This is a genomic window from Campylobacter sp. RM16704, from assembly GCF_000816245.1.
Classification (GTDB): Bacteria; Campylobacterota; Campylobacteria; order Campylobacterales; family Campylobacteraceae; genus Campylobacter_D.
Window position 1 is genome coordinate 1,148,568 of sequence record NZ_CP007769.1, and the last position, 115,343, is coordinate 1,263,910.

Below are 115,343 nucleotides of genomic sequence, written 5' to 3' on the forward strand. Positions count from 1 at the left end.
TAAGCTGTTGCTGCAGGATAACCATTTACTTGAAAATAATAAGCAATGATATTAGATATATCTTGTAAATCTTGTAAGCTAAATCTTCTTGTTTTAAACTCACTCACTAAGCTTTGTAAATCTTCTTCTTTAATACCTAGTTTTTCAAAGCTAGTGTTTTCATTAGTAAGAACAAATTTATATTGAGTGAGTATTTTTTTATTAGTAGTAGTATTGGTTAAATTAGTATTATTAGTAGTAGTATTAACTTTATTGTTTGAAGTATTATTATTTATATTAGTATTATTTTCTTTATTGGTAGTATTATTAGAATTATTATTGTTAGTTTTATCTTTTGTATTAGAATTAGTATTAGTTTTATTATTGTTTGTATTAGTGGTTGGGTTGGTATTAGTTTGATTGTTTAAGTTATTAGTAGATGATTTAGCTTTTTCATCTTCTTGTTTAAATTTTTCTTCTAATTCTTGTTTTTTTTCTTCAAAGTCTTTTTTAGCTTCTTGGCTTTTTTTATAATCATCTTGGGTTTTTAGATTTTCTTTGATAGCTTTGTTTTGAGGGATGTTTTTATCAGGGGATAATTCTATAATTTTTCCTATATCATTTTTAGTTATAGTGATACTTCCATTATTAGCATAAACTAAAGAACTAATTGCTATGGTGCTAAGTAAAAGTTTTTTCATATTGGTTTTTTCCTTTATTTTAATTAATCTTTTATTTTAAAGTTAAGAGTTTTTGTTTTTTTTATTTATTTGTTTTTAATTATATAAACTACTAAAAATTAGTAGTTTATATAGATTGTTTTTAAAAACTTCCAGTAACACAAGGATTCATAGTTTTAAAATTATCACTTACTATACAAATCTTTCCTTTTTGCATTAGGGCTGTTTCTTCTACTTCTTCTTTTTCGTTTTCTTCATATTCAAAAGTAGGTGTTTGTTTTTGAGCATTAGCTACTTGGCGTGATACTTTTTTATAGTCTTCATTTTCATTACCATTAACTATTACTTCATCTAAATTAGGTGTAAGTAAGGCTAAGTTTTTAAACTCACCTTTTATTTTAAAGTGATTATTTGAATCAGTGCTTGTTTTGCTTTGCCAAGTTTGTAATAATTCTTGATTATCATTTATACTAGCAAAAAGTTCTTTACTAAGATTGTTTAATCTATCTACTTCAGCTTTTAAAGAATTTAAAGTTGCATCATTTTTTAAGCTAGGATTTTCATTGACTTTTTTAACATAGTCATTATATTTAGCTATAGCTGTTTTTAATTGTTCTTGAGCTGTTTTTAAATCTATAAAGGCTTTGTTAGATTGTTTGACTAAAGGTTTTAATTTATCATTGATAAAGGCTAAAAGATTTGCCTTATTTGTAGCAAATCTTTGATAATTTCTATAATTTGTTTTATAGTCATTACCAAAACCTTCTAGTATTTCTTTCATACCTTCTTGACCATATAAGGCTTCTAGGAAAGATATACTTTGTTTTAGTTCTTCACTTATTCCTTTGATTGAACTAAGATCATTTATATCTATCCAGTAATTACCTGCAAGAATTTCTCCTAACCAAGTATTTAAATCATTTGCACTAATTACATCATCACTACCTAAGATTACATCAGGATTAGTTGGGGTAGATGGATTAGATGGTGGGGTTATACTAGGAAGTTGCACTATAGGTCTTGCTATGGTGTTATCTTGTTGTTTGAATTGATTGTAGGCTTGGTTTTTATCTGTATAAGTGTGAATTTGGATTTTATCATTGGTATTACCCCAGTAGTTTTGATCGTATGTTGCATTAGTTAAATCATTTGTATGATGATAGATATGGATATTGTCAGGATTAGTACCAGTAAAATAACCTTTACCAAAGAATTTACCTGCATAATTATAATTACCACCACTTGCACTTATACTCATATTGGGATTAAAAAATACATAAATGTTTTTGAAGATAGAATCACTATCAGCTTCACCAGCAAAACCACCAGCATAGATATAATTACCATTACCCCTACTACTAGTACTAATATTCCCTATATTATTTAAAGAGATATTGGTAAAGGTTCCACTAGCCTCACCAGCGAAACCGCCAGCTTGGCTACGGCCAAATTCACCATTACCACCATTACCACCACTACTGCTAATATCCCCTATATTGTTTAAAGAAATATTGCTAAAGGTTCCACCAGCATCACCAGCAAAACCACCAGCAAAGCTAATATCATTACCTCTACTACTAATATTCCCTATATTATTTAAAGAAATATTACTAAAGGTTCCACTAGCCTGACCAGCAAAACCACCAACATAGTTATTCCAATTAGCACCACTAGTACTAATATTCCCTATATTGCTTAAAGAAATATTGCTAAAGGTTCCATCAGTAGCCTGACCAGCAAAACCGCCGGCAAAGTCACCATCAAGACCACTACTATTACTACTAATATTCCCTATATTATTTAAAGAAATATTAGTATAAGTTCCACTATCAGTCCGACCAGCAAAACCGCCGGCAATGATAAAATCGTGATCATAAACACCCCTACTACTAATACTACCTATATTATTTAAAGAAATATTGCTAAAGGTTCCACTATCAGCCCTACCAGCAAAACCGCCGGCTAAACCACCATTATCATTACCAATAGTACTAATACTACCTATATTATTTAAAGAAATATTGCTAATAGCTAGATTACTACCATAAATCTGACCGGCAAAACCACCAACATAGTTACCACCATTAGCCCTTATACCACCACCCATATAATCTACATTAATATTTTTAATAGTAGCATTATTAGTAGAACCAAATATACCAACATTGTCGGGCTTATTACTTAAAGAAGTTGTGTCTATATTGATATTTTTTAAAGTATAGCCTTGTCCATCAAAGGTTTTAGCAAAAGAAGTAACTATCATAGAAGTACAACCTAAACCATTTAAACAATAATTAGCATAGTTTTGCCAGTCTCTACCTTCTACTCCTTGTCCTTTGTTACCACTAAAATCCACATTCCCTACTAATCTAAACTCATCAACACTTTGTGTATCACCTATATATTCATTCCACCCTTTAGCAAAGTAAAACCATTCTGTAGCATTAGCTTTTTCATTTTCCATATTACCTATAGTTAGGACTTTTTTGAAGTTATTACTTCCATTATGAGTTTGTCCGTTAGTTTCTGTATAGTTTGTATTTTGTATATTGGTGTAATTTCCAAAATTATAATTATCATTAGCAAATTTATTCATTTGTCTTTGTATGTAACCATTTTGTATAGCTGTTACATTTATAGTTGAATTTAAATTAGCACTATCTGCATCTATATATACATTATTTCCTACTAAATGTGTAGTAGAATTAACATTACCTAGCTTACCACCTTGTATATCTACTTTATTACCTATAAGCAATACTTTATCTGCATTAATATTACCCATATTAACTACATTACCTAATTTATTAGGTTTAAATACAGGTGAGAAAGTATGAGCATTTTCATAAGTTAAATTTTTAAATGTTGTATAATCTGCATTATTTAAAGATGAAGTAGAAACCACAAAGCGATTAGCATTGATAGTTCCTGTTTTAGTAATGATTACTCCATTAGGATTGATTAAAAATACATTATTACCATTAGCATTTAATAAACCAGCTATAGTAGATTTACTTGTTCCATGAGCAATGTTTAGATAGTTTTTATTGCTTCCTCCAAAATTTACACTCTCACCTTGATTAATACTAAATCCACCACCCCATTGAATGACAGAACTAACTTTATGACCATTAATATTCATAGTATTACCATTAATGTTTATACTACCTGTTGTTCCATGAGTAAATTTACCTCCACTAGGTAAAGCCATTAGTGGAGAAAAAAGTAAAGATACTGTTATACCTGAAAGTATAATATGATGAGTTAGTTTTGTTGTTTTCATATTTGCTCCTTTGTAGTTTTAATTTAAATTTACTATGATGCTTTTAGCATCATCACTAATACTTAAAGTATAAGTAGCTCTTTGAACCTTTTCTTTAATGTTTTTATCTAAGGCTTTTTGATTTTTATGTATTTGATTTAATAGTTTTTGTAAATCTTTTTTATCTAAGTGTTTATTGTTTTCATCTACAAAGCCTTTTTCACTTTGCATTAAAATAAAACTTTTATTTTTTAAAGTATTATTGGTATAAACATTAATAGAAGTTTTTTCACTTAGATAAATAGCTTCTTTAGTATTTAAATAATTTTTAGTATTATCTTTTAGTATAAAGCTATAATGATCAAAGTAATTTACTAATTTAGCATTAATATTAGTATTTAAATAAAGATGATTATTAGTTCCACTTTTATGAGTAAGTGCTTTTGAGATATAAGTATTATCATTGGTTTTTTCTCTTAAAAAGCTACCTGCTAATACATCTATATTAGTATTTTTATAAATATTAGTAGTTCCACTTAAGTATAAGCTATTATTATAACTTTTATCATCTTGATTATATATACCAGAAGCAGTTATAAAAATAGTAGAATTGTTTTTATACTCATCTATATTTAAATTAGTTATATGAGTATAATTATCATGAGTATTTTTAGCAATACCAGCACTAATTAATATATCTCCTTCTCTTGTATCAGAAGCTGTTCCTAGTGCAATATTTGTAAAAATGATTTTATTATTAGCACTTTCGTTATAAGCTCTAATAATATATACATTATCATGAGCTGCACTAGAATAATCTTTTATATTAAAAATATTTTCATTAGCATTTTCATTAGCTCTTAAAATGATTTTAGAGCCTTTATCTATACTTGAAGCATTAGATAAAGATTGGACTAAATTATAATGTATAGTATTTTTTTCTAAATTATCAGCTTCTATAATAGTAGTTAGATTTCTACCTGATTTTACATTATCTAAAGTTATACTATTAGCATTAGCACTATTTGCATAATAGTCTTTATTGTCTAAAGTAGTTTTAGCTACTCCATATAAATATAAAGGCATAGATATATTAGAAGAGCTTAGAGTAATTTTATTATTATTTGCTTTACCACTAGCTGTAGTAGCTGCTGTGATTTGAATTTTATCTTGGTAGTTTTCTACTACACTTTCTTGAGTTAAATCTCCTTTTATATTAATACTATTTCTATTAGCACCTTTAGTAGCTACTCCACCATAAAAATTAAATTCATTCTTACCTGTAAAATTAGCATTAATTTCAAAAGGTTTTTTAAGATGAACATTAATGCTATTATCATTAGCATAACCATTTTTAGTAATACCTGCATAAAAGTCTAAGAGTGCTTTTACTTCTACATTGGTATTAAGAGCAAGTAAGGTTTGTAAGTCTTTAATCTCTATAGTATTTTTATTAGAGCTACCTTGAACTATCTTACCACCATAAACTTCTCCATTTAATACAGCATTATAAGCTAATGGAGTATTTTTAGTATCTACTCTTAAATCTAGTTTTAAATCATTAATGAATACATTATTATTACTTACTTCATAGTTTTGGTTATTATTTACATCTACAAAGGCTCCTGCTAAATGAGTAGCAGCTGATGTTGAATAAGATCCACTTGGTCCATGGATAATTAAAGTAGCTCCATCTAATACAACTTTATTATTTTTAGCATTCCCATTATAAGTCATAGCACCTACTATATGAGTCATTCTCTCATCAAATACATTATCACCTAAGATGTTTTGCTTATAGGGGGTAGCATGAAAGTCTAGTTTTGCTCCTTTATTGAGTATAACACTATTATAATTTACATTAGCATCAATACCAAAAGCACCTACTACATAAGGAGCACCATTTAAAGGAAGAGTATAGGTGTTTTCAACACCCATATTAACATAGGTATCTTTGGAGTAAATTAAAGTATTATTATTAGCTTCACCCTTTCTAGCTATAGCTGGAGTGATTAAGAAATTATATTTATTATCATATCCACTAGCTTTAGGATTCATTATGTCTTTATTGCTAGGTTTTAAATAATATACTGAAGAAAGCTCTCCTGTTTTTAACATTAAAGTATTATTATTAGCTTTAGCATTAAATACATAAGCAGAAACTAAAAAAGGTATATAGCTTACTTGACTAATAATATCATTAATAGAATATGCTCCATGAAAGCCATTAACTACAAATATATCTTCTTTAATACTTGGAGTAAGGATTTCTTGTTTTAATATCATATCACTTATATTATTGTTTTTTGCAGATTTAGGATTATCATAAATTAAAGTAATATTAGAAAGGTTTTTATTAGTAGCCATTTGACCATAATAATTTATACCATTTAAAAATTTATAAGTATTATTAGTATAATCATATACACTTTCATTATTAAAACTATGTTTTTTAATTACATAAGCATTTAAAGTTTTATCATAATTTGCTTGGGTAGCTGCATATAAAGAATTGATTGAAAGAATGGTTAATAAAGAAAGTTTTAAAAGATTGGATTTTTTATAATGTAAAGAAGTTAGGCTAAAACGAAAACTATCGTTCCCCCCCCCCATAGAGTATTTTTTAGATAAATTTGTATTCATTGAAAAAGTCCTTTCAAAAAATATTTATTGTTGTGTGTTTATGTTTGTAATTATATAAAATTATTAATAGTATTAATAATAATAACTAATTAATAGTTTATATTAGGAAATGTTAATATTATGTTTATAAATTTAAGCTTAGGAATGATTGATAGTGAATTAATATTGCTTTTATGGAGTAAATATAATGACTAATATTATAAATTATATACATTAAAAAATTTGAGAAAATTTTATGATAAATATTTAAAGCAAATTACTATTAATGCATTTAATAAGCCAATGTGCTATTGTAAGATTTTAATTTTATCTACCAATATACCCTTTGGAGTAAGTCCTATAAATTTTTCACTCACTTTGCCATTTTCATCAAAAAAAACTATCACAGGTACACCATAAATTCCATCCACAGCTTTTGATAAAAAAGAACTTGCTTTACTCTCATATAAAAGTGGCAAATCTAGCTTTTTTTCTAAAGAAATTTTTTGTGCTTCTTCTTTAAATTGAACTCCATTTAATACAGCTATAATAGGAAATTTTTTTTCTTTATAAATTTCATTTAATATCGGAATTTGTGCATTACATGCACCACAATCTTGAGTGAAAAAAAATATTGCATAAGCACTATTAAAATCTTGAATTTTTAATATTTTTTTAAAACCATCATACTCAAAAGCATAATTTTGATTTGAATTTAAAGCTTTAAAATTCCTTTCCGTGCATGCACTTAAAAAAAACATAAGTCCTAAAGCCAAGAAGCAATAGAGGCTTTTAAATACGACCATGGTTTTTCTCCTATGATTTTATCTTGTACTATGCCATCTTTTATGATAAAAGTTGTTGGCACAGCAAAAACACTAAATCTTTGCCATGAAATATCTAAATCATCTTGTAAAAATGTAATATTTTTATAATTATTCTTAGTTGCAAATTCTTCAAAATCTTTACCTTTATCAATAGAATCTACAGCTAAAATAGTGATTTTTTTAGGATATTCGTTGGCTAATTTTTCCAAAAGTGGTAAATCTTTTAAGCAAGATGCACAACCTTGCTCTACAAAAGTTAAAACAATAAGATTATCATAATCAGCTATTTTAATCTTTTTACCTGCTAAATTTTTTGCTGCAATTTCTGGTGCTTTTAGACCTACTTTTCCTCCATTTTTATTGTTGTTTTCAAAACAAGCACTTAAGAAAAATATGCATAAACAAACCAAAACTATATTTTTAATCTTCACTTTTCATTACCCCATGACTTAAAATGATGGTTCTATCAGCAAAAGTAGCTAAATCTGGATTGTGAGTAATTAAAACTATAGTTTTTCCATCTTGTTTTAATTTACAAAAAAGCTCTAGAATGTTTTTTTCATTAGCTTCATCTAAATTTCCAGTTGGCTCATCTGCTAATAAAATTTCAGGATCATTCACTAAAGCTCTTGCTATACATAGTCTTTGCTGCTCCCCACCACTTAACTGACTTGGTAAATGCGAAAGTCTATGTGAAAGTCCCACTTTTTCTAAAGCCATTATAGCATCTTTTTGTTCTATACTAGAATGATAAAATTGAGCTAGCATAACATTTTCTAAAGCATTTAAATAAGGTATCAAATGAAACTGCTGAAAAATTAAACCAATCTTTTCTCTTCTAATTATACTTTTTTCTTCCTCACTTAAATTTCCAATTTCCTTGCCATCTAAAAAATACTCCCCGCTACTTTGAGTATCCATCAATGAAAGTATATTTAAAAGTGTTGATTTACCAGAACCTGATGGACCCATAATAGCTAGCCATTCGCCTTGCTTTACTTCTAAGTTGATATTTTGCAAAGCTTTTACTTCATTAAAATTACGATTTAAATTTGAAATTTTTATAATATTTTTCATTATTCACCCTTTAAATTTTCACAAACATTGATTTTTAAAGCTTTTTTTAGTGGCAAAAAGCTAGCAAAAAATGCAAATACCAAAGAAACAAAAACTGCAAATACCACCGAAAGAAATCTAAAATCTATACTTGCATTAAAAATCAAATATCCAAAAATATTTGCTAGAAAATATCCACAAAAAGCACCAAGCAAACTCGCACTTAAGCTTAAAATAAACACTTCAGCTCCAAAAAGTTTGATGATTTCTTTATATTTAGCACCTAATGCAAGATGCAAGGCTATTTCTTTTTTTCTTGAAAAAATTACCGCACTAAGCGTAGTATTTACACTCAAAGAACTAATAAATAAAATCGTTAAACTAATCAAAGCCATTAAAGCTTTAATTTTTTCTAAAATAATTCCTTCGCTAATAGATACTGAAGCTATTACTTTGGCTTCTATATTGCCTTTGCTAAGTTCTTTTGCTTTTTGAGCTAAGCTTTCATAATCACCTAGTAAAATAGCTTGAGCATAATTTATCACTTCTTTAGCTGCCAATTCTTGTGCCTTTTTTAAAGAAATAATCAAAATTCCATCTTGTTCGTCATTGCTTCTTAAAATTGCTTTAATTTTTACTTTGACTATTTTAGAAATGCTTGGATTGTAAATTTGTAGTTCTTGTCCTATTTTAAGCTCTAATTGTTTTGCTAAATCAGCTCCCACAAAGGCACTATCTTCACTAAAATCACTTAAAGAAAAACTACCTTTTAAAACCTCCATAAAAGGCTTAGTAAGCTTTAAATTTGCAAAATCAACTCCAACTACTACCGCACTTGAACTTTCAAGATTATAAAAACCATATAAAAATGGGGTTAAAGCTTTGGCTTTAAGATTGTCTTTTACTTGGTTAAATTCTTGCATATTCAAAAATTCATCATCTTTTGGAGTGATGATAAAATTAGCTCCATAAGCTTTTAATTCTTTAGATAATTTTGTATCAATATCAAAATATATATTAAAAAATGAGGCACTTACCATAGCACCCATAAACACTGCTATAAAAATAATACAAACTCTTTTATAAGAAAAAATAAGTGATTTAAAAACTTCTTGAATAAAAAAATTATTTCCCATATAAAACCTCTGAAGTAGAAAGTTTAGAAATGCCTTTAATAGAAAATAAGCACCCTAAGAATACTATAAGCACTGCAAAAAATAAACAAATTGGTAAAATAATCCATGAAATTGCAATAATATGGTCAAATATACTCAAAGCTATAAGCTCTGAAATCCCTACACCAAAAATAAATCCTAAAACAGCTCCAAATAAAGCTACTACAACACCTTCTAGAGCAAAAATCATATAAATTTGTAAAATACTTGCACCTAAAGCTTTTAAAAGTCCTATTTCACTTCTTCTTCTAAAAATATCTGCACTCATTAAAGATGAAATAGCTATAGAAGCTACTATTAAACATATGATGCTAACTACTGCCATTAAAGATTGAATTTTAGATACTATCAAACTTTCTGCATCTGAAATTGCACTCACTACTTTTGTACTAGCACCTTTAAAATCTTCTGCTATTTGATAAGCAATAGAACTTACATAAGCAGTGCAATACCACTGATCATACTCAAGCTGATTAAGACTATCCACATCGCGTCTTGCTTTTTGAGCTAAATCATTTTCAGGTATAGTTAAAGCTGAAACTTCTGCTTTAGCAAATAAACCTTCTTTTTTTGAAAGTTTTTGTGCTAAAAGTAAAGAAGTAATGATTTTGTTTGAAAAAGCTTGAGTTAAATCTATAATACCAACGATTTTTGTTTTAAAAATTTGATCATTTTGCACAAGGGTGATTTCATCACCTAATTTTAAATCATATTTTTGTGCTAAGTCTTTTCCTAGCATTACCTCATCTAAGCTATCATCTTTTGGGTAATTTCCTTTGATTTGACTATATTTGTATAATTCTTTAATGCCTGCATAAAAATCATCATCATCTTGAACTTTTATAGCTTTTTCAAAATAAGTCCCTACTAAAGACACATTTTCATAATTTGCACCTGAAGTTTGAATTTTTACTTGAGTATCTAAAAACGGTGCAAAAGCATTGATATTATTTCTCCAAAAAATTTCTTTAATGGTATGGAGTTTATCTTCTTCTAAAAAATTTTGATTTTTTAAAGGCTCATAAATTTTATTACCCACTTCTACACTTAAACTTGCACCCTTTGGCAAAACTAAAATATTTGATCCATAACTTCTTAGTTCTTTTGTGATTTCATTGCCTATACCCAAAGTAAGATTTAACATCGTAGCCATAAGCAAAGTAGCTAAAAAAATTGTCGCCAAAGCTAAAGATTTTTGAATTTTATTTTGAAAAATAGAATTTTTTATAATTTTAATTTGCATAGTTATTTCCTATTAAATTATGAATTCTATATTTTGAAGTCTTGTTTGTATCAATATATTTTAAAGGATCATTTTTAAACTCTTCATAATTTTTTTCATTAGCAAAAAAATATGTCCTTCCTTTATAAACATAAGATCTTGGTGCTTTTAAATTAATAAGTTCTGTATTATCAATAGGATCATAAACTTTCTTTTCAACTACTTGAGTGAAAAAATTCACTCCATCTAAAATTTCTGAAAAAGGTATAGTAACTTTACCATTTTCAAATTTATATTTCATTGGAACAGGATTGCATCCACCTGCTTTACCTACGCTTGGTAAGAAAATTCTAACATTGCATGAAATACAAATTAATTCTCCACCTCTTTTTACATAACCCATATCTCCACATATACTGCAAGCATCAAACACAGCCACTGGAGAATCTTTATCTTCTCTTTTATTAATTAAAAAAAATCTTACTACTTTTCCTTCATCACTAATATATGCAAAACGATGAAGTTTATTGTCTCTTAATATCTCTACATTAAATACAAATTCATCATTTTCATTTGGCTCTACATAGGTTGGCTCATCTATAGTTACCGGTCTTGATGCATGTAAATCATAAAAAAGAAAAATACAAAGACTTAAAACTATAGCACTAAAAATACTTACACTAAAGCTTGTGATTTTTGAATTTTTGGCATGATTTTTTCTAAATTCTATATCAAAATCTTTTTTCTTAGTATTTTCACTCACTCTTTGTTTTAAAACTAAAAATACGCAAGCTCCTAACAATAAAAACCACAAATAAGTATAAAATTTAGCATAATACACACTTTTTGCTACATAACTTAAATATAAACTTTCTGTTTCTATAACACCTTCTCTCATAAGGTGTAATAAAATTTGAGCCAAAACTTCATTTAAATAAGAAACGATTATTATCAATAAAAATATATTTAAAAATTTAAAATCAAATTCTCTTAGCCATCTTGTGAAAAGATATACACCAAAACATAATATAAAAGCAAGTAAAATAAATCCGAAAGAACTAATAGCCAAAGAATCTAAGAAATTAGTGCTTAGTATAGGAAAATCTATGGAAATATGTAAATATCTTATACCAAAAGCAAAAGACAATAAAAAAACTAAAATGCTTTGGATTCTTTCTTTTATGAGATTGTTTTGTATATAAATTAAAGTAATAATCATTAAACATATTAAAACAAACAAAACATTGTTAAAAAAATACAACAAATCATAACTTAGTGTTTTAGAACTAATAAAAAATGCAAAGTAAGCAAAAACAAAACCCGTAAAAGCGAGTTTAAATACTAATAAATTTTTTAAATTATAAAAAAATAAAGCACTTAAAAGTGCATAAGAAAAAAAAACTCCAAAAAAATGTACAAAATAAATCGACATAGGCTCTTCTTTGATAGAATTTATTTATAAAATCAATAATTTCACAAATAAACCCTAGCAAAAAGCTAGGGATAAAATTACTTAGGTTTTCCTGTATATTTGAAGTTATATTTAACTGAGAACGGCTCAAACCATTTACCAACACCTGTTTCTTTATCAACATGGCGTCCAAAACCTTGTTTTTCTGGGCTTTCAATTAAATATACTAACTCATAATTTCCTATACCTGTATCCATTTTTATATTTGCACCATAGTGAGGGCCATCATCTGCCACCATAGGCATAAGAGTTCCTGTTTTTACTTTACCATTATCAAGATTGGTAAGTTTATATGCAATAGTTAAATAAGGAATCCAAAAACCTTCTGGAAAACCATTTTTATTACCTTTTAATGCATGAATATCTGCTTCAAGGTGAATATCTGCTAAACTAGCTGCAAGATCAATTCCTCTTGGTTCCATTTCGATTGGTTGTAAATAAACTGCTGCTATTTCCATGCCATTTAATTCATATGGATCGCCAATTGGCACCTCTGCTGCAAAAACTGAACTAGCTAGAATACTAGCTGCCGCACTTAAACTTAATAAAGTTTTTTTCATATTTTTTCCCTTTTATTTGAAATTTGCTTTGTTATAAAAATACCCATAATGAGTAAGATTAAAACCATAAACTGAGGTATGATGCTCTCATAGTAAGGATAAATTCCAAGCCATAAAATTCCTTCAAAATTAAAAGGAAGTAAACTTGGAGTAATAACTTTAGCCTCTATGAGCTCACCAATGCCTTTGCCTGTAAAAACAAAGACCATATAAAAAATAATGTATGAAGTTATATAAAAAAATTGTTTTACTGGTATCTTTAAAGCACCAGCCTTTAATAAATAATAAAGTATGATAAGTATAATTAAACCACTAGCTAAACCTATAAATATAAAACTATAATCTGCACTTGTTTTTGCATCAAACAATAAGGCTTGATAAAAAAGAATAGTTTCAGCACCTTCTCTATATACAGCTAAAAATACACTAAACCATAAAGTTTTTACTGAATTATTTGAAATAGCCTCTACTGCTTGAGTTTTTACATAATTTGCCCATTTTTTATTTTGTGCATTTGATAAAAGCCAAAAACCCACATAAAAAAGCAACGCTACGGCTACAAGCATAGTAATACCTTCTAAAAGTTCTCTACTTTGTCCAGCGTGTTCTTTGAAAATCCATGAAATAAAAAAAGCAGTAACAAAGCTTAAAAATACTCCACTCCAAAGTGCTGAATATACTATATTTAAACGATTTTTATTACCACTTTGAACTAAATACGAAACTATAGCTACAATAATAATTAAAGCTTCCAAACCCTCTCTTAAAATGATACCCAAGGCCCATATAAATAAAGACATAGGTGAAGATTCTTGAATTTTATCTAAAGAACTTTCTATTAAAACACTAAGTTCATCAAAATTTTGTTTTAATTCTTCTTTGGAAGCACTTGCTTTAATTAAAGCAACGCCTTTTGAAAAATAACTTTCTATTTTTAATTTTAAAGCACTATCAATAGCACCGATTTTACTTTCCATACCACTTGCTTCAAAAATATCTAAATAAATATTTTGTAAAGCATCTATACTATTTAAATTAAAACCTTCATAATTTTGTAAAATATCATTAAGTGCAATCTTAATATCATCATATACTTTAGTATAATTTTTAGTGCTTATAGTATTTTCATCAAATCCTTTTACTTGAAGCAAAGCTAACTCTTCTTTAGGTAAGGCTAAAAATGCTTCATATAATAAATCTGATATACTTGAAATTTCATCTCTTATGGTTTTTTCATCTAAGGCATTATCATTAATTTTTCTTATAATAGTTCTAAGTTTTGTTTGAATTTTTTTATCAACACCTGCTTTAGTGTATCTTGCCACTAAAACTTCTACTTTTGAATTCCTATAATCTTCAAACAATGCTGATTGGATTAGATCTTTAGATTTTTGATAGTCTTTATTTACAAAAGCTAATGCGGCTTGATCAAGCTTTGAAATCATTGAATCCATTAAAAACTGCAACCTTGCATCCATAGCTGAAGCTTCTTGTAAAGCTAATAACGCTTTATCATCTTTTATATTTTCATCTTGTGTGTTATCTTTTTGAGTTTGAGGACTTGATGAAGCTTGCTCTTTGACTTCTTCGCCAAGCAATGCTGCAAACATAGCTGCTGCTTGTGCTTGACGCTGTTTTTCTGCCTCTATAGATGAATTTTCAGCTGCTTTTTTATCATAATTAGTATCACTAACTTCGGCTTTAAGCTGAAAGCCTTTTTCCAAAACAGGTACAACCTCATCTAAATCAAAATATAAACTACTAATTAATGCTTCTATTTTAGAAAAATCTGCTTTATCCTTATATAATTTTCTTAAATTTACAAATTTACGCTCCATAACAATGGCTTTTCTACCTATGTTACGCCCTATAGATCCTTCCATATTTTCAAAATGTTGAAAGTAAGCATCTTCGGCTTTTTTCTTAGCTTCTAAATTTTTATTTTCTTTGTATAAAATCATACTTTCATTTAAAATTTGTTTTATGTTTTGACTTTCCTTTTGATAATCAATTTCTCTAGCATGTATGATAAAACAAAACAAAAATACCAATAAGCTAATCTTTTTTAACACTATTTTACTCCAAAATGATATTCATTTTTAAAATCATAGTCGGAAGTATATTATTTAAATTCTTAATTTTAGATAAACATTATCATTATTTTTTTCATAATAAATATCAAAAAACTATAAAATGCTACTTTTATATACAAAAATAAATTAAAATATTATTATTTTTATAATTTTTGTTTAATTTTTATTTATTTTACTTTAAAAAGTAAGTTTTTTTGATAATATATACTAAAAAAAGGAGTTCTTGTGCTTGTAATTACCCATAAAAAACCAAGTAAAATAAAAAAAATCATAAAGAATTTAGGACTTTGGGTAGTTATAGGTATTATAGCTGGCATTAGTTTAGGATTATTAGATAAAGAATTAGCTATTGCTAGTAAAATCGGGGTGGATTATTTTATACATGCATTAAAAATTTTAATAGGGCCTATTATATTTTTAACTATAGTTTTAGGTGTAATTAGTCTTGAAAGTTTAAAGCAGGTTGGAAGTATAGGTGTTAAAGCCTTGCTTTATTTTGAAATAGTAAGCACTTTTGCTTTAGCTATAGGTATTTTTATGGCAAATATCATGGGACCTGGAAAAGGAATGAATCTTGACCCAAATGCTTTGGATAAAGATAGTGTAGCTCAATTTGTTAATAATACTATAGAAATAAGTGCACAAAATGAAATTTTACATATTTTAAAAGATGCTATGCCTACTGACATCATCGCTGCTTTTAGTGAAGGAAAAACCTTACAAATTTTAGTTATAGCTCTAGCTTGTGCTTTTATTATTTCACTTATGCGAATTGATGAGAGAAAAGCTATACAAAAAACCTTAGAAATAATGCAAAGTTTTGTTTTTAAAATTTTAGAAATTATTATGTATTTTTCTCCTATTGCAGCATTTTCAGCTATGGCATTTTTAGTTGCAAAATATGGACTTGAATCTTTATTCAATTTAGGGTATTTGCTTGTTGTTATGTTATTTGCTTCTTTGCTTTTTATCTTTGGAGTTTTAGGGATTATTTGTTTTATTGCCAAAGTTAATATTTTTAAATTTATGCGTTTCATTTCAAGAGAAGTTTTGATAGTTTTTGCTACAAGCTCTAGCGAATCAGCTCTTGCACCACTTATGAGAAAACTTGAAAAAGCAGGAATTTCAAAAGCTACAGTAGGATTGGTGCTACCAACTGGGTATAGTTTTAATCTTGATTGCACTAATATTTATTTAGCTATGAGTTTAATTTTCCTTGCTCAAGCTTTTAATGTAGAGCTTTCTTTAATGCATGAAATTAGTATTTTGATTGTTCTTATGATAGCTTCAAAAGGTGCTGTTGGTGTAACTGGCTCGGGTTTTATTATACTAGGAAGCACACTTGCAGCTTTATCTAATATGTATATAGCAGAAGCTAATAATGGTTTAGGGGCTAACTTAGGTGAAGTTTTACCTGTAGCAGCTATTTCTATACTTTTGGGTGTAGATAAGTTTATGTCTGAAATTCGTGCGGTAGGAAATTTATGTGGTAATAGCGTAGCAGCTTTGATCGTAGCCATTTGGGATAAACAAATAGACTGGGAAAAATTCCGCTACGCCCTAGATAATCCTAAAGAATTTACAAATGCAGGCTTTGATTAAAAAACCTCTTTTTGTATTTTTTCTATATATTTTTCTCTTAGTTTTTGAGTATAAAAACCTACCTTGCCATCACTAATCACCTTGCTATCTGCTTTTATAACACCTAAAATCAAAAAAGTAGCAGCAGAAATAAATACCTCATCAGCCTCATATACTTCTTTCATACTAAAAGCTCTTTGATCTACTTTAAGATTAAGTTCTTTTGCAAATTTCAAGATATTTTTACGACGAATTCCTGGTAAAATTTCATTAGAAAATGGCTTGGTAATTAAAGTTTTGTCTTTTATAATAAAAGCTGAACTACTAGAAGCCTCAGTTACTAAAGCATTTTCTACCATAAAAGCCTCAAAAACTTTTGCTTTTATAGCTTCTTCTTTTGCAAGACATTGAGCTAGTAAAGAAATAGATTTTATATCTCTTCTTTTCCATCTTAAATCAGCAGTAGAAATAACACTCACCCCGATTTTTGCTAACTCATAATCAATCACATTACACTCAAAAGCAAAGGCCATTATGGTAGGTTTTAAGCCCTTTAAAAGAGCAAAATTTCTACTAGCAACCCCTCTAGTAACTTGCATATAAAGCCCACCTTCTTTAAGTGAGTTTTTAATAATTAATTGCTCTAAAATATTTTCAAAATCTTCTTTTGTATAAGGAATTTGTAGTTCAATTTGTGCCAAACTACGCTCAAAACGCTCCCAAAATTCTTCTTTGTCAGCTATTTTTGCATTTACTACAGGTACTACTTCATAAATTCCATCTCCAAAGATAAAGCCTCTATCAAAAACACTTACCTTAGCTTCACTAGCTTTTATAAACTCATCATTTAAAAATACAATTTCTTTTTCATCCATCTTTTTTTCCTTTATCCAAATAAATCAATAATATCTTTTGACAAATCAAGTTGTTTTGAATAATAAAAATACTTAGCTAAAACCAAAATTCCTATATAAAATTCTATCTTTTCATCTAAAAATTGCTCTATATAAGCATGGGCATTTTGAATGATTTCTTTTGCTCTATGTGGATTTGCTAGATAATAATCAATTAAAGCTTCTACATTTTCATAATCATCATCAATTAAAGCAAAGTGTTCATTGGGGATTAATCTTCCTTCCATAAACCAAGTTTCATAACGCATTTTTGGTGCCAAAACTAAAGAATTGGAGCTCAATGACCAAATCAAATTACTAGCAAAAGTATTGCCTTCAAGTGATATTAAAAATTTATATTGCAATTGATCTTGTTTGCTTAGAAAATGTTTTTTCCATTCTTCTAATTTTTTTCCAGTATGTCCTATATCGCATTTTTTTCTAAAAAAATTTTTTCTAAAAAATTCCTTTCTATTATTTTGATAAACAGCTCCTCTATAAACAGCAATATTTTTTTTGTCTTCAAATTCAGTTTCATCTTTTAAAAATACAAAATGTCTATTTTTATCTAATTTCATGATAATATTATTATAATTACCATCACAAATAGGTCTATCTTTACAAATTGAAGCTTCACTTAAAATATAAGAGATATCACCAAATGCTTTAATCCATAAAAATTCATCATTAAAATATTTACTAATCGCATAAGCATCATAAGATAATGAGGTTTTTTTAAAAGGAAATTTTCCTATTTTTTCAGCATTTTGTGATGAGATAATATGTTTTGCTCTATCAAAATTTAACTTATTATAATAATTTACTCTAGTTTTTATGTATTCTATATTTTTTACATTTAATGTTAAAATATCAAAAAAAATATTTTTCAATTTATTTTGAAATAAAAATCTTGGAATAAAAGCTCCACCTATGCCTTTAACATTCATCATAAATCTTGAATCTGCCATTTTTCTTTCTTTAAAGTTAAAATAATATAGATTTTAACACAAGATTTCATTTACAAGACTTAAATTTTAGTTTATTTAAAAGCAAAAATGATAAAATCATAAAAAAATAAATGGACAAAACAATGAAAATTCAAGAATTTATTTTAAATTTTATTTTTAAGGTTTCAAACCAACCTGTTAACTTAAAAGATCTCCTTGAGGCAAATGCTTTATTAAATGAAGGTATGATGGTAGATCCTGCAAAATTAAATTTCAAATTTAAAGTTTTTAATTCTTATCTTATTTATACATTTTTTTGTGCTTTAATTATTATTCCTTTAATTTTAATCACACATTATTTTTTAACTATTATTGATTTTCACATTAGTATTTTGAGTGCTATTTTTGTAACAGTTTGTGTTTTTATAGGTTATGATGTCTTTAAAATTTATACTAGGAAAGTTATTAGTAAAAGATTATTACAGAAAGCTTGGTCTTTACACTTTCCTTACTTTGCTTATGAAAAATACTCTAAAATTGCTGAAGAAATTTATAACCAAGCTATTAAGGAAGAAATTTCAAAAAATCAACTTGAACAATACGTATTAGAAAAAATCATACAAACACAAAATTAATCTAAATAATCTAAAATTTGATTTTGAAAATAAATGGCTTCCAATTTTCTTTGAAGTTCTTTATTTTCCTCGCTTAAAACCCATTCTTGAGATCTTAAATCAGCTATATCTCTGCTAATATAATAAATTTGATTTCTAATATAAATTTGTGGAAAAAATATGATTAAAGCAATTATTATCATCAAGTTTGCGTATAATAAATTTTTTGGGCTTAAATTTCTATTTTCTTCACTTACTATACTATCTAAAAGCTCATATTTATCTTCTTGATTATATTCTTGGTTTTCCTCTAGTCTAACTTTTTCCTCTAAAATTTTTTGCTTTTGTAATGTTAGTTTTTCTTTTTCTATTAACTGCTCTTGATTTTTTTTTGCTCTTTCTTTTTCTATTTTTTTTTGCTCTTTTAATTCTTGCTTGATTTTATTTTGTTCTTTTCTCTTTTCTTTTAAATCTTGAATTTTTGTTGTGATAAAAATATTACTTTTGGTAATAATTTTAGAAAACTTTTTAATTTCTTTTTTTTCTTGTTTTAGGTTAGTTTTTTCTACTCTTTTTGATTCTTGATAAATTTTAGAATTTTTCTCATTTTTTTTATTAGTCTTATCTTTTTTTCTTTTAAAAAAATTAAATTGTATTTTAAAAGGTTTTCGTTCTTCAAGCTTAACATTAATCAAATCTTCTTTTAAATAAATAGCAGATTGTTTTTTAGGTTTTTCTTCGTATTCTTCATCAAAATCTGTAAATTTAGGTCTTTTTTTGCGCTGAATTCTATTTTTTAATATTCGATCACTATCATTAAAATTTTGCTCGTATTCTTCATAAGGTTTACCTTCTTTAATGGCTCTAGAATATTTAAGCATCTTTTCGCGTATATTTTGTTTTTCTTTTAAAAAATCATCGTCAATCATTGCTTACCTAAAATAAAAAACTCTCATCTTTGCACAACTTGATCTACTATTATAACTTATTTCTTCTTTGGAAGCACTTATAACTTTTTTAGTTAAAATTTTACCAATGCTATGATTTTTACCACATTCACATTTTATTGCTCTTTCATCACAAATACAATCTTTTTCCCATCTTTTAAAAGTATTTTTTACTATTTTATCTTCTAAAGAATGAAAGCTAATGACAGCAAGTTTACAATTTTTTAAATTCGCTTTTTCTATACTTTCAAGTAATTGTTTTAGTTCTCCTAATTCATCATTTACTTCTATACGCAAAGCTTGAAAAACAAGTAATGCTAAAGGTACATTACGTCCTTTTAATTTAGTATTTCCAACTATTTGATACAAATCTTTAGCACTAGTGATTTCTTTTTGACTTCTTGCAATAATAATTTTTTGAGCAAGCATTGATGCTACAGGTGTCAAATCTCCATAATCTTTAAAAATTTGCTCTAAAGCTTCTTTGCTATAAGAATTTACCACTTCTTTTGCACTTAAAGTGTTATTTTGATCCATTCTCATATCTAAAAAATCAGAATTAAGAGAAAATCCTCTATCATTTTTATCAAGTTGCAAAGAAGAAACACCGATATCAGCTAAAATTCCTCTTAGATTTTGCGTAGAAATATTACTTAGTATTTCTCTAAAACTCATATGTTTAAAGTTTATTCTATTTTGAAATTCTTTCAAGAATTCTTTGGAGAAATTCAAGGCTTCCAAATCTTTATCACAAGCAATCAAATTTAATTTTTCATGTGCTTGCAATAAAGCTTTGGAGTGTCCTCCATAGCCCAAAGTACAATCCAAAAAATCTCCATTATCAACATCTTCAAAAATTTTTAAAACCTCTTGTAGTAAAACTGGAATATGAGGACTTTGCAAAATATACCTTTTAATATTTTTTTAGTATAATATCTTAGCTAAGTTTAAAATAAGGTTTTTAATGAATAAAGAAAATATTATTTCTCAAATTCAAACCCTCTCATCTTCAATGTTTAAAAAAAACTTTTTTGGAATATGTCATGGTTCGGTATCAGCAAAACTTTCACAAAGTTCATTTATTATCAATAAAAACAATACATTTTTAAATCAACTCAACGAAAAAAATTTAAGTATTTTAAATTTTAAAAAAGATTACAGCTGGAATGAAGCTAGTAGTGACTCTGAAATTCATAAAAGCATATATGAGAATATTCCTGAAGCTAAATTTGTGTGTTTTGCTTATCCAGCTTATACCTTATCTATAAGTTTAAATCATGATTTTATAACACCACAAGATTATTTTGGTGAAATTTTTCTTGAAGAAATTCGAGTTTATAATCCTAAAAATTATGAGGATTGGGAAGATAGATCACAAACTGAAATCTATCGCTATATGATAGAACAAAAACAAAATTTTGTTGTAGTTAAAGGCTATGGAATTTTTGCATACGGTAGAACTAGTTATGAGCTAGGAAAAATTGTAGATTTAATAGAGAATTCTTGTAAAATTATCCATTTAGCAGAAACAAATTTATCATAATTTTTAAAAATTAATTTTTTATTAATCACAAATTATTTATAATTTATAGTTTAATTTTATCAATATTACGATTGGGGAAAAAATGCTCACATGGATGCAGCATCATAAAAAGTATTTAGTTGTTACAATTTGGATTAGTGTTATTGCTTTTGTTGGAGCAGGTTTTGTTGGCTGGGGAAGTTATGATTTTAATACAGATCGTTCAAATTCTGTTGCAAAAGTTGGTAACGAAAAAATAAGCCATGAAGAATTTAATCTCAAATACTCTCAATTATTTAGCTACTACTCACAACTAAATAATAACAATTACACTCAAGAACAAGCACAAAAAGATGGTTTAGACATACAAGCTATTAATGAACTTATACAAGAAAAATTACTTCTTTCTTATGCAAAAACTTTAGGTTTAGAAGTAAGCGAAGAAGAAATTGCTTATGATTTAGCACATCAAAAAATTTTTCATAACGCATCTGGTGTTTTTGATAAAAATTTATACTACAATATTTTATCCCGAAATAACTACACTCCAAAAACTTATGAAAAACTAATTCATGATGAATTATTACTTAAAAAAATAAATATGATTTTAAATCTACAAATCAAAAATGAAGAACTTGATATGTTTGCAGCTAGTTTTTTAATGCAAGATAAATTAAAAATTCAAGTAATTCATGCAAATAACATCCCAATCAACGAAGCTGAACTAAAACAAACTTGGGAAAAAAATAAAGAATTATACAAAACACAAAAAACCTATAACTTGGCGACTTATTTTTTAAAACCCGATAATGAAAAAATCAACGATAAAGAACTTCAAGATTACTATGATGAAAATAAAAATAACTACAAGGACTTTTCTGGTAAAATTCTAAATTTAGAACAAAGTAAAAATCAAGTTTTAAAAGATATAAAACTATCTAAATTGAAACTTAAAGCAAATGAAAGCTATGTGGCTTTAAGAAAAAATGAACTTAGTTTTGATAAAAATATTACAATAAATGATGCTGATATTTATTACCCTTTAGAACTTATACAAAAAGGTAAAGAAGGCGATTTTATTAAACCTTTTAAATTCAAAGATGGTTATATGATAGCTAAAATTATCAAAATCAATCCTGCTCAAACAATGACTTTCGAACAAGCCAAGGATGAAGTTAGCAAACTTTACATAAAAGAAAAAACAAAATCTATTTTAGAAGAAAAAGCAAAAATTGCTTTGGAAAATTTTCAAGGTATAGACATAGGAACATACAGTAGAGACTCAGCAAAAGGTTCTAAAGTAGGCAATATGATGAATGATGCAGAGTTTAGCGAATTTTTAATGCAAGTATTTGATTCTAACAAAGCAAAATCTTATGTATTATTCGATGATAAAGCAGTTATTTATGAGATAATAGCACAGACTTTAGAAAACAAAAATAAAGAAGAAGTTTATCGTTTCATTATAGAACAAAGTGCAAGACAAACAAAGCAATCTTTAATCAAAGAAGAATTACTAAAAAAACTTATAGAGTTATATCCAATACAACGCTATTACAAAGGAAGCACAAATTGAATATTTTAGGAATTGACTTAGGATCGGTACAAACTTGTGCAATATTAGCACAAAAAAATGAAGAAGGTTTGAAAATTATTGGTTTTGGTAAATCTAAATCCAATGGTATAAAAAAAGGAGCAATCACTAATATAGAGCTTGCTTCTAAATCTATAGAAGAGGCAGTATCTAATGCTCAAATGATGTCAGGAGTACATTATGATAAAGTTATAGTTTCTATTTCAGGTGCCTATGCTAAAAGTGTTGATAGTATAGGAGTAGTAAATATACCAAATCATGAAATAGGAATCAAAGAAATCCACAGAGCAGTTAGTACAGCAAAACACACAGCTAATATTCCAAGTGGATATGAGATTATCCATGTATTACCTTATAATTTTAAAGTCAATGATCTTGAACATGTTGAAGATCCTTTAGGGATGAGTGGAAATCGTCTTGAAGTTTCAACCCACATTATAATCTCTCAAGAAGTTCATATAAAAAATTTAAAAAAAGCTGTGGAACTTGCGGATCTTAGGGTTGATAATATAGTTCTTTCAGGTTATGCTTCTTCTATTGCTTGTTTTGATGAAAGCGAAAAAGAATTAGGTGCTATTTTAATTGATATGGGTGGAGCCGTTTGTGATATGGTAATCCATGCTGGAAATTCTATACGCTATAATGAATGCTTACAAATTGGCTCGGTTAATATTACAAATGATCTATCTATAGCTCTACATACTCCACCAAAAGAAGCTGAAAAACTAAAATTAAATTATGCATCATTGGTACAAAATGAAAATTCAATTATTCAAATTCCATATATGGGTGATGAAAAAAGAAAAAACGAAGTCTCAGTAGAAGTTATATCTAATGTAATTTATGCAAGAATTGAAGAAACTATCATTATTTTAGCTAAAATGCTTAGTGATAATACTTGTGCTAATCAAGCTGGTGCTGGTATAGTTTTAACTGGTGGTATGACAAAATTTACAGGACTTGATAAACTTGCTTCAGCTTACTTTGATAATAAAGCTGTTAGAATAGCAACCGCAAAAAAAGATACTATGGACGGATTTAAAGAAATCTTTGATGATGCTGAAAATAGTTGTGCTATAGGTCTTTGTTTGTATGGTGGTGGATATTTTACTCCCTATGAGTTAGATTCTAATGAGAAACTAAGGTATAAAGGAGAGCCTGAATTTATTAATAAACAAATTAAACAAAACCTCACCATAGAAGATAATGAAGAGGAAGATAAAAATCTTGAAGATTTTTATCAAAGTCAAAATGATTTTGATAATGAAAAGGAAGAATTGATAAAAGTTGAAGTAAAAAAAGAAAAAAAATCAGGTTTTTTACATAATTTTTGGAATAAACTAATAAACCAGTTCTAATTTAGGAGATACACAATGAGCGAATATCTAGTAGAAGAAATGCAACATGCAAAGGGTGCAAAAATAAAAGTTATAGGCTGCGGTGGTGGTGGTGGTAACATGATAGACCATATGGTAAATATGGGCTTGCATGAACTTGACCTTATTTCAGCAAACACCGATGCACAAGCTATAGCAAAATCTTTAGCAAAAACTAGAATTCAACTTGGAGAGAAAAAAACCAAAGGTTTGGGTGCTGGAATGCAACCTGAAATTGGTGCAGAAAGTGCAAGAGAAAGTTTCGAAGAAATAAAAGCTGCCTTAAGCCAAAGTGATATAGTGTTTATTTCTGCTGGACTTGGTGGTGGAACTGGTACCGGAGCTGCTCCAGTTGTAGCACAAGCTGCTAAAGAAGTAGGTGCTTTAACTGTTTCAGTTGTAACTATGCCTTTTACATTTGAAGGAAAACAAAGAAAAAAATTGGCTGAAGCTGGTTTAGCTGAATTAAAAAAAGAAAGTGATTCTATTATTGTAATACAGAATGAAAAACTTCTTAGTATACTTCCTAAAAAAGCAGGTATAAAAGAAGCATTTAAGCTAGTAGATGACATCTTAGCTAGAGCTGTTAGAGGTATGGTGTCTATCCTTTTAGAAGATGGTGATATTAATGTGGATTTTGCTGATGTTAGAACTGTTATGAGTCATAGAGGTTTAGCTTTAATGGGTGTTGGACATGGTGAAGGTGAAAATGCTATTATGGATGCATTGTCAAATGCTATTGAATCCCCATTATTAGATGGTATGACTATGAAAGGCGTTAAAGGTGTAATCATACATTATAAAATCGGTCCTGAATGCTCACTAATTGAAATTTCACAAGCTACTCAAAGTATTAGTGATATAGCAGATGAAAATGCTAAAGTGATTTTTGGTGCCACTACAGATGAAAGCATGGGAGATCGTGTTGAAGTAACCATTATCGCAACAGGTTTTGAGGATAAAGCAGGATTAGAAAGTGCTAAAGAGCAAGAAGAAAGTAAGAAAAATAGTTATATGAATTTACGCAAAGCCAGTGGTGGTTTTGATGAAGAAGTAATTTCACAATTAGATGTTCCTGCTTTTTTGCGTCGCCAAATGGATTGATATTTAGTAAAAATCCTTTAATATGAATTCTTCATTATTATGTGATTTTTACGAATTAAGTATGGCTTATGCTTATTTTAAACAAAATATGCATAAGCAAATTGTATATTTTGAAGTTTTCTTTAGAAAAGCTCCAGATGAAGCTTCTTTTGCTATATTTTGTGGTTTAGAGCAAATTATAGAACATATCAAAAATTTTTCTTTTACCAAAAGTGATATAGAATATTTAAAAAATACTAAAAAATTCGATAGTAATTTTTTAAATTATCTTTCAACTCTTCGTTTTAGTGGAGATATATTTAGTGTAAAAGAAGGTGAATGTGTATTTGCAAATGAACCTTTAATGTATATTAAAACACCGATTATAGAAGCCTTATTATTAGAAACTTTCATACTTTTAACACTAAATCATCAGTGTTTGGTTGCTACTAAAGCTAGCAGAATAAGTCAAGTGGCACAAAATAAAACACTTTTAGAATTTGGCTCCCGTAGAGCTCATGGAGAAAGTGCAGCTTTAAACGGAGCTAGAGCTGCTTTTATCGGTGGTTTTCATGCAAGTGCTTGTACTTTAGCTGGAAAAAAATTTAACATTCCTATTAGTGGAACTATGTCACACGCTTGGGTACAAATGTTTGATAATGAATTAAGTGCCTTTAAAACATATTGTCAAATTTATAAAGACAATGTAAGTCTTTTGGTTGATACTTATGACTATAAAAAAGGCGTTGAAGATGCTATTTTAGTTTTTAACGAGCTAAATGCTGAAAACACTATGCAAAATTATTCTATACGCATAGATTCAGGAGATTTGCTTAAAATTTCTAAATTTGTTAGAAAAAAACTGGATCTTGTGGGTCTAAAAAAGTGTAAAATCATAGCTAGTAATGCTTTAGATGAGTTTACTATTGAAAAATTATTAAAAAATAAAGCTCCAATTGATGCTTTCGGAATTGGAGAAAAACTTATTACCTCAGCAAGTTCGCCTATTTTTGGAGCTGTATATAAACTTGTAGCAATAGAAAAGAATGAAAAAATTATTCCAAAAATTAAAATTAGTGCGAGCTTAAGTAAAACAACCTTACCACACTTTAAAAAGCTTATAAGATATTACAAAAATGGCAAAGCTTGTTTTGATGCTTTATATGCATATGATGAAAATGTAAAAAACCATAAAGATTTTGTGGAAAAAAACTTACATGAACTTATTTTTAAAAATGGGGAGTTAGTCTATCATAACCCTGATTTAATTAATATACAAAATTATTACAAAAAAAGTATTTTAAGCTTAGATTATAAATTTAAAAAATTACAAAATCCAAGTATTTATAAAGTAAAAATTTCTAAAAAATTACAAAATTTGCAAAAAAATTACTTAGAAAAAAATTAATCTTTTTCTCTAAGCTTTACCTCATCTTCTACTTCAAGTAAAAATCTATCCACAAGCTCATCTTCTTTTAATTTTGCTACCACTTCACCATGTCTTATAATTAAACCTTGATTTTTACCAAAAGCAATAGCCACATCAGCACCTTTAGCCTCACCCAAGGCATTTACCACACAACCCATAACACTTATATTTAAAGGTTCTTTTATATGCTTAGTTTTTTCTTCTACTATTTTAATTGCTTTAATCAAATCACTTTGAATTCTTCCGCAAGTTGGGCATGAGATGATATTAACTCCACTTTTTTGCACTCCACTATCTTGCAAAATCGCTCTTGCCACCTTAATCTCTTCTTCAAGCTCCCCCGTCATAGAAACTCTCATCGTATCGCCTATACCATTTAAAAGCAAATTACCTAAAGCAATCGAACTTTTAACCGTACTATGAAATTTAGTTCCTGCTTCAGTAACCCCTAAATGGAACGGATAATCACAAAGCGGTCTTAGAGCTTCATAAGCTTTTATGGTATTTTGTACATCTGAAGTTTTCATAGAAATTTTAATATCAAAAAAGTCTAAATCTTCTAGTAATTTTATATTATACAAAGCACTTTCGAGCATAGCCTCTATATTATAACCATATTTATCACTAAATTGCTTTTCTATAGAGCCATGATTTACCCCTATCCTAATAGGAATTTTTCTTTGTTTACAAGCGTGTACTACTTCTTTGATATTTTCTTTTGAGCCTATATTTCCTGGGTTAATTCTCACTCCATCAATAAATTCAGCACAAAAAACTGCTAACTTATAGTTAAAATGTATATCTACTATTAAAGGCAAGGGGCTTTTTACTTTGATTTCTTTTAAAGCTCTTGCATCTGCCATATCCAAACACGCCAAACGCACTATATTTGCACCGGCAAAATAAAGCCTATTAAGTTGCTCTAAACAACCTTCAATATCTCTTGTTTTAGTAAAAAGCATTGATTGTACCGATATAGGAGCATTTCCACCAATTAAAACATTACCTACTTTTATTTGTCTTGTTTTATACCTTTTATATTCCATTTTGCTCTCACTTTTTGTTATTTTATACTTTTTTGACTTTCGTAAAATTTAAAAAGCTAACTAAAATCAACTGGATCTATATCACAAGTAATATTTTTAAAATTTAAAGCAAAATGTTCAAATTTTACAAGTTCTTGATGAGTATTAGCACGTAATAATACATAAAAACGCCATTTTTTATTTAGCATTTCAATACCACAAACACCATGTCCTACTAATTGCACTTGCTTTAACTCTTGTGCTTTATTAGCTATAAATTCACATAAATTTAAAGCTTTATTTTTATCCTCATCTTCAATAATTAATCTTAAAAGTCTTTTAAATGGAGGATAAAGATCTTTTCTAATTTCCAGCTCGTCTTTTATAAAGCCATCATAATCTTGTATATATTTTTCAAAAAAAGATCTATTCTTGGTTTGTAAAAGCACCCTACCCTCACCCTTACGACCTGCACGACCAGCTACTTGCATAGCAAGGGCTAAAGTCTCTTCTAAGGCTTTAAAATTAGGTCTAAATAAATATTCATCAAGACCTAAAATCACACTTAAATCAACATTGTGATAATCATGTCCCTTAGCAAGCATAGAAGTACCTACTAAAATATCAATTTTTTTTTGATTAAAATCTTTTAAGATCACATCAAGTTTTTTAACACTACTGATTTCATCACTGTCAAATCTTTTTATAATAGGATTAAACCCGACTAATTCTTTTTCTAAAAGTTCACAAAGTTCTGCTGTACCCATTTTTTTAGCTTCAAGCATAACTCCATTGCAAGCTGGGCAAGTTTGGTCAATTTCTTTAGTAAAATTGCAATAATGGCATTTTAATGCATTTTTATTTTTATGTAAACTCAAAGCAATAGAACAAAAAGGACATTTAATGGTATTTGCACATTCTTTGCATAAAATTTGTCTAAAATTTGCCCTTGTGGGTAAAAATACAACAGCTTGCTTTTTATTTCTTAAGCTAATTTTTAATTCTAAAAGCAATTTTGATGAAACGCTAAGCTCACTCTCATCGTATAAAAACTGCTTTTTGCTTTCAAAAAAAGTTCCTTTAAGTCTAAAATAATGGTGTTTATAAAAACTTGTAACGCTTGGAGTAGCTGAGCCTAAAAGAACTTTTATATCCATTTTTTTTGATATAAATAAAGCTAAATCTCTAGCATTGATTTTTGGATTATTTGAAGCTTTATAAGAATTATCATGTTCTTCATCTATAATAATTAAACCTAAATTTTTAAAAGGTAAAAACAAAGCTGATCTAGCTCCCACCACTAAAAGAGCTTTTGAATTTGCTAAATCTTGTAAATATTCTTGCTTTTTTTTCTTAGTAATTTTAGAATGCCACAAAAAAAAATGCTCACCAAAATACACTTTTAATCTTTTTTGCATTTGCGGAGTTAGAGAAATTTCTGGCATTAAAAACAAAACTTGCTTTCCTTGCTCCAAATATTCTTTCATCAAGCTAATATAAATTTCGGTTTTACCACTTCCTGTATCGCCAAATAACAAGCTAGTTTGTTTAGTTTTTATAAATTCCAAAGCTTCTTGTTGATTTTTACTTAAACTAGGCGTTTTTTCTATATAAATTTTTTCACTTTTATATTCTTTAATACTTTCAAACATACCTAAAACAAAGGCTATTTTACTAGCATAATAATAAGTGATAAACTGGGCAAGCTCATATTGGTATAATGTAAGCTTAAAGCCTGTTTTCTCTTTTATAGTTTGAGTTTTAAATTCAGGTTTTTGGCATTTTTGCAATATTATAGCTTTAAGATTTTTCTTGTTTACAAGATCTACTATAACTTCATCTAAAATTTCAAATTCTTTTTTACTCTCATAAGTTAATACATCTAAATAATATCCCTTAATAGCAAGCTGATAAAAATTCAAAATCCATAATCCTTACAATTTAAACTTACACATTCTAAAAAAACTTTTTCACTATTATAAGCAAAATCTATATAATTTTTGGTGCTTATAAAAAATCTATATTTGGTATTTTCTACTTTCATCCATGATTTCTTGCTTGAGATAATTGGTTTTTCTAATATACTATATAAACAACAATTCTCACCTTTGCAATTTTGAGTTTGGATATTAGAACAAAAAAATAATTTCTGATTTTCAACATTTATTAAAGCATCATCTAAAATTTTAGGGAAATCAGTATTTTCTTTAAATACAAATTGATTTCTAATTAAAGCCAAAGAAGAATTTATAACTTCTAATTCACTTTTTAATTTAATCATTTTTGCATCATTTATGCTAAAGGAAAAATGTGGATAAGCAATTGCAGAAAGAATTGCAATAATTAAAATACAAAACACAAGCTCTATTAAAGTAAAAGCTCTTTTTGTTTGCATTTATTTTATTTCTTCATCGATAGTATTGATAAGTTTATTTAGTTCTTTTTTTAAAATATAATTCTCATAGCTAAGCTTTACAAAAGTATTAATGAAATTTGCAAGTTCTATTTTTCCAGTGCCACTGGAAATTAAAGCAATTTCATCTTCAAGATGGTTTGCAAATTCATTACTACAAGTTACTACAAAATCTTTTGCATAAACATTGATTGTAACTTTTCTTTGGTTATTGTTTGCCAAGAACGGCCTCTATTTTTTTAATTACATCTTCACTTTCAATATTTTTATTTTTTAATTCTTCCTCTAAACGAGTAATTTGATTGCTTTTAGCTTCATTTTGTGCTTTTACGCTAACTAATTCATTTCTTAAATTTTCATTTATTTCGCAAACTTCATTATATTTAGCCAAGAGCTCATTTACCTTATCTGTCATAGTATTAATTATTCTTTCATCATACATATTTTTTTGCCTTTTTGAATTTAATAAATTTAGAGTATTAAATGTATAATTGTAACAAAAAAAAATTTAATTTTATATAGCATTTTGTTTTAAAATTTAAATTTTTACAAAAAATTTTGTGTAAAATTAGCAAAAATACAAGTTAGGAAAATTTATGTTTAAACTTACTAGTGATTTTAAGCCAAGTCCTGATCAAAAACAAGCCATTGATGGTATAGTAAAAAGCATTAAAGCAGGTAATAAATACCAAACTTTACTAGGCGTTACAGGCAGTGGAAAAACCTTCACTATGGCAAATATCATTAAAAACTTAAATATGCCTACTCTTATCATGAGCCACAACAAAAGCTTATGTGCACAACTTTATAGCGAATTTAAAGGTTTTTTTGTAAACAACCATGTGGAATATTTTATAAGTTATTATGATTATTATCAACCAGAAGCTTACATACCAAGAACCGATGTTTTTATAGAAAAAGATAGCTCTACGAATGAAGATTTAGAAAGATTAAGACTTAGTGCAAGTGCTTCACTTTTAAGTTATGATGATGTTATTTGTATAGCAAGTGTTTCGGCAAATTACGGCTTAGGCAATCCTAATGAGTATGTTGGTATGGTCATGATTTTAGAGCAAAATATGCAAATAAATCAAAAAGAACTTTTAAAAAAACTTGTAAATATGGGCTATAAGCGTAATGATAATTTCTTTGATAGGGCTGATTTTAGGGTCAATGGAGATATTATTGATATATATCCGGCTTATTATGAAGATGAAGCTATTAGACTTGAATTTTTTGGTGATGAACTTGAAGCAATGTATCATTATAACATTTTAGAAAATAAAAAAGGTAAAGATTTAAAAAAATTTATACTTTATCCTACAAGTCAATTTAGCGTAGGTGAAGCAAGGCTTAAAGAAGCAATCAAAGGTATAAAAGCTGAACTAAATGAACGCCTAGCATATTTTGAAAACGAAAATAAATTAGTAGAAGCACAAAGATTAAAGCAAAGGGTAGAATTTGACCTTGAAATGCTTCAAAGCACAGGTATGTGCAAGGGGGTAGAAAATTATGCTTTACATTTAACAGGATTAAAAAGCGGGGATACTCCTTATACACTATTTGATTATTTTGCAATAAAAAATCAAGATTTTTTAGTAATTGTTGATGAATCTCATGTTTCATTACCTCAATTTCGTGGTATGTTTGCAGGAGACAGAAGTAGAAAGCAAACCTTGGTTGATTATGGATTTCGTTTGCCTAGTGCCTTAGATAATAGGCCTTTGATGTTTGATGAATTTATTAATAAAAATTGTAAATTTTTATTTGTTTCAGCTACTCCTGCACCATTAGAACTTGAACTAAGCAAAAAAAATATCTTTCATCAAATCATGCGTCCAACAGGACTTTTAGATCCTAAAATAGAAATCAAAGATAGTGACAATCAAGTTGAAATTTTATATGATGAAGCAAAAAAAGTCATAGAGCGTGGTGAAAGAGTTTTAATCACCGTTTTAACTAAGAAAATGGCTGAAGAACTTAGCAAATATTACTTAGAGCTTGGCTTAAAAGTAAAATATATGCATTCAGAAATTGATGCAATTGAGCGTAATGAGATTATTCGTGGTTTAAGAAGTGGTGCATTTGACATTTTAATAGGTATTAATCTTTTAAGAGAAGGACTTGACTTACCTGAAGTTTCGCTTATAGCTATAATGGATGCAGATAAAGAAGGCTTTTTAAGGAGTACTACTGCACTCATTCAGACTATGGGACGAGCTGCTAGAAATGTAAATGGCAAAGTATTACTTTTTGCTAAAAAAATTACAAAATCTATGCAAGAAGCTATTGATACTACTAGCGAAAGAAGAGTTTTGCAAGAAGCTTATAATAAAAAATACAATATCACACCAACTTCAGTAACAAGGAATATAGAAGAGAGTTTAAAACAAAACCTTGAGCAAGGAGAAATTTATCGCAAAGGCAAAGAACTTGAAAAAATGCCTGCTAAAGAACGGGCTAAAATAGTAAAAGAGTTAAGAAAGCAAATGTTAGAAGCAGCTAAAAATCTTGAATTTGAAAAAGCTGCAATGTTTAGAGATGAAATTAATAAACTAAAAATTTTATAGGAGAAAAAATGAAAAAAATACTCACTCAAATTATTGTCTTTTATTTTTTGTTTGTAAGTATATTCACTATCAATAGGATTACTATGCAAATTAATTTTATTCCACACAAAATTATGGAAAACAATTTTAATGATATATTTAAAATGTATTTTTATGGAATTTATCATGATATTAGATTTTTAAGTGTTGCTTTTTTACCACTTTTATTTTGCGGATTTATTGCTTTAATATTTTCTCATCTTAACTACAAAAAACCAGTGATACTTATGGGGGGGGGGGTATATAAGCTATATGGCATTATCTCAAGTATTTATATAGTATTCATAGCCTATATAAGCATAACTTTTTCTTTTGCAAAATATTACTACTACGAACTTTATAATGATAAATTTAATGTTTTTTTATTTAGTGTAAAAAATGATAATACTAGTACCATTTTAGATATTATTTATAATGATTATCCTATTTTAAAAATCTTAATTTTAATTATATCTATTTCTTTATTTTGTGTGTTTTTAAATTTAAAAATTATCCGTTATAAAAATACGACAAATAGTTATAAAATTTATATCTTACTAATCTTAAACACTATTTTGATTTTTATGTACATATTGGCTCTTAGAGGACCATTTAAACATGTAGCTCTTAATGTGCAAAACTATTCTTTTAGCGAATTTAAAGTTATAAATGATATTATGGTAAATCCCATCATGGCATTTTCTTGGGCTTATAAACAACACAAAGAAGAAGAGAAATTAAAATATATAAACAAAGAACAAGCTCTTCTAATACAAAATCAACTCTTTCCTTGTATATATACAAGTAAAGAAAATATATTTGCATCAAAATATAATCCGAGCGTATTTCTTAATATAATGGAAAGTTTTGGTTTAGAAATTTATCATTTCAATAACGAAACTAACAATTTTTTAGGCTCATTAAAACACCATTTCGAAGAAGACTTCATATTTGAAAGATTTTTGCCTGCAAGTAATGGAACAATACCTACTATTGCTAATTTACTATTTATCAGTCCTTTTTCAAATATTTCAACAAGCAAATTTCAAACAATAAAGTTACCCCTTACTCCTATTGAAATTTACAAAAAAGCAGGCTATAAAGTTATTTTTATAAGTGCAGGTAACGGATCTTGGCAAAATATTAAAGCATATTTAAAAACTCAAGGTGTTGATGAAATCATAGATGAAAATACTCTAATAAAAGAATATCCAGAAGCTAAGACAACACAAAACGGCTATGGCATAGCAGATGAATATCTTTATAAAAAAGTTTTAGAAATTTTACAAAATCATCCTCAAAAAACACTTATAATTAGTTTGACAATATCTAATCATCCTCCTTTTAATTTAGATTACAATATAAATATTAATTTTAACAAAATTCCAAAAGAATTATTGAAACTTTTACCTTTTAACCAAGATAAACAAATTAGAATTTTAAAAGCTTATACCTATGCAAATGATGAATTTGGAAAATTTCTCGATAAATTCAAAAATAGTAACATTAAAAATCAAGTTATTATTGCAGCAACAGGAGATCATAGAACTAGAGATTTAAAAATAACAAGAACTGATATTAAAGCTTTTTCCTTAGGAGTTCCTTTTTATATTTATATACCAAAAAAAATGCAATTTGATGTTTATTACGATAAATATCGTGTTGGCTCACACAAAGATATTTTTCCAACTCTATATAATTTAAGTCTTAATAAGGTAAAATATTTAAGCTTAGGTGGAAGAGATATGTTAAGCAAACCTTTAAATCAAAAACTAGAATTTGCTATTAATGACAATTTATGGATAGATAACAACGGAGTATATATAGAAAGTAAAGGATTTTCATTCAAAGATCAAAAAACTTTAATAAATACTGATAAAGAAATTAACTTAAATAATTTTCAAAAAACTTTCATCAACTATATCAAGATTACAACTGGTGGCAATTGAATATGAGAATCCAAAATAAAATAGATCTAGAATAATCTAGATCTATTTTATTTGTTTGCTCTTTCTATATATTCACCGCGTATAGTATCAACACGAATAACCTCACCTTCTAATACATGAAAAGGAATTTGTACTACCGCACCTGTTTCCAAAGTAGCTGGTTTTTTGTTTGAACCTTGAGTATCACCTTTGAAATTTGGAGCTGTTTCAATGATTTTAAGCTCCATTACTTGAGGCACTTCCACACCAATTGCTTTTCCATTGTGAAATAAAACATCTACCATAGTTCCATCAAGCATCCATTTTTTAGCTTCACCTACATCCTCATCGCTAATTGCAACTTGTTCATAAGTTTGAGTATCCATAAATTGGCAATTTTCACCATCATCATATAAATACTGCATTTGTTTTTCTTCTAAATTTGGAGATTCGCATTTATCCCCTGCGTGGAAAGTTTTTTCTAAAACCTTACCATCAATAAAAGATTTAATTTTAATACGCACAAAAGCAGGACCTTTGCCTGGTTTTACATGTTGGTATTCTACAATTTTAAAAGGAATACCATCAATTTCTATTTTTAAACCCTTTTTTAAATCTCCCATTCCATAAGAAGCCATATAATTTCCTTAATTTTAAAATTAAAAAATAATTGTAACAATTAAGGCTTATAAAAAGCCTTAAATTTCTGCATATTCTGCAAAAATACAAGCATCAACAGCTCTTAACTCTTCAAGTAAAGCTTTTGAAATTTTTGTATCAAGTAAAATTACAGCCAAAGCTTTTCCAAAACCATTTCTACCAAGTCTAAAATCAGCAATATTGACATTATTTTTAGCTAAAATTCCACTAACATTAGCAATAACTCCTGGTATGTCATTGTTGTTTAAAATAATCATTTTTCCTTTTGGTTTAAAATCCACATCAAAACCGTTTAATTCTACTATTCTTTGTTCATTTTCTCCGAAAATAGTTCCTGAGATAGAAAGGCTGGAATTATCTGTAATCACCTTGATAGTAACTTTATTGCTATATCCACTAATTGGTAAAACATAAGAAGAAAGTTCTACACCCTTATCTTTAGCTACAAAATGTGCATTAATATAGTTGATATTTTCGCCTAAAATTCCTCTTAAAACACTTACTGCTGCAAAAGTTAACAAAGACTCATTATATTCACTAATTTGTCCTTCACTTTCAAGCTTGATAGCTTTAATAGGAGTTTTATCAAGCTGAGCAGCCAAAAATCCCATTTTTGAAATAAGCTCTATATAAGGTGCTACAAAACTTGGTAAGTCTTCAGTTTTGATTGGTAAATTTAAAGCATTAGGGTAAGAAATTCCTCTTGCAGCATTTAAAGCTTGTTCGCATGCTTGAATAGCAATATTTTCTTGACTTTCTAAAGTATTTGCTCCAAGATGAGAAGTAACTGAAACATTTTCAAAGTCTAAAAATGGATGATTAGTTGCTGGTTCTTTATTAAACACATCTATACCAAGCCAAGCTATTTTGCCACTTCTTAAACCCTCGCATAGTGCATCTTCATTATAAAGACCACCTCTAGCACAGTTAATCAATCTAATACCATTTTTCATTTTATTTATTTCATCAAAAGAAATCATATCTGTGGTTTCTTTTGTTTTTGGTGTATGTATAGTAATAAAATCACTTTGAGTTAAAATAACATCTAAAGAATTTACACATTCAATGCCCAAATCTGTCATTTTAGAAGCTACCACATAAGGATCATAAGCAATAACTTTCATTCCAAAAGCTTTTGCACGTATAGCCACTCTTGAACCAATATTTCCAAAACCTATAACTCCTAAGGTTTTATTCATAAGTTCAACACCATACCATTTTTCTCTTTCCCATCTCCTTTGCACTTTTAAAAAATTATGAGCATTTACAAAGGATCTTGCAGAGCATAATAAATGATTCATAGTAAGTTCAACCGCTGCTATAGTGTTTGCTGTTGGTACATTCATAACAATAATACCTTTTTTAGAGCATTCTTCTATATCTACATTATCAACTCCTACACCTGCTCTAACTAAAGCTTTTAAATTTTTGCAAGCATTAATAAACTTTAAATCCACATCAGTAGAACTTCTAGTAATAGCTACATCAACATCGCTAAGTTTTGTTAAAAGTTCATCTTTAGATAAATGTGCTGCTTTAATAAGCTCTATATCTTCAGCTTTTCTTAAAAGTTCAACACCTTTATCTAATATTGCATCACACACAATAATTTTTTTCATAGCCAAACCTCCTTTAATTTTGCATTTATATCATAAATTTTTAATTTATCAATTAAAGCATTTAAGGTTTTTTCATTATTTGTGTCTAAATAAATCACTACCTCATTTTTACTTTGCGTTAGAGTATATTTAATAAAAAAAGAATGCAAAGTTTGTCTTAAACAAAACATAGAATACACATCATTTTTATTAATATCTAACATGTAAAATTTTTGTTTTGGTTTTACTACAGAATCATCCATATTAAAACTCATATAAAATTCATTTGCTGCTGGTGAAAAATCATTAATTTTAAAATTAGAAAATTTATCTTGCCAAGTTTGTGGTAGTTCTTTTTTAATTTCATCAAAAGAATATTTAACATTTTGTGAGATAGATAGATTACCAATATCTAGATATCTCACCATAAAAATAAAAATGACTATTAAAGCTAATCCCAAAAAGCTTAAAATACCATAAAGAATATATTTTTTCATTGTTTGTTTAAGATAATTGATCTTTTATGATATCACCTAAAGTAACTTTATCATTATCATTGATCTCATTTAGCGCTTCTCTTTCTTTCATTTTAGTAAGACTTTTAACGCTCAAACGAATTCTATTTTTTTTCTCATCAACAAAAACAATCAATGCTTCTATACTATCTCCTATTTTTAGACTAGAAAAATCAATATTTCCTAAATCTTCTTTATGAATCAAAGCATCAACACCCTCTTCTAGCTCTACAAAAATTCCAAAGTCTTTAATATCTCTAATTTTACCTATAACAATATCATTTACCTGATGTTTTTGTGCATATATTTGTACTGGACTTTTTTGTAACTCTTTAGTACTCAAAGAAATTTTGTGATTTTCTTTGTCAAGTTTGATAATCTTAACTTCTAAAATATCACCAATATTATAGAAATCTTTACATTTATCATTTCTATTCCATGATGCATCTTCATTATGCAACAAACCTTCTAAATTAGAAATTTTAACAAAAGCACCAAAATTTGTTACAGATGTAACCTGTCCTTTTACTATATCACCTACTTTATGCATTTTTAAAAATTCATCAAAAGGTTTAGTTAATAAATTCTTCAAAGATACTCTAAGTCTTCTTTCTTTGGTGTTGATTTCAATTACTTCCACATCAAGTTCTTGGCCTTCGCTAACATAATCTTTTGGATTTTTTACATTTTTATCCCAAGAAATTTCACTAATATGTAAAAAACCTTCAATATCATTACCTAAATCCACAAATGCACCATATGGTTCAATATTTGAAACAGTAACTTTAATGGTATCTCCAACCTCTAAGCCATCTTTTATTTCATCCCAAGGATCAGGCATAGCTAGTTTAATTGACAAAGAAAGATGTTTTTTATCTTTATCATATTTAATTATCTTAACAGGTACCTTATCTCCTTCGTTATATAATGAACTAGGATTAACAGGTCCTTTATATGAAATTTCACTATAATGCACTAAACCATCAATACCACCTACATCTACGAACATTCCATAGGTTGTGATTTTTTTAATAGTTCCCTCTATAACTTCTTCTTGATTTAACACATTTGAAATAATCTCTTTACGTTTTTTTCTTTCTTCATCTACTATTTTTTTTCTAGAAACTACTATACTTTGTGCTTCTTTATCTATTTTTATAATTTTAACTTTTAAAGTCTTGTTATTAATATTATTAAAATCTTTAAAACTACTTTGTGATTTTGGCAAGAAAAATTCAACTCCATTTTCATCTACAGCTACAAAACCACCTCTATTTTTACCAATGATTTTTACATCAAAAATACTCTCATCGTCTTTATAATTTTCAATAAATTCTTTAACTTTTTGCTTTCTTAAAGCTTTTTTATGAGAAAGTAAAGATCTACCACTACGAGAACCTACTACAGCAACCTCTAATGTATCGCCTTCTTTAAAAGCCAATTCACCTTTTTCATTTTGAATTTCTTCAATTGCTAAAATACCTTCTGATTTTTGTCCTACATTAACAAATACTTCATCGCCTTTTATGGCAACGATTATACCCTGTATGGTTGCCTCCTCATCAGACTTAAAAGATTCTTCAAGCATTTGCTCAAAATCTTCCTCAATAATAATATCCTCTAGTCTGTTTTGAACTTTTTTGTTCACCTCACTCATCGTGGTCCTTTATTTTAAATTTCAATTTTTGATTATAATATTGTTTTCTTTAAACTTAGTTAATTTTAGTGCATTCTTTAATTTTTTCTATAACTAAATTAATCACCCAATCAGGAGTAGAAGCACCAGCACTAATGCCACATTTTTGTTTTCCTATAAACCATTTTTTTTGAATTTCTTTCTCATTTTCAATCAAATAACTATCTTTACAATAATTTTTTGCTATTAAAAATAGTTGCTTTGTATTAGCTGAATTTTTTCCACCAACAATAATTACTACATCACTTTTTTTTGCAAGCTCATTAATAGCTTCTTGGTTTTTAAAAGTTGCATCACAAATTGTGTTAAATACTCGCACTTCTTTAACTCTTAGCATTAAAAAATTTACAATTTCCATAAATTTTTCTATTTTTTTAGTAGTTTGTGACACTACTGCTATTTTAGAAGGTAACTTTATATCAAGCAACTCTTTTTCATCAAGTACCACATAAGCTCTAGTACTTACATAACTTCTAACACCTTTTACTTCAGGATGATTCTCGTCTCCAAAAATAACAACTTCATAGCCTTCATTGCTCATTTGCTCACAAATTTTTTGTGGTTTTGTCACAAAAGGACATGTGGCATCAAAAATTTCTATATCTTTTTGTTTTAGTTTTTCTAAATCTTGTTTTGTTATACCATGTGTTCTAATAATAGCTTTCTTTTCTGTACTTAATTCACTAATATCATTCAATGTTTTAACATTATAGTTTTTCCAAATTCTTGTAATTTCTTCATTATTGTGGATTAATGGTCCTATAGTAGCTGCATCTTTAATTTGCTCTGCTTTTTTAATTGCTCTTTTTACCCCAAAACAAAAACCGCAACTTTTCGCTAATTCAATCTCCAATTCTTGCCCCTATTTGCTTTAAAATTTCAAAAAAATTTGGAAAAGAAGTTTTTACACATTCACAATCATCCACTTCCATTCCACATTTTAAACCTAAAATCAAAAAGCTCATTGCAATTCTATGATCACCAAAACTTTCTATTTTAGCACTTTTAACCTCACCGCCTTCTACTTCAAAGCCATCTTCACATTCCTTTACTTTTATACCGCATTTTTGCAAATTTAAAACAATAGCTTTAATCCTATCACTTTCTTTCACACGTAATTCTTTAGCATTTTTTACAATACTTTTTCCTTTTGCACAAGCAAAAGCTATAGCTAATGCTGGAATTTCATCTATAAGCCAAGCTATATTTTCATTTATCTCGATAGCTTTTAAATTAGCACTTTCTACACAAATTTTACCAATACTTTCAAAATCTTCATTATCAATACAATAAGAAATTTTTGCACCCATCTTTTCTAAAATTTTAAAAGCTTCAATACGAGTTTTATTTAATAATACATTTTTTAAAATTATCTTTGAATTCGGCAAAATGCAAGTTGCTAAAGCAAAATAAAATGCTGATGATGGATCATTTGGGACTTGAACACTAAAAGCTTTTAATCTTTCTTTTAGTGGTTTTATTCTTATATGTGTTTTTTCAGTATTTAAATAATCAATCTCTGCACCCAATTTTTTAAGCATAATTTCACTATGGTTTCTTGAAAGCTCAATTTCTTTAAAATAGCTTTCTTTTTTTGCATTTAAAGCTGCCAAAATTAAAGCTGTTTTAACTTGAGCTGAAGCAATATGACTATAAAAATCAAAACCATCTAACTTGGCTCCTTGTATACTAATAGGCGCTAAATTTGCGTTAACTCTTCCATGAATTCTAGCACCTATACTTGTTAAAGGCTCACTCACTCTTTTCATTGGTCTGGCATTTAAATATTTGTCACCACTTAAAACAAAAAATTCATCTTCTATAGCACTTAAAAAACCTATTAAAAGTCTCATAGCTGTGCCTGAATTACCACAATCTAAAACACAGTTTGGAGATTTTATTTTGACTGGAGCTTCGATATAAAGAAAGTTATCATCTTCATATACTTTAGCCCCCAAGGCTTTGATGATTTCTAAAGTATGCAAAGTATCTTGAGCTTTTAAATAATTTTTAATCTTACAAATTCCTTGAGTTAATAAAGAAAAAATAGCAAGACGATGGGATATAGATTTATCAGAAGCTATATTTCCAAGTGTTATTTCAAAGTTATTTATAGGATCTATTTTCATCGAAGTTTTAAACCATACTCATCATCTAAAGCTTTGATGATTTTTTCTATACACTTAAGGACAATATTATCTTCTAAAGTTTTTTCAAAATCTCTAAATACTAGATTAATTGTTATACTATAAAAATCACCTAAATTTTCATCTGTATATAAATCTACAACCCTAAAACTTTCCAATATTTCGATATTTAATTTTGTGATAGTATTTTTAATATTTTCATATTCAAATCCTTTAGGAATAACTATACTCAAATCTCTACTTATAGATGGAAATTTAGAATAGGCTTTAGCGATTTTAAAATCTTGTTTTAATCCATTTAAATCAAGCTCACAAACATAAGTTTTAGCTAAATCTCTTTTATTTTCTATATTTAAATGTATCCTACCGATAAAACCTATACATATGTTATTTTTATAAACATTTGCTTGTTCATATGGGCTTAAAAATTTGTATTCTGATTTTTGCAAACTAAACTCACCTATAATGCTTTTTAGTTCAGCTAAAAAAGTATAAAAATCTACCAAAACAGGCTTGGCTTTATTGGCTATTTTAGCTTCCTCTTTATATCCACAAAAAATCATTGCAAATTTAGTATGCTCATTTGAAAACTCATCGAAAACACTACCACATTCGAAAAGTTTGATTTTCTTTTTCGAATTTCTTAGATTAAAACTTACTGCATTTAAAAGATGATTTATCAAAGTACTTCTTAAAGTATTTAATTCTTTTGTAATTGGATTTATAAGTTTATTTTTAATACACTTAAAACCTAAACGAGTTAATTCTTCTTCATTATCTAAAACATAATGAATACTTTCAAAATAACCATTATGACTTGCCTTAAGTCTTAATTTTTTTTGTTCTTGATAATCATAATATACCTGATTCAAACGGTTTTTCTCTTTAAATTCTAAAGCATTTGATGGAATATTATCAATACCTATCATTCTCACTATTTCTTCTGCAATATCTGCAATATTGGTTATATCACTACGATGAAGTGGAATTTTCACATTAAACTGTTCATCATTAACTACATTTATTTCAAAACCTAATTTTCTAAGAATTTTTACTAGAGTGTTTTTATCTATAAATATACCGATAATTTTATCAATATCTGCTCCAAAAAATCTAATTATTTTAGCTTCATTTTCTTTGAGAACTTGTTGATTTCCTGAAAAAACACTAATAGTACTAATCTTTAAACATTCATTAAACAAATATTCCATTCCCAAAGAAAGCTTAGGCTCACTACCTCTTAAGGTACGATAAGTCATATCATTTTTCTTTTTGTAAAAAGCTACTGCATTAGCTATAATTTGAGGGTGAGTATAACTTGCTTCTATAATGATAATTTTGCTCTCATCATTAATTTTAAATTTATCTTCTTGCTCAATACCTGCTAAAGCTATTAGCTCATCTTTATAATAAACCCCATATTCACCATGTTCTTGAGTTTTAATTTCTAAAATAATTTTCTCATCAATTTGACATTCTTTGCAAAGTTTATGAAAATCGTAAGCACAAAAAACAACTCCACTTGCATGTGTTGCATATGCTAAAAGATTTTCTACATTATTGCTTTTATAAGCTTCAATCAAAGCAAGGCGAATTTGTATTGTAATATTTAATTTAAATTCTTTCTTAATTTCTAAGGCTTTATAAGTAAAAAAACCTTCTACATCACTTTGATTTTTTATACTTAGTATTCTTCCTATACCTACGCTATTTTCATTTTCTTTTAAAGGATTTAATTCTTTTAAATTTAGATCAAGTGCAACGCTTAAATCTCTAGCAATCCCATATAAACTTAAACAATCTCCACGATTTGGAGTAAGTTCTATTTCTATAATCTCATCATTAAAAAGTTCATAAGTATTTAAAGCTTTCCCTAAAACTAGCTCTCCCATGCTTTCATCTAAAACCATAATGCCTTCATTACTTTTTCCAAAACCAAGTTCATTAGAAGAGCAAATCATACCCATAGACTCAACCCCTCTAAGCTTAGCAGGTTTGATCTCTAGTCCACTTGGAAGCACTGCACCTACTAAAGAAACTGCTACAAATTGATCTTTATCGACATTTTTAGCACCACAAACAATTTGTAAAATTTCATTACCAACATCTACTTTACAAATATTTAATTTATCTGAATTTTCGTGCTTAGTCTTTTCTAAAACTTTACCTATTACAACTTTCTCAGGAGTTTTAACGCTTTTAAAGCTATCAACCTCTAACCCTATAGAATTTAAAGTATTTACTATAGTTTGTGTTGATATTTCACTTAATTCAATCCATTCATTTAACCAATTTCTACTAATAATCATCTAAATTGCTCCAATAATCTTAAATCACCTTCAAACATAGAACGCAAATCAGGAATTTTGTGCAAAAGCATAGCTAATCTTTCTACACCCATACCAAAAGCATAACCACTTACATTTTTATATCCTACAAAATTATAAACATTAGGATCTACCACTCCACATCCTAAAACTTCAAGCCATCCTGTTTGTTTGCAAACCCTACATCCACATCCTTTACAAAACACACAAGAAATATCAACCTCAGCAGATGGTTCAGTAAAAGGAAAGAAACTTGGTCGAAAACGCACCTTTATATCTCCAAACATATATTTTAAAAATTGTTCTAGTATGTCTTTTAAATTTGCAAAATTTACCTTATTTCCTTCTTCCACCACAAGTCCTTCTACTTGATGAAACATAGGTGTGTGAGTAATGTCAAAATCTCTTCTAAAAACTGCACCTGGTGCTATCATTCTAATAGGAGGTTTTTGCGTGAGCATAGTTCTAATTTGCACTGGAGAAGTTTGAGATCTAAGCAAAGTTTTATCTTCAAAATAAAAAGTATCTTGCATATCTCTTGCGGGATGGTTTTGTGGTAAATTTAACGCTTCAAAATTATGAAAATCGTCTTCTATTAAAGGACCTTTTTCTATGCTGAAATTTAAAGCAGTGAAATACTCTATGATTTTATCCATAGTTTGCATGATTGGGTGCAAAGCACCTGAGTTGGAAGTTTCATCAAAAAAACTAAAATCTTGCACATCTTGTTTCATTTTTTCATTTAAAACTTTTTCTTCTATTTCTTTTAGTTTAGTTTGATATGCTTTGTTAAATTCATCTCTTGTTTTATTTAAGCCATTGGCAAATTCTTTTTTTTCTTCACCTTTTAAATCTTTTAACTTTGCAAATTCCAAAGTTAAAATACCTTTTTTTCCTAAAACATTTACTTTCACATTCTCAAGCTCTGCTAAAGTATTTGCAGAAGCAATTTTTTCTATCATGTTTTGCAATTTTAGCTCCAACTAAATTTTTTTTAAACATTCTAATGTAAAATTATTTAAAATTAGCAAAAATAATTAAAAAGGATTATTAAATGAGAGAAAAAACTATATTTGAATTAATAGTAGAAGGAAAAATTCCATCTAATAAGGTTTTAGAAAGTGAAAAATTTTTAGCTTTTCATGACATTAATCCTAAAGCACCTATTCATATTTTAATCATTCCCAAAGAACATTTTGAAAATTTTCAAGAATTAAGACCTGAATTAATGAGTGAAATGACTCAATTTATCCAAGAACTAGCTACTCTTTTAGGACTTGATAAAAGTGGTTATAGACTAATTACAAATTGTGGTAAAAACAGTGGTCAAGAAGTATTTCACTTGCATTTTCATATGCTAGGCGGATTTGAGCTTCCAAAAAATAAAGAAACTCAAATCAATCCTGAATCACTATTCTAAAAAGAGCCTAACTCTTTTTAGATAGTAGGACCAGCTAGTTTAAATTCTACACCTTCTTTTACATCTTCATAGCGTTTGAAATTTTCTATAAACATTTTTGCAAGTTTTAATTTAGTTTCTTCATAAGCTTTTTTATCTTCCCAAGTATTGATAGGATTTAATAATCTACTCTCTACACCAGCTAATTCTTTCGGTACTGCAAGATTAAATAAATCATAATTTTCAAATTCGCAATTTTTTATACTACCATCTAAAATAGCATTAATACAAGCTCTAGTTGCTTTTATACTCATTCTCTTACCGATACCATAAGCTCCACCGCTCCAACCGGTATTTACTAGATAAACATTAACATTATATTTGCTAATTTTTTCGCCTAAAAGTTTTGCATAAACAGTTGGGTGTAATGGTAAAAATACCTCGCCAAAACAAGCTGAAAAAGTCGCAACAGGCTCAGTAATACCTCTTTCAGTACCTGCTACTTTTGCTGTATAACCACTTAGAAAATAATACATTGCTTGTTCTTTACTAAGCTTACTTACAGGAGGTAAAACACCAAAAGCATCAGCTGAAAGGAAAATAATATTACTAGGATGAGCTGCACTAAGACTTGGTTCATGATTTAAAATATGTTCTATTGGGTAAGATACTCTAGTATTTTCAGTTTTTGAAGCATCATTAAAATCTACACTCAAATCATCCCTTAAAACTACATTTTCCAAAAGTGCATTTTGTTTTATAGCCCCATAAATTTCTGGCTCACTTTGAGGATCAAGATTGATACATTTTGCATAACAACCACCTTCAAAATTAAACACACCCTCATCATCCCAACCATGCTCATCATCACCAATTAATTTTCTTTTTGGATCGGTTGAAAGAGTAGTTTTACCTGTACCACTAAGCCCAAAGAAAAGTGCTACATCACCTTTTTTCCCAACGTTAGCACTACAATGCATAGAAAGTTTATTTTCTAATGGAAGCCAATAATTCATCATTGAAAAAATTCCTTTTTTCATCTCTCCACCATACCAAGTTCCACCAATTACTGCTATATTTTCTTCTATATTAAAAATAACAAAAACTTCAGAATTTAACCCATCTTCTTTATAATTATCATTCACACATTTACAAGCATTATATACCACAAAATCAGGCTTAAATTCCTCAAGCTCTTCTTCTTTTGGACGAATAAACATATTTTTTACAAAATGTGCTTGCCATGCAACTTGTGTTACAAAACGCACAGCTTTACGACTTTTTAATGAAGCACCACAATATGCATCTTGAATATAAATATCACTATTGCTAAGTTGCTTTTTAGCTTTTACTAAGAGCTTTTCAAACAATTCTTCGCTAATTGGCTGATTAATCTTACCCCAAGCAATGTATTTTTGCGAAGGATCTTGTTTTACAAAATACTTATCTTTAGGACTTCTTCCGGTAAAAATTCCCGTATCCACACTAAAGGTGCCATTTTTAGTACACACACCTTCATTATTGTTTTTTTCATGCTTTAAAAGTTCATCATAGCTAAGATTATGAAAAACTTGCCCAATGTTTTCTAAACCTAAATTTTCTAAACCTTTCATCTTTGCCTCCTTATTTATAAGTCATTAAAACTTGACCTTCACTTACACTTTCACCAGTATCAACTAAAAGTTCTGCAATTTCCCCATCTTTGCTTGCAGTAATTTCAATTTCCATTTTCATTGCTTCAAGCACAGCTACTACTTGACCTTCTTTTACACTATCGTTTTCTTTGACTAAAATTTTAAATACATTTGCATTCATACTCGCTACAATAGCATTAGTACTATCATTTACTTGAGGTTTTTTTACCTCTATAGAATCATTTTTGACATTTACAGCACTTTTAACATTAACATCTCTATCAAAACCTGCACTTACTTCCACATGGTATTTGTTGCCATTAACTGAAATGGTAAATTGATTTTCATTGATAAGACTTGGTTTTAATTTGCTATTTTTTCTAACATTAACCTTAGCTTCACCTTTTAAGAAAGCTATACCTTTTTCTTTACAAGCTGCAACGATAAAAATATTTTCTTCACTTGTTTCTAAATTTTCTTTTTCCAATAAATTTTTAATATAAACTATGCTTTTGCTCTCATCTGCATCAGCGATATCTGTGGCTAATTTTGTAGTTGGTTCTAATTTTAATTGTTCACTTGCAAGTTTAATTATTTCAGGATCTGGAGCAACGGGAGTTTTTCCAAAATACCCTAAAACCATTTTTCCATATCCATCTGCGATTTTTTTCCAAGGCCCAAACATTACATTATTAAAAGCTTGTTGAAAATAAAATTGTGATACAGGGGTAACCGAAGTACCATAACCACCTTTTTCTACCACTTCTTGCATAGCTTTTATAACTTGAGGAAATTTATCTAAAATATTATTATCTCTCATCATTTGTGTATTAGCAGTTAATGCTCCACCTGGCATAGGTGAAAAAGGTATTAAAGGATTTACAGCTGTAGCTTCAGGTGGTAAAAAATAATCTTTTAAACAATCTTTTAGCACTTCTTCGTATTTTAAAATTTTTTCTTCATCCAAACCAAGATCAAAATTACTTCCCTTTAGAGCATGAAGCATAGTTAAAATATCAGGCTGAGAAGTACCGCCACTAACAGGAGCTGCAGCTAAATCTATACCATCAACACCTGCTTCTAAAGCTGCTAAATAACACGCTATACTAACACCAGCTGTTTCATGCGTATGTAATCTTATATGCATATTTTTTGGCAAGTTTTTTCTAGCCATTTTAATTACTTCATAAATTTTATTTGGATTTGAAGTTCCACTTGCATCTTTAAAACAAATACTATCAAAAGGAATTTGTGCTTGTAGGATTTCTTTTAAAATTCTTTCATAAAATGGCACATCATGTGCACCTTTACATTTTGGAGGTAAATCCATTAAAGTAATAGTAATTTCATGTTTTAAACCATGCTTAACTATGCATTCTCCACTAAATTTTAAATTATTTACATCATTTAATGCATCAAAATTTCTTATGGTTGTTGTGCCATGCTTTGCAAACATTTTTGCATGTAAATCGATAATTTCTTTACTACCTGTATCAAGCGCTACAGTATTAACCCCTCTTGCAAGAGTTTGTAAATTTGTATCTTTTCCAACAATGGCTCTAAATTTATCCATCATCTCAAAGGCATTTTCATTTAAATAAAAAAATAAGCTTTGAAATCTAGCTCCACCGCCAAATTCAAAATGCTTAATATCTGCTTCTTTGGCTGCTTCTAAAGCAGGAAAAAAGTCATTCATTAAAACTCTAGCACCATAAACAGATTGAAAACCATCTCTAAATGTAGTATCCATCACATCAATTAATTTTTTAGCCATAATTTTTCCTTATTTTTGCATCTTTGCAATTATAACTTTACTTTCTTAAAAAATAAATTTATAAAATTTGATTTAACATAATGATAATAATTGCAATAGGTGCAACAAATCTGAGTAAAAAATACCATATTTCAAAAATACTTTTACTCATAAACTTAGAAAATAAATTATAAATTTTTTCTTTATCTATAAAAAATCCTACAAAAATGGCACTTGCTATAGCTCCAAGTGGTAACATAAAATTAGAGGTTAATTTATCTAAGATATCAAAAAAACTAAAACCAAAAAAACTAAAGCTAACACCATAGCTAATACTAAAAGATAAAATACAACTCATTCCTAAAATAAAAACTATAAAGCCTATAAATATCAAGGCTTTTATTCTTGAAATTTTATACTCATTAACAAGATAAAAAGTAAAAGGTTCTATCATAGAAACTGCTGAAGTAATCCCTGCAAAAAACAAAGCTAGAAAAAAATAAAAGGCTAGAAAATGACCAAAAATAGTGCCTAAATTAGAAAATAAGGTTGTTAAAGATATAAATACAAGTCCGGCACCTTCTGCTGGATTGGCATTAAATTTAAAAATAAAAGTAAACACAATAAGACCCATCATGAGTCCTATGCATATATTTAAAATTATTATAACTATAGAACTTGTTATTAAATTTGTATCATCCTTTAAAGAGGCTGCATAAGTGGTAATACAACCTATGCCTAAACATAAAGTAAAAAATGCAAGTCCTAAAGCTGTCAATACTGAATTTAAATTAAGCTTACTAAAATCAGGATAAAACAAATAAACAAAAGCTTCTTTAAAACCATCTTGAAAAAAACAATATATTAGCATTAACACAAGCATAATGAACAAACTTGGCATAATCCAAACATTAAGTTTTTCTATACCACTTTTAACACCTCTTGAAACGACAAATAAGGTAAGAAAAAATGCAATTAAAAAATACAAACTACTTTCTAAAATACTATTTTGTATTAAATTTCCAAATAAAACTCCTGCTTCTTGAGTATTAGTAGGTAAATAATAAATCGAAGTTATCATGTATTTTAAAACCCAACCCATAATAACAAGATAAAAAGATAATACAAAAATTCCACCAAGCATAAAAAATCCCGCAAATTTCCATTTTTGAGCATACTTAGTTGCTAAGCTTTTATAAGCATTTACAGGATCGCTTTGGCTTATTCTTCCCATAGCAATTTCAGCTAAAAAAACACAAAATCCTATACTAATAGTTAAAAGCAAATACAAAAGGACAAAGGCAAAACCGCCATTTTGTCCCACTAAAGTTGGAAATTTCCAAGCATTGCCAAGCCCTATTGCCCCACCTGCCACTGCTAAAACAAAGCCTATTTTAGAAAATTTATCATTCATTTTAATACCTTAGAAAAAAAGCTGTCTAGCCATAATTAAAATAACTGCTAGCGGTGAAACATATCTTAAAAAGATATACCAAATTTCAAAATACACCCCACGCATAAAGGGGTGAAATAAAATTTGTAAAGCTTCTTTTTTAAGCACAAAACCTACAAAAAAAGCTGTAATTAAAGCTGAAATTGGCATTAATAAATTTTGTATGAAAAAATCTAAAATATCAAAAAAGCTTTTTCCAAAGAAATTTAAACTCGATGCACTTACATGATAAAAAGAAAGTATAGATAAACTTCCCAAAAAATACACAATCACTCCCACAAAAACCAAGGCTTTTTTTCTTGAAATTTGATAACGATTTATAAGATAAAAAGTAAAAGGTTCTATCATAGAAATAGCTGAAGTAATCCCTGCAAAAAATAAAGCAATAAAAAAAGCTATGGCTAAAATATTTCCTAAAAATCCTAATTTTGCAAAAAGCGTTGTTAGTGATATAAAAATAAGCCCTGGTCCTTGTTGAGTTGGATCAGCTCCAAATTCAAATATAAAAGTAAATACAATAAGTCCCATCATTAAACCGATAATAGTATTAATAATGATAATATTTAAAGCACTACTTATAAAATTTGTTCTATCAGGCAAACTTGCTGCATAGGTTAAAATCACACATACACCTAAAGACATACTAAAAAATGCAAGACCAAGTGCATCTAGTATAGAATTAACACTTAATTTTGAAAAATCAGGTACAAACAAAAACTCACTAGCCTTAGAAAAACCATCCATACTAAAAGAATACCCAAGCATTAAAATAAGTAAAATAAATAAACTTGGCATCATCCAAACATTAAGTTTTTCTATACCACTTTTAACACCTTTTGAAACTACATAAAAAATTACTATAAATACAAAAGTAAAACATATAAATTGAGATAAAACATCATTAGAAAGTAAATTTCCAAAAATAGTGCCTGCTTCATTTGTATCTTTGGGCAATTCAAAAAATCCAAAATAAGCATATTTTGCTATCCAACCTATAACAACACTATAAAAAGACACTAAAATAATAGCACCTAGCATAAAAAATCCTGCCAATGACCATGCTTTTTTATGTTTTGGTGCTAAAGTATAATAAGCATTTACAGGATCTTTTTCACTAAGCTTTCCTATGCTAAGCTCAGCTAGAAAAATAACAAAAGCCACACCTAGTGTTAAAAGCAAATACACCACCACAAAGGCAGAACCTCCATTATTACCCACTAAAGTTGGAAATTTCCAAGCGTTTCCAAGTCCAACAGCTGAACCTGCTACTGCTAAAACAAAGCCTATTTTAGAAAATTTTTCATTCATCTTTTAACCTTAAAAAAATAATTGTTTTACCATGATTAAAATCACCGCCAAAGGTGAAATGTATCTTACAAAAAAATACCAACACTCAAAATAAATACCTTTCATATAAGGATAAAATAAAGTTTGTAAAGCTTCTTTTTTAAGCACAAAACCTACAAAAATAGCACCAAATAATCCTCCCAAAGGCATCATTAAATTTGAAGCAATAAAATCTAATACATCAAAAAAGCTTTTTCCAAAAAATTCCAAAGAGTCTTTACTCCACTCAATTCCTGATAAAATACACAAACTACCCAAAATATAAACTATAAATGCTATAAAAACCAGTGCTTTTTTTCTTGTAAAATCATAAGAATTAATTAAGTAAAAAGTTAAAGGTTCTATCATAGAAACTGCTGAAGTAATCCCTGCAAAAAATAATGCAATAAAAAAAGCCACAGCTAAGATATTTCCCAAAGGCAAAAAACCCAAGGGATCTATATTTGAAAATAAACTCATTAGTGAAACAAAAATCAAACCAGGACCTTGTTGAGCTGGGTTTCCATCAAATTCAAAAATAAAAGTAAAAACGATAAGCCCCATCATAATGCCGATGATAATGTTGATAATTATAATATTAATAGTACTTGCAATAAAATTGGTTCTATCGGACAAACTTGCTGAATAAGTTATAATTGAACCTACCCCGATAGACAAAGAAAAACAAGCAAGTCCTAAGGCACTTAAAAATGCCCCTACTCCGAGCTTAGAAAAATCTGGAGAGAACAAAAACTCACTAGCCTTAGAAAAACCATCCATACTAAAAGAATACCCAAGCATTAAAATAAGTAAAATAAATAAACTTGGCATCATCCAAACATTAAGTTTTTCTATACCACTTTTAACACCTTTTGAAACTACATAAAAAATTACTATAAATACAAAAGTAAAACATATAAATTGAGATAAAACATCATTAGAAAGTAAATTTCCAAAAATAGCACCACTTTCTTCTATATTTTTTGGTAAAGGAAAAAAACCAAAATATGCATACTTAACAATCCATCCTATAATCACACTATAAAAAGAAACAATCAAAATAGCACCTATTAAAGAAAAACCAACTATAGACCATGCTTTTTTATGTTTTGGTGCTAAAGTATAATAAGCATTTACAGGATCTTTTTCACTAAGCTTTCCTATGCTAAGCTCAGCTAAAAATATAACAAAACCCACACCTAAAGTCAAAAGCAAATATAAAAGCACAAAAGCAGAACCGCCATTTTGTCCTACTAAAGTTGGAAATTTCCAAGCGTTTCCAAGCCCAACAGCTGAACCTGCTACTGCTAAAATAAAACCTATTTTAGAAAATTTTTCATTCATAAAAATAACCTTAAAAAATGTAAAATTATAAAAACGTTTAATGTAGCTAAAAAAAACTTTAATTTGTTTTAAAATACGCTTATTAATTTAAATTTCAATAATTTTAAAGCTATATTAATATATAATTTTTCTTTTATAAATCATGAGTAGGGATACGCAAGCCGAAAAGATTTAATTTATTTTAAGGAAAAATAATGAAAAAAATCGTATTTTTTATGCTAGCTTTAAGTGGTTTTGCATTTGCAGCTGAAGGCTCTATGAATCAATGGCTAGCTTCATTTTCAATTTTAGCAGCAGGTTTAGGACTTGGTGTTGCGGCTTTAGGTGGAGCTATTGGTATGGGTAATACTGCGGCAGCAACTATAGCAGGTACTGCTAGAAATCCTGGCCTTGGCGGTAAATTAATGACTACTATGTTTATTGCTTTAGCGATGATTGAGGCACAAGTTATTTATGCACTTGTTATTGCTCTTATCGCTCTTTATGCTAATCCATTCCAAGCATTAGTAGCAGCTTAATAAAAAAGCCCTTCTAAGGGCTTATATGCGGTTATGGTGGAATTGGTAGACACGCCATCTTGAGGGGGTGGTGCGCTTTGCGTGTGCGAGTTCAAATCTCGCTAACCGCACCATTATACTGTTTAGGATATTATAATAAATGACTTTTTATCTTTTAATTAGTGCCATAGCTTTTTTAATTCTTTTTTTTGCTATTAAAAATTACACTTTAAAATTAGATGAGAAAAAACTAATTGAACCCATAAAGACAAACATATATCCTGAATTTTGTGATTTAATTAATGAAGAAATGAGAAAAATAAAAAATAAGGTTTTGCAAAAAGAAATTCAACTAAAAGATGAAAATAAAAATGATGAATTTTTAGAAATACTTAGCGACATGAGTAGAAAGTTAAATCACATACAAACAATGAATTTAAGCAAAAAAAATAATATTTTATGGGAAGAAACTTTATTTGATTTTTTAAAAGAACTTGAGTCTGTCAATGAAAAATATATCAATTGCTATGAAGAAATTAATGAAGAAGTGCGGAATTCTTTGCAAGATAAATTCTATAATTTAACAAAAAACTAATACAATTAGATTTTCGAAAAAATATGCTATAATTGTGAGATTACAATCTTAAATAAAGGAACTTATCTATGTTTGGTAACAAGAAAAAAGTAAATGAGCAAATAATTCAACTAGAACAATCTAATCAGTCTTTTCAAGATATTTTTAATGCCATTAGCAATACAATGGCTATGATAGAATTTCAAATTGATGGGACTATTATTACTGCGAATGAAAATTTTTTGAAAACCATGAATTATTCTTTGGAAGAAATTCAAGGAAAACACCATAGTATGTTCTGTCTACCAGAAGTAGTTAAGTCTCAAAGATATGCTGACTTTTGGAAGGATTTAAGAAGTGGAAAGTCTAGAAATGGACTTTTTAGACGTATAGCAAAGGGTGGTAAGGACATATACTTAGAAGCTAACTACCTACCAATTATTAGCCAAAAAAATGAAGTGTATAAAGTTATTAAGTTTGCAAATGATATTACACAAAGGCACTATGAAATGCTTAATCTAAAAAATACCATAGAAGCTGCAAATCGCTCCATGGCTATTATAGAATTTGATCCTTATGGAGAAATTTTAGATGCAAATGAAAATTTCACAAAAACTATGGGATATTCTCTAAATGAAATAAAAGGGAAACATCATAGTATGTTTTGTGAAGAGAAATTTAGAAATTCCAAAGAATATACAATATTTTGGGAAGAATTACGAAGCGGAAAATTTCAATCTGGAAAATTCACACGCTATGGAAAAAATAATAAAATAGTATATCTAGAAGCAAGTTATAATCCAGTTAAAAATGATGACGGAAAAATTTATAGAGTAATTAAATTTGCTACAGATATTACAGATCAAATAGTAAGAGATGAAGAAAAATTAAAACTTATCAGTGAGTTAGCCGAACAAAACGACAATTTAACCCAACAAGGAGATGGCGTTATAGAAAATACTGTACAAAATATACAAAACATTGCTGATATGATGAATAACAGTAGTAATTTAGTTTCTTCTTTAAACGAACAATCAGAAGAAATTAAAAATATTATTCAAACTATAAGTGATATAGCCGATCAAACCAATCTTTTAGCACTAAATGCAGCTATTGAAGCAGCACGTGCAGGTGAACATGGACGTGGCTTTGCTGTTGTTGCTGATGAAGTAAGAAACCTAGCAGAAAGAACGGGTCATTCTGTAAATGAAATTACTACCACAATTAATTCTATTAGAAATGTAACTTCTGAAGTTGTACAAAGTATTAGAGATGGCCTAGGTGAAGTAAATCATAGTGTTGAATTAGCAAAAGAAGCTAAAGATTGTATGGAGAAAATAAGAAATAGCTCTGCTCAAGTAGCACAAGCTATGCAAAAATAAATAAAAGTTTTTAGCTTAAATGCTAAAAACTTTTCCTGCAATAAAGCTTTTTTCTACCCTACCTTGTAAGATGTTATTTACATATAAACCCTCTCCATTAAAAGAATGATTTTCATCAAATACAGCAAAGTCAGCATCAAATCCAATTTCTATTTTACCTTTGTTTAATCCCAAAAATTGTGCTTGATTATAACTTGCTAAATCGCATAATTCTTTCCAAGTTAAAACACTTTCTTTTACTAAATATGTAAAACATAAACTCATATGCATAGCTATAGCATTAATTCCAAAATCTGCCTCATCAAAAGCTAAATCTTTTTTTGTACTAGGAGTATGCATTGATGTTAAAAAAGTAATTTTTTTGTCTTGAAGCATTTTTTTAAGATTCGTAAGTTCATTTTTAGATCTTAAAGGAGGTAAAATTTTTGCTTGGGTATTAAAATTCTCACAAGCACTTTCATCTTTAATTAAATGATGAATCGAAATTTCACTGAAATGATTTTGCAAAAGTTCGAATGATTTTGCAATAGCTAAAGAATTAAAGCAAGATTTATTTTTATAAAATTCAACTAATTCCTTCATTTTTGCCACTTCGCTAGTTTCAGCTATATCACTAATTCCTATAAGACCAAGCTCAAAACTAGTTTTACTATCATTCATTACGCCATGATCATCAAAACTTTCATCAAAACACTTTAAAAACACAGGAATTGATTTCATATTAGCATATTGCATACTTTGTCTTAAAAAATTAGCACCTATAGTACTTGAAAGTTCCAAGCCCTCAGCACCCATATCTATTAAAGTTGCAATATTTTTTAATTTTCCATCTTTATTTAATACATTAATAGTAGGTAGAATATTAATATCTAAAGATTTTAACTTATCAAAATAAAGTGCATAACCTTGAGTATTAACCTCCAAACTATCTTTTAAAACAATAGTTCCAACTCCACCTTTTAAACATACCTTTTCTAGATCATATAATTTATCTATACTAAATTCATTATCAAGCAAACTAACATTTAAATCAATGAATAAAGGAAGTAATGTCTTACCTTCTATATCAACAATCTGCTCATCATCACTCAAATCGTTAGCAATTTGAGTGATTTTTCCATCTTCTATTTTAAGATCAAGCTTTTGCTCACCATAAATTTTTGCATTTTTGATAATCATGATATTTCCTCCTTTGATGACATCAAATCTTTCAAAGATTCCCAAGCATTTTTGCCTTCTAGCATTAAGACCACTTCATTAATAATCGGAGTATAAATTTGAAATTGTTTTGATAAAAAATGTATAGCATAAGCGGTTTGAACTCCTTCAGCTACCTCACCAAGTTCTATTAAAATATCTTTTATATTTTTGCCACTAGCCAAACTCAAACCTACTCTATAGTTTCTTGATAAGTTACTTGAAGCTGTTAAAAACAAATCTCCAGCCCCACTAAGTCCTAGAAATGTTTCTTCTTTAGCATTAAAAAACTGTCCAAAGCGGTGCATTTCTACTAGACCTCTTGAAACCAAAGAAGCTCTTGCATTATTGCCTAATTTTAGCCCATCACAAACTCCGCTAGCAATAGCTAAAACATTTTTGTATGCACCACAAATTTCAGCACCTTTTACATCAGAACTTGTATAGGTTTTAATATAATTTGGGAAAAAACTTGCAAATTGATTACAAAGTTCTTGATCTTTACCACTAATAACCAAAGCACAAGGTTTTTTTTCTAACACTTCGCTTGCAAAAGAAGGGCCACTTAAAAAACAAAGTCTATTGATACTTACAAACTCGCTGAAAACCTCATCCATAAATTTTAAGCTTTTACAATCAATACCCTTAGAGGCAACAAGAATTTTTTGATTTAAGTCTTTAAAATTATTTTTTAACCACTCATGTATTCCTTGAGCGTATAAAGCAAAAACTAAATATTCATACTCTAAAGCCTTTTTAGTGCTAACAAAATAAGAAAGATCTTTTTTGTGAAAAGAAGTTATCACACATTCATTTTTAATACTCAATGCATCATATAAAGCGCTTCCCCATTTTCCTGCACCGATAACTGCTATTTTCATATTTTAACCAAGTTTTACTTTTAAAATTTCATTCACTTTAGCAGGATTAAACGCACCTTTACCTGCCTTCATTGCTTGACCAACAAAGAAACCAAAAAGCTTATCTTTACCACTTTTATATTCAATTACCTTATCTTCATTATTTGCTAAAATTTCGTCAATAATCTTTTCAATAGCACTATCATCACTTACTTGTTTTAAACCAAGCTTATCAATAGCTTCATCAATTTCAACTTCTGTATTTTCAAACACATAAGCCAATATATCTTTAGCTGCTTTAGCACTAATGACACCTTCTTCTATGCGTTTGATTAATATAGCTAGTTTTTCTTGCTTAATAGGTGAATTTTCTATAGTCAATTCACCTTTTAAAAGCCCCATCAACTCAGTCGTAAGCCAAGTAACACAAAGCTTTGGATTTAATTTTTGAACAATTAAATATTCAAAATACCTACAAAGTTCTAATGAAGAAACAATCACCTCGCTATCACTTTCTTTAATACCTAGTTCACTAACAAATCTAGCTTTTTTTTCATCAGGAAGCTCAGGTATATCTTGACTCAACATTTCATCATCTAAAATCACAGGTAAAAGATCTGGATCTGGAAAATATCTATATTCAGCAGAATCTTCTTTACCCCTCATACTTCTAGTTACTAAATTAACTGTGTCAAACAATCTTGTTTCTTGTATGATTTCTTGATCGTATTTTCCATCTTCCCATGCTTCACTTTGACGTTTTACTTCATACTCAATTGCCCTCTGAATAAAACGAAATGAATTCAAGTTTTTAATCTCCACTCTAGTATAAAGTTTATCATCACCCTTTGGACGAATACTCACATTAGCATCACATCTAAAACTGCCTTCTTGCATATTTGCATCTGAAATATCTAAAAATCTTATAATAGAATGTAATTTTTTCAAATAAGCTACTGCTTCATCAGAACTTCTAAGTTCAGGTTCACTAACGATTTCAAGCAAAGGTATGCCTGCTCTATTTAAATCTACCTTTGAAAAATTACTCTCGTGTATATTTTTTCCTGCATCTTCTTCTAAATGAGCTCTAGTAATACCTATGCGTTTATTTTCTCCATTTACATCAATAAACAATTCGCCGTTTTCCACGATAGGAATGTCAAATTGTGAAATTTGATAAGCTTTTGGTAAATCAGGATAAAAATAATTTTTTCTATTAAAAATACTTTTTTTATTTATAGTTGCATTAACTGCTTTCCCAAATGCTATAGCTTTTTTCACTGCTTCTTGATTTAATACAGGCAAAGCACCTGGTAAAGCTAAACATGTTGGGCATACATTAGTATTTGATTTTTCTCCAAAAGAAGTTGCACATGAGCAAAAGATTTTTGTTTTTGTATTTAATTGTGCATGAACTTCAAGTCCTATAACAACTTCAAACATTAAAATTTTCCTTGATTTTTTTTGTTTATTCTAGCGTTTTTTATTTCAAAAAGAGTTTAAAAAAGAATAAAAGAAGTTTCTTAAAAAAGAAAAAGCAAAAAATATTTCTTGCTTTTTAAAATTCAATGATGCTCATCAACTACAGTTGCACCTGCTAAATAAACATAAGTTAAAATCATAAAAATAAAAGATTGTAAAAATGCCATAAAAGTTAAAAGCATATAAGCAGGCAATGGTGCAACCCAAGGCACAAGAGCTAAAATAACTGCTAAGAATAAATCATCTCCCTTGATATTACCAAATAAACGGAAAGATAAAGAAATAACTCTTGAAAAATGTGAAACAATTTCTATAGGAAACATTAAAGGTGCTAGAATTTTCACAGGCCCCATAAAATGTGCAAAATACTTAAAAAACCCTTGAGTTCTAATACCCTCAAAATGATAATAAACAAATACAATAATTGCTAAACTTGCACTAAAATTTAAGCTAGCACTTGGGGCTTCAAAACCAGGTATAATTCCTATAATATTACTAAAAAATACAATAAAACCTATAGTTGCGACCAATGGTAAGTATTTTCTAGCAGCTTCATCACTACCCATAGTATCTCTACCCATACTTAAAATGCCTTCCATATAAGCTTCAGCTAAATTTTGACTACCTCTTGGGACAATTTGCATTGAACTTGTAGCAAGTTTTGCTAAAATCAAAGAGATTAAGACTACTATACCTAAATGAAAAAAATATGCGAAAGTATGACTAGAATCTATAAAAGAACTAAATAAAAACAAATCTTTCATTAAAAATCCTTAGCAGAATGTTCAAAGTCAGTATTATAAAAAAAATTTGCTTATATTTTAATGAAAAAATGCTTATTTTTACATCCACTCCAAAACTTCTTTTAAATCTTTTGCTATAAAGCACTTTAAGCTGAGTTCTTCCATAGGTTTAACTGGAACTATAGCATTTTTAAATTTTTGCATTTTTGCTTCTTTTAAACGCGTATCAAGTGAAAATATTTCCTTAATCTCACCATTTAAACTAAGCTCACCTATAAAAACACTATCTTTACTTAAAGGTCTATTTTTAAAACTAGAAATTATAGCTGCAACCACAGCTAGGTCAGCTCCCGTTTCATTTATCTTCACCCCACCACTTACATTTATAAAAACATCATATCTTCCGAGTGGAATTTCAAGCTTGCGTTCAAGTAAAGCTATTAACATATCTAAACGATTTTTTTCATATCCTGTGGCACTTCTTTTAGGATAAGCACTTTCACAAACTAAAGCTTGAATTTCAAGCACCAAAGCTCTACTTCCTTCCATTACTACACTTAAAGCACTTCCACTAACTACTTTTCCTCTTGTAAAAAATCTATTAGCTATATCTTTAGCACTAATTAAACCCTTTGAAGTCATTTCAAAAATTCCAATTTCACTTATATTTCCAAAGCGATTTTTAAAACCTCTTAAAATTCTCACTTCTTTATTAGTATCACCTTCAAAATAAAGCACCACATCTACCATATGTTCTAAAATTCTAGGACCTGCTATAGCTCCATCTTTTGTTATATGACCTATTATAAAAGTGCTTATATTATTTGCTTTGCAAAAACGCATAAGTTCAAAAGTAATTTCTCTAACTTGAGTTATACTGCCTGCTGCTGAAGTGATTTTATTAGAATATAAAGTTTGTATAGAATCAATGATTAAAATTTCATAATCTTTTTTAGAAAGTTCGCTTAAAATATCTTCTAAACAAAGCTCAGTTAATAAAAACAAATTCTCACAATTTGCATTTAGACGATCTGCACGCATTTTGATTTGCGATTTACTCTCTTCTCCGCTTACATAAAGTACCTTTTTGCCACTTTTAGCCAAATTTGAAGCAATTTTTAACAAAAGCGTAGATTTACCAATCCCAGGAGAACCTCCGATTAAAACCAAAGATCCAACTACAAGCCCACCACCCAAAACCAAATCAAGTTCATTATCTTGAGTGCTTATACGAGTAAAATTTTCTACTATAACATCATTGATACATACTGCAGAACTTGGAGTGCTTGAAAAAGAATTTAATTCTTTTAAAACTTTAATCTGTTCTTGTTTTAATTCTATAAAACTATCCCAGGAGCCACAATCAGGACATTTTCCAAGCCATTTACTCTGCTGATTTCCACAAGCTTGACATTCAAATAAAATTTGTTTTTTAGCCATAAATTATGCAAAAATCTCTTCAATTAAAGTCTTAACATATTCATTAGGATTAAATTCATAAATTTGACCTAATTGTTCACCCACTCCTACATATAAAATAGGAAGTTCCAATTCTCTTGCTATGCTAAATAAAGCTCCACCTTTTGCAGTTCCATCAAGCTTTGTAATAACCACTCCATCTAGCTTTATAAGCTCATTAAAGGCTTTTGCTTGCAAAATTCCTGCTACTCCCTGAGTACCATCAAGAACAAGAATTTTTCTATGAGGAGCTCCTTGCATAGCTTTATCACTTATACGAACTATTTTTTCAAGCTCATTAGCAAGATTTTTTTGATTTTGCAAACGTCCTGCTGTATCCAAAATAACCCTATCGTAATTTTTAGATAAACCTTTAGAAATAGTATCATAAGCAACTGCGGAAGGATCATGACCTTGTGAAGTAGCAATAATATCTATTTCAAGTTTTTGTGCCCATAATTTTAGTTGCTCTATAGCACCTGCTCTAAAAGTATCACAAGCACCAAGTATTATTTTTTCGCCACTTTCTTTATACAAATGTGCCATTTTAGCAATGCTCGTAGTTTTACCAACCCCATTTACCCCTAAAATCAAATCAACAAAAGGCTTTGCATTAGCAATTTGTGGTTTATCATATATAAAATAAGTTCCCATTACATGCTCTAAATCAGTCTTTTTAATCTCATCATTTGGAGGAAGATAATAAATAATTTCTTCAACTATTTCATAAGCTACATCAGCTTCTAAAAGCATTTCTTCAAGCAATTCTTTTGTAACAATTTTATTTGAAGCTTTGACTAAATGAATACCTTCTAATGTTTTCTTTAAACTATTTTTTAAAAATCCAAACATCACATTATCACTTTTTGTATATCAATATCCAGCATTTCTTCAGGTATTAATCCCAAATACTCTTTTATTTTTTCCCCTCTAGTATTAAATAATACCATAGTAGGAATAGCACTGATACTTAAAATTTTAGAAAAAACAAAATTATTTTCTCCTAAAGCTACTGGAAAGTTCATTTTGTTTTCTTGTATAAAATTAATGATTTCTTGATCTTTATTTTCCTCTAAAAAAAGTGCTATCACTTCAAACCTATCTTGATATTTCATTTGTAAATTATTTAAATGTGGAATTTCTACTTTACATGGAATACACCATGTAGTAAAAAATACAAACAATTTAGCCTTAGAATTATCATCAAAATTAAAGCCTTGTTCACTACTTTTAATAAATATTTTTCTACCATCAATAAATTTTAAAGTCAAATTAACATTACTACTTTGAGATAAGCTCGAGCTATTTAAATTTTCAGTAGTTGAATTTTCCTTATCATTTGAACACGAAAATAAAAAAAATATTGGCATAATTATTAATATAATTTTAAGTTTCAAAAATTGTCCTTATATTTTTTTAAGTTTAAAATTATAACATAAAAAGTTAAAAACTAAAGGAAAGCAAGGGAAGTTTTGACAAAAAACAATTTCAGAATAGAACAAAAAAACAAACTTAATCAAAAAATAAAATATCAATACAAGAAAGATTTTTTGGTTTTTAATGAAATAAAAAAAATATTGGCTATTTATAAAAATTGCAAAAATATTCTCATATATATTCCTCTAAAATATGAAATTAATCTTTACAAATTTAGACATTTTTTAGCGAAAAAATATCAAATTTTTGTTCCATTTATGCAAGATAAAAGTTTAAAGGTAGTAAAATTAAGACTAACTCTTGATAAGAAGAGTTTTGGGGTATATGAACCAAAAGATTCTTTTTTACAAACCCAAATAGATATTGCAATCATCCCTGTTATAGGTGTTGATGCAAATTTTAGAAGAATCGGTCATGGATATGGCTTTTATGATAGGTTTTTTGAAACAATATCTTATAAAAAACCTTTAGTTATTTTTACACAAATAATAGATGCAAAAAGTTATCAAACTTTTAGTAAAAGTCATGACATAAAAGGAAATTTTTATATAAACCCTTATAAAAAATATTTTAGGAAAGTAAAAAACAATGATAGAAATATTAGTCGCTTTAATAGCCGTTTTTACAGGTGCAGGGATTGGATATGTAGTCGCCAAAAAGATTAATGATGCAAATTTTAATATCTTTTTAGAACAAGCAAAAGCAAAAGCAAAAGCTATAGAATATGAAGCTGAATTGATACTTAAAGATGCAAAAAATTCTGTAGCTGAAGCTGAATTTGCAGCAAAGAAAAAATTTGAAGAAAAGGTTCAAAAGTTACAAAAAGAACACTCTATTAAATTGGAGGAATTGAATAAAAAAGAACAAAATTTAAATTATCAAGAAAAGCTTTATGAAGAAAACAGAAATAAATTTGTAAAAGAACAGCAATCTTTAAAAGCTTTATATGAAGAAAATGAGATTTTAAAACAAAACTACGAAGAAAAACTTAATAATGTTTTAAAAATTCTTGAACATTCAACAGGACTTACACAAGATGAAGCAAGAGAAATTATTTTGCAAAAAGTTAAAGAAAATTCAAGAGCTGAGATTGCTCATATTGTTAGAAAATACGAAGAAGAAGCAAGAAATGAAGCCAAAAGAAAAGCTAATTTTATCCTAGCACAAGCTACTTCAAGATTTGCAGGGGAATTTGCCGCTGAAAGATTAATCAATGTAGTAAATATAAAAAACGATGAATTAAAAGGACGTATTATAGGTAAAGAAGGTAGGAATGTTAAAACCTTGGAAATGGTTTTAGGTGTAGATATTATCATTGATGATACACCCGGAGCAATTATAGTAAGTTGTTTTAATCTTTATAGACGTGCCATTGCTACAAAGGTGATTGAGCTTTTAGTAGAAGATGGCAGAATTCAACCTGCAAGAATAGAAGAAATTCACGAAAAGGTTTGTAAAGATTTTGAAGATAATATTTTAGAAGAAGGACAAACTATAGTAATGGATTTAGGATTGAACCAAATTCATCCTGAAATTGTCAAACTTATAGGAAAGTTAAGATATAGAGCAAGTTATGGACAAAACGCTCTAGCACACTCTTTAGAAGTAGCACATCTTGCAGGTATCATAGCAGCTGAGTGCGGTGGAGATGAAAAATTAGCAAGAAGAGCTGGAATTTTACATGATATAGGCAAAGCATTAACGCATGAATTTGAAGGCTCTCATGTTGATTTAGGTGCTGAACTTTGCAAAAGATATAAGGAACACTCTACGGTAATTAATGCTATTTATGCTCATCACGGTCATGAAGAAGCTACTAGTGTAGAATCAGCTGCAGTTTGCACTGCAGATACACTAAGTGCTGCACGCCCTGGTGCAAGACGCGAAGTGCTTGAAGCCTTCCTAAAAAGAGTAAGTGAACTTGAAGATATAGCTAAAAACAAAGATGGAGTTAAAAAAGCCTATGCAATCAATGCCGGTAGAGAAATTAGAGTAATTGTTAATGCAAAATTAGTCAACGATGATGAATCTGTGCTTTTAGCTAAAGAAATTGCTGAAGAAATTCAAGAAAAAGTGCAGTACCCTGGTGAAATAAAAGTAAATGTCATCAGAGAACTTAGAGCTATTGATTTTGCAAGATAAGGTTTTTTATGCAAGAAATGATAGATAATCTTAGTACTTATGGTTATTTGATTTTGTTTTTTTATTCTTTTGGTGGAGGTATGGTTGCTATACTAGCTGCTGGAGTACTTTGTGCAAGCTCTACTAAACTTGATTTGCATTTGTGTATACTTTTAGCTTTCTTAGCTAATACTATAGGTTCAACCTTATTATTTGTCTTAGGAAAATATTACAAAAAAGATATAATGCCTTATTTTAAAAATCATAGAAGAAAAATTGCTCTTGCTATGATGAAAATCAAAAAATACGGTGATTTGCTTTTAGTAGTACAAAAATTTATTTATGGAGTAAAAACCATCATTCCTATAGCAGCAGGTCTTTGCAAATTTAGTTTTGTAAGATTTTTCATCATTAATACCTTAGCTAGCTTGACTTGGGCTGTTATTTTGGGTTATGCTGGTTTTGTTTTTGGAAACACGCTAAAAGAAGCTTTTGAAGTGTTTTCTAGCTATCCTTATATAGCACCTATTTTTATAATTACTTTGATTTTTATAATATGGCTTTATTTAGCACGTTTTTCTAAGAAAAAATGATTTTGAAATTCTCTATAAAAGATTCTTATAGAGAATTTTTTATTTTATTATTTTGTTTTTTATGTATTTTTGGCATTAATTTAACTTACGAATTTAAAAAATATCAAAATTTTAAAATATCAAAACACTTGCTATTAAAAAATAATATAGTTTTATCAAATTATTATAAAATAAATAAAAATGGCAAGAAATATCAGGTTTTAAAACTAAAAAACTCTGATTTTATCTTTTATACCACTAGCTTTAAAGAACTCAATATAAGTCAAAATGATGTAATAAATCTTAGAATTATCACTAAAAATATCAACTTTAAAGATTATCTTAGTAAAAGCTTTTTTGTACCAAGCTATGACTTTAATATAACCAAAGTAAAGAAAGAAAAAGCTATTATCGAATACTTTTTAAATCAACATCACAATGAAAAAATAAAAGAATTTTATGGAGCTTTGTTTTTCGCAAAAAATATTTCTTACGAACTTAGAAATGATGTAAATTACTATGGAATTGCACATTTAATAGCTATAAGCGGCTATCACTTAGGCTTACTATTTACATTTTGTTTTTTTATACTTGCACCTTTATATGCTTTTTTTCAAAAACGATACTTTCCTTATAGAAGTTTAAAATTAGACCTTAGTATTATTGCCTTTATCTTTCTAATCTTATATATATTTTTAATAGATTTCACACCTTCATACACTAGAGCATTATGTATGGCTATATTCGGATTTTATCTTTTCAGTAGAGATATTAAAATTCTAAGCTTTAAATTTTTATTTTTAAGTATTATTTTTTGCATAAGTATTGTTCCAAAATTTCTTTTTAGTGTTGGATTTTTATTTTCTTGTTTAGGTGTTTTTTATATTTATCTATATCTTCATCATTTTAAAAATAAATTTTCTAATTTAACTCATATTGTATTATTAAACTTTTGGACATTTCTGGCAATGATTATACCTGTATTATATTTTTTTCCATTACTTAGTTTTCAACAATTTTTAGCAATACCTTTAAGTGTTATATTTGTTATATTTTATCCATTGGTATTATTTTTACATCTTATTTTTTGTGGAGATTTGCTAGATGTATATTTATTAAATTTTTTTGAAATAAAATTTTATAGTATAAATTTTTCTATTTCTTTTGGATACTACATACTTTATTTAATTTTATCTTTTATATCAATTTTACATAAAAACCTGGCTCTTTTTGTAGTTTCTCTTGGGTTTATTCCCTTTATTTTCTTGATTTAAAAGTAAATACGTTTTTAATCCTAAAAGATAAATAATCCAAGAAATATAAATCCATAAAAAGAAAAATAAAATTACAGAAAAAGAACCATATACATTTAAATAAGTTTTATTATATACAGCATAATAAACAAAGATCATCTTGGAAATATACCAAATCACAGAAGCACCAAAAGAACTAAACAAAAGTGCCTTTAAATCACCTTTTTTGCTAACCGAACTAGAATAAGATACAAAAAATAAAGCCCAAATAATTACATAAGGCAAAACTTCAAAGAAATTCAACGCAATATTAAATTCATCTAAAGTTTTTTGTATAAAACCTGAAATATAAAAACTCACTCCAAGTCCCAATGGAGTTAAGGTTGCTAAAGTCCAATAAGAACTGATACTATGCCAAAGACTTTTAGAATCTTCTTGTAAAAGTTTATTAATAACATAATCATAACCTGAAAAGAATGCTAATGAAGTTAAAGCCATAGCTAAAAGTCCAATTAATCCTAAATTTACACTATTTTTTAAAAAAGTATTGATATATTGTATGATTACATCTTGCTGAGTTGGAATTAAGAAAGTAAAAATTAAATTTTTAATTTTTTCCTGATATATATCAAAACTTGGAATTTGAGTAAAAACCCAAAAACATAAAAATAAAAGTGGTATCAAAGATAAAATTGTATAAAAACTTAAGGCCGCAGCATAATTTAAAATTTCTTTATCTCTTAAAGCTAAAAGAATTTTAAACAAACTTTTAAAATTCATCAAAGTCCCATTTTAAAAGGATTAAGTATATTATTCGGATCAAAAGCTTTTTTAATATTTCTCATTAAATTCATCTCAGCATCACTAAAAGCAAGTTTCATAAAAGGTGCCTTTGAAATTCCTATACCATGCTCTCCACTTAAAGTTCCACCCAAAGAAACAGTAAGTTTAAACACCTCTTCTACCGCTTCATAGCCTTTTTTTACTAATTCAGGATTATTCTTATCACTTACCATTACATTAGTATGTACATTACCATCACCAGTATGGCCAAAACAAGGAATTTTAAAACCATATTTTTTAGAAATTTTAGCTATACCTTTTAAAAGCTCAGGTAATTTTGAACGTGGCACGGTAATATCTTCATTAAGCTTTAAATTTCCATATATTGTTATACTTTGAGAACAATTTCTTCTAGCAAACCAAATATCAGCCGCTTCTTGCACATCTTTGGCTATTTTAAATTCTCTTACATTTGATTCTAAAAAACTTTCTCGTAAAACTTTTAAATCTGCTTCCAAAGCTTCTTCAACATTACCATCTACATCAGCAATTAAAATCGCTCCCGCATCTATAGGTAAACCTTTTTGAAATTTTTCTTCTGTAGCTTGTATGCTTAATTGATCTAAAAATTCCATAGAAACAGGGGTTACACCTTTAGCCAAAGTTTTATAAACAGCATTCATAGCATCATCAATACTATCAAAAATTCCCATAGCAGTTTTTTTAAATTTAGGCAAAGCAACCAATTTTAATGTAATTTCACTAAGCACAGCTAAAGATCCTTCGCTTGCTATTAAAATTCCAGCTAAATTATAACCTGCTACATCTTTTATAGTTTTTTTACCTGCTCTAATAATCTCACCACTTGGTAAAACAGCCCTAAGAGCCATAACATAATCTTTAGTTATTCCATACTTAGCAGCTCTCATCCCTCCTGCATTTTCGCTAACATTTCCTCCTAAAGAAGAATATTCCATACTAGCAGGATCAGGCGGATAAAATAAACCATACTCTTTTATCTTTTTTTGTAAAGTCATATTAATCACACCAGGTTGTACTACTGCAACTAAATTTTCAAGATCAATTTCTAAAATTTTATTCATATGTTTTTCAAAACTTAATACAATACCACCATTAACTGCTAAACTTCCACCAGTAAAACCACTACCCGAACCTCTAGGAGTAACTATGATTTTATTTTCATTGCAATATTTTAAAATTTGACTAATATCATCTTCATCTCGTGGAAAAAGCACTCCATCGGGTAGATAATGTTTTCTAGTAGCATCATAACTATATGCTCTTTTATGGACAGAATCAAAGTGGGCATTTTCAATCCCTAAAAGTTCTTGAAAGAATTTTTGATGAATTTCTTGCATTATTTTTCTCTAGTTAGGCTAATTAATTTTTCATAATATACATAATAATTTCCAATTGCTTCATCATTTAGACTAAAAATATCACTTTTATAACCTGTAATTCTTGAATAAAATGGAACTTGTAAATTCTGAGCTTGTGGGATAGCAAATTCTTCGATCTTACCAAAATCTTGACAATCAACCATCTCAGCTTTCTTTTCCAAAGCTACCACTAAAAGTCCAACGGCATTTTTTGAGCAAAAAGATCTAAAGTCTGATCTTCTTGGAGTTTGGCGATATTCTTGTATCATATGTGCACCAAACAAATCAGGATGTAAAAAATAAAGTCCATTTAATTTTTGTGCTATAAAATCATACGTACTTTTATCAGGAGCTATAATTAATGCTCTATCGTATAAATAATTTAAAACTATTTTATCGCCTATTTGTGGTAAAACATTTGGCAAAGGCATTGCATCTTGAGTTAGCATATCAAAAACTTTAAATTGCAATTTAATATAACCATTTTCTCTCCCAATAACACTTGCCCTTGCAATAATAGATTTTTGTGTATCAATCTCATGTACTACTATACCACTTGAATGTAATAAAATCCTAGAATCATCTTTTATATAACCATAAATATCATCTACTCTTTCAAGTTTTGCCTGTATTAAATCAAAACTTTTAGCTTGTAAAAATACCAAAAGACAACACAGTGTTAAAATAACTCTTGACAATTTACACTCCTTAAAAATATCTAAAAGTAAATTATATTGTTTTTTCCTTACAAAATTGTAAGAAAAATTAAGTAAAATACAAATTTATGTTTAAATTTTACAAGGTTTTAAAAACTATGAAAAAAATATTTATATCATTATTTATTTCTATAAAACTTTTTGCAATATCAAGTGTTGAAGAACTTTCTTGGGAAAATGGAAAGACTCTACTAGATTTTTTACAAGATCATTCCATATCACTTAATTTATATTATAACCTTGATGCAGAAGATAAAGAACTAAGTGCAGAAATTTCAAGTGGTGTAAAATATCAAATGTTAAAAGATGAACAAGGTGAACTTGAGCAGGTTTTAATTCCAATTAGTGATGATTTACAAATCCATATTTATAAAAATATTGATAATAAATTTGTACTTAATTTTACTCCTATTTCTTATACTAAAGAAACAAGGACTTTATATGTAAAAATCAACAATTCAGCTTATCAAGATGTTTATGATGAAAGTGGAAGTGTAACCTTAGCAAGAGCTATGGTACGTGCATTTAGAAATAGTGTAGATTTTAGAAAGGCAAAAAAAGGCGATAGTGTTGTTTTAATTTATGAACAAAAAAGAAGACTAGGAAAACTTTTTGGAGATATTAATATCAATGCGGCATTAGCAAATATTAGAGAAAAAGAATACTCAGTCTTTTTATATAAAGATTCCTATTATAATGCCCAAGGAAAAGAGCTCGAAAATTTCTTTTTAACTAAACCAGTACAATATACAAGGATTTCAGACCGTTTTACTAGAGCAAGATATCATCCTATTTTGAAAAGATATAGAGCACATTTAGGTATTGATTATGCTGCACCTACCGGAACTCCAGTTAAAAGTGCAGGAGAAGGAATAATTAGCTTTGTCGGCAACAAAGGAGGTTATGGTAAAGTGGTACAAGTAAAACATATATCAGGATATATGACTTTATATGCCCACCTTAGTCGTTTTGCAAAAATAAAACGTGGTCAAAAAGTTAAACAAGGACAAGTAATAGCTTATGTAGGATCTACAGGAATGAGTACGGGACCACATTTACATTTTGGACTTTATCTAAATAATAAAGCAATTAATCCTGAAACTATAGTAAAAATTCCAAAATCAAGTTTAAGTGGAAAAAGTAAAGAAGAATTTTTAAAAATAGCAAAAACATATGAAAATCGTTTGCAAAATATTAATGAAGATTTTATAAATCCACCAAAAGAACAAAATATAGAAAATTTCATGGAGTTTTGAAATGCTTAATGATTTTTTAGAAGCACAAGAACTTTTAAAAAATATATCTAAAGAACAAAGTACCTATCAGATTAACGAAGCTTTAAAAACCATCAAAAGATATGATGAAAATATTTATTTACAAACTTTAAAATCTTTAGACACTTTTACATTAGCAAATGTTACTACAATAACTCCTGATCATATTCTAGAAGATATTTTAGAACATTTAAGCATTATTAAAATAGCCAAAATTGTAGAAGAATTAGAAAGTGATGATGCAACCGATTTAATCAAGCGTATCGAAGAATTAAATCTAGAAAAAGCTTTAGCAATACTTAATCGTTTAAGTTCTGAAGATAAAGAAGAAATCTTACGTTTAAAAAATTATGATGAGAATACTACCGGTGCATATATGCAAACAGAAATTTTCACAGCTTCAATTAATGAAAGCATAGAAAAAGCCATTAAAAGATATAGGATTTTAAAACATTCTGGACAAGTAAATCAAATTTTTCAAATATATATAACAGATGAAAAAGGTAAGTTATGCAACTCTATCAATCTAAGCGATCTTTTACTTTGGGACTTCAAACTAAGCTTTGCAGATATTATAAAAAATAATAGTGAAAAATATAAAAGTTACAGTATAAAAGATCATGAGGATATACAAAAAGCTATTGATATAGTAGAAGATTATGATTTAAGTGTTTTAGCAGTTGTTGATGATAATGGAGTACTTTTAGGAAGAATTACTTATGATGATATTCATGATCTCATTCAAGAAAATGCAACTGAGCAAATTTATAATTTAGCTGGTGTTGATGAAGATGCAGAGGAAGAAAGTGCGTTAAAAGCAGCTAAAGCAAGAGCTTTTTGGCTAATGATTAATCTTACCACTTCTCTTATTTCAGCAAATATCATCAGTCTTTTTTCAGGTGAAATAGAAAAGCTTGTTGCCCTAGCTGTACTTATGCCAATTGTAGCTTCTATGGGAGGTAATACAGGATCTCAAGCTTTAGCAGTAACAGTTAGAAAACTTTCACTTAACGAAATTGAATTTAAAGATGCAAAAAAAGTTATTTTAAGAGAAAGTGGAATTTCTTTGCTAAATGGATTTATTTTTGCTAGTATTATGAGTGTTATAGCTTTTATATGGTTTAAAACAGCTTTATTGGGGCTTGTGATAGCTTTATCGATGCTAATTAATCTAACTTTAGCTGGTTTTGTAGGTTCATTTGTACCTTTAACTTTAAAAAAATTTAAAATTGACCCAGCAGTTGGTTCAAGCGTAGTTATTACAGCTATTACAGATGGATTAGGATTTTTTAGCTTTTTACTTTTAGCAAAAATGATATTATTATAACAAAGGAAAAAAATGACAACTATAATGTATAAAGAACAAAAAATAGAACTTATAGGGGAAGAAATAAAAGTTGGTGATATAGCACCAAAAATCACTCTAAGAACAAAAAATTTAGCACCTATAGAGATAGCACCAGCTGGTAAAACACAAATTATTTTAACATTTCCTAGTTTAGACACACAAATTTGTTCTAAACAAGCAAAAGAAAGCAATAAAAGATTAGCTAATATGAAAAATATAGAAGTGATAATAGTTAGTATGGACTTACCTTTTGCAATGGATCGTTTTTGTGCAACTGAAGGAATTAATAACATTATTGTTGCAAGTGATTTCGCATTCAAAGATTTTGGTAATAATTATGGAGTTTTAATTTCTAATAGTATTTTTGCTGGACTTTTAGCAAGATCTGCTTTTATTATTAAAGATGGAAAAGTTGTATATAAACAAATCGTGGAAGAATTAATGGGCAAAATTGATTTTAAGGATATAGAGCTTTTTATGCATAAAAACTATGGTTACCCTTTGAACTAACCTTCAAAGTTTGTAACCACAAAATTTTCTTTTGGAGTTTCGATAAAACAAGATTTTTCTTTTAAAAAAAGTAAATCTACATGTCCCACAGGACCATTTCTATTTTTGCCCACAATAAGCTCAGCCTTTTCTTGTACAGGATTTGGCATAAATTTTCTTTCATAAGTTTTTCCTTCATTTTTTGCCTTATTTTCTCTTTCTTTTTCTTCTTGTTCTCTATAAATTTCATCTCGATATACAAATAAAATGGTATCTGCATCTTGCTCTATAGCACCACTTTCTCTTAAATCACTAAGCATAGGACGTTTATTTGCTCTACTTTCTAATGAACGATTAAGTTGAGAAAGTGCTACTACTGGCATATTTAATTCTCTTGCTAAAAGCTTCAAACCTCTTGAAATTTCACTCACTTGCAAATGTCTATCACTAAAAGCAGAATTACTCATCATAAGTCCGATATAATCTACCACACAAAGTTCTACACTCTCATCTTGTGCTTTAATTTTTCTTAAAATTGAACGAATATCTGCTATACTTGCATAACCACTATCATAAATATAAAGATTTTTTTGTGCATATTCATTACAAGCATCACCTACCCTACTCCACTCATCATCATTTAAATCTGCTGTAAGAATTTTTTGCAAAGGAATAGAGGTTTTTGCACTAATTAACCTATGCATGATTTGAGTAGCAGGCATTTCTAATGAAAACATTACAACACCTTTATTTTGTCTTAGTGTTTTTTCTATAAAATTTAAACAAATAGTTGTTTTACCCATACCAGGACGTGCAGCAATAATTACAAGATCGCCTGCTTTAAAACCTTTTGTCATTTTATTAAGTTCATTAAAACCTGTATCAAGTCCTAAAATATCTTTATTTTCAGCTTCTTTTTGTTTTTTAAATTCTTCCATAAGTTCAGACATAACCATAGTCATATCCTTAATGTTATTGCTATTAACACGATTTGTAAGATTAAAAATCTCTTTTCCAATTTCATCTGAAATTTGGGAAACATTTTTATCTTCATTTACTCTTGTAGGTATAGTATAAGCAAAATTTAAAAGTTGGCGTCTTATGGATTTTTCTCTTAACTCATATGCATATTTACTAACATCTGCAATAGAAGTAGTAGCTAAAACTTCAGCCAAAACCTGCTCATCTACTCTTTTATGCTTTCTTATAAAACTTGCACTTATAGGTTCCCCCGCATTTACACAAGCTAAAATCGCTTTATAAATATCTTGATGAGCCTTAAGTGAAAAATCATTAACTTCAATATCCGAAGAAATACTAAAAAAAGAATCCTCACTATATATACAAGAACTTAAAATTGCTCTTTCAAGATCTAAATCAAAATGCTCATTATTTTGACTCATACATACTCCTAATTATAAATTTGCAAATAAATCTGTAGATAAATATCTCTCGGCTGTATCATTTAGCATAGTCAAGACTTTTTTATCAGGGTTTTCTAAAGCAATTTTTCTAGCCATATATACATTTGCACCACTTGAAATTCCTGCCATTATACCATTTTTGCCAAGTTCTAAAGTTGTGTTAATAGCATCTTCATTGCTTACACAAACTATCTCATCTATAATTTCTTGATTTAAAATTTTAGGGATAAAATTTGCTCCTATACCTTGAATTTTATGGCTTGCAGCTGTATTTTGGCTCAAAAGTGGCGAAGCTGTAGGCTCTAAAGCTATGATTTTGATATTAGGATTGTGTTCTTTTAAAATTTCTCCTACCCCGCTAATAGTTCCACCTGTACCAAAACCTGCTACAAAAATATCAAGTTCAGGTAAAACTTTCAAAATTTCTAATGCAGTATTTTTCCTATGTGCATTTTTATTGTCTATATTTTCAAATTGACTTATCATAAATGAATTTGGAATTTCTTCTAAAAGCTCATTAGCTCTATCCAAAGCACCTTGCATACCTTTGCTAGCTTGAGTTAATTCTAATTTTACTCCAAAAAAACTCATCATTTTTCTACGCTCCATACTCATAGATTCAGGCATAGCAATAATAAGTTTTAATTTCAAACTTGCACAAATCATTGCTAAAGCTATACCAGTATTTCCGCTTGTAGCTTCTATAATAGTAGTTTCTTGGTTAATCTTACCTCTATTTAAAGCTTGTTTTATCATCTCTACAGCAGCTCTATCTTTTATAGAATGACTCGGGTTAAAATATTCACACTTGCCATAAAGATTAGACGCAAATTCTTTTAAAGAGATAATTGGAGTATTACCTATACAATCTAAAATGCTATTATAAACTGGCATGTTTTTCCTTATACGATGTTTTAAAAACAATACCAAAATAAAACTAAGAGTTATATAAAAAGAAAAACGCAAAAGTTTTAACTTTTGCGTAAAGGGTTATTTTTTAGCTTTTTTAGCAGCTTTAGCAGCCGCAACTGCATTTTTAAGATTTTTACCTACTTTAAATTTAGCAACTTTAGTAGCAGGAATTTTGATTTTAGCACCAGTGCTTGGTACTCTAGCTTCTCTAGCAGCTCTTTCAGCTACAGAAAATGTTCCAAAACCAATAAAGCTAATGCTATCGCCTTTAGCTAATACTTCAGTAATAGTAGCAATTACCGCATCAGTAGCTGCAGTAGCGTCTTTTTTAGTTAGCCCAGAAGTTTGAGCAACTTGAGAAATAAAATCTGCTTTAGTCATAAAAAGCTCCTTGATTAAAATAATGATTTTCAAAGTTTAACACATTTATCAATCTTTTGCAAGAGTTTTTATTTAAAATGTAATAAATATATTAAAAAAATGTTTTTGCTAAATTTATAACTATTTTAGGTTTTAAATCTTTCATACATTTGTGATGCTCTAAGGGGCATTTTTTTTGCATACAAGGCATACAAGCTAGATCAAGATGAGCTATTTTAGCATTTTCTTGCCAAGGTGATGTTTGATTAAATCTAGTAGAACCAAAAATAGCTACCGTTTTTACCCCATAAGCTGCACCTATATGCATAGGACCGCTATCATTTGTGATGAGTAAATCAAGCATAGAAATATTTTTACATAAAGTAAAAATACTTGTTTTTCCACAAAGATTTTTAACTTTAATACCTTCATTTAAAAGCATATTATAAATTTCTTCACAAATTTCTCTTTCACTTTCTACCCCAAAAATTAAAATTTGATGTGTAGAACTAAACGCCTTTGCAACTTCTGCAAAATAATCTGTTTCCCATCTTTTTGCACTTCCAAAATGTGCACCTGCATTTATACCTAGAATTTTTCGAGTAGTTTTTGCTTTGATAGGAAGTTTTAAATCATTTGAGTTTGCTTTAAAGTCTAAAGATTTTTCTATAAAATTTAAATATTTTAAAACTTGATGTTCCTCTTTTAAAATCTCTTTATTAAAACAAAACCTTTTTTTTGTTTTAATTAGTTTTAAAATAATCTTACTTGAAAATGCTGAGCGAAATGAAAATGCTAAATCAAATTCACCGAGCATTGCTCTAGCCTTTAAAATTTGACTGAATCTTTGTTTTTTATTTTCTACTAAAACTTTTGAATTTTTAAAATGTTTATAAAGTCCTACACTCACAAATGAGCCATAAAAGGTAAATTTAGCCTTAGGATATTTTTCTTTTATAGCATAAATAGCCGCACTAGCCATAACAGCATCACCAAGCCATGTAGGAAGATTAATAAAAATATTCATAAATTTTCCTTATAAATATAAAGATATAATTTTATCATCACTTTACTTAAAGAGTTAATATGAGTCAAATTTCTATCATACTACCAACTTATAATGTAGAAAAATATATAGCTAGAGCATTAGAAAGCTGTATAAACCAAACTTTTAAAGATATAGAAATCATTGTAGTAGATGACCTTGGCAATGATAAAAGCATAGAGATAGCTAAAGAATATGCTAGTAAAGATGATAGGATAAAAATCATACATAATGAAGAAAATTTAGGAACTTTTGCTAGTAGAAATATAGGTGTATTAAATGCAAAGTCAGATTTTATAATGTTTTTAGATCCTGATGATTATTTAAAACTTAATGCATGTGAGCTTGGACTTGAAATAATTAAAAATGTAGATATGGTAGTGTTTGATGCGTATGTACATAGAGTGAAATTTAAGAAATTTTATAGGTTTAAACAAGATGAGCTTTTTATAAAAGATGAATTTTTGGAATTTTTACTTAAACAAAAGCATTTTTGCTGGAGTGTTTGGGCAAAAGTATATAGAAAAAATTTGATTTTAAAAAGCTTTAAGCATGTTGATTTTAAAGAAAGACTTTGTTATGGGGAGGATGTGCTTTTTAATTATATAAATTTTATGTTGAGTGAGAGTTTTGTTGTATCGCAAGAATGTATATACCACTATGAATTTAATGAAAATGGTAGATATGAAAACAAAAATAAAGAAATTTTATGGCAAAATTACGAACATAAAAAGCAAAGTTTAAAACACATTAAAAAATTAGCTAATATTTTTCCATATAAGTATTTTAATGAAAAAATATTAGACATTTTAGAGAAAGAAAATGTAAATTTAAAAAAGAGGGTTTATGAAACAAGAAATCAGTAGTTTTTGGTATACACCTATAGGTTATAAAGGAATAGGATTAATGGAATTATTGTCTATAAAATCTTTTTTAGATAATAAATATAAATTTAAACTTTATACTTATAATTTAGATGATAGAATTTTTAATAAATTAAATGAAATTTTTGATAATTTTGAGTTAAAAGATGCAAATGAGATTATACCATTAAAAAATTATTTTAGTGATGATAGAGGAGCTGGGGTAGCTGCTTTTAGTGATTATTTTAGATTTAATATGCTATATAAGATGGGCGGCGTATGGGTAGATCTTGATATGGTTTGTTTAAATCAACAAGATCTTTCTCAAGAATTTATTTTCTCTCAAGAAATTGATGATGATGAAACAAAACCTAGAATTACAACTTCATTTTTAAAATTTCCAAAAGGAAGTGAATTTGGAGCATTTGTTATAAAAGAAGCAAATGAAATTATAAACAATCAAAAAACAATTCAATGGGGTGTGATAGGACCGTGTTTTTTAGCAAAGCAAGTAGAAAAATATAATTTGAAAAATTTTACTTGGAATTACAAAATGACTCACCAAATTCCATGGTGTAATGTAAAAGATTTTATAAAAAAGTCTGAATTTGACAAAACCCAACCATTTTTACATTTATATTCAGAAATGTGGAGATCTCATAAACTTAACAAAAATCATTTTTATAAATATGGTATTTATGGTGAATTGTTAAAAAAACATCAAATTGACATTTTAGCCAAAGAAATAGATTTTACTTTTTCATTTAAAGATAAATATCATATAATATTTTCTATGCTTTATCATACAAACTACTATATAAAACACCCAAGAAGAATATTTATAAAAAGCAATAAAAAAAAATAATCTATGTTTTCGCAATCAGTTTTTCCCATTTTTTCACAATAACTTCTTTACTGAATTTTACTTTTACTATATCCTTTGCACCCCCCCCCATAGTTTTTCTTAAACTTTCATCATCCATTAAAATGCAAAGTTTTTTTGCGAATTCTTTTAAATTTCCATCATTTATTAAAAATCCACTTTTTTCATTTTCTATTAATTCACTTGGACCTGTGTTTATATCAAAAGATATTATAGGCAAAGCATAAGAGCTTGCCTCTAGTAAAACCATAGGAAAACCTTCATAATGACTACACATCACATAAGTACTAGCATTTAAATATTCTTTCTCTATGTCTTTAGTAAAAGCTTTTAATATAATTGAATTTTCTAAATTATTTTCTTTGATTTTTTCTTCTATGGTATTTTTTAAATCACCTTCGCCAACTATAGTTAAAGTCCAATCTTGATATTTTTTATTTTTTTGCACCAAATTCCAAATTTCTATAAGTCTTAAAAAGCCTTTTTCATCATTTAATTCAAATCTTCCTATACTTAAAACATTTTTTTGTTTATAATCGTTGCTTTTTTCAAGGATAGAAGGGATAAAATTTGGTATAACTTGTATGTTTTTATGGTATTTTTTCCATTCATTTATTTGCTTGTTAGATAAAATAACTAAAGTATTAAAATATTTTAAATTTTTTAATAAATCTTTTGAATAATATATAAAATTTCCATGCATAATTTGAATAGTTTTAACTTTTTCAAAATTTTTTTGATTGAATAAAAAATAATTATTGTTAATTATAACATCGTATTTTAAAGAAAATTGTTTTATTTTTTTATTTTGAAAATATATTTGCATTCTTTCATAAAAATACTTATATTTAAATTTTAGTTTAAACAATAAATATAATAAAACATTATATTTATATTTTCTATATATGTCTTTGCTTGTATATTTTTGCTCTTTATCGTTTAAAAAATATACATTAATTTCTTTATCAACTTCAAAAAATAATTCATTTTTTTTATATACGCTAAGTATATCAACTTGGTGTGTTTTTGATAAAGCATTTGCTAGATTGCTTACAACTCTAGCTACACCACCTTTCAAAGTAATATCTATATCCATAATTAATATTTTCAATCTTATCTCCAAAAAATAAAAAATATAATATAATTTTATTATAAAAATTCAAAACAAGGTTTATTGTGTCACAAATTTCTATCATACTGCCAACTTATAATGTAGAAAAATATATTGCTAGAGCATTAGAAAGTTGTATTAACCAAACTTTTAAAGATATAGAAATCATTGTAGTAGATGATTGTGGAGACGATAAAAGTATAGATATAGCAAAAGAATATGCTAGTAAAGATGAAAGAATAAAAATAATACATAATAAAGAGAATTTAGGATTATTAAAAGCTAGATATGAGGGAATAAAAATAGCTAATTCTTCTTATATCATGTTTTTAGATCCTGATGATTATTTAGAACTTGATGCTTGTGAAGAAAGTAATAAAATATTAAAAAAAAATAATGATTTAGATTTTATATGGTTTAACTTTATATATCACACACAAGATGGTATCAAAAAAGATACATTTTTAAAAGATCATTTTTTTACAACAACTGATTATTGTCAATATATTTTAAATCAAAAAAATATTTGCCATTGGAATATTTGCTCAAAAATCATCAAAATAAACACATATAAAAAAGCTTTTGCTTATATAGAAAATAATATAAAACTGACAATGGCTGAAGATGCTTTATTGTATTTTTTTATAATTTTAAACTCCAAAAAAATAGCTACTAGTTCGTTGCATATATATTATTATTTTCAAAATCAAGAAAGTTCTGTTAATACAAATAATATAATAGAAATTCAAAAAAACCTAAATGATGAAGAAAAAGTCATTAAAATTTTATCTTCATTTTTAAAATCCAATATCAATATAAATAAAAATATATTTATATTTTTAAAAACTATGATTATACAACTAAAAATGAATTATTTAAATAGAGAGATAAAATATAACAGATTAAAATATTGTTATATTATATATAAATACAAAAAAATTACTAACAAAATTTTACAAAAATACTATAAAATTATTATTTTTTTAATCTTAAGGATACACAATGAATAATCCTTTAATTTCCATCATCATACCAATTTACAATGTAGCTCCATATTTAAAAGAATGTTTAGAAAGTGTTATCAATCAAACTTATAAACACTTGGATATTATTTAGTAGATGATGGAAGCAATGATGAAAGTTTAGATATAGCCTTAAAATATCTAGATAAAGATGAAAGAATATTTTTAATTTCTAAGGAAAATGGGGGTTTGAGTTCAGCTAGAAATATGGGATTAGAATTTATAAAAGGTACTAAACTTAGAAGCTTTTTTGAAAATAATAAAGAACAAGACATAATCTCTTTTACTTCAACTCATACTTTTAAAAAAAATACAAAACAAATTAGCAAAGAAACTATTAACTCAAATTTCGAACAAATTCAAAGCAGATATATAAAAACAAATATAGAAAATATAAACGATCTTTTGGTTCAAGAACTACCAGATTCTATAATTCATTTTTTAGATTCTGATGATTATTTTTTAAATGATTGTATAAAACTTTGCATAAAAGAAATGATTGAAAAAAATATATATTTGTATGCATGGTTTTGATGAATACCATGAGCGTAATTCTTACTTTTTAAAAAATCCTCCAACCAACTTGATGTTAAAAAGTGATAAAGTATTTTTTGATAGCGGTATAAAATTATTACAAAAAAACAATTTTCTTCAATTTTATTTTGCTTGAAAAAGAAAATACTTTTTTAATGATTTATAGAATTAGACAAGACTATAACGATATCCAAAATACTCTAATACAAAAATTCGACAATCAAATGTTTTTTTAAAATCATCAAAAATTTATCTATATTTTATAGCACAAAAAAATAGTAAAAGATCTTCTAAAAATCTACAATAGTCATATATGTACTTAAAAAATTATTAAATTATATTTTATAATCAGATTGTAATTATATACCTAAAAAAAATAATCTTGTTATTTAATAAAACTTGATAACAATCTAGTTATTTTATATGTAATTTTTGACATTTTATAAGGATTTAAATCTTTGAGTTTTTCTTGAACATATAAAGGATCTTTATTAAATTTTTCAACTTTAAAAGCATTTTTGATGTAAAAATATAAAATAGTATCTTTTAACGCTGAAGAAATTTTCCTTTCATGGTAATTTTCTATAAATCGTACTAATTCTAAACTAGTTTGTACCCAACTAGCGTATTTAAAATACTCTTTTGCTAAAGTCGCATTTTCATCAAAAGCAACAAATATATCCTTAAAATACGGAAGTATATTATCTTTAGTAATTTTTTTATCTTGATTTGTCAAAGAATTAGCACGAATTCTATAATAATAAAATACTTTAGGAAAAATATAAATATTCTTAGCTTGTGAAAAAAGCAAAATTCCAAATAAATGGTCTTCGGCAAAAATACCATCTTTAAATTTTAATTTTATATTTTTAAGAAAGTGAAAATTTATCATACCACTCCATGCAAATGCAAAATCTTTCGTTTTACTTTTTCGAAGATATATTAACCACTGTAATGGACCAATTAGACACTCTTGTTGAATATTTATATCTTTTAAGCGGCTATTATGTTTTAAAAAATTTATTTTTATATCATATTTCTCAATACAATCAAACCACAACACATCCACCCCATCCATTCTAGGTACACATTCTTCTATGCAGTTTAATTCCCAATAATCATCAGAATCTAAAAAGATAATATAATCTATAATAGGATAAGTAAAGCTTGTTAAATCTTTTTCATTATTAAAAGCTTTATAGCTTTTATATATAGTATATATTTCATAAGGATTATTACCTTCTATATTAAATTCTATTAAAGAATTTTCTTTTATAGTTTTTGTTTTATTTTTAAGTTTATATTCTCCACTAAAAAATTCTATACCTACATTTCTAGCACTACTTAAGCCACCATTTTTCTTATCAAAAAGAGTGATTCTTTTATCTTTTAGAGTATATTCTTTTGCAATATTGAGTGAATTTTCATCTGTACTACCATCATTTACAAGTATGATTTCTAAGTTAGTATAGCTTTGATTGATTACACTATCTAAACATTCTTTTAAATATTTTTCTACATTATATATGGGGATTACTACGCCTACGGTTTTCATGTATATATAACCTTCATTATTTTTGATATTATATCAAAAAACTTTTTAGGAATATATATGCAAATACACCACAACCACTTACTTTATAATAATTTAACAAAAAAACTAAGTTCGTTTATACCCATAAAATCAACAAGAAGAAAATTAAGAAATCATATCCAGTATAAGTTAGAACACCCTAAAGTAGCTCATTATCTTTCAAACAACTATATCAACTCTTTTTTAGAAGGAAAAATTCCACAATTTTCTTTTGAAAAAAAATACCATTTTAAAAATGATAAAATCATTTGGCAGTTGTGGTACCAAGGTAAAGATCAAACTTCTTTAGCTATACAAAAATGCTTTAAGTCTATACAAAAACATATGGGAGATGAATACACAATCATTATACTAGATAAAGACACTATAAAAGATTACCTTGATTTTCCACCATATGTTATAGAAAAATTAGAAAATAATTTTTTTGGAGAAAAAACCATAACTTTTTTTTCAGATCTTTTAAGGGTTAGTTTGCTTGCAACCTATGGTGGAATTTGGTGTGATGCAAATATTTTTTTGAGTGATAAAATTCCGCAAGAGTTATGTAAAAAAGATTTTTTCGCTTTTGAGAGATCAAAAACAAAACCAAATAAAGAAAGATTAAAAAAGCTAGCAAAAAGTGGATATTTTTCTTATGGATATTTTAATTGGAATGAAGATTTTAAAGTTAAAGTTTTAAGTAGCTTTTTAATAGCCAAAACAAATAATGATTTTATAAAAGCTTTACAAGATATATTAATATTTTATTGGAAAAATGAATCATCTAATATAAATCATTATTATTTTGCCCTGCATGTTATCTTTGAACTTTTAAAAGAATATGGCTTTGCAAATGATACCTATAAAAATATGAGTGATATAGAGTGTCATTTACTACAATTTAACGCGAAAGAAAAATTCAATCCAATTCTTTGGGATGAAATTCAAAAACAAAGTTTTTTACATAAACTCACGCATTTTAAGTCTATAAAAAAAGATTCAATGATAGATAAAATCATCTTACAAAGTTGATTTTATCTAAAAACACCTTTTATTTTTTGCCAAATTTTCCAAAGATCATAAGGAAGTTTTGTTTGGATAAAAGGTTTGATTATAGGTAATTTTTCCTTTAATTTCAAAGGATCTTTTTTAAATTTTTTAATCATCAAAGCCTTTTTTACATAAAAAGGCAAAAAGATTTCCTTTATAGCTTGAGAATTTTCACTTTTTTGTTCTTTAAAAAATTCTATCAACTCTAAAGCTGTTATCATCCTACTTGCTGCTTTTAAATAGTTTTTTGCCTCTTTAGCGTTTTCTCCAAAAAATTCATATAAGTCTTTAAAGTACTCTGATACATTTGCCTTTGTAACTTTCTTATCATGATTTGATATACTATTTGCTCTCAAACGGCACAAATACAATCTTTTTGGCAAAATGTAAATATTATTAGCACTAGCAAACAAAACCATACCAAAATGAATATCTTCATTGATGATTTTGTTGATAAATTTAAGTTTTAATTGTTTTAAAAATGAAAAATCTATCATACCACCCCAGCTAAATGAAATATCTCTAGAACCAACTTTTATAGCCTGCTTAGCATAGTCTCTTGGAGTGATAGTGCATTCTTGAGTAAAATTAAATATATTCATCCTTGTTTTTTGACCCTTATCTTCTATACCATCATCATAAATACAAGCATGATCAAACCATAATACGTCTACATTTTGCATTCTTACAACACACTCTTCTATGCAGCTTAACTCCCAATAATTATCAGAATCTAAAAAGATAATATAATCAATCTTTGAAATTTCTAATTTATCATCTACTAAAGCATTTTTGTACTTATAAATTTTATAAATATTTTGTGGGTTATTGCCAACAATCTTAAAAACATTTAATTCATTTTCTTTTTCAATATATTGTGTTTCATATTCACCATAAAAAAATTCTATACCTGTATTTCTAGCACTACTTAAGCCACCATTTTTCTTATCAAAAAGAGTTATTCTTTTATCTTTTAGAGTGTATTCTTTTGCAATATTGAGTGAGTTTTCATCTGTACTACCATCATTTACTAGTATGATTTCTAAATTAGTATAAGTTTGATTGATTACACTATCTAAACATTCTTTTAGATATTTTTCTACATTGTATATGGGGATTACTACGCCTACTTTTTTCATGCTTTATCTCCAAGTTGTTTTTTTATTTTTTATAGTTTCAAGATAAATTTGATGATTAATCTCAAGCATATTTTTGCTATTTTCTTCATGGTAGATATGATAAGCTAGAGCATTAAATTTAAGTCTTTTAAACACTCCATTATTAAATAAAAATCTAGCTACAAACTCACTATCTTCCCTACCCCATCCTATGAAATTTTCATTAAAACCTTCAATGGCTTCAAAATTACTTTTATAAAAACTCATATTGCAAGTTTTACTACCTTTAACAAGTTGTGATTTTTTAAAAAATTTCTTAGTTAGTTTTGAAAATTTATATACACATTTAGCTAAAAAAGTATTTCTTTGATTTTTAAAACCCTTTTTATTAAAAGCTAGTTTAAAATCATTTTTGCTTAAAAGTTCTTTGCTTTCTTTTTCATTTAAAATAATTCTTGAACCTTGTAAGATAGTTTTTAAACTAGCAAATTTTAAATGATCATTAATGAAGTTTTTTTCTAAAATCATATCTCCATCTATTAAAATGATATATTCGCTTTTAGATGCTTTTATAGCTTTATTGCGACTTGCTGCAGCACGAAACCCCTCATCTTCTTGCCAAATATGCTCTAACTTACAAGGAAAATCTTTCTGATAAGCTTGTATAAGTCTAGCCGTATCTTCCCTGCTTCCATCATCAGCTACTAAAACCTCATCTGGTAAAGGCTCTAAGTTTTTAACACTATCAAGCACCAAAGCAAGCCTTTCTTTTTGATTATAAGTTGTGATGATTAATGCACAAGTTTTTGGCTTTTGCTTTTTTAACTCATATAATTTCATATATTTAAAAAAAGCTCCTAGGCCATTACAAGTACTTATGATAAAACCTTTATAACCATAAAAAATTCCCTTTTTTAAAATATAATTTCTAAAAAAAGTCCAAATTCCCCTTAGCAAAGCCTTACAAACACTACTTTCTTTATGTAAATTTTGCAAAACCCAAAGCTTGGAGTATCTTTGAAGTTTATCTAACAAACCATCGATATCATCAAATGCAAAATGCCTCAAACCATTTTGCAACTTAATCTTTTTGCTATCTTCATGTAAAATCAAACTCTCATGCACCAAATTTTCATTAAATCTAGTATGGGTTTTATTAAACACCCGCATTACATGATCAGGCCACCACCCACAAGCTTTAATCCACTCTCCATTGTATAAATTTTCTCTTGGTAAGGCTATAATATCTTCTTTATTAGGCTCAATTTGCCGTAATTCTTGTAAAAATTCTTTCTTAGCAAGCTCATCTGCATCGATATTAAAAATCCAATCATTACTAGCATAGCTTATGGCTAAATTTTTCAAAGGTCCAAAACCTATAAATTTATGCTGATAAATCTTGATATTTTTATAACTTTTACTAAACTCATAAGCAATTTTTAAAGTATCATCATTGCTATCATTTTCTACTAAAATAATCTCGCCAAATTCTTGCAAAGACTCCAAACAAGCCTTTAAAGTTTTTTGAGCATTTTTAACAATCATTATCACACTAATTTGTTTTAAATCCATTTTATATCCTATAAATACAACTCATGATTGTATCTTTTAAATCTCTTATGAAAGAAAAAATACTCATCAGGTTTGAATTTTATCATTTCTTCGCAACACTTTGCTTGATACTTAGTAAGCTCTTCTATACTTGCTTTACTTGCATCTAAAGCCTTAAAAGTCTTTACAAAAAATTTCTCATCTTTTTGATACACAAAACAAGGTAAAATCATAGCATTTGTTTTTTTTGCAAGCACACTCGCACCTACTATGAAATTTACTTCTTGATTAAAATATTGTATTTTTATACTTTCACTATCTACCGCATCTTGATCGGTTAAAATTCCAAGCGACCTGCCTTCTTTTAAAGCCTTTAGCATTTTTTTAAGGCCACCTTTTTTTTCTATAAGTTCTATGTTAAATTGCGTGCGATTTTTACTTAAAATTTTATCCATTATCACACTATCAAGTGCTCTTCCAACTATAGAAATTCCTTTAAATTTAGCCCCAAAAGACAAAGCCAAAAGCTCCCAGTTACCATAATGAGCCGTAGTTACGATTAAAGGTCTTTTACTTTGCATTATATTTAAAATTTGTTCCTCATTATCAAAGCAAATTTTATTGGTAATCTCTTCTTTGTTTGCATTTTGATTTTTGATAAAATCAATCCCAAATTTAGCAAAATTTCTATAGATATTAAGGTTAGTTTCATCACGCCATTTTTGATCTTTTTCAGGAAAGCAAATTTTTAAGTTTATATCGATAATTTTGCGGTGTTTATGATTTAACTTATAGGTTATTAAAGCAACCAAATTTGCAAAAGAATTTAAAAGCTTTGAGGGTAAAATCTTCACAAGAACTTTTAACATATAAAAAAGGCTTAAATATACATAATTTATCATTTTTCTAAAAGCTCACAAGCTAGTTTAAAAATATCTTTTTCATCGATATTTTGTATGCAAAAATCACTTTTATCTATATGTTTTGAATGTAGTATTTTTTTACCCGCATTGATAATTTTATTGATATTTGTTTCATAAGCATTTCTTTGACTAGGCGTGGCTCCAAAAATGGTTATAGAAGGTTTATTTAATGCAAAAGCCAAATGAGTTGGTCCGCTATCATTTCCGATAATCAAATCACTTTCCTTAGTTAAAGCACAAAGCTCACTTAAGCTTAATTTTGGTGCAAGTTCTATTTTTAAATGTTTTAAATTTAAAACTATATCTTTAGCAAAATTAAACTCATTAACATTGCCCCAACCAAGCATAATTTTTGCATTAGTAAAATGTTCCAAAAGCATTCTACAAAGCAATATCAAACGCTCTTTTGGATAAATTTTATTTGGCATAGATGAGCCTACATGTATGAGTATATTTGGTGTATTTTCTCCTAAAGACAATCTTTGCTCCAAGCTTTCTTTCAACTCATCATCTACACTAAAACAACTTTGTTTTAGCTCTATATCATTATAATCAAAATGTTCATTTAATACATAAGCTACCAAAGAAAGATTACGCACAATAATATTTTCTTCATAATTGCACGCAAATTTATGCGTATAAAAATTACTCGCAAAGCCCTCTTTAATACTTTCTTGATCAAAACCAAAAGTATTAGAACACAAAAATTTACCCACTAAAGCAGATTTAATCAAACCTTGCAAGTCAATCACAACATCATATTTATTTTGCCTAGCTTCAAAAAGTATTGCAAAAACTTCTTTAAATTTTCTATCTTTTAATGGCAAAGCATAAACTTCATTAATCATTGGATGATCTTGCAACAAACCTGCAAATCTTGCATCCACAAACCAATCAATACTCGCCTTAGGATAATGCTTTTTAATAAATTGTAAAACAATTACTGCATGGATGATATCTCCAAGTGCAGATAATTTAACCAATCCTATTTTCATATGCTACTTTATTTTTAAATTTTCTGTTATGATTGTAACAAAGATTTTTTTAAAAAAAGGTTTATTATGCAAGAATATATTTGTGTGTTTGACTGTGAAAGTATTCCTGATATAGAGCTGATTAAACACATTTATGATTTTAATGGCGATGATTTAAGCATTAGCAAGCAAGCTTTAGAAAGACAAAAAGAAGAAAGCGGAAGTGAATTTTTACCCCTGCCTTTTCATAAAGTTGTAAGTATTTGTGCGGTAATTGCGGATAAATTTGGAAATTTCATAAAAGTTAATAAAATCAAAGGCGAGAGTGAAAAGCAAATGCTAGAAGAGTTTTTTAACTTCATAGACAAACACCAACCACGCCTTGTAAGCTTTAACGGCAAAAGCTATGATATGCCTTTACTTGTTATAAGAGCATTAAAATACAATATCAACGCAAGTGCTTATTTGGATGCAAGCGATAAATGGAATAATTACAAAAGTAAATTTGCCGAAGAAAAGCATTGTGATTTATTAGAATCTTTAGGAAGTTTTGGTCAAAAAGGTTTAAGACTTGATACACTTTGTGCTATGGCAGGACTTCCTGGAAAGTATGATATGCATGGAAATGAAGTATTAGAACTTTTCTATCAAAACAAACTAAAAAAAATTCACGAATACTGCGAAAGCGATGTGTTAAACACTTATATGCTGTTTTTAAAATACGAACTCATTAAAGGAAATTTAACTCAAGAAGATTATCTTAATATTTTAAAACATTTTAAAGATGAACTTTTACAAAAGCATAGCGATAAAAGTTATCAAAAACCATTTTTAGATGCCATAGAAAAAGAAAAGAGTAAGTTTTAAATTAATTAAGAAAAGTGTAATAAAATAATTATTATTAAAAATATCAAAAAAGGTCACAAAATGAAAATCTTAATAACAGGTGGTGCAGGATACATAGGCTCTCACACTTTAAAGCAATTTTTAGAAACAAATCATGAAATTTGTGTATTAGATAATCTTTCAAAAGGTAGCAAAAAAAGCTTAGACGAACTTTCTAAGATTAAACCTTTTAAGTTTTTTGAGCAAGATTTAAGTGATTATGCTGGGATTAAAAAACTTTTCAAAGAAGAAAAATTCGATGCGATTGTGCATTTTGCAGCAAGTATTGAAGTGCCTGAAAGTATGGAAAATCCTTTAAAATACTATATGAATAACACCGCAAATACAAGTAATTTAATCCAAACTTGTTTAGAAACAGGTGTGAAAAAATTCATTTTTTCTTCAACCGCAGCTACTTATGGAGAGCCACAAACTCCTATCGTAGATGAACAAAGTCCATTAGCACCGATTAATCCTTATGGGCAAAGCAAACTCATGAGTGAAAAAGTCTTGCAAGATGCTAATATGGCTAATCCTGAATTTAAATACTGCATTTTAAGGTATTTCAATGTAGCAGGTGCTTGTATGAGTTATCCTATAGGGCAACGCTATCCAAAAGCTACTTTACTTATCAAGGTTGCTGCTGAAGTAGCCACAGGAAAAAGAGAAAAGCTTTATATTTTTGGCGATGATTATAATACTAAAGATGGCACTTGTATTAGAGATTTTATCCATGTTGATGATATTTCAAGTGCACATTTAGCCGCTTTAGAATACCTAGAAAATAATGAAAGTAATATTTTCAATGTAGGCTATGGACACGGTTTTAGCGTAAAAGAAGTGATCGAGACCATGAAAAAAGTAAGCGGGGTGGATTTTACAGTAGAACTTGCACCAAAAAGAGCTGGGGATCCTTCTGTGCTTATTTCAAATGCTGATAAAATCAAAACTCTAACTAGCTGGAAACCAAAATATGATAATTTAGAATTAATCTGTAAAAGTGCTTATGAGTGGGAAAAGCAGTGTTAAAAAAACTTTTTTTTATACTCAATGCCCATGATAAAAGATTTTTATTTGCTTTGCTAATTTTTTCTATTTTTATAGGATTTATAGAAAGCTTTGCTATTTCTTTAATCATGCCCTTTGTATCAGTGGCGAGTAATTTTGAGCTTTTAGAAAAAAGCTCCTATTTTCAACCTATATATGAGTATTTAAATTTACCAAGTTATAAGATTATTGCTTATTTTGGCTGTATATTAATCGCCTTTTATATTTTTAGAGCCTTTTTAAATGCTTTTTATTTTCATTTGCTCGCACGCTTTTCTAAAGGACGTTATCACAGCATTGCTTGTCGCATTTTTGATAAATATTTACATCTTGAATATGAAAATTTTACCAATAAAAACCAATCAGAACTTTTAAAAACCATCACTCAAGAAGTATTTCACTTAAGCACACTAATTAGTGCATTTTTGCTTATGCTAAGTGAAAGTTTTGTAGTATTTTTACTTTATACTTTATTGCTAATTATCAACTATAAAATCACCCTAGCTTTAAGTGCTTTTTTACTTTTAAATGCTTTCATTTTAATCAAAATCCTCTCACCCTTAGTAAAAAAAGCTTCCATAGCTAGAGAAGAAGCGATGAAAAATTATTTTGAGATTTTAAATGCAAATTTAAATAACCTTAAAATCATCAAACTCAAAACCAAAGAACAAAGCACACAAAAGCTTTATGAAATTCAAAGTGGGCTTTTTGCCAAAGCAAATATTAGCAATGAAAGTATGTCAAGCATACCTAGAATTTATCTCGAAGGTATAGGTTTTTGTATGCTTTGTTTTATCGTGGTGTATTTGGTTTTAAGATATGAAAGTGATATTTCATCTATCTTAGCAACTATTACTATTTTTGTGGTAGCTCTTTATAGGCTTATGCCAAGTGCAAATCGTATCATCACAAGTTATAATGAAATCACATATTATAAAAATTCTTTAGATATTATTTATAACACGCTTAATGAAAAAGAAGAAAAATTAGGAAATGAAAATATTGAATTTAAAGAAAAAATCGTTTTGAAAAATCTTTTCTTTGCTTATAAGGGTAAGAAAAATTTATTTAAAAATTTAAATTTTGAACTTAAGAAAAATGAAAAAATCGCTTTTATAGGTAAAAGTGGAAGTGGCAAAAGTACTTTAGTTGATCTTATCATAGGGCTTTTAAAACCAAGCGATGGAGCTATTTTTGCAGATGGAATTAAGCTTGATGAGAGCAATATAAAAAGTTTTAGAAGTAAAATTGGCTACATACCTCAACAAATTTATCTTTTTAATGATTCTATTGCTAAAAATATTAGTTTTGGAGAAGAAATAAATGAAGAACTTTTACACAAGGTAATCAAGCAAGCTAATCTTGAAAGCTTTGTAAATTCACTTGAAGATGGAGTGCATACTAAAGTGGGTGATTCAGGTTCGTTTTTAAGTGGGGGTCAAAGACAAAGAATAGCCATAGCAAGAGCACTTTACCAACAACCTGAAATTTTAGTTTTAGATGAAGCAACTAGTGCTCTTGATCAAGAAAGTGAAACAAAAATCATGGAAGAAATCTATAAAATTTCAAAAGATAAAACTCTCATCATCATAGCTCATAGACTCTCAACCATACAAGGTTGTGATAGAGTATTTGAAGTAAATCATGGGCATTTAAAGGAACAAGTATGAAAATTACTTTCATCATAGCTACTTTAAATTCAGGTGGTGCTGAAAGAGTATTAGTCACTTTAGCTAATGAGCTTTGTAAAAATCATGAAATTAGTATTATTAAATTTCACAAAGAAGACTCTTTTTACAAGCTTGATCCAAAAATCAAACTTTTCACTCTAGAGCAATTTGATTTTTCTACTCTTTATAATAAAATAGCCTCACGCATTAAAAAATTCAAAGCCTTAAAACAAGCACTTAAAGAGCATAAAAGTGATGTTTTTATCTCATTTTTAGATACAACTAATATCGCTTGCATTTGGGCAAACAAAGGCTCAAATACGCCTTTAATCATTAGCGAACATAGTTCCTATACTTATTTAAAATCTAAAATTTGGAAATTTTTACGCCGTATAAGTTTTCCTTACGCTAATGCTTTAACCGTGCTAAGTAATGATGATAAAAATTACTATGAAAACTTTGTTAAAAAAGTTATTAATATGCCAAATCCTTGTCATTTTCACCCCATTAAAGAAAATTTAGAAAAAGAAAACAATGTCATTTTCGTAGGCAGACTTGATCACAATAAAAATGCCTCTATGTTTTTAAAAGCTATAGCAAGACTAGACATAAATTTACAAAATCAATATAATTTTTTCATAGCAGGCGATGGGGAATTAAAACAAGATTTAGAACAAGAAGCTAAGAACTTAAATATCAATGTTAATTTTTTAGGTAAAGTTGAAAACATACAAGAACTTTATAAAAAAGCAAAAATAATCTGCCTTTGTTCTTTCATAGAAGGCTTGCCAACGGTTTTACTTGAAAGTTTGTATTATCAAGTAGCACGCATTAGTACTAAATACACAAGTGGTCATAAAGATTTAATTGAAGATGAAAAAGATGGATTTTTAGTAGATTTAGATGATGAAAAGACTTTAAGTGAAAAACTTGCCCTTTTAATGCAAGATGAAAATTTAAGAAAAGAATTAGCACTCAATGCTCAAAAACGATGTAAAGATTATGAAGTAGCCAATGTAGCACAAAAGTGGCTTGATTTAATCAAAGAAGTAAGGGTTTAAAATGAAAAAACTTGCAATTTTTATATATTCTTTAGGAAGTGGCGGTGCTGAAAGAGTTGTATCCACATTGTTACCAGTTTTAAATTTAAAATATGAAGTGCATTTAATTTTAATGAATGATAAAATTTCATATGATATTCCTGAAATTAATATCCACTACCTTGAAAAATCAACCCCAAGCGAAAGTAATTTAGCCAAATTTTTAAAACTACCCTTACTAGCCATGAAATACAAAAAGCTTTGTGAAGATTTAAAAATAGATTTACAATTTGTATTATTAAATAGACCTAATTATATTGCTTTAATGGCAAAATCCCTAGGACTTAAATCAACTCTTATTATCAACGAATGCACTACTCCAAGTGTGATTTATAAACACAATAATCTAAATTCTTTTATCAATAAATTTCTTATTAAAAGACTTTATAATAAAGCAGATTTAATCTTAGCAAATTCTTTAGGAAACAAAGAAGATTTAATACAAAATTTCAACATAGAAGCTAAGAAATGTGATATTTTATACAATGCCATAGATTTAGAGAATATTTTAGAAAAATCTAAAGAAGAAATAGACTTTAAAGAGCCTTTTATACTAAGCGTTGGTAGGCTTGATCATGGTAAAAATCATGCTATGCTTATAAGAGCTTATGCAAAAGTTAAAACTGATTTAAAATTAGTTATTTTAGGTGAGGGTATTTTAAAAGATGAACTTTTAGCTTTAATAGAGACTTTAAATTTAAAGGATAAAGTCTTTTTACTAGGTTTTGATAAAAACCCTTATAAATATATGAGTAAATGTGATTTCTTTGCTTTTGCTTCAAGTTTTGAGGGTTTTTCAAATGTTTTAATCGAGTGTCTAGCTTGCAACACTGCCGTGCTTTGCACTGATCACAAAAGTGGTGCAAGAGAGCTATTTTTAGATGATGAATTTGGGCTTTTAGTAAAGGTAGATGATGAAAAAGCTATGCAAGAAGGCTTAGAAAAAATGTGCAATGATGAAGCATTAAAGACAAATTATAGACAAAAAGCTTTTTTACGTGCGAAAGAATTTGATAAAATTAGCATAGCAAAGCAATTATTTGAATTTTTTAACAAGGCTTAAAATGAAACTTCAACAAAATTTCACTGATAATAATTCTATAAAATATACCTGTATTTTAATCCTTATAGCCTTTACTTTTAGTGTTTTGTGTAGATTATATTGGGTGGCTTGGGCAAGTCAGTTTTATGAGTTTTTCTTTAATGATCAACTTATGATTACTACCAATGATGGCTATGCTTTTGCAGAAGGTGCAAGAGATATGATAGCAGGTTTTCATCAGTCTAATGATTTATCTTATTTTGGAAGCTCTCTTTCTACTTTGACTTATTGGCTTTATAGTATTTTACCTTTTAGCTTTGAAAGTATTATTTTATATATGAGTACTTTTTTTGCTTCTTTGATTGTTATACCTATTATATTAATCGCAAGAGAGTATAAACTCACTACTTATGGCTTTATAGCAGCTTTACTTGGAAGTATCGCAAATAGTTATTATAACCGCACTATGAGTGGATACTATGATACTGATATGCTAGTGTTGGTTTTACCAATGCTTATTTTACTAAGTTTTATAAGATTAACTATTAACAAAGATATTTTTACACTACTTTTAAGTCCGGTTTTCATCATGATTTATTTATGGTGGTATCCATCAAGCTATTCTTTAAATTTTGCAATGATAGGTCTTTTTGGTCTTTATATTTTGGTATTTCATAGAAAAGAAAAGATTTTTTATCTAGCTATTGCTTTAATGATTATAGCTTTAAGCATGTTAGCATGGCAATATAAACTTGCATTGATTGTTTTATTATTTGCTATTTTTGCTTTTAAAGAAGAAAAAATTAATTTTTATATGATTTGGGGTTTGATTTTTATTAGTGTTTTAATTTTATTTTTAAGTGGTGGTTTAGATCCTGTTTTATACCAACTAAAGTTTTATGTTTTTAAAGCTTCAGATGTACAAAATTTAAAAGATGCTGCTTTTGTATATTTTAATGTTAATGAAACCATTATGGAAGTAAATACCATTGATCCTGAAGTATTTATGCAAAGAATTAGCTCTAGTGTTTTGGTGTTTATCTTTTCTTTTATAGGTTTTATCTTACTTTGTAAAGATCACAAAAGTATGCTTTTGGCTTTACCTATGCTCGCACTAGGTTTTATGGCTTTAAGAGCTGGACTTAGATTTACCATTTATGCAGCTCCTGTAATGGCTTTGGGTTTTGGCTATTTTCTATATGCATTTTTTAATTTTTTAGAAAAAAAACGAATCAAACTTAGTTTAAAAAATAAAAATATTTTGTTAATACTCATTACATTTTTTAGTATAAGTCCTGCTTTAATGCATATATATTATTATAAATCTTCTACCGTTTTTACTTCTTATGAAGCTCAAATTTTAAATGAGTTAAAAGGTAAAGCTCAAAGGGAAGATTATGTCGTTGCTTGGTGGGATTATGGCTATCCAATTCGTTATTATAGTGATGTAAAAACTTTAATCGATGGTGGAAAGCACTTAGGAAAAGATAATTTTTTCTCATCATTTGTTTTAAGTAAGGATCCAGTTTCAGCAGCTAATATGGCAAGACTTAGTGTGGAATATACAGAAAAATCTTTTAAAGAAAACTATCCTGATATTTTAAAGGCTATGGTTAAAGATTACAACCAAACAAGTGCTAAAGATTTTTTAGAAAGTTTAAATAATAAAGATTTTAAATTTGATACTAATAAAACAAGAGATGTATATATTTATATGCCTTATAGAATGTTGCGTATCATGCCTGTTGTAGCTCAATTTGCAAATACAAATCCTGATAATGGAGAGCAAGAAAAAAGTTTATTTTTCTCCCAAGCTAATGCCATAGCTCAAGATAAAACATCTGGTTCAGTAATGCTTGATAATAGCATAGAAATTATAAATGACTTTAGAGCTTTAAAGTTAGAAAGCACTATAATACCTTTAAAAGCATTTGTAGATATAGAATCTATCACTAATGGCAAATTTTATTATAATGAAATCGATTCAAAAGCTCAAATTTATCTACTCTTTTTAAGAGAATACAAAAGCTTTGTGATTTTAGATGAAAATCTTTATAATAGTGCTTATATACAAATGTTTTTACTAAATCAATACGATCAAGATTTATTTGAGCAAATTACCAATGATGCAAGAGCAAAAATTTATAGGCTAAAAAGATGAAAATAGGAATTTTAACTCATAGCGCAATGAGTGTGTATTATTTTCGTCTTGCACTCATTAGGGCTTTAGAAAAAAATAATCATGAAGTTATAATCATCACTCCAAAAGATGATTTTGCTATCAAATTACAAGAGTTAGGTTATAAGGTTTGCTTTTATGATTTATCTAGATCAAGCGTTAATCCTTTGGTCGTTTTTAAAAATCTACTTAGCTTAAAAAATACACTTAAAAGTTTAAATTTAGATCTTTTACAAACAAGTGCACACAAAAGCAATACAATAGGTATTATAGCGGCTAAAATGGCGGGCATTAAATACACTTTTGGTTTGGTTGAAGGTTTAGGAAGTTTTTATATAGATGATGATTTTAAAAGTAAATTAGTAAGAATGAGCATTAATTTACTTTATAAAATTTCTTTTAAACTTGCTAATGGTTTTATTTTTGTCAATGAAAGCAATGCTTTATTTATGAAAAATCTAGGCTTAAAAGAAGAAAAAATAAAAATCATCAAATCCGTAGGTGTTAATTTAAAGCAATTTTTACCTTTAAAAATTAGCACAGAAGAAAAACAAACCTTTTTAAAAGAACATAATATGCCTGATAAACCTATCGTTTTAATGATTTCAAGAGTGCTTTGGCATAAAGGCATTAAAGAATTTTATGAAGCAAGTAAAATTTTAAATGATAAGGCAAATTTTGTTTTGGTGGGTGGAAGAGATGATAATAAATCTTGTGCTCCGCTTGATTTTTTACACTCAAATGATGTTTTCTATCTTGGTGCAAGAAGTGATATTGCACATTTATTAAATTTATGTGATATTTTTGTTTTACCAAGTTATAAAGAAGGCTATCCAAGAACGGTTTTAGAAGCACAAGCTTGTAAAAAAGCGTGCGTGGTAAGCAATGCTGAAGGTTGCATTGAAGCAGTGGATAATGCCATAGATGGTTTAATTTGTAAAAGTAAAGATAGTAAAGATTTAGCTGAAAAAATCGCAGTTTTGTTAGAAGATGAAAAACTAAAAAGCACTTTAGCACAAAATGCTTTTCTTAGAGTGCAAAATTATGATGAAAATATCATAGCTTTGAAATATCTTGACTTTTATAGGGGTTTTACAAATGTATAAAAATGGTTTAAAGCGTCTTTTTGACTTTTTTTTGGCTTTGATTTTGTTGATTATTTTTTTACCCTTTATAATACTTATTGGCATTGTTTTAAAAATCGTGCAAGGAAGTGTGTTCTTTAAACAAGCAAGACCTGGATTAAACGAAAAAATTTTTTATATTTATAAATTTAAAACTATGAGTGATGAAACTGATGAAAATGGAAAATTACTTCCTGATGAATTACGTTTAAAGCCTTTTGGAAAACTAGTTAGAAGTTTGAGTTTAGATGAATTACCACAGCTTTTTAATGTTTTAAAAGGCGATATGAGCTTCATAGGTCCAAGACCTTTACTTATAGAATATTTACCTTTATACAACCAAGAACAAAAAAAACGCCACGATGTAAGACCGGGTATTACAGGTTGGGCACAGATTAATGGACGAAATGCTATTTCTTGGGGACAAAAATTTAAATATGATATAGAATATGTGCAAAATTGCTCTTTTTTATTTGATCTTAAAATCTTTTTTATGACCATTGTTAAGGTTTTAAAAAGAAGCGGGGTTAATAAAGAAGGAGTAGCTACAACGGATAAATTCAATGGACACAACTAAAAGTATTTATATATATGGTTCTAGTGGGCACGGATTAGTCTGTGCTGATGTAGCTAGAAATTTAGGATATGAAAAAATCATTTTTTTAGATGATTATAAAGGCTTAAAATATCATTCAAATTTAGAAAAACACGACATGTTTATTGCTATTGGGGCAAATCATATTAGAGAAAAACTTTTTAAAAAAGCAAAAAAAGATGGATTTAGATTAGTAAATTTGATACATAAAAGTGCTATTATTAGTCCAAGTGCCTTTTTGGATGATGAGGGTATTTTAATCATGCCAAATGTAGTAGTTAATGCCAAAGCTAGCATAGCAAAAGGCGTGATTTTAAATACTGCTTGTGTGATTGAGCATGAGTGTTTTGTAGATGAGTTTAGCCATATTAGCGTTGGGGCTAAACTAACAGGAAATGTAAAAATAGGAAAGCGTTGTTTTTTGGGAGTTAATTCAAGCGTTATTCCTTGTATGAGTTTAAATGATGATATAACTTTAGGTGCGGGAGCAGTTGTGGTTAAAAACTTAACTTCTAAAGGCATTTATGCTGGGATTCCTGCTAAGAAAATAAAGGAGGTAAAATGAGATTTTTTCTATCAGCACCACATATGAGTGGAAAAGAATTAGAATATATACATAAAGCTTTTGAAAGTAACTATATAGCACCTTTGGGTGAGTTTGTTAATGCCTTAGAACAAAGTATTAAAGATTATACAAAAAGTTCTAACGCACTTGCTCTAAATGCAGCCACTGCAGCTATTCATCTAGCTTTAAGAGTTTTAGGTATTAAAGAAGGCGATGTGGTTTTAGCTTCAAGTTTTACTTTTATTGCTTCAGTAGCACCCATTTCTTACATGAATGCTACACCTGTATTTATTGATTGTGATGAAACTTATAATTTAGATGTAAATTTATTAAAAAAAGCTATCAAAGAAAGTCCTAAAAAACCAAAAGCTCTCATTTTAACACATCTTTATGGTAATGCTTCTAAAATGGATGAGATTGTCCAAATTTGTAAAGAAAATGAGATTTTTTTAATCGAAGATGCTGCTGAAGCTTTGGGAAGTTTTTACAAAAATAAAGCTTTAGGAACTTTTGGTGATTTTGGAGTATATTCTTTTAATGGTAATAAAATCATCACAACAGGTGGTGGTGGTATGCTTGTAAGTGAAAATCATGCTAATCTTGAAAAAGCAAGATTTTATAGTACTCAAGCTAGAGAAAATTGCCTTCATTATGAGCATAAAGAATATGGTTATAATTATAGAATGAGTAATATCTTAGGTGCGATTGGCACTGCTCAAATGGAGGTTTTAGAGGAAAGAGTAAACAAAAAGCGTGAAATTTATAGCTGGTATAAAGAATTTTTAAGTGGAACTTTTACTTTTTTAGATGAGCTTGAAAATTCTAGATCAAATCGTTGGCTAAGTACTGCTTTACTTGATTTTGATTTAAGTAAACTTAATACTTATGAAAAACATTGTATTTGTGAAAATAAAAATGTTCAAATTCAAGATAAAATTTTAAAAATCATACAAGTTTTAAAAGATAATAAAATCGAAAGTCGCCCACTTTGGAAACCTATGCATTTACAAGAACTTTACAAAGACTGCGATGCTTACTTAAATGGTAATAGTGAGTTTTTCTTTAGTAATGGAATTTGCCTTCCAAGTGCAACTACTATGAGTAAAGCTGATGTAGAAGAGGTTTCTACTTTAATCTTAAACACCTTAAAGGACTAAGATGGATTATAAAAGCAAACGCTTAGGTTTTTTTCTAGGTGCTGATATTTTACTTTTTGTTATAAGTATTTATTTGTCTTTTTCTTTACGCTTTAGTGCAGATATCCCGAGTGAATTTTATGAAGGTATGTTTAAAAGTGCTGTGATTTTGATTTTACTTAAAATCATTTTTCTAGCTTTTTTTAGAATTTATCAAGTTGCTTGGAGATTTTTCTCACTTAATGAAGCACGTAAATTAGTTATTGCTTTAGCTTTAGCTGAGCTTGTATTTTTAACAATTTATTATTTTTATGATGATTTTTTTAATCCTTTTCCAAGAAGCGTTATAGGAATAGATTTTGTTTTATCTTGCATGTTAATTGGAAGTTTGCGTATAAGCAAAAGAATGATAGTTGATTTTAGAAAGCCAAAATACAACGAAGAACACCCTTGTATAGTAGTTGGTGCTACTTCAAAGGCTTTGCATTTATTAAAAGGAGCCAAAGAAGGAAGCTTAGGGCTATTTCCTATAGCTGTAGTAGATGAGCGTAAAAATTTAATAGGTACTTATTGTGATAAATTTATAGTTGAAGAAAAAGAAGCGATTAGAAAATATACTTCTGAAGGTATTCATACTGCTATTATTGCTTTAAAACTTGAACAAGAAGAATTGAAAAAGCTTTTTGATGAACTCATTGCTTATGGGATTAATGATATAAAGCTTTTTTCTTTTACACAAAATGAAGCAAGAGACATAAGCATTGAAGATTTATTAGCACGTAAGCCAAAAGACTTAGATAATGCTTGTGTGATTGATTTTATCAAAGATAAAGTAGTTTTAGTTAGTGGAGCTGGCGGGACTATAGGAAGTGAGCTTTGCAAACAATGCATTAAATTTGGAGCAAAACACTTAATTATGCTTGATCATAGCGAGTATAATTTATACAAAATCAATGAAGAATTAAGCTTACATAGAGAAAAAATTGAACCTATTATGATGAGTATTTTAGACAAAGAAGCTTTAGAAAAACTTTTACAAGAAAAAAACATAGATTTAATTTTACATGCAGCAGCTTATAAACACGTACCTTTGTGTGAGCAAAATCCACATTCAGCTATTTTAAATAACATTATAGGCACTAAAAATTTGATCGATCTCGCAAAAACTTATAAAGTTGCTAAATTTGTTATGATAAGCACTGATAAAGCTGTAAGACCGACTAATATCATGGGTTGTACAAAAAGAATTTGCGAACTTTATGCACTAAGTTCAAGTTGTGAAAATTTTGAAGTAGCTTGTGTGCGTTTTGGAAATGTTTTAGGCTCAAGTGGAAGTGTTATACCTAAATTTAAAGCTCAAATTGCGGCTAATGAGCCACTTACTCTTACTCATCCTGATATAGTGCGTTATTTTATGCTAGTGGATGAAGCTGTGCAACTTGTTTTACAAGCTGCTGCTATTGCTAAAGGTGGAGAGTTATTTGTACTTGATATGGGTGAACCAGTAAAAATTATGGATCTAGCTAAAAAAATGCTTTTACTTTCTAATAAGAAATTAGAAATCAAAATTACCGGACTTAGAAAAGGTGAAAAGCTCTATGAAGAACTTTTAATTCACGAAAATGATTTAAAAACTCAATACGAAAGTATTTTTGTCACCACTAGTGAAATTAAAGATTTAAAAATTTTAAATCAAGAAATAGAAAGATTACTTCAAAGCTCAGATCCTGCAAAAGTTTTAAAGGAAATTGTGCCTGAGTTTAACCACAATAAAAATGGAGAATAATTAAATTCTAATTTTATTTTAAAATGATATAATATGCACTTTCAATTGATTAATAAAAATAAAAATGATACAATTACATATTTTAATGTAATTAATAATCTAATAAAGGAAAAAAAGTGAAGTTATTAGTAGTTGATGATAGTTCTACCATGAGAAGAATAATCAAAAATACTCTTGTGAGATTAGGTCATAAAGATGTTTTAGAAGCTGAACATGGTGTTGAAGCTTGGGATTTACTTTCACAAAATGATGATATTAAAATTTTAATTACAGACTGGAATATGCCTGAAATGAATGGCTTGGAACTAGTAAAAAAAGTAAGAGCAGAAGAAAAATACGCTGATATGCCTATTATTATGGTAACAACAGAAGGTGGTAAAGCTGAAGTTATCACTGCTTTAAAAGCAGGCGTAAATAACTACATTGTAAAACCTTTTACTCCTCAAGTATTAAAAGAAAAACTTGAAGATGTTCTAGGAACTAACGAAGGTTAATCATCTAAGTTTTTATGCAAACATATTATTACGAACTTTTTTTTCAAACAGATAAGGAATATTTAAATTTATTCCTTGATCTTGTTTTTTCTTTAAATATAGATGCAATAGAAGAAAAAAACAATGGAATTTATATACGTTCTGAAGAAAATTTAGAACTCATTCAAATAGCCTTACAAAATTTTCACCTAAAATTGTGTAAAAAATTAAACACCAGTATCAATTACCACTCTACTTTAAACAAAAAAGAAAATAAAAATTGGATAGAAGAATATAAAAAAAGCATACAGGCTTTAACTATTGGCAATATTCACATTCACACTACTTGGCAAGAAGCTAAAAAAGATAAAATTAATATCATAATAGATCCTGCTCTAGCTTTTGGCTCAGGACATCATGAAAGCACTTATACTTGCATAGAATTTTTACAAAAGTACACAGATAACTCTAAATCTTGTTTAGATGTGGGCTGTGGAAGTGGAATTTTAAGCATTATTATGGCTAAACTTGGAGCAAAAGTACAAGCTTGTGATACTGATGAATTAGCTATAGTCGCAAGTAAAGAAAATGCTAAATTAAATCAAGTTAGTTTTGATGATATTTGGGTTGGTTCTATTAATAAAAGCTTACATAAATATGATATAGTTGTAGCAAATATCATTGCTGATATTTTAATCATACTAGAAAAGGATTTAAAAGAAAAAACTAAAGAGGGTGGAATTTTAATCTTATCTGGTATTTTAAACAAATATGAAGAAAAAATTAAAGATAAATTCAAAGATTTAACTTTGTTAGAGTGCAAACACAAAGGAGAATGGTTGAGTTTAGTTTATAAAAAGGAAAAAAATAATGAATAAAAAATCAAATGATTTAAAAGATAATCAAAACAATAATAACTTTTTTAATAAAAATCCCATTTTTATTTTTGCTATATTTGCCATTATAGCTATCCTTTTATTTAAAGGGCTTTCTGATGATGGTAACATGGGAATTATGGGTGGAGAAAATACTAAAAAAGTTACTTATTCTGAGTTAAAAACTTTAATTGAAAATAATCAAATAGCCCAAGTTAACATAGGTCAAACTACCATAAAAGCTGTATCTAAAGCAGGAAATATGATATATATCACCAAAAAAGTTCCAAATGATGCTACATTTGTGCCTTTACTTGATTCAAAAGGTGTTTCTTATGGAGCTTTTAATGAAAGCAATTGGTTTATAGATATCTTACTTTCTTGGGTTTTACCGGTATTTATCTTCTTTGGTATATGGATGTTTTTAGCCTCTCGTATGCAAAAAAATATGGGTGGATCCATACTTGGCATAGGAAGTTCTAAAAAACTTGTTAATTCAGAAAAACCAAAGGTCAAATTTAATGATGTAGCAGGTGTTGAAGAAGCAAAAGAAGAAGTTAAAGAAATTGTTGATTTTTTAAAATATCCTGAAAGATATATTAATCTTGGAGCAAAAATTCCAAAGGGACTTTTGCTTGTAGGTCCTCCAGGCACAGGTAAAACTTTGCTTGCAAAAGCAGTAGCAGGCGAAGCTGATGTACCATTTTTTAGTGTATCAGGCTCATCTTTTATAGAAATGTTTGTGGGCGTTGGAGCTAGTAGGGTTAGAGATTTATTTGAAAATGCTAAAAAAGAAGCTCCAGCTATTGTATTTATAGATGAGATTGATGCTATAGGAAAATCTCGTGCAGCAAGTGGTATGATGGGTGGAAATGATGAAAGAGAACAAACTCTAAATCAACTTTTAGCAGAAATGGATGGTTTTGGTACTGAAAGCTCACCAGTAATTGTTTTAGCAGCTACAAATCGCCCTGAAGTTTTAGATGCTGCTTTACTTAGACCTGGGCGTTTTGATAGGCAAGTTTTGGTTGATAAACCAGATTTTAAAGGTAGATGTGATATTTTAAAAGTACATATGAAAGATGTTAAAATTTCATCTGAAGTAAAAGTGGAAGATATAGCAAGATTAACAGCAGGTCTCGCAGGTGCTGATTTAGCAAACATCATCAATGAAGCAGCTTTACTTGCAGGTAGAGATTCTAAAAAACATGTTGAACAAAAAGACTTGGTTGAAGCAGTAGAAAGAGCTATAGCAGGTCTTGAGAAAAAATCACGCAGAATCAATGATAAAGAGAAAAAAATCGTAACATATCATGAATGTGGTCATGCACTAATAGCTGAAACCACAAAAGGTGCAAAAAAAGTAAGTAAAGTTTCTGTTATACCTCGTGGTTTAGCAGCTTTAGGCTATACATTAAATACTCCTGAAGAAAATAAATTCTTAATGCAAAAGCATGAACTTTTAGCCGAAGTAGATGTGCTTTTAGGGGGACGTGCAGCTGAAGAAATTTTTATCAAAGAAATTTCAACAGGTGCAAGTAACGATCTTGAACGTGCAACTGATATTATAAAAGCTATGATTTCTATGTATGGTATGAGTGAGATAGCAGGCTTAATGGTGCTTGAAAAGCAAAGAAATACTTTTTTAAGTGGCGGACAAACTATAAAAGATTATTCTGATAAAATGGCACAAGATTTAGATGAATATGTAAAGAAAACCTTGGATGAACGCTATGTGGGAGTAAAAGAAATTTTAAAAACTTATAGCGGAGCTATAGAAATAATGGTTCAAGCATTATATGAAGAAGAAACTATTGATGGTGCCAAAGTAAGAGAGATTATTAAAAATTATGAAGAAGAGAACAATCTTCCAACACGTTTAGAAGAAAAAGAGCAAGAAACTACTAAGGAAAACTAATGAAAACAAATTTTATTGCAAAAGCTGGCTGGAATTTACTCATACTTCTAGCTATAGTTTTTGTAATAGTTCAAATTATATGGGGATTTTCTTGGCTTTTGTGGTGTATTTTTATACTTTTTGTTTGTCTTTTTAGAACTAGCAATGTTGATTATATTGCAGATTCGAATACTATTATAGCTCCCATAGAAGGAAAAATTAAATGCATTAAAACAAGCTCGTATAAAGAGCTTGGAGAATGCATAGAAATACAAATTATTAATAATATTTTTTCTCAAGGAAATATTATAGCACCTTTAGCTATGGATATAGAAGAAACCAGAGTAAGACATGGACTTTTTTTATGCCCTTTTATGAAAAATACAAATTTAATGAGTGAAAGAGTATTATTTTTAGCTCGCTCAAAAGACAAACAATGGGCTTTGCGTGTGATTTTTGGAGCCTTAAATAGAAAAAATCATATATATGATTTTGGACACCATTTAAATCATGGACAAAATCTAGGTTTTATGTTTGATGGTAGTGTAAGCTTGTTGCTTCCAAAAGATACTAGAATTTGTGTTAATGAAAACGATAAGGTTCGCGTTGGTGCATTGATAGGGTACTTAAATCCATGAATTTTAAGCTAATTTATATTTTGCCAAATCTTTTTACCGCTGCTTCAATATTTTTAGGAATTATTTCAGTAATTGCTTCCATAAATCAAAACTTTGATAAAGCCTTGATTTATATCATTTTATCATTAATCTGTGATGGTCTAGATGGTCGTGTGGCAAGAGCTACTAATTCTACTTCTAAATTTGGAGTTGAGTTTGACTCACTAGCTGATTTAATAGCCTTTGGTGTTGCACCTGCCATACTTTTTTATATGAGTATAGGCTATGAGTATGGTCGCTTTGGTTCTTTAATAGCGGGTTTGTTTGTTGTTTTTGGTGCTATACGCTTAGCAAGATTTAATGTTACTACAGGCACTTATGAACCTTCTGTTTTTATAGGGCTTCCTATACCAACAGCTGCAGTTGTAAGTGCTTTATGGGTAAGTGCTTATTTGTATTATGATTTTTTACATGATTATTCTTTATTTATCTTATGCATACAAATACTTTTAGCTTTTTTAATGGTAAGCAATATAAGATATCCAAGCTTTAAAAAGATTGATCTAAAAAGAGCAAATGTTTTAAAAGTATTAATTCTTTTAGTGATTTTGTTTTCTATGCTTTATTTATATTTTTTAGAAAGTGCTTTAATTGTTGCTAGTTTATATGTATGCTATGGAATAATACGTAGTTTTTTTACTTTGATGCGTAAATTTAAAAAAGATTAGATTTATTTTCACTTCATTTTTTGTTTGTATACTTTTTACAAAAAAAGGAGTTAAAAAATGAATAAAAATAAATTTTTTAGACAAATTCATATTTATATTAGTTTGTTTTTTTTGCCACTAGCATTTTTATATGCACTTACAGGTTTTGCGTATATAGCCGGTTTTGATGGAGAAAGTGGAGCCAAAATTCAAAACTATAAAGTTCAAGCTGTTATCCAAAAAGGAGCTGAAGCTGAATTTTTAATTGATTTTTTAAATAAAAATAGTTTAAAGCTTCCTTCTTCTTTGGAACCAAAGCTTAACAAAAAAGGCAACGGCATAGAACTTGGTACCATAAGCTACACTGCAAGTATTATTAAAATAGATGAAAATAATTATGAAATTATCACAAAAGAAAGAAGCTTACTTGGAAATATGATTTTACTACATAAAGATAAAGGTATGTGGTATTTTTCTGTACTTGGATTGGCTTTTGCACTTGCTATGATAGTGCTTTATATATCAGGATTATTAATTACTCTTATAGCTATACGAAAAGACAGGGGTAAGCAGATAGTGGTATTAGGAATAGGCTTTGTAATAACCCTATTTATTGCCTATCTTAGCGTTTAATTTAAGGTATATCTTATAAAATTTAAGATATACTTCAACCTTTAGGGACAGATGGGTGAGTGGCTGAAACCACACCCCTGCTAAGGGTGCAGATCTTAACGGGTCTCGAGGGTTCAAATCCCTCTCTGTCCGCCACCTTATATTTTTATTTTCTTTCGATTCAGCTTTCTAATTTTATTGGTATAATTATAATTAATCTTGATTTTAAGGTAACTTATACACTATGCAATTTTATGCTTCTATTGATTTGAAATCTTTTTATGCTTCAGCTGAGTGTGTTTTAAGAAATTTAGATCCTTTAACAACTAATCTTATTGTAGCAGATGAATCAAGAACGGATAAAACTATCATACTAGCAGTTTCACCTGCACTAAAAACTTATAACATACCCGGCAGATTAAGACTTTTTGAGTTTAAACAAAAAATCCATTCAATCAACCAAGAAAGACTAAAACAAGCTCAAAAACACCACTTTAAAGCTAAAAGTTTTGACACATTGGAACTTAAAAATGATTTAAATTTAAAACTAGATTACATCATAACTAAACCTAGAATGGCAACTTATATAGAATTTAGTGCAAAAATATATAGTATTTATTTAAAATACTTTGACGCTAAAGATATTCATATATATTCTATTGATGAAGTTTTTATTGATCTTAGCTCTTATCTTGATAAATATAAGCTTTCAGCTTATGAGCTACTTACTAAGGTTTTGCTTGATATTTTACATACTAGCAAAATCACAGCAACAGCTGGAATAGGAACAAATTTGTATTTAGCAAAAATTGCTATGGATATACTTGCCAAAAGACAAAAAGTAGATGAAAATGGTTTACTTATAGCCTTTTTAGATGAGAAACTATATAGATATAAAATGTGGCATCATAAGCCTTTAAAAGATTTTTGGCGTATAGGTAAAGGTATTGCATTAAAACTTGCAAATTTAAATATTCATACTATGGGAGATCTTGCAAGATTTTCTTTAAAACATGAAGATTTGCTTTACAAGTATTTTGGTGTAAATGCTGAACTTTTAATTGATCATGCATGGGGTGTTGAAACTTGCACAATGAAAGATATTAAAAACTATAAAACGCAAAATCATTCTAAAATTATGGCTAAGGTTTTACCTTTTGCTTACAATAATACTCAAGCAAAAAATGTTTTAAAAGAACTTGTTGATCATCTAGTACTTGAGCTAATACAATATGAGTTTAAAACAAACCATATCACACTAGATATACAATATGATAAAAGCAATTTAGAAAATTCGAATCTTTTAAATCCTTATAAAGGAACTATTATTAAAGATAGCTATGGCAGATACATACCTAAAAATGCTCACGGAAGTATAAATTTAGAAAATTTCACAAATTCTTTAAAAATAATCAATGATAAAGCCTTAGAACTTTTTTACAAAATCAGTGATAAAAATTTAAGTATTAGAAAAATCAGCCTAAGTTTAAATAACATCACAAATAACCCACAAGAAAATTACCAAGAATTAAATTTATTTAGTGATTTTAATGCAATCTTACAAGAGAAAAATCAACTTGCAAAAGAAGAAAAACTCCAAAAAACAAGACTTCAAATCATTCAAAAATTTGGCAAAAAAGCCATTTTAAAAGCCTCAAGCTTAGATGATGAAACCAAAGAGATTTCTTCTTTGATAGGAGGACATAATGCATGAAAATTATGAAGATATTATCAATATAAAATACGAAAAATCAAAACATTTTCCACCAATGCCGATAGAAAAAAGAGTAGCACAATTTGCTCCTTTTTCGGTGCTAAATGGTTTTAGCAAAGCCATTTTAAAAACGCAAAAAGATATGGAAAAAGAATTAGAAAATAGCAAATATCAAGAAGAAAGTTAAATTCTTCTTGATTAAAATTTATTTTGCATTAGAGTATTTTTCAAATTCCCCACTTTCATCGATTTCATTACCATAAAGTTTATGTAATTCGTAGTAATATTTTACAAATTCTTTGCATTCATCATCAAGTGGTAAAAACACCTCATCTTCTAAAACACAAAATTCATCTAAATAAAGCTTTGCATCTTCTTTAAGCATATAATGCTTTGCTAATTTATAATAATTTTGCATGAATATGTCTTTAAAGCTTTCATAAGCTTCCTCATCAAATTTAATGCTTAATTTCTTATTTGTAAAAGATAACACCCCTGCTTTGAACAGCAAAGATAAATGAATCAAACCTTCTGTATAATAAGGTTTAACCTCCTCTACTCTTTGCCATGCAATTAAACCTATAGCTCTTTTTATAAGCTCATAAAACACAGGGAGCTTTAAATCATCTTCTTCATGTAAAAAGAAATTCACAAGTCCGCCTGCAGTAGCTTTAAACTCTTCTATATTTTTAAATACTCCACTTTCATTCATTTTCTTTTCACTATCATTTGCCACAAAGAAAATATGCCCAAACTCATGACCTATGGTTGAAACCTCGTAAATTCTTTTCCATAATTTCTCATTATAAAATAAAATTTCTCTACCATAATCTAAAAATTCCTTTTCAAACACCATAGATGAAAGCTTCATAAAAGGCTTAGTTTTAGCATTTTCATAAACATAATTTAAAAAAGCAAAGATTTTTTTACCTGCTATATTGCTTACATATTCATCATTTGGCACAACTTGAGCTGAAAAAAGTCCTTTAAGTTCTGCTCCATAAAAAATCATAGGCATACAAATATAAAGCTGCGTTTTTTCAAGATTAAAATTCACTTCATCAAACAAATCTTCATCATCTTCTTCTAAATTTGCATACACCATAGCAAAGCTTTTTTTGATTTTTTCTTTAAATTCGCTCCCGTTAAAATCACTCACATCTTCTAAGCGTATATCCCATTCAAGTGCCACTGCATGAGTGTAAGAATCTTCATAGTATTCTAAAGGATGGCCAATTTGTAATGGACATTTTACTTCCATCCACGCAAGTTCTGCTTCTTGCCATTTTTTAACTACTTCATTATTATCTTTTTCACAAAAAGCAAATTTTAATTTTTCTATATAATTAATATAAGCATTCTTTTCATCATCTAAAGCACAATTTTTTAGTTTTTCTAAAAGCTTATCAAACTCATACTCAAGTTTTAAAACTTCATTTTCAAAAGCTTTTGCATAAGGTAAAAACCTCCACAAAGTTCCTATTTTAACTAAAGCACCATAACTTCTTTCACAAATTTCACCATCTTGATTAAGCTGATAAAGCTCATTTTGCTTTAAAAACTCCAAAGCATCACTTAAATTTGGAAATTGTTCTTTTAAAATTTTATTATTTGTATCTAAAATTTGCTTACTCCAAACAAGCTCAAATGAATTCATAACTACGCCTATATTATGTATGCCTTGAACCAAATTTAAATAAAACTCATCTAATAAATTTTTATTTTTAATCTCATCAATTAAATCCTGATGCTCTACTTCATAAAAGGCTCTTACTAAAGAAAAAACTTTATATTTAATCTGTGAAATTTCTTCTTCACTCAAGCCTTTTTTCTCAAGCTCTTGAACTAAATTTTCTTCTTTTAAATCCACCAAACGACGCAACATTGCCAAAATATTGCTTTTTTCATTATTAAGATTAGCTAATTCTAATGCCCTATCTATCAAAGGATGATTTTGATTGGTTTGAAGTATATTATAAAGACTATTGATATTTTGTTTCCTATTTTTCACAATTTTTGCTATTTGCTTAAAATCATTCATCTTTTTCCTTTTTATATTTTTAAAACTTAATTATAATATTTTTTTGAAAACACAAGGAGAATGTATGAAAGATATGGGAGAGCCTAAGCTAAGAGTTATAGCAATGCCAAGCAATACAAACCCTGCTGGCAATATCTTTGGAGGTTGGATCATGTCTCAAATTGATCTAGCCGGAGCTATTGCCGCAAGAGAACTTTCCCCGCAAAGAGTTGTAACAGTTGCAGTTGATAAAATCATTTTTAAAGAGCCAATTTTCGTAGGTGATTTGGTATCTTGCTATGCAAAAATCATCAAAGCAGGTAATACTTCTATTACCGTAGAAGTAGAAGTAGTTACCCAAAGAGCTAATGAATATGGCCGTGTGTATTGTATGCATGTAACTTCAGCTGTAGTAACTTATGTAAGCGTAGATAAAGATGGAAATAAATTTCCTATTGATACTGATTTAAAAAGATTGCACGGCTTTTAATATGTTTTATTGTATTTTTAAAAAACTTTTTATATCATCACAAAAAACTTTCTAAGGCTTATATATGCGTGGATATAAAATATTTTCTGGTTCAGCAAATGAAGAATTTGCTAAAAAAATCTCAAAATACCTTTCATTGCCTCTAAGCAATGCAGGTGTGAAGCGTTTTAGTGATGGTGAAATTAGCATTCAAATAGATGAAAGTGTGCGTGGTAAAGATGTCTTTATCATTCAAAGTACCTGTGCCCCAACCAATGATAATCTAATGGAACTTTTAATCATGACTGATGCATTGCGTCGCTCAAGTGCAAGCTCTATCACAGCTATCATCCCTTATTTTGGCTATGCTAGACAAGATAGAAAAGCAAGCCCTAGGGTACCTATTACTGCAAAATTAGTAGCAAATCTTATAGAATCAGCCGGTGTGGATAGAGTAGCTACCATAGACTTACATGCTGGACAAATTCAAGGCTTTTTTGATATACCTGTGGATAATCTTTATGGAAGTATTATTTTTAATGATTATATCAAAAATAAAAATTATAAAAATCCTATCATTGCAAGTCCTGATATAGGCGGTATAGCAAGAGCTAGAAGCGTAGCAAAAGCTTTGGGGCTTGATATAGTTATAGTAGATAAAAGACGCGAAAAAGCTAATGAAAGCGAAGTGATGAATGTCATTGGTGATGTAAAAGATAAAGAAGTGATTTTAGTAGATGATATCATCGATACAGCAGGAACCATAGTAAAAGCTGCTGAAGTATTTAAAAGCAAAGGTGCAAAGTCAGTTATAGCTTGCTGTACTCACCCTGTGCTTAGTGGCGTAGCTTATGAAAGAATAGCCAAAGATGCGCTTGATGAGCTAGTAGTAACTGACACTATACCTTTAAAACAACAAATGGATAAAATCAAAGTCCTAAGCGTAGCACCTATTTTTGGCGAGGTAATACGCAGAGTTTATCACAATGAAAGTGTAAATTCTTTATTTGTATAAATTTCTTTGCAAGGATAGCCTTGCAAAGAAAACTAAAATTTTACTTTGTAGTTGTAATTTTATCATTGACTAAAAATATATTTTATTGATTATAACAAGTTAATATAATTAAAAAATTATAATATTTTGTCTTATTATAGCAATCATCTATTCTATTTTAATAATGTTTGTATTTATAATATTAATTTGATATTTTAAGCTTTATTACTCTTTATCTTATTTATTGATTAAAAAATGCATTAGTAAAGACAAGCTAATTATTGGTGGAGACGAGGGGAATTGAACCCCTGTCCAAAAATAAAACAACCACGGCATCTACATGCTTAGCAAAGGTGAAAAATTCATCTAGCTAAACTCACCTTCCAAAATTTCAAGCTAGACTAAGACTTCAACTTCAATCAAAACTTGTCAAATTTCAATCTACACTATCAAAAATGACCAAATTCCAAGCTAGATAGTATCACTTAAAATTCAGGCTCAACTGAACTTACGCAACTTTAGCGTAAGCAGGAGCAAATTTAACGTTGTTTGCGTTTAATTTTAATTTGAGCTTTATACGCTTTGCTCAAAGCGACATGCCACCAAGGCCACTCTACTCCTGTCGAAGCCAAGTCGTCCCCATTATTTAGAAATTTTATCAGGAACATTTGCAATTTGAGGATTAAACACGCTTAAAAAAGAAGCATTTTTTTCATAATCACTACAATACTTATCAAGCTGTTCGCCCACTAAAAACATCCAATCCACAAATTCATCACTAGCAGGACCATCAAATTTAGCTGCTTCTTGCATAATCTCTTCACAAAAAGTACAAAAATTTGTAATCTCATCTAAATTTAGTCTTTTAGCTGCCCAAACTACATTATGGATATTTTGCTCTAGGTCTTTTAAGGCTTCTTTGTATTTTAAGCTATCACTGCTTAGCTTTACTATCAAAGGCTCTAAAATATCGCAAAGACTTCTAAAAAAGTATAAAAAACGCTCAATTTCTTCAAGCTCGTAATCTAACTCTAATTGCTCTAAAATTCCCATAAAAACTTCTATAATTAAGTTTAAATGTTTATTTTAGCAAATTTTAGATAAAATTAAAATTTCTTACAAAATAAAATGGAAAAAATATGGATAGAATCGTAGAGATTGAAAAATTTTCCCCTGATGAAACTTATGAAACAAGCCTAAGGCCTTCAAATTTTGACGGCTATATAGGACAAGAAAACATTAAAAAAAATTTAGAAATTTTTATCAAAGCTGCTAAAAAAAGAAATGAATGTTTAGATCATATCCTTTTTAGCGGACCTGCAGGACTTGGTAAAACAACTTTAGCAAACATTATCTCTTATGAAATGAATGCAAATATCAAAACTACAGCAGCCCCTATGATAGAAAAAAGCGGGGATTTAGCAGCGATTTTAACTAATCTTAGCGAAGGAGATATTTTATTTATCGATGAAATTCATCGTTTAAGTCCTGCTATAGAAGAAGTGCTTTATCCTGCTATGGAAGACTTTCGCCTTGATATTATCATAGGTAGTGGCCCTGCCGCACAAACGATAAAAATCGATTTGCCTAAATTTACACTCATTGGAGCTACTACAAGAGCAGGTATGCTAAGCAATCCTTTACGCGATCGCTTTGGTATGCAATTTCGCTTAGAATTTTATAAAAATGAAGAACTTGCCATCATTTTAGAAAAAGCAGCTCTAAAGCTTAATAAAACTTGTGAAAAAAAAGCTTCTTTAGAGATAGCCAAACGCAGTCGTTCTACCCCAAGAATTGCCCTAAGACTTCTAAAAAGAGTAAGAGATTTTGCTGATGTAAATGATGAAGAAATTATCAGCGAAAAAAGAGCTAAAGAGGCGCTTGATTGTTTAGGAGTAAATGAGCTTGGTTTTGATGCGATGGATTTAAGGTATTTGGAGCTTTTAACCGAAGCCAAAAGAAAACCTATAGGGCTTTCTAGTATAGCAGCAGCATTAAGCGAAGATGAAAATACTATAGAAGATGTGATAGAGCCGTATTTGCTAGCAAATGGCTATATAGAAAGGACAGCCAAAGGACGCATAGCGAGTTTAAAAAGCTTTGATGTATTAAAATTAAAATATAATAAAGGTTTATTTGATGAAAAATAGTAATTTTTTCTTAATTAGTTTTATATTGATTATTTTATTTTGGGTGCTTTATTTGTTTAAACCTTTTTTGATGAATATTGCCATAGCTAGTTTGATGGCTGTTTCAACTTCAAACATTAATATAAAATTTCTTAAAATTTTCAAAGGCAAAAAAGTCGTTGCTGCAGCAGCTACGACTATATTTATGTTAGCATTGTTTTTTATACCTTTTGTATATGCTATTATAGAATTAGTTAAAGCTGCAAAAGGTTTTGATATAAGCTATTTTCATAATACTTTAGAGTATCTTAAAAATTATTCTTTGCATTTACCTGAAACTTTAAGCTTTATAGAACCAAAAATCAAAGAAGCCTTAACAAGCATTGATTTAAATTCTATCTCTAAAAATGTCTTAACCTATCTTTCTAGCATAACTAAATTCGGAACTAAATTTCTAACAGATATGGTATTAATTTGCATATTTTACTTCTTTGCTAATCTTTATGGAACGCAACTCATTGGTTATATCAAAACCATAGTTCCTATGAAAAAAGAAGAAACACAAGGCATTTTAAGCGAAGTGAGTAATGTAATGTCTGTGGTGTTTTATTCTATGGTATTAAATGCTATTTTACAAGGGGTGCTTTTTGCCATCATCACTAAATTTTATGGATATGATGCTATTTTAATGGGGATATTATTTTGTTTTAGCTCTTTAATCCCAGTAGTAGGCGGGGCTTTAGTTTATGTGCCTGTTTCTTTATATGAATTTGCAAACAACAACCTAAGCGGTGCTTTAGTGATTTTCATCTATAGCGTGGTAATGATTTCTTTTACAGCAGATACTTTAGTAAAACCTTACATCATCAAATGGATTAATAAAAAACTAGTTCAAATCCCAACACAAATCAACGAACTTTTGATTTTCTTTGCAATGATAGCAGGAATTTCAAGTTTTGGTTTTTGGGGTATTATACTCGGTCCTGCTATTTTGACTTTTTTTATTTCAACTTTAAAATTATATGTGCTTTTAAAAGAAAGACATTTTGTATAATCTATACTGCCAAAGCAGTATAGATTGCTACATTTCTCCTACTACACAAGGATTCATAGTTTTAAAATTATCACTTACTATACAAATTTGCATTAGGGCTGTTTCTTCTACTTCTTCTTTTTCGTTTTCTTCATATTCAAAAGTAGGTGTTTGTTTTTGAGCATTAGCTACTTGGCGTGATACTTTTTTATAGTCTTCATTTTCATTACCATTAACTATTACTTCATCTAAATTAGGTGTAAGTAAGGCTAAGTTTTTAAACTCACCTTTTATTTTAAAGTGATTATTTGAATCAGTGCTTGTTTTGCTTTGCCAAGTTTGTAATAATTCTTGATTATTATTTATACTAGCAAAAAGTTCTTTACTAAGATTATCTAATCTATCTACTTCAGCTTTTAAAGAATTTAAAGTTGCATCATTTTTTAAGCTAGGATTTTCATTGACTTTTTTAACATAGTCATTATATTTAGCTATAGCTGTTTTTAATTGTTCTTGAGCTGTTTTTAAATCTGTTATGTTTTGATTATAATCAACAACTAAATTTTTTAAATCACCACTTAAAAAATCAAATAAATCATTTTTGTTTTTGATTACTTTTTTAGTATTAGTTACTAAAGTGTTTTTAACACTTAAACCATTTGCTTCAAATTTATCATTACTTGCAGTACTTAAGCCATTGTTTTCATAAGCTAAAAGAAAGTCTAAACTTTGAACTACTTCTAAAGCTTTTGTTGTATTTCCTTTTAGAAAGTATTTAGCTATAAAGTTAGCTTTTTGTTCCTCATTCATATTAGTATAGTTAGTTTTTTCTTTAAGCATATTAAGTAAATTAGCTATGTTAATTTCATAATGATTATTGGTAATATCATTTATGATTTCATTGACTATGTTTTGGTGTAAATCATTTTCATCTAATTTTACATTAGTATCTGTAAGATTAGGTGGGGTAGTTGGGTTAGATGGTGGGGTAGGTCTGCTTATAGTA

Annotated in this window: 102 protein-coding genes, 2 tRNA genes, 1 other RNA gene and 2 pseudogenes (2 of these 107 cut by a window edge); 50 read left to right on the top strand and 57 right to left on the bottom strand. The window is 28.2% G+C overall.

Annotated features, from left to right (window positions below):
* The 11 genes from CAQ16704_RS05905 to CAQ16704_RS05955 all read right to left on the bottom strand — a co-directional run.
* Positions 1–680 carry the start of a ShlB/FhaC/HecB family hemolysin secretion/activation protein gene (locus CAQ16704_RS05905; RefSeq protein WP_082020057.1) on the bottom strand. It extends 1,282 nt beyond the left edge of the window, so the window shows 680 of its 1,962 coding nt (coding positions 1–680); it begins with the start codon at positions 678–680; its stop codon lies beyond the left edge, outside the window.
* A 121-nt stretch (positions 681–801) separates the two neighbouring features.
* Positions 802–3,942, bottom strand: coding sequence for a two-partner secretion domain-containing protein (locus tag CAQ16704_RS05910; protein WP_039667316.1), 3,141 nt, complete (start codon positions 3,940–3,942; stop codon positions 802–804).
* 18 nt (positions 3,943–3,960) lie between these two features.
* Complete coding sequence (locus CAQ16704_RS05915) at positions 3,961–6,564, bottom strand: hypothetical protein (protein WP_052244977.1); 2,604 nt, start codon at positions 6,562–6,564, stop codon at positions 3,961–3,963.
* A gap of 287 nt (positions 6,565–6,851) precedes the next feature.
* Positions 6,852–7,304 carry a TlpA family protein disulfide reductase gene (locus CAQ16704_RS05920; protein ID WP_052245022.1) on the bottom strand — a complete coding sequence of 151 codons (453 nt, stop codon included), beginning with the start codon at positions 7,302–7,304 and terminating at the stop codon, positions 6,852–6,854.
* Between the two features lie 5 nt (positions 7,305–7,309).
* Complete coding sequence (locus CAQ16704_RS05925; RefSeq protein WP_052245023.1) at positions 7,310–7,801, bottom strand: TlpA family protein disulfide reductase; 492 nt, start codon at positions 7,799–7,801, stop codon at positions 7,310–7,312.
* Positions 7,791–8,447 carry an ABC transporter ATP-binding protein gene (locus CAQ16704_RS05930; RefSeq protein ID WP_039667318.1) on the bottom strand — a complete coding sequence of 219 codons (657 nt, stop codon included), beginning with the start codon at positions 8,445–8,447 and terminating at the stop codon, positions 7,791–7,793. Before CAQ16704_RS05930 ends, CAQ16704_RS05925 begins: the two co-directional genes overlap by 11 nt.
* Positions 8,447–9,562, bottom strand: a complete 1,116-nt coding sequence (locus CAQ16704_RS05935; RefSeq protein ID WP_039667319.1) for an ABC transporter permease — start codon at positions 9,560–9,562, stop codon at positions 8,447–8,449. Before CAQ16704_RS05935 ends, CAQ16704_RS05930 begins: the two co-directional genes overlap by 1 nt.
* Entirely contained in the window at positions 9,552–10,844 is a 1,293-nt protein-coding gene (locus tag CAQ16704_RS05940; RefSeq protein ID WP_039667320.1) for an ABC transporter permease, read from the bottom strand. The genes CAQ16704_RS05935 and CAQ16704_RS05940 overlap by 11 nt, the downstream gene beginning before the upstream one ends.
* On the bottom strand, positions 10,834–12,255 hold the full coding sequence (locus CAQ16704_RS05945) for a ferrirhodotorulic acid ABC transporter membrane protein (protein WP_039667321.1): 1,422 nt from the start codon (positions 12,253–12,255) through the stop codon (positions 10,834–10,836). Before CAQ16704_RS05945 ends, CAQ16704_RS05940 begins: the two co-directional genes overlap by 11 nt.
* Before the next feature lie 77 nt (positions 12,256–12,332).
* Positions 12,333–12,854 carry a ferrirhodotorulic acid transporter, periplasmic binding protein gene (locus CAQ16704_RS05950; protein ID WP_039667322.1) on the bottom strand — a complete coding sequence of 174 codons (522 nt, stop codon included), beginning with the start codon at positions 12,852–12,854 and terminating at the stop codon, positions 12,333–12,335.
* Entirely contained in the window at positions 12,851–14,926 is a 2,076-nt protein-coding gene (locus CAQ16704_RS05955; RefSeq protein ID WP_052245024.1) for a ferrirhodotorulic acid transporter inner membrane protein, read from the bottom strand. Before CAQ16704_RS05955 ends, CAQ16704_RS05950 begins: the two co-directional genes overlap by 4 nt.
* Before the next feature lie 246 nt (positions 14,927–15,172).
* Here CAQ16704_RS05955 and CAQ16704_RS05960 point away from each other — a divergent pair, with 246 nt between their 5' ends.
* On the top strand, positions 15,173–16,549 hold the full coding sequence (locus CAQ16704_RS05960; RefSeq protein ID WP_039667323.1) for a cation:dicarboxylate symporter family transporter: 1,377 nt from the start codon (positions 15,173–15,175) through the stop codon (positions 16,547–16,549).
* Here CAQ16704_RS05960 and CAQ16704_RS05965 read toward each other — a convergent pair.
* Both CAQ16704_RS05965 and CAQ16704_RS05970 read right to left on the bottom strand, forming a co-directional pair.
* Entirely contained in the window at positions 16,546–17,403 is an 858-nt protein-coding gene (locus CAQ16704_RS05965) for an aminotransferase class IV (RefSeq protein ID WP_039667324.1), read from the bottom strand. The two genes, CAQ16704_RS05960 and CAQ16704_RS05965, sit on opposite strands and share 4 nt — an antisense overlap.
* An 11-nt stretch (positions 17,404–17,414) precedes the next feature.
* Positions 17,415–18,389: a glycosyl transferase family 90 gene (locus CAQ16704_RS05970; RefSeq protein ID WP_039667325.1), complete on the bottom strand. Its 975-nt coding sequence runs from the start codon at positions 18,387–18,389 to the stop codon at positions 17,415–17,417.
* A gap of 122 nt (positions 18,390–18,511) precedes the next feature.
* Between CAQ16704_RS05970 and CAQ16704_RS05975 the strand changes: the two genes are divergently transcribed.
* Positions 18,512–19,003 carry a hypothetical protein gene (locus CAQ16704_RS05975; protein WP_148308482.1) on the top strand — a complete coding sequence of 164 codons (492 nt, stop codon included), beginning with the start codon at positions 18,512–18,514 and terminating at the stop codon, positions 19,001–19,003.
* On the opposite strand, the gene CAQ16704_RS08085 is transcribed toward CAQ16704_RS05975, so the two are convergent.
* Both CAQ16704_RS08085 and rsmH read right to left on the bottom strand, forming a co-directional pair.
* Positions 19,000–19,911 carry a hypothetical protein gene (locus CAQ16704_RS08085; RefSeq protein WP_039667327.1) on the bottom strand — a complete coding sequence of 304 codons (912 nt, stop codon included), beginning with the start codon at positions 19,909–19,911 and terminating at the stop codon, positions 19,000–19,002. The two genes, CAQ16704_RS05975 and CAQ16704_RS08085, sit on opposite strands and share 4 nt — an antisense overlap.
* Before the next feature lie 3 nt (positions 19,912–19,914).
* A complete protein-coding gene (rsmH, locus tag CAQ16704_RS05985) occupies positions 19,915–20,832 on the bottom strand; it encodes a 16S rRNA (cytosine(1402)-N(4))-methyltransferase RsmH (protein ID WP_039667328.1) in 918 nt (305 codons plus the stop codon).
* A gap of 61 nt (positions 20,833–20,893) precedes the next feature.
* Between rsmH and CAQ16704_RS05990 the strand changes: the two genes are divergently transcribed.
* The 5 genes from CAQ16704_RS05990 to CAQ16704_RS06010 all read left to right on the top strand — a co-directional run bounded on the left by CAQ16704_RS05990 (position 20,894) and on the right by CAQ16704_RS06010 (position 26,912).
* A complete protein-coding gene (locus CAQ16704_RS05990) occupies positions 20,894–21,472 on the top strand; it encodes a class II aldolase and adducin N-terminal domain-containing protein (protein ID WP_039667329.1) in 579 nt (192 codons plus the stop codon).
* Between the two features lie 82 nt (positions 21,473–21,554).
* Positions 21,555–23,027 carry a peptidylprolyl isomerase gene (locus tag CAQ16704_RS05995; protein WP_039667330.1) on the top strand — a complete coding sequence of 491 codons (1,473 nt, stop codon included), beginning with the start codon at positions 21,555–21,557 and terminating at the stop codon, positions 23,025–23,027.
* Positions 23,024–24,403, top strand: a complete 1,380-nt coding sequence (gene ftsA, locus CAQ16704_RS06000; RefSeq protein ID WP_039667331.1) for a cell division protein FtsA — start codon at positions 23,024–23,026, stop codon at positions 24,401–24,403. Before CAQ16704_RS05995 ends, ftsA begins: the two co-directional genes overlap by 4 nt.
* Before the next feature lie 15 nt (positions 24,404–24,418).
* Positions 24,419–25,525: a cell division protein FtsZ gene (gene ftsZ, locus CAQ16704_RS06005; protein WP_039667332.1), complete on the top strand. Its 1,107-nt coding sequence runs from the start codon at positions 24,419–24,421 to the stop codon at positions 25,523–25,525.
* A 22-nt stretch (positions 25,526–25,547) separates the two neighbouring features.
* Entirely contained in the window at positions 25,548–26,912 is a 1,365-nt protein-coding gene (locus CAQ16704_RS06010; RefSeq protein ID WP_039667333.1) for a nicotinate phosphoribosyltransferase, read from the top strand.
* On the opposite strand, the gene ispG is transcribed toward CAQ16704_RS06010, so the two are convergent.
* From ispG to CAQ16704_RS06035, 5 genes are read right to left on the bottom strand one after another with little or no spacing between them, the layout of a single operon-like run.
* Positions 26,909–28,000, bottom strand: a complete 1,092-nt coding sequence (gene ispG, locus CAQ16704_RS06015) for a flavodoxin-dependent (E)-4-hydroxy-3-methylbut-2-enyl-diphosphate synthase (protein WP_256375738.1) — start codon at positions 27,998–28,000, stop codon at positions 26,909–26,911. The genes CAQ16704_RS06010 and ispG overlap by 4 nt on opposite strands.
* Positions 28,001–28,035: 35 nt before the next feature.
* Positions 28,036–29,880, bottom strand: coding sequence for a primosomal protein N' (locus CAQ16704_RS06020; protein WP_039667335.1), 1,845 nt, complete (start codon positions 29,878–29,880; stop codon positions 28,036–28,038).
* Positions 29,877–30,353, bottom strand: a complete 477-nt coding sequence (locus CAQ16704_RS06025; RefSeq protein WP_039667336.1) for a prepilin-type N-terminal cleavage/methylation domain-containing protein — start codon at positions 30,351–30,353, stop codon at positions 29,877–29,879. The genes CAQ16704_RS06020 and CAQ16704_RS06025 overlap by 4 nt, the downstream gene beginning before the upstream one ends.
* A complete protein-coding gene (locus CAQ16704_RS06030; protein WP_039667337.1) occupies positions 30,354–30,593 on the bottom strand; it encodes a hypothetical protein in 240 nt (79 codons plus the stop codon). It abuts the gene before it with no gap.
* Positions 30,580–30,813, bottom strand: coding sequence for a hypothetical protein (locus CAQ16704_RS06035; RefSeq protein ID WP_039667338.1), 234 nt, complete (start codon positions 30,811–30,813; stop codon positions 30,580–30,582). The genes CAQ16704_RS06030 and CAQ16704_RS06035 overlap by 14 nt, the downstream gene beginning before the upstream one ends.
* 154 nt (positions 30,814–30,967) lie before the next feature.
* Here CAQ16704_RS06035 and uvrB point away from each other — a divergent pair, with 154 nt between their 5' ends.
* Together uvrB and CAQ16704_RS06045 are read left to right on the top strand one after the other, a co-directional pair.
* Positions 30,968–32,941 carry an excinuclease ABC subunit UvrB gene (uvrB, locus tag CAQ16704_RS06040; RefSeq protein WP_039667339.1) on the top strand — a complete coding sequence of 658 codons (1,974 nt, stop codon included), beginning with the start codon at positions 30,968–30,970 and terminating at the stop codon, positions 32,939–32,941.
* Between the two features lie 83 nt (positions 32,942–33,024).
* On the top strand, positions 33,025–34,908 hold the full coding sequence (locus CAQ16704_RS06045) for an LTA synthase family protein (protein ID WP_235361592.1): 1,884 nt from the start codon (positions 33,025–33,027) through the stop codon (positions 34,906–34,908).
* Between the two features lie 47 nt (positions 34,909–34,955).
* Here the strand turns inward: CAQ16704_RS06045 and efp are convergent, their stop codons facing one another.
* Genes efp through pheS form a run of 8 tightly spaced genes read right to left on the bottom strand, consistent with a single transcriptional unit; the run spans position 34,956 to position 44,801 of the window.
* Positions 34,956–35,525, bottom strand: coding sequence for an elongation factor P (efp, locus tag CAQ16704_RS06050; protein ID WP_039667340.1), 570 nt, complete (start codon positions 35,523–35,525; stop codon positions 34,956–34,958).
* Between the two features lie 60 nt (positions 35,526–35,585).
* Positions 35,586–37,166 carry an alpha-ketoglutarate reductase / D-3-phosphoglycerate dehydrogenase gene (locus CAQ16704_RS06055; protein WP_039667341.1) on the bottom strand — a complete coding sequence of 527 codons (1,581 nt, stop codon included), beginning with the start codon at positions 37,164–37,166 and terminating at the stop codon, positions 35,586–35,588.
* Positions 37,163–37,642, bottom strand: coding sequence for a hypothetical protein (locus tag CAQ16704_RS06060; RefSeq protein ID WP_039667342.1), 480 nt, complete (start codon positions 37,640–37,642; stop codon positions 37,163–37,165). The genes CAQ16704_RS06055 and CAQ16704_RS06060 overlap by 4 nt, the downstream gene beginning before the upstream one ends.
* A gap of 7 nt (positions 37,643–37,649) precedes the next feature.
* On the bottom strand, positions 37,650–39,317 hold the full coding sequence (locus CAQ16704_RS06065; protein ID WP_039667343.1) for a 30S ribosomal protein S1: 1,668 nt from the start codon (positions 39,315–39,317) through the stop codon (positions 37,650–37,652).
* Between the two features lie 55 nt (positions 39,318–39,372).
* Complete coding sequence (locus tag CAQ16704_RS06070) at positions 39,373–40,209, bottom strand: 4-hydroxy-3-methylbut-2-enyl diphosphate reductase (RefSeq protein ID WP_039667344.1); 837 nt, start codon at positions 40,207–40,209, stop codon at positions 39,373–39,375.
* On the bottom strand, positions 40,199–41,485 hold the full coding sequence (aroA, locus tag CAQ16704_RS06075; protein ID WP_039667345.1) for a 3-phosphoshikimate 1-carboxyvinyltransferase: 1,287 nt from the start codon (positions 41,483–41,485) through the stop codon (positions 40,199–40,201). The genes CAQ16704_RS06070 and aroA overlap by 11 nt, the downstream gene beginning before the upstream one ends.
* On the bottom strand, positions 41,482–43,812 hold the full coding sequence (gene pheT / locus CAQ16704_RS06080; RefSeq protein ID WP_039667346.1) for a phenylalanine--tRNA ligase subunit beta: 2,331 nt from the start codon (positions 43,810–43,812) through the stop codon (positions 41,482–41,484). Before pheT ends, aroA begins: the two co-directional genes overlap by 4 nt.
* Positions 43,809–44,801, bottom strand: a complete 993-nt coding sequence (pheS, locus tag CAQ16704_RS06085; protein WP_039667347.1) for a phenylalanine--tRNA ligase subunit alpha — start codon at positions 44,799–44,801, stop codon at positions 43,809–43,811. Before pheS ends, pheT begins: the two co-directional genes overlap by 4 nt.
* An 83-nt stretch (positions 44,802–44,884) precedes the next feature.
* Between pheS and CAQ16704_RS06090 the strand changes: the two genes are divergently transcribed.
* Positions 44,885–45,250: a histidine triad nucleotide-binding protein gene (locus CAQ16704_RS06090; RefSeq protein ID WP_039667348.1), complete on the top strand. Its 366-nt coding sequence runs from the start codon at positions 44,885–44,887 to the stop codon at positions 45,248–45,250.
* A gap of 17 nt (positions 45,251–45,267) precedes the next feature.
* Here CAQ16704_RS06090 and pckA read toward each other — a convergent pair whose 3' ends face one another.
* The 5 genes from pckA to CAQ16704_RS06115 are packed head-to-tail and all read right to left on the bottom strand — an operon-like array spanning position 45,268 to position 52,739.
* Entirely contained in the window at positions 45,268–46,842 is a 1,575-nt protein-coding gene (gene pckA, locus CAQ16704_RS06095; RefSeq protein WP_039667349.1) for a phosphoenolpyruvate carboxykinase (ATP), read from the bottom strand.
* Positions 46,843–46,852: 10 nt separating this feature from the next.
* On the bottom strand, positions 46,853–48,637 hold the full coding sequence (locus tag CAQ16704_RS06100; RefSeq protein WP_039667350.1) for a pyruvate carboxylase subunit B: 1,785 nt from the start codon (positions 48,635–48,637) through the stop codon (positions 46,853–46,855).
* Positions 48,638–48,695: 58 nt separating this feature from the next.
* A complete protein-coding gene (locus tag CAQ16704_RS06105) occupies positions 48,696–50,030 on the bottom strand; it encodes a sodium-dependent transporter (RefSeq protein WP_039667351.1) in 1,335 nt (444 codons plus the stop codon).
* Between the two features lie 9 nt (positions 50,031–50,039).
* Positions 50,040–51,377, bottom strand: coding sequence for a sodium-dependent transporter (locus tag CAQ16704_RS06110; protein WP_039667352.1), 1,338 nt, complete (start codon positions 51,375–51,377; stop codon positions 50,040–50,042).
* Between the two features lie 9 nt (positions 51,378–51,386).
* A complete protein-coding gene (locus CAQ16704_RS06115; RefSeq protein WP_039667353.1) occupies positions 51,387–52,739 on the bottom strand; it encodes a sodium-dependent transporter in 1,353 nt (450 codons plus the stop codon).
* Between the two features lie 194 nt (positions 52,740–52,933).
* Between CAQ16704_RS06115 and CAQ16704_RS06120 the strand changes: the two genes are divergently transcribed.
* From CAQ16704_RS06120 to cetZ, 4 genes are all read left to right on the top strand, one after another.
* Positions 52,934–53,257 (top strand): F0F1 ATP synthase subunit C, encoded by a 324-nt coding sequence (locus tag CAQ16704_RS06120; protein ID WP_039667354.1) that lies wholly within the window; start codon positions 52,934–52,936, stop codon positions 53,255–53,257.
* A 27-nt stretch (positions 53,258–53,284) separates the two neighbouring features.
* Positions 53,285–53,370 (top strand) — tRNA-Leu (locus CAQ16704_RS06125).
* Between the two features lie 26 nt (positions 53,371–53,396).
* Complete coding sequence (locus tag CAQ16704_RS06130; RefSeq protein WP_039667355.1) at positions 53,397–53,831, top strand: hypothetical protein; 435 nt, start codon at positions 53,397–53,399, stop codon at positions 53,829–53,831.
* 68 nt (positions 53,832–53,899) lie between these two features.
* Complete coding sequence (cetZ, locus tag CAQ16704_RS06135; protein WP_039667356.1) at positions 53,900–55,192, top strand: energy taxis response protein CetZ; 1,293 nt, start codon at positions 53,900–53,902, stop codon at positions 55,190–55,192.
* 15 nt (positions 55,193–55,207) lie between these two features.
* On the opposite strand, the gene CAQ16704_RS06140 is transcribed toward cetZ, so the two are convergent.
* The 7 genes from CAQ16704_RS06140 to CAQ16704_RS06170 all read right to left on the bottom strand — a co-directional run bounded on the left by CAQ16704_RS06140 (position 55,208) and on the right by CAQ16704_RS06170 (position 62,329).
* The gene (locus CAQ16704_RS06140; protein ID WP_039667357.1) at positions 55,208–56,371 is read right to left on the bottom strand and encodes a dihydroorotase, subgroup IIa; all 1,164 of its coding nucleotides are present in this window, start codon (positions 56,369–56,371) and stop codon (positions 55,208–55,210) included.
* The gene (locus CAQ16704_RS06145) at positions 56,368–57,270 is read right to left on the bottom strand and encodes an NAD(P)H-dependent glycerol-3-phosphate dehydrogenase (RefSeq protein ID WP_039667358.1); all 903 of its coding nucleotides are present in this window, start codon (positions 57,268–57,270) and stop codon (positions 56,368–56,370) included. The genes CAQ16704_RS06140 and CAQ16704_RS06145 overlap by 4 nt, the downstream gene beginning before the upstream one ends.
* A gap of 3 nt (positions 57,271–57,273) precedes the next feature.
* Entirely contained in the window at positions 57,274–58,692 is a 1,419-nt protein-coding gene (gatB, locus tag CAQ16704_RS06150) for an Asp-tRNA(Asn)/Glu-tRNA(Gln) amidotransferase subunit GatB (protein ID WP_039667359.1), read from the bottom strand.
* A 122-nt stretch (positions 58,693–58,814) separates the two neighbouring features.
* Positions 58,815–59,495 carry a F0F1 ATP synthase subunit A gene (locus CAQ16704_RS06155; RefSeq protein ID WP_039667360.1) on the bottom strand — a complete coding sequence of 227 codons (681 nt, stop codon included), beginning with the start codon at positions 59,493–59,495 and terminating at the stop codon, positions 58,815–58,817.
* A gap of 78 nt (positions 59,496–59,573) precedes the next feature.
* A complete protein-coding gene (gene radA, locus CAQ16704_RS06160; RefSeq protein WP_039667361.1) occupies positions 59,574–60,914 on the bottom strand; it encodes a DNA repair protein RadA in 1,341 nt (446 codons plus the stop codon).
* 3 nt (positions 60,915–60,917) lie between these two features.
* The gene (ftsY, locus tag CAQ16704_RS06165; RefSeq protein ID WP_039667362.1) at positions 60,918–61,784 is read right to left on the bottom strand and encodes a signal recognition particle-docking protein FtsY; all 867 of its coding nucleotides are present in this window, start codon (positions 61,782–61,784) and stop codon (positions 60,918–60,920) included.
* Positions 61,784–62,329: a TlpA family protein disulfide reductase gene (locus CAQ16704_RS06170; RefSeq protein WP_039667363.1), complete on the bottom strand. Its 546-nt coding sequence runs from the start codon at positions 62,327–62,329 to the stop codon at positions 61,784–61,786. The genes ftsY and CAQ16704_RS06170 overlap by 1 nt, the downstream gene beginning before the upstream one ends.
* A gap of 75 nt (positions 62,330–62,404) precedes the next feature.
* Between CAQ16704_RS06170 and CAQ16704_RS06175 the strand changes: the two genes are divergently transcribed.
* From CAQ16704_RS06175 to CAQ16704_RS06190, 4 genes are read left to right on the top strand one after another with little or no spacing between them, the layout of a single operon-like run.
* Complete coding sequence (locus CAQ16704_RS06175) at positions 62,405–63,034, top strand: 5-formyltetrahydrofolate cyclo-ligase (RefSeq protein ID WP_039667364.1); 630 nt, start codon at positions 62,405–62,407, stop codon at positions 63,032–63,034.
* Complete coding sequence (gene rny, locus CAQ16704_RS06180) at positions 62,958–64,511, top strand: ribonuclease Y (protein WP_039667365.1); 1,554 nt, start codon at positions 62,958–62,960, stop codon at positions 64,509–64,511. Before CAQ16704_RS06175 ends, rny begins: the two co-directional genes overlap by 77 nt.
* An 8-nt stretch (positions 64,512–64,519) precedes the next feature.
* A complete protein-coding gene (locus tag CAQ16704_RS06185; protein WP_039667366.1) occupies positions 64,520–65,083 on the top strand; it encodes a DedA family protein in 564 nt (187 codons plus the stop codon).
* A complete protein-coding gene (locus CAQ16704_RS06190) occupies positions 65,080–66,336 on the top strand; it encodes a ComEC/Rec2 family competence protein (protein ID WP_039667367.1) in 1,257 nt (418 codons plus the stop codon). Before CAQ16704_RS06185 ends, CAQ16704_RS06190 begins: the two co-directional genes overlap by 4 nt.
* On the opposite strand, the gene CAQ16704_RS06195 is transcribed toward CAQ16704_RS06190, so the two are convergent.
* Genes CAQ16704_RS06195 through CAQ16704_RS06205 form a run of 3 tightly spaced genes read right to left on the bottom strand, consistent with a single transcriptional unit; the run spans position 66,271 to position 69,196 of the window.
* A complete protein-coding gene (locus CAQ16704_RS06195) occupies positions 66,271–67,095 on the bottom strand; it encodes a ribonuclease BN (RefSeq protein WP_039667368.1) in 825 nt (274 codons plus the stop codon). The genes CAQ16704_RS06190 and CAQ16704_RS06195 overlap by 66 nt on opposite strands.
* On the bottom strand, positions 67,095–68,477 hold the full coding sequence (locus CAQ16704_RS06200; RefSeq protein ID WP_039667369.1) for a gycolate oxidase, subunit GlcD-related protein: 1,383 nt from the start codon (positions 68,475–68,477) through the stop codon (positions 67,095–67,097). Before CAQ16704_RS06200 ends, CAQ16704_RS06195 begins: the two co-directional genes overlap by 1 nt.
* Positions 68,477–69,196, bottom strand: a complete 720-nt coding sequence (locus CAQ16704_RS06205; protein WP_039667370.1) for a plasminogen-binding N-terminal domain-containing protein — start codon at positions 69,194–69,196, stop codon at positions 68,477–68,479. Before CAQ16704_RS06205 ends, CAQ16704_RS06200 begins: the two co-directional genes overlap by 1 nt.
* Before the next feature lie 116 nt (positions 69,197–69,312).
* On the opposite strand from CAQ16704_RS06205, the gene CAQ16704_RS06210 reads away from it, so the two are divergent.
* The 3 genes from CAQ16704_RS06210 to tpx are packed head-to-tail and all read left to right on the top strand — an operon-like array spanning position 69,313 to position 72,346.
* Positions 69,313–70,470, top strand: a complete 1,158-nt coding sequence (locus CAQ16704_RS06210; RefSeq protein WP_039667371.1) for a peptidoglycan DD-metalloendopeptidase family protein — start codon at positions 69,313–69,315, stop codon at positions 70,468–70,470.
* A gap of 1 nt (position 70,471) precedes the next feature.
* Positions 70,472–71,815: a magnesium transporter gene (mgtE, locus tag CAQ16704_RS06215; protein ID WP_039667372.1), complete on the top strand. Its 1,344-nt coding sequence runs from the start codon at positions 70,472–70,474 to the stop codon at positions 71,813–71,815.
* Positions 71,816–71,827: 12 nt separating this feature from the next.
* Positions 71,828–72,346: a thiol peroxidase gene (gene tpx, locus CAQ16704_RS06220; RefSeq protein ID WP_039667373.1), complete on the top strand. Its 519-nt coding sequence runs from the start codon at positions 71,828–71,830 to the stop codon at positions 72,344–72,346.
* Here the strand turns inward: tpx and CAQ16704_RS06225 are convergent.
* The 4 genes from CAQ16704_RS06225 to waaF all read right to left on the bottom strand — a co-directional run bounded on the left by CAQ16704_RS06225 (position 72,343) and on the right by waaF (position 76,048).
* Complete coding sequence (locus tag CAQ16704_RS06225) at positions 72,343–73,728, bottom strand: replicative DNA helicase (protein ID WP_039667374.1); 1,386 nt, start codon at positions 73,726–73,728, stop codon at positions 72,343–72,345. The two genes, tpx and CAQ16704_RS06225, sit on opposite strands and share 4 nt — an antisense overlap.
* 12 nt (positions 73,729–73,740) lie before the next feature.
* Positions 73,741–74,643 carry a cysteine synthase A gene (cysK, locus tag CAQ16704_RS06230; protein ID WP_039667375.1) on the bottom strand — a complete coding sequence of 301 codons (903 nt, stop codon included), beginning with the start codon at positions 74,641–74,643 and terminating at the stop codon, positions 73,741–73,743.
* Positions 74,644–74,739: 96 nt separating this feature from the next.
* On the bottom strand, positions 74,740–75,042 hold the full coding sequence (locus CAQ16704_RS06235) for an HU family DNA-binding protein (RefSeq protein ID WP_039667376.1): 303 nt from the start codon (positions 75,040–75,042) through the stop codon (positions 74,740–74,742).
* Positions 75,043–75,133: 91 nt separating this feature from the next.
* Positions 75,134–76,048 carry a lipopolysaccharide heptosyltransferase II gene (gene waaF / locus CAQ16704_RS06240; RefSeq protein ID WP_039667377.1) on the bottom strand — a complete coding sequence of 305 codons (915 nt, stop codon included), beginning with the start codon at positions 76,046–76,048 and terminating at the stop codon, positions 75,134–75,136.
* A 59-nt stretch (positions 76,049–76,107) separates the two neighbouring features.
* Here waaF and CAQ16704_RS06245 point away from each other — a divergent pair, with 59 nt between their 5' ends.
* Together CAQ16704_RS06245 and CAQ16704_RS06250 are read left to right on the top strand one after the other, a co-directional pair.
* On the top strand, positions 76,108–76,932 hold the full coding sequence (locus CAQ16704_RS06245) for a glycosyltransferase family 2 protein (RefSeq protein WP_039667378.1): 825 nt from the start codon (positions 76,108–76,110) through the stop codon (positions 76,930–76,932).
* Positions 76,913–77,794: a TcdA/TcdB catalytic glycosyltransferase domain-containing protein gene (locus tag CAQ16704_RS06250; RefSeq protein ID WP_039667379.1), complete on the top strand. Its 882-nt coding sequence runs from the start codon at positions 76,913–76,915 to the stop codon at positions 77,792–77,794. The genes CAQ16704_RS06245 and CAQ16704_RS06250 overlap by 20 nt, the downstream gene beginning before the upstream one ends.
* A 1-nt stretch (position 77,795) precedes the next feature.
* Here CAQ16704_RS06250 and CAQ16704_RS06255 read toward each other — a convergent pair whose 3' ends face one another.
* Positions 77,796–78,923 carry a glycosyltransferase family 4 protein gene (locus tag CAQ16704_RS06255; protein ID WP_039667380.1) on the bottom strand — a complete coding sequence of 376 codons (1,128 nt, stop codon included), beginning with the start codon at positions 78,921–78,923 and terminating at the stop codon, positions 77,796–77,798.
* Between the two features lie 65 nt (positions 78,924–78,988).
* On the opposite strand from CAQ16704_RS06255, the gene CAQ16704_RS06260 reads away from it, so the two are divergent.
* Both CAQ16704_RS06260 and CAQ16704_RS08630 read left to right on the top strand, forming a co-directional pair.
* Positions 78,989–79,933: a glycosyltransferase family 2 protein gene (locus CAQ16704_RS06260; RefSeq protein WP_039667381.1), complete on the top strand. Its 945-nt coding sequence runs from the start codon at positions 78,989–78,991 to the stop codon at positions 79,931–79,933.
* Positions 79,926–80,165 (top strand): annotated as a pseudogene (locus CAQ16704_RS08630) (glycosyltransferase family 2 protein); the annotation flags it as partial. The gene CAQ16704_RS06260 and the pseudogene CAQ16704_RS08630, both read left to right, overlap by 8 nt.
* Before the next feature lie 699 nt (positions 80,166–80,864).
* Here CAQ16704_RS08630 and CAQ16704_RS06270 read toward each other — a convergent pair.
* Positions 80,865–82,034: a glycosyltransferase family 2 protein gene (locus CAQ16704_RS06270; RefSeq protein WP_039667382.1), complete on the bottom strand. Its 1,170-nt coding sequence runs from the start codon at positions 82,032–82,034 to the stop codon at positions 80,865–80,867.
* A gap of 57 nt (positions 82,035–82,091) precedes the next feature.
* Between CAQ16704_RS06270 and CAQ16704_RS06275 the strand changes: the two genes are divergently transcribed.
* Entirely contained in the window at positions 82,092–83,084 is a 993-nt protein-coding gene (locus CAQ16704_RS06275; protein ID WP_039667383.1) for a polysaccharide biosynthesis protein, read from the top strand.
* Here the strand turns inward: CAQ16704_RS06275 and CAQ16704_RS06280 are convergent.
* From CAQ16704_RS06280 to waaC, 4 genes and pseudogenes are all read right to left on the bottom strand, one after another.
* Positions 83,068–84,241 (bottom strand): annotated as a pseudogene (locus tag CAQ16704_RS06280) (glycosyltransferase family 2 protein). The gene CAQ16704_RS06275 and the pseudogene CAQ16704_RS06280 overlap by 17 nt on opposite strands.
* Before the next feature lie 3 nt (positions 84,242–84,244).
* Positions 84,245–85,792 (bottom strand): glycosyltransferase family 2 protein, encoded by a 1,548-nt coding sequence (locus tag CAQ16704_RS06285; RefSeq protein ID WP_039667385.1) that lies wholly within the window; start codon positions 85,790–85,792, stop codon positions 84,245–84,247.
* An 8-nt stretch (positions 85,793–85,800) separates the two neighbouring features.
* Entirely contained in the window at positions 85,801–86,673 is an 873-nt protein-coding gene (locus tag CAQ16704_RS06290) for a lipid A biosynthesis lauroyl acyltransferase (protein ID WP_039667386.1), read from the bottom strand.
* Positions 86,670–87,689, bottom strand: a complete 1,020-nt coding sequence (gene waaC / locus CAQ16704_RS06295) for a lipopolysaccharide heptosyltransferase I (RefSeq protein WP_039667387.1) — start codon at positions 87,687–87,689, stop codon at positions 86,670–86,672. The genes CAQ16704_RS06290 and waaC overlap by 4 nt, the downstream gene beginning before the upstream one ends.
* A 66-nt stretch (positions 87,690–87,755) precedes the next feature.
* Between waaC and CAQ16704_RS06300 the strand changes: the two genes are divergently transcribed.
* The 20 genes from CAQ16704_RS06300 to CAQ16704_RS06395 all read left to right on the top strand — a co-directional run bounded on the left by CAQ16704_RS06300 (position 87,756) and on the right by CAQ16704_RS06395 (position 107,879).
* Complete coding sequence (locus tag CAQ16704_RS06300; protein ID WP_039667388.1) at positions 87,756–88,535, top strand: 3'-5' exonuclease; 780 nt, start codon at positions 87,756–87,758, stop codon at positions 88,533–88,535.
* Between the two features lie 60 nt (positions 88,536–88,595).
* Positions 88,596–89,582, top strand: a complete 987-nt coding sequence (galE, locus tag CAQ16704_RS06305) for a UDP-glucose 4-epimerase GalE (RefSeq protein ID WP_039667389.1) — start codon at positions 88,596–88,598, stop codon at positions 89,580–89,582.
* Positions 89,576–91,270, top strand: coding sequence for a BC-type lipopolysaccharide transporter PglK (pglK, locus tag CAQ16704_RS06310; RefSeq protein ID WP_039667755.1), 1,695 nt, complete (start codon positions 89,576–89,578; stop codon positions 91,268–91,270). Before galE ends, pglK begins: the two co-directional genes overlap by 7 nt.
* On the top strand, positions 91,267–92,331 hold the full coding sequence (pglH, locus tag CAQ16704_RS06315) for a GalNAc-alpha-(1->4)-GalNAc-alpha-(1->3)-diNAcBac-PP-undecaprenol alpha-1,4-N-acetyl-D-galactosaminyltransferase (protein WP_039667390.1): 1,065 nt from the start codon (positions 91,267–91,269) through the stop codon (positions 92,329–92,331). The genes pglK and pglH overlap by 4 nt, the downstream gene beginning before the upstream one ends.
* A 1-nt stretch (position 92,332) precedes the next feature.
* A complete protein-coding gene (pglJ, locus tag CAQ16704_RS06320) occupies positions 92,333–93,433 on the top strand; it encodes an N-acetylgalactosamine-N,N'-diacetylbacillosaminyl-diphospho-undecaprenol 4-alpha-N-acetylgalactosaminyltransferase (protein WP_039667391.1) in 1,101 nt (366 codons plus the stop codon).
* Position 93,434: 1 nt separating this feature from the next.
* A complete protein-coding gene (gene pglB, locus CAQ16704_RS06325) occupies positions 93,435–95,573 on the top strand; it encodes an undecaprenyl-diphosphooligosaccharide--protein glycotransferase (RefSeq protein ID WP_039667392.1) in 2,139 nt (712 codons plus the stop codon).
* Positions 95,570–96,697, top strand: a complete 1,128-nt coding sequence (gene pglA / locus CAQ16704_RS06330) for a N,N'-diacetylbacillosaminyl-diphospho-undecaprenol alpha-1,3-N-acetylgalactosaminyltransferase (RefSeq protein ID WP_039667393.1) — start codon at positions 95,570–95,572, stop codon at positions 96,695–96,697. The genes pglB and pglA overlap by 4 nt, the downstream gene beginning before the upstream one ends.
* Positions 96,690–97,292 (top strand): undecaprenyl phosphate N,N'-diacetylbacillosamine 1-phosphate transferase, encoded by a 603-nt coding sequence (gene pglC, locus CAQ16704_RS06335; RefSeq protein ID WP_039667394.1) that lies wholly within the window; start codon positions 96,690–96,692, stop codon positions 97,290–97,292. Before pglA ends, pglC begins: the two co-directional genes overlap by 8 nt.
* Positions 97,279–97,875, top strand: a complete 597-nt coding sequence (pglD, locus tag CAQ16704_RS06340) for a UDP-N-acetylbacillosamine N-acetyltransferase (protein ID WP_039667395.1) — start codon at positions 97,279–97,281, stop codon at positions 97,873–97,875. Before pglC ends, pglD begins: the two co-directional genes overlap by 14 nt.
* Positions 97,872–99,032, top strand: coding sequence for a UDP-N-acetylbacillosamine transaminase (gene pglE, locus CAQ16704_RS06345; RefSeq protein ID WP_039667396.1), 1,161 nt, complete (start codon positions 97,872–97,874; stop codon positions 99,030–99,032). Before pglD ends, pglE begins: the two co-directional genes overlap by 4 nt.
* 1 nt (position 99,033) lies before the next feature.
* Positions 99,034–100,797, top strand: a complete 1,764-nt coding sequence (pglF, locus tag CAQ16704_RS06350) for a UDP-N-acetylglucosamine 4,6-dehydratase (configuration-retaining) (protein WP_039667397.1) — start codon at positions 99,034–99,036, stop codon at positions 100,795–100,797.
* Positions 100,798–100,913: 116 nt separating this feature from the next.
* On the top strand, positions 100,914–101,291 hold the full coding sequence (locus CAQ16704_RS06355; protein WP_039619063.1) for a chemotaxis response regulator CheY: 378 nt from the start codon (positions 100,914–100,916) through the stop codon (positions 101,289–101,291).
* Positions 101,292–101,305: 14 nt separating this feature from the next.
* On the top strand, positions 101,306–102,148 hold the full coding sequence (locus CAQ16704_RS06360; RefSeq protein WP_039667398.1) for a 50S ribosomal protein L11 methyltransferase: 843 nt from the start codon (positions 101,306–101,308) through the stop codon (positions 102,146–102,148).
* Positions 102,141–104,063, top strand: a complete 1,923-nt coding sequence (gene ftsH, locus CAQ16704_RS06365; RefSeq protein WP_039667399.1) for an ATP-dependent zinc metalloprotease FtsH — start codon at positions 102,141–102,143, stop codon at positions 104,061–104,063. Before CAQ16704_RS06360 ends, ftsH begins: the two co-directional genes overlap by 8 nt.
* A complete protein-coding gene (locus tag CAQ16704_RS06370) occupies positions 104,063–104,680 on the top strand; it encodes a phosphatidylserine decarboxylase-related protein (protein WP_039667400.1) in 618 nt (205 codons plus the stop codon). Before ftsH ends, CAQ16704_RS06370 begins: the two co-directional genes overlap by 1 nt.
* Positions 104,677–105,387, top strand: a complete 711-nt coding sequence (gene pssA, locus CAQ16704_RS06375) for a CDP-diacylglycerol--serine O-phosphatidyltransferase (RefSeq protein ID WP_039667401.1) — start codon at positions 104,677–104,679, stop codon at positions 105,385–105,387. The genes CAQ16704_RS06370 and pssA overlap by 4 nt, the downstream gene beginning before the upstream one ends.
* A gap of 57 nt (positions 105,388–105,444) precedes the next feature.
* The gene (locus CAQ16704_RS06380; RefSeq protein WP_039667402.1) at positions 105,445–105,999 is read left to right on the top strand and encodes a membrane protein; all 555 of its coding nucleotides are present in this window, start codon (positions 105,445–105,447) and stop codon (positions 105,997–105,999) included.
* 45 nt (positions 106,000–106,044) lie between these two features.
* Positions 106,045–106,134 (top strand) — tRNA-Ser (locus CAQ16704_RS06385).
* Between the two features lie 88 nt (positions 106,135–106,222).
* The gene (locus tag CAQ16704_RS06390) at positions 106,223–107,692 is read left to right on the top strand and encodes a Y-family DNA polymerase (protein ID WP_039667403.1); all 1,470 of its coding nucleotides are present in this window, start codon (positions 106,223–106,225) and stop codon (positions 107,690–107,692) included.
* On the top strand, positions 107,685–107,879 hold the full coding sequence (locus tag CAQ16704_RS06395) for a hypothetical protein (RefSeq protein WP_052245026.1): 195 nt from the start codon (positions 107,685–107,687) through the stop codon (positions 107,877–107,879). Before CAQ16704_RS06390 ends, CAQ16704_RS06395 begins: the two co-directional genes overlap by 8 nt.
* An 18-nt stretch (positions 107,880–107,897) precedes the next feature.
* Here the strand turns inward: CAQ16704_RS06395 and ciaB are convergent, their stop codons facing one another.
* Entirely contained in the window at positions 107,898–109,733 is a 1,836-nt protein-coding gene (gene ciaB, locus CAQ16704_RS06400; protein ID WP_039667404.1) for an invasion protein CiaB, read from the bottom strand.
* Positions 109,734–109,797: 64 nt separating this feature from the next.
* Here ciaB and CAQ16704_RS06405 point away from each other — a divergent pair, with 64 nt between their 5' ends.
* On the top strand, positions 109,798–110,202 hold the full coding sequence (locus CAQ16704_RS06405; RefSeq protein ID WP_039667405.1) for an acyl-CoA thioesterase: 405 nt from the start codon (positions 109,798–109,800) through the stop codon (positions 110,200–110,202).
* 64 nt (positions 110,203–110,266) lie between these two features.
* Positions 110,267–111,196: a ribose-phosphate pyrophosphokinase gene (locus CAQ16704_RS06410; protein WP_039619082.1), complete on the top strand. Its 930-nt coding sequence runs from the start codon at positions 110,267–110,269 to the stop codon at positions 111,194–111,196.
* Positions 111,197–111,457: 261 nt separating this feature from the next.
* On the opposite strand, the gene ssrA is transcribed toward CAQ16704_RS06410, so the two are convergent.
* Together ssrA and CAQ16704_RS06415 are read right to left on the bottom strand one after the other, a co-directional pair.
* Positions 111,458–111,816: a transfer-messenger RNA gene (gene ssrA, locus CAQ16704_RS08090) on the bottom strand.
* A gap of 1 nt (position 111,817) precedes the next feature.
* Positions 111,818–112,228 (bottom strand): hypothetical protein, encoded by a 411-nt coding sequence (locus CAQ16704_RS06415; RefSeq protein ID WP_039667406.1) that lies wholly within the window; start codon positions 112,226–112,228, stop codon positions 111,818–111,820.
* 86 nt (positions 112,229–112,314) lie between these two features.
* On the opposite strand from CAQ16704_RS06415, the gene ruvB reads away from it, so the two are divergent.
* Positions 112,315–113,325, top strand: coding sequence for a Holliday junction branch migration DNA helicase RuvB (gene ruvB, locus CAQ16704_RS06420; protein WP_039667407.1), 1,011 nt, complete (start codon positions 112,315–112,317; stop codon positions 113,323–113,325).
* A complete protein-coding gene (locus CAQ16704_RS06425) occupies positions 113,315–114,358 on the top strand; it encodes an AI-2E family transporter (protein ID WP_039667408.1) in 1,044 nt (347 codons plus the stop codon). The genes ruvB and CAQ16704_RS06425 overlap by 11 nt, the downstream gene beginning before the upstream one ends.
* A gap of 27 nt (positions 114,359–114,385) precedes the next feature.
* Here CAQ16704_RS06425 and CAQ16704_RS06430 read toward each other — a convergent pair whose 3' ends face one another.
* Positions 114,386–115,343, bottom strand: the 3' portion of a protein-coding gene (locus CAQ16704_RS06430; protein WP_039667409.1) for a two-partner secretion domain-containing protein. 2,228 nt of this gene lie beyond the right edge of the window; only the last 958 of its 3,186 coding nucleotides appear in the window; its start codon lies off the right edge, out of view; it ends in the stop codon at positions 114,386–114,388.

Bases quoted from the DNA above. Each gene is read 5' to 3' on its own strand.
- CAQ16704_RS06045 (WP_235361592.1), top strand. From the start codon at position 33,025: ATGCAAATTAATTTTATTCCACACAAAATTATGGAAAACAATTTTAAT.
- CAQ16704_RS06185 (WP_039667366.1), top strand. From the start codon at position 64,520: ATGCAAGAAATGATAGATAATCTTAGTACTTATGGTTATTTGATTTTG.
- CAQ16704_RS05990 (WP_039667329.1), top strand. From the start codon at position 20,894: ATGAATAAAGAAAATATTATTTCTCAAATTCAAACCCTCTCATCTTCA.
- CAQ16704_RS06300 (WP_039667388.1), top strand. From the start codon at position 87,756: ATGCAAGAATATATTTGTGTGTTTGACTGTGAAAGTATTCCTGATATA.
- CAQ16704_RS06290 (WP_039667386.1), bottom strand. From the start codon at position 86,673: ATGATAAATTATGTATATTTAAGCCTTTTTTATATGTTAAAAGTTCTT.
- CAQ16704_RS06425 (WP_039667408.1), top strand. From the start codon at position 113,315: ATGAAAAATAGTAATTTTTTCTTAATTAGTTTTATATTGATTATTTTA.
- waaC (WP_039667387.1), bottom strand. From the start codon at position 87,689: ATGAAAATAGGATTGGTTAAATTATCTGCACTTGGAGATATCATCCAT.
- pglD (WP_039667395.1), top strand. From the start codon at position 97,279: ATGGACACAACTAAAAGTATTTATATATATGGTTCTAGTGGGCACGGA.
- CAQ16704_RS06360 (WP_039667398.1), top strand. From the start codon at position 101,306: ATGCAAACATATTATTACGAACTTTTTTTTCAAACAGATAAGGAATAT.
- CAQ16704_RS06410 (WP_039619082.1), top strand. From the start codon at position 110,267: ATGCGTGGATATAAAATATTTTCTGGTTCAGCAAATGAAGAATTTGCT.
- ruvB (WP_039667407.1), top strand. From the start codon at position 112,315: ATGGATAGAATCGTAGAGATTGAAAAATTTTCCCCTGATGAAACTTAT.
- CAQ16704_RS06130 (WP_039667355.1), top strand. From the start codon at position 53,397: ATGACTTTTTATCTTTTAATTAGTGCCATAGCTTTTTTAATTCTTTTT.
- efp (WP_039667340.1), bottom strand. From the start codon at position 35,525: ATGGCTTCTTATGGAATGGGAGATTTAAAAAAGGGTTTAAAAATAGAA.
- pglC (WP_039667394.1), top strand. From the start codon at position 96,690: ATGTATAAAAATGGTTTAAAGCGTCTTTTTGACTTTTTTTTGGCTTTG.
- CAQ16704_RS06370 (WP_039667400.1), top strand. From the start codon at position 104,063: ATGAAAACAAATTTTATTGCAAAAGCTGGCTGGAATTTACTCATACTT.
- CAQ16704_RS08085 (WP_039667327.1), bottom strand. From the start codon at position 19,911: ATGATTGACGATGATTTTTTAAAAGAAAAACAAAATATACGCGAAAAG.
- gatB (WP_039667359.1), bottom strand. From the start codon at position 58,692: ATGTTTGAAGTTGTTATAGGACTTGAAGTTCATGCACAATTAAATACA.
- CAQ16704_RS06105 (WP_039667351.1), bottom strand. From the start codon at position 50,030: ATGAATGATAAATTTTCTAAAATAGGCTTTGTTTTAGCAGTGGCAGGT.
- CAQ16704_RS05995 (WP_039667330.1), top strand. From the start codon at position 21,555: ATGCTCACATGGATGCAGCATCATAAAAAGTATTTAGTTGTTACAATT.
- CAQ16704_RS05970 (WP_039667325.1), bottom strand. From the start codon at position 18,389: ATGGCAGATTCAAGATTTATGATGAATGTTAAAGGCATAGGTGGAGCT.
- cysK (WP_039667375.1), bottom strand. From the start codon at position 74,643: ATGCCAGTTTATAATAGCATTTTAGATTGTATAGGTAATACTCCAATT.
- CAQ16704_RS06195 (WP_039667368.1), bottom strand. From the start codon at position 67,095: ATGAATTTTAAAAGTTTGTTTAAAATTCTTTTAGCTTTAAGAGATAAA.
- CAQ16704_RS06405 (WP_039667405.1), top strand. From the start codon at position 109,798: ATGAAAGATATGGGAGAGCCTAAGCTAAGAGTTATAGCAATGCCAAGC.
- CAQ16704_RS05975 (WP_148308482.1), top strand. From the start codon at position 18,512: ATGAAAATTCAAGAATTTATTTTAAATTTTATTTTTAAGGTTTCAAAC.
- CAQ16704_RS05920 (WP_052245022.1), bottom strand. From the start codon at position 7,304: ATGTTTTTTTTAAGTGCATGCACGGAAAGGAATTTTAAAGCTTTAAAT.
- CAQ16704_RS06200 (WP_039667369.1), bottom strand. From the start codon at position 68,477: ATGCAAGAAATTCATCAAAAATTCTTTCAAGAACTTTTAGGGATTGAA.
- CAQ16704_RS05915 (WP_052244977.1), bottom strand. From the start codon at position 6,564: ATGAATACAAATTTATCTAAAAAATACTCTATGGGGGGGGGGAACGAT.
- ftsZ (WP_039667332.1), top strand. From the start codon at position 24,419: ATGAGCGAATATCTAGTAGAAGAAATGCAACATGCAAAGGGTGCAAAA.
- CAQ16704_RS05945 (WP_039667321.1), bottom strand. From the start codon at position 12,255: ATGTCGATTTATTTTGTACATTTTTTTGGAGTTTTTTTTTCTTATGCA.
- CAQ16704_RS06090 (WP_039667348.1), top strand. From the start codon at position 44,885: ATGAGAGAAAAAACTATATTTGAATTAATAGTAGAAGGAAAAATTCCA.
- pglB (WP_039667392.1), top strand. From the start codon at position 93,435: ATGAAACTTCAACAAAATTTCACTGATAATAATTCTATAAAATATACC.
- CAQ16704_RS06250 (WP_039667379.1), top strand. From the start codon at position 76,913: ATGAAACAAGAAATCAGTAGTTTTTGGTATACACCTATAGGTTATAAA.
- CAQ16704_RS06415 (WP_039667406.1), bottom strand. From the start codon at position 112,228: ATGGGAATTTTAGAGCAATTAGAGTTAGATTACGAGCTTGAAGAAATT.
- CAQ16704_RS06115 (WP_039667353.1), bottom strand. From the start codon at position 52,739: ATGAATGAAAAATTTTCTAAAATAGGTTTTATTTTAGCAGTAGCAGGT.
- CAQ16704_RS06245 (WP_039667378.1), top strand. From the start codon at position 76,108: ATGAGTCAAATTTCTATCATACTACCAACTTATAATGTAGAAAAATAT.
- aroA (WP_039667345.1), bottom strand. From the start codon at position 41,485: ATGAAAATAGATCCTATAAATAACTTTGAAATAACACTTGGAAATATA.
- CAQ16704_RS06120 (WP_039667354.1), top strand. From the start codon at position 52,934: ATGAAAAAAATCGTATTTTTTATGCTAGCTTTAAGTGGTTTTGCATTT.
- ftsY (WP_039667362.1), bottom strand. From the start codon at position 61,784: ATGTTTGGATTTTTAAAAAATAGTTTAAAGAAAACATTAGAAGGTATT.
- galE (WP_039667389.1), top strand. From the start codon at position 88,596: ATGAAAATCTTAATAACAGGTGGTGCAGGATACATAGGCTCTCACACT.
- CAQ16704_RS06380 (WP_039667402.1), top strand. From the start codon at position 105,445: ATGAATAAAAATAAATTTTTTAGACAAATTCATATTTATATTAGTTTG.
- CAQ16704_RS05965 (WP_039667324.1), bottom strand. From the start codon at position 17,403: ATGGATGAAAAAGAAATTGTATTTTTAAATGATGAGTTTATAAAAGCT.
- CAQ16704_RS06110 (WP_039667352.1), bottom strand. From the start codon at position 51,377: ATGAATGAAAAATTTTCTAAAATAGGCTTTGTTTTAGCAGTAGCAGGT.
- CAQ16704_RS06270 (WP_039667382.1), bottom strand. From the start codon at position 82,034: ATGAAAACCGTAGGCGTAGTAATCCCCATATATAATGTAGAAAAATAT.
- CAQ16704_RS06155 (WP_039667360.1), bottom strand. From the start codon at position 59,495: ATGAAAGATTTGTTTTTATTTAGTTCTTTTATAGATTCTAGTCATACT.
- pckA (WP_039667349.1), bottom strand. From the start codon at position 46,842: ATGAAAGGTTTAGAAAATTTAGGTTTAGAAAACATTGGGCAAGTTTTT.
- CAQ16704_RS06100 (WP_039667350.1), bottom strand. From the start codon at position 48,637: ATGGCTAAAAAATTAATTGATGTGATGGATACTACATTTAGAGATGGT.
- radA (WP_039667361.1), bottom strand. From the start codon at position 60,914: ATGGCTAAAAAACAAATTTTATTTGAATGTCAAGCTTGTGGAAATCAG.
- CAQ16704_RS06035 (WP_039667338.1), bottom strand. From the start codon at position 30,813: ATGTATGATGAAAGAATAATTAATACTATGACAGATAAGGTAAATGAG.
- CAQ16704_RS06055 (WP_039667341.1), bottom strand. From the start codon at position 37,166: ATGAAAAAAATTATTGTGTGTGATGCAATATTAGATAAAGGTGTTGAA.
- CAQ16704_RS06225 (WP_039667374.1), bottom strand. From the start codon at position 73,728: ATGAGTCAAAATAATGAGCATTTTGATTTAGATCTTGAAAGAGCAATT.
- CAQ16704_RS06060 (WP_039667342.1), bottom strand. From the start codon at position 37,642: ATGAAAAAATATATTCTTTATGGTATTTTAAGCTTTTTGGGATTAGCT.
- CAQ16704_RS06190 (WP_039667367.1), top strand. From the start codon at position 65,080: ATGATTTTGAAATTCTCTATAAAAGATTCTTATAGAGAATTTTTTATT.
- pglJ (WP_039667391.1), top strand. From the start codon at position 92,333: ATGAAAAAACTTGCAATTTTTATATATTCTTTAGGAAGTGGCGGTGCT.
- CAQ16704_RS05935 (WP_039667319.1), bottom strand. From the start codon at position 9,562: ATGGGAAATAATTTTTTTATTCAAGAAGTTTTTAAATCACTTATTTTT.
- CAQ16704_RS06025 (WP_039667336.1), bottom strand. From the start codon at position 30,353: ATGCAAACAAAAAGAGCTTTTACTTTAATAGAGCTTGTGTTTTGTATT.
- ciaB (WP_039667404.1), bottom strand. From the start codon at position 109,733: ATGAATGATTTTAAGCAAATAGCAAAAATTGTGAAAAATAGGAAACAA.
- tpx (WP_039667373.1), top strand. From the start codon at position 71,828: ATGACAACTATAATGTATAAAGAACAAAAAATAGAACTTATAGGGGAA.
- CAQ16704_RS06210 (WP_039667371.1), top strand. From the start codon at position 69,313: ATGAAAAAAATATTTATATCATTATTTATTTCTATAAAACTTTTTGCA.
- pheT (WP_039667346.1), bottom strand. From the start codon at position 43,812: ATGATTATTAGTAGAAATTGGTTAAATGAATGGATTGAATTAAGTGAA.
- cetZ (WP_039667356.1), top strand. From the start codon at position 53,900: ATGTTTGGTAACAAGAAAAAAGTAAATGAGCAAATAATTCAACTAGAA.
- pglF (WP_039667397.1), top strand. From the start codon at position 99,034: ATGGATTATAAAAGCAAACGCTTAGGTTTTTTTCTAGGTGCTGATATT.
- CAQ16704_RS06390 (WP_039667403.1), top strand. From the start codon at position 106,223: ATGCAATTTTATGCTTCTATTGATTTGAAATCTTTTTATGCTTCAGCT.
- CAQ16704_RS06395 (WP_052245026.1), top strand. From the start codon at position 107,685: ATGCATGAAAATTATGAAGATATTATCAATATAAAATACGAAAAATCA.
- CAQ16704_RS05940 (WP_039667320.1), bottom strand. From the start codon at position 10,844: ATGCAAATTAAAATTATAAAAAATTCTATTTTTCAAAATAAAATTCAA.
- CAQ16704_RS05930 (WP_039667318.1), bottom strand. From the start codon at position 8,447: ATGAAAAATATTATAAAAATTTCAAATTTAAATCGTAATTTTAATGAA.
- CAQ16704_RS06275 (WP_039667383.1), top strand. From the start codon at position 82,092: ATGCAAATACACCACAACCACTTACTTTATAATAATTTAACAAAAAAA.
- uvrB (WP_039667339.1), top strand. From the start codon at position 30,968: ATGTTTAAACTTACTAGTGATTTTAAGCCAAGTCCTGATCAAAAACAA.
- CAQ16704_RS05910 (WP_039667316.1), bottom strand. From the start codon at position 3,942: ATGAAAACAACAAAACTAACTCATCATATTATACTTTCAGGTATAACA.
- CAQ16704_RS05950 (WP_039667322.1), bottom strand. From the start codon at position 12,854: ATGAAAAAAACTTTATTAAGTTTAAGTGCGGCAGCTAGTATTCTAGCT.
- CAQ16704_RS06065 (WP_039667343.1), bottom strand. From the start codon at position 39,317: ATGAGTGAGGTGAACAAAAAAGTTCAAAACAGACTAGAGGATATTATT.
- pglA (WP_039667393.1), top strand. From the start codon at position 95,570: ATGAAAATAGGAATTTTAACTCATAGCGCAATGAGTGTGTATTATTTT.
- ftsH (WP_039667399.1), top strand. From the start codon at position 102,141: ATGAATAAAAAATCAAATGATTTAAAAGATAATCAAAACAATAATAAC.
- pssA (WP_039667401.1), top strand. From the start codon at position 104,677: ATGAATTTTAAGCTAATTTATATTTTGCCAAATCTTTTTACCGCTGCT.
- CAQ16704_RS06145 (WP_039667358.1), bottom strand. From the start codon at position 57,270: ATGAAAATAGCAGTTATCGGTGCAGGAAAATGGGGAAGCGCTTTATAT.
- pglH (WP_039667390.1), top strand. From the start codon at position 91,267: ATGAAAATTACTTTCATCATAGCTACTTTAAATTCAGGTGGTGCTGAA.
- CAQ16704_RS06140 (WP_039667357.1), bottom strand. From the start codon at position 56,371: ATGATTATCAAAAATGCAAAAATTTATGGTGAGCAAAAGCTTGATCTT.
- CAQ16704_RS06235 (WP_039667376.1), bottom strand. From the start codon at position 75,042: ATGACTAAAGCAGATTTTATTTCTCAAGTTGCTCAAACTTCTGGGCTA.
- pglE (WP_039667396.1), top strand. From the start codon at position 97,872: ATGAGATTTTTTCTATCAGCACCACATATGAGTGGAAAAGAATTAGAA.
- waaF (WP_039667377.1), bottom strand. From the start codon at position 76,048: ATGAATATTTTTATTAATCTTCCTACATGGCTTGGTGATGCTGTTATG.
- CAQ16704_RS06285 (WP_039667385.1), bottom strand. From the start codon at position 85,792: ATGGATTTAAAACAAATTAGTGTGATAATGATTGTTAAAAATGCTCAA.
- CAQ16704_RS06010 (WP_039667333.1), top strand. From the start codon at position 25,548: ATGAATTCTTCATTATTATGTGATTTTTACGAATTAAGTATGGCTTAT.
- mgtE (WP_039667372.1), top strand. From the start codon at position 70,472: ATGCTTAATGATTTTTTAGAAGCACAAGAACTTTTAAAAAATATATCT.
- rny (WP_039667365.1), top strand. From the start codon at position 62,958: ATGATAGAAATATTAGTCGCTTTAATAGCCGTTTTTACAGGTGCAGGG.